Source organism: Reichenbachiella sp. (assembly GCF_039969095.1).
GTDB lineage: Bacteria > Bacteroidota > Bacteroidia > Cytophagales > Cyclobacteriaceae > Reichenbachiella.
In genome coordinates, this window is sequence record NZ_JBDVOL010000015.1 from 346,029 (window position 1) to 461,371 (window position 115,343).

General features: G+C 39.4%; 89 protein-coding genes and 2 tRNA genes (2 of these 91 cut by a window edge). 52 read left to right on the plus strand and 39 right to left on the minus strand.

What is annotated here, in order from left to right:
• Positions 1 to 209 carry the end of an arylesterase gene (locus tag ABJH98_RS16855; RefSeq protein ID WP_348308894.1) on the plus strand. Its footprint begins 463 nt before the window's first position, so only the last 209 of its 672 coding nucleotides appear in the window; the start codon falls outside the window, past its left edge; its stop codon occupies positions 207 to 209.
• A gap of 14 nt (positions 210 to 223) precedes the next feature.
• On the plus strand, positions 224 to 1,600 hold the full coding sequence (locus ABJH98_RS16860; protein ID WP_348308896.1) for an alanine/glycine:cation symporter family protein: 1,377 nt from the start codon (positions 224 to 226) through the stop codon (positions 1,598 to 1,600).
• Positions 1,601 to 1,892: 292 nt separating this feature from the next.
• Here ABJH98_RS16860 and ABJH98_RS16865 read toward each other — a convergent pair whose 3' ends face one another.
• Positions 1,893 to 2,858: a YpdA family putative bacillithiol disulfide reductase gene (locus tag ABJH98_RS16865; RefSeq protein WP_348308898.1), complete on the minus strand. Its 966-nt coding sequence runs from the start codon at positions 2,856 to 2,858 to the stop codon at positions 1,893 to 1,895.
• A 15-nt stretch (positions 2,859 to 2,873) separates the two neighbouring features.
• The gene (locus ABJH98_RS16870; protein WP_348308899.1) at positions 2,874 to 3,467 is read right to left on the minus strand and encodes a 5-formyltetrahydrofolate cyclo-ligase; all 594 of its coding nucleotides are present in this window, start codon (positions 3,465 to 3,467) and stop codon (positions 2,874 to 2,876) included.
• A 110-nt stretch (positions 3,468 to 3,577) separates the two neighbouring features.
• Here ABJH98_RS16870 and ABJH98_RS16875 point away from each other — a divergent pair, with 110 nt between their 5' ends.
• The 3 genes from ABJH98_RS16875 (at position 3,578) to ABJH98_RS16885 (ending at position 5,164) form a co-directional block, all read left to right on the plus strand.
• Positions 3,578 to 4,153, plus strand: a complete 576-nt coding sequence (locus ABJH98_RS16875) for a sigma-70 family RNA polymerase sigma factor (RefSeq protein ID WP_348308900.1) — start codon at positions 3,578 to 3,580, stop codon at positions 4,151 to 4,153.
• Complete coding sequence (locus ABJH98_RS16880) at positions 4,146 to 4,403, plus strand: hypothetical protein (RefSeq protein WP_348308902.1); 258 nt, start codon at positions 4,146 to 4,148, stop codon at positions 4,401 to 4,403. The genes ABJH98_RS16875 and ABJH98_RS16880 overlap by 8 nt, the downstream gene beginning before the upstream one ends.
• Before the next feature lie 86 nt (positions 4,404 to 4,489).
• Entirely contained in the window at positions 4,490 to 5,164 is a 675-nt protein-coding gene (locus ABJH98_RS16885) for an energy transducer TonB (RefSeq protein ID WP_348308903.1), read from the plus strand.
• A gap of 59 nt (positions 5,165 to 5,223) precedes the next feature.
• Here ABJH98_RS16885 and ABJH98_RS16890 read toward each other — a convergent pair whose 3' ends face one another.
• Complete coding sequence (locus tag ABJH98_RS16890; protein ID WP_348308904.1) at positions 5,224 to 6,411, minus strand: hypothetical protein; 1,188 nt, start codon at positions 6,409 to 6,411, stop codon at positions 5,224 to 5,226.
• A 410-nt stretch (positions 6,412 to 6,821) separates the two neighbouring features.
• Here ABJH98_RS16890 and ABJH98_RS16895 point away from each other — a divergent pair, with 410 nt between their 5' ends.
• The 4 genes from ABJH98_RS16895 to ABJH98_RS16910 all read left to right on the plus strand — a co-directional run bounded on the left by ABJH98_RS16895 (position 6,822) and on the right by ABJH98_RS16910 (position 13,870).
• Positions 6,822 to 7,217, plus strand: a complete 396-nt coding sequence (locus ABJH98_RS16895; protein WP_348308906.1) for a TerB family tellurite resistance protein — start codon at positions 6,822 to 6,824, stop codon at positions 7,215 to 7,217.
• A 174-nt stretch (positions 7,218 to 7,391) separates the two neighbouring features.
• Positions 7,392 to 9,800: an MMPL family transporter gene (locus tag ABJH98_RS16900; protein ID WP_348308908.1), complete on the plus strand. Its 2,409-nt coding sequence runs from the start codon at positions 7,392 to 7,394 to the stop codon at positions 9,798 to 9,800.
• A gap of 52 nt (positions 9,801 to 9,852) precedes the next feature.
• Positions 9,853 to 13,224, plus strand: coding sequence for an isoleucine--tRNA ligase (gene ileS, locus ABJH98_RS16905; RefSeq protein WP_348308910.1), 3,372 nt, complete (start codon positions 9,853 to 9,855; stop codon positions 13,222 to 13,224).
• A 13-nt stretch (positions 13,225 to 13,237) separates the two neighbouring features.
• Positions 13,238 to 13,870 (plus strand): lipoprotein signal peptidase, encoded by a 633-nt coding sequence (locus tag ABJH98_RS16910; protein WP_348308912.1) that lies wholly within the window; start codon positions 13,238 to 13,240, stop codon positions 13,868 to 13,870.
• Between the two features lie 74 nt (positions 13,871 to 13,944).
• Here ABJH98_RS16910 and accD read toward each other — a convergent pair whose 3' ends face one another.
• From accD to ABJH98_RS16955, 9 genes are all read right to left on the minus strand, one after another.
• Positions 13,945 to 14,787, minus strand: coding sequence for an acetyl-CoA carboxylase, carboxyltransferase subunit beta (gene accD, locus ABJH98_RS16915; RefSeq protein ID WP_348308913.1), 843 nt, complete (start codon positions 14,785 to 14,787; stop codon positions 13,945 to 13,947).
• Between the two features lie 80 nt (positions 14,788 to 14,867).
• Entirely contained in the window at positions 14,868 to 16,079 is a 1,212-nt protein-coding gene (locus ABJH98_RS16920) for an NAD(P)-dependent oxidoreductase (RefSeq protein WP_348308915.1), read from the minus strand.
• Between the two features lie 132 nt (positions 16,080 to 16,211).
• Positions 16,212 to 16,979 (minus strand): TIGR00266 family protein, encoded by a 768-nt coding sequence (locus ABJH98_RS16925; RefSeq protein ID WP_348308916.1) that lies wholly within the window; start codon positions 16,977 to 16,979, stop codon positions 16,212 to 16,214.
• Positions 16,980 to 17,005: 26 nt separating this feature from the next.
• Complete coding sequence (locus tag ABJH98_RS16930) at positions 17,006 to 17,194, minus strand: hypothetical protein (RefSeq protein WP_348308917.1); 189 nt, start codon at positions 17,192 to 17,194, stop codon at positions 17,006 to 17,008.
• Complete coding sequence (gene gltX, locus ABJH98_RS16935) at positions 17,187 to 18,728, minus strand: glutamate--tRNA ligase (RefSeq protein ID WP_348308918.1); 1,542 nt, start codon at positions 18,726 to 18,728, stop codon at positions 17,187 to 17,189. The genes ABJH98_RS16930 and gltX overlap by 8 nt, the downstream gene beginning before the upstream one ends.
• A gap of 73 nt (positions 18,729 to 18,801) precedes the next feature.
• Positions 18,802 to 19,179 (minus strand): RidA family protein, encoded by a 378-nt coding sequence (locus tag ABJH98_RS16940; RefSeq protein ID WP_348308919.1) that lies wholly within the window; start codon positions 19,177 to 19,179, stop codon positions 18,802 to 18,804.
• Between the two features lies 1 nt (position 19,180).
• Positions 19,181 to 21,016, minus strand: coding sequence for a glutamine--fructose-6-phosphate transaminase (isomerizing) (glmS, locus tag ABJH98_RS16945; RefSeq protein ID WP_348308920.1), 1,836 nt, complete (start codon positions 21,014 to 21,016; stop codon positions 19,181 to 19,183).
• Between the two features lie 9 nt (positions 21,017 to 21,025).
• Positions 21,026 to 22,462, minus strand: a complete 1,437-nt coding sequence (locus ABJH98_RS16950) for a DUF4270 family protein (protein WP_348308921.1) — start codon at positions 22,460 to 22,462, stop codon at positions 21,026 to 21,028.
• Complete coding sequence (locus tag ABJH98_RS16955; protein ID WP_318173338.1) at positions 22,455 to 23,267, minus strand: glycogen/starch synthase; 813 nt, start codon at positions 23,265 to 23,267, stop codon at positions 22,455 to 22,457. Before ABJH98_RS16955 ends, ABJH98_RS16950 begins: the two co-directional genes overlap by 8 nt.
• A 118-nt stretch (positions 23,268 to 23,385) precedes the next feature.
• Here ABJH98_RS16955 and panC point away from each other — a divergent pair, with 118 nt between their 5' ends.
• The 5 genes from panC to ABJH98_RS16980 all read left to right on the plus strand — a co-directional run bounded on the left by panC (position 23,386) and on the right by ABJH98_RS16980 (position 28,356).
• Positions 23,386 to 24,243 carry a pantoate--beta-alanine ligase gene (gene panC / locus ABJH98_RS16960; protein ID WP_348308923.1) on the plus strand — a complete coding sequence of 286 codons (858 nt, stop codon included), beginning with the start codon at positions 23,386 to 23,388 and terminating at the stop codon, positions 24,241 to 24,243.
• Positions 24,240 to 25,253, plus strand: coding sequence for a lysylphosphatidylglycerol synthase transmembrane domain-containing protein (locus tag ABJH98_RS16965; RefSeq protein ID WP_348308925.1), 1,014 nt, complete (start codon positions 24,240 to 24,242; stop codon positions 25,251 to 25,253). The genes panC and ABJH98_RS16965 overlap by 4 nt, the downstream gene beginning before the upstream one ends.
• 38 nt (positions 25,254 to 25,291) lie before the next feature.
• Positions 25,292 to 25,978, plus strand: coding sequence for a zinc metallopeptidase (locus tag ABJH98_RS16970; RefSeq protein ID WP_348308926.1), 687 nt, complete (start codon positions 25,292 to 25,294; stop codon positions 25,976 to 25,978).
• Positions 25,979 to 26,173: 195 nt separating this feature from the next.
• Positions 26,174 to 27,313, plus strand: a complete 1,140-nt coding sequence (locus ABJH98_RS16975) for an acyl-CoA dehydrogenase (protein WP_348308927.1) — start codon at positions 26,174 to 26,176, stop codon at positions 27,311 to 27,313.
• A 122-nt stretch (positions 27,314 to 27,435) separates the two neighbouring features.
• Positions 27,436 to 28,356 carry an AraC family transcriptional regulator gene (locus ABJH98_RS16980; RefSeq protein WP_348308929.1) on the plus strand — a complete coding sequence of 307 codons (921 nt, stop codon included), beginning with the start codon at positions 27,436 to 27,438 and terminating at the stop codon, positions 28,354 to 28,356.
• Here ABJH98_RS16980 and ABJH98_RS16985 read toward each other — a convergent pair.
• The 12 genes from ABJH98_RS16985 to ABJH98_RS17040 form a co-directional block, all read right to left on the minus strand.
• On the minus strand, positions 28,342 to 29,106 hold the full coding sequence (locus tag ABJH98_RS16985; RefSeq protein ID WP_348308931.1) for a geranylgeranylglyceryl/heptaprenylglyceryl phosphate synthase: 765 nt from the start codon (positions 29,104 to 29,106) through the stop codon (positions 28,342 to 28,344). The two genes, ABJH98_RS16980 and ABJH98_RS16985, sit on opposite strands and share 15 nt — an antisense overlap.
• The gene (locus tag ABJH98_RS16990; RefSeq protein ID WP_348308932.1) at positions 29,075 to 29,452 is read right to left on the minus strand and encodes a hypothetical protein; all 378 of its coding nucleotides are present in this window, start codon (positions 29,450 to 29,452) and stop codon (positions 29,075 to 29,077) included. The genes ABJH98_RS16985 and ABJH98_RS16990 overlap by 32 nt, the downstream gene beginning before the upstream one ends.
• Positions 29,439 to 29,798 carry a phage holin family protein gene (locus ABJH98_RS16995; protein ID WP_348308934.1) on the minus strand — a complete coding sequence of 120 codons (360 nt, stop codon included), beginning with the start codon at positions 29,796 to 29,798 and terminating at the stop codon, positions 29,439 to 29,441. The genes ABJH98_RS16990 and ABJH98_RS16995 overlap by 14 nt, the downstream gene beginning before the upstream one ends.
• A gap of 53 nt (positions 29,799 to 29,851) precedes the next feature.
• Positions 29,852 to 31,285: an SLC13 family permease gene (locus tag ABJH98_RS17000; protein WP_348308936.1), complete on the minus strand. Its 1,434-nt coding sequence runs from the start codon at positions 31,283 to 31,285 to the stop codon at positions 29,852 to 29,854.
• Positions 31,286 to 31,290: 5 nt separating this feature from the next.
• Positions 31,291 to 32,481, minus strand: a complete 1,191-nt coding sequence (locus ABJH98_RS17005; RefSeq protein WP_348308938.1) for a M20 family metallopeptidase — start codon at positions 32,479 to 32,481, stop codon at positions 31,291 to 31,293.
• A gap of 120 nt (positions 32,482 to 32,601) precedes the next feature.
• The gene (locus ABJH98_RS17010) at positions 32,602 to 33,138 is read right to left on the minus strand and encodes an SPOR domain-containing protein (protein ID WP_348308939.1); all 537 of its coding nucleotides are present in this window, start codon (positions 33,136 to 33,138) and stop codon (positions 32,602 to 32,604) included.
• A 51-nt stretch (positions 33,139 to 33,189) separates the two neighbouring features.
• Positions 33,190 to 36,537: a preprotein translocase subunit SecA gene (gene secA / locus ABJH98_RS17015; RefSeq protein WP_348308941.1), complete on the minus strand. Its 3,348-nt coding sequence runs from the start codon at positions 36,535 to 36,537 to the stop codon at positions 33,190 to 33,192.
• A gap of 98 nt (positions 36,538 to 36,635) precedes the next feature.
• A complete protein-coding gene (dapF, locus tag ABJH98_RS17020; protein WP_348308943.1) occupies positions 36,636 to 37,406 on the minus strand; it encodes a diaminopimelate epimerase in 771 nt (256 codons plus the stop codon).
• 108 nt (positions 37,407 to 37,514) lie between these two features.
• Positions 37,515 to 37,868 (minus strand): 50S ribosomal protein L19, encoded by a 354-nt coding sequence (gene rplS / locus ABJH98_RS17025; protein WP_348308945.1) that lies wholly within the window; start codon positions 37,866 to 37,868, stop codon positions 37,515 to 37,517.
• Between the two features lie 102 nt (positions 37,869 to 37,970).
• A complete protein-coding gene (gene trmD / locus ABJH98_RS17030) occupies positions 37,971 to 38,663 on the minus strand; it encodes a tRNA (guanosine(37)-N1)-methyltransferase TrmD (protein WP_348308947.1) in 693 nt (230 codons plus the stop codon).
• Positions 38,653 to 39,183 carry a ribosome maturation factor RimM gene (gene rimM, locus ABJH98_RS17035; protein ID WP_348308949.1) on the minus strand — a complete coding sequence of 177 codons (531 nt, stop codon included), beginning with the start codon at positions 39,181 to 39,183 and terminating at the stop codon, positions 38,653 to 38,655. Before rimM ends, trmD begins: the two co-directional genes overlap by 11 nt.
• Before the next feature lie 6 nt (positions 39,184 to 39,189).
• Positions 39,190 to 39,921: a 30S ribosomal protein S16 gene (locus tag ABJH98_RS17040; RefSeq protein ID WP_348308950.1), complete on the minus strand. Its 732-nt coding sequence runs from the start codon at positions 39,919 to 39,921 to the stop codon at positions 39,190 to 39,192.
• Between the two features lie 228 nt (positions 39,922 to 40,149).
• Here ABJH98_RS17040 and ABJH98_RS17045 point away from each other — a divergent pair, with 228 nt between their 5' ends.
• The 4 genes from ABJH98_RS17045 to lpdA are packed head-to-tail and all read left to right on the plus strand — an operon-like array spanning position 40,150 to position 46,255.
• Positions 40,150 to 42,867 (plus strand): 2-oxoglutarate dehydrogenase E1 component, encoded by a 2,718-nt coding sequence (locus ABJH98_RS17045; RefSeq protein WP_348308951.1) that lies wholly within the window; start codon positions 40,150 to 40,152, stop codon positions 42,865 to 42,867.
• A 36-nt stretch (positions 42,868 to 42,903) separates the two neighbouring features.
• On the plus strand, positions 42,904 to 44,424 hold the full coding sequence (odhB, locus tag ABJH98_RS17050; RefSeq protein WP_348308953.1) for a 2-oxoglutarate dehydrogenase complex dihydrolipoyllysine-residue succinyltransferase: 1,521 nt from the start codon (positions 42,904 to 42,906) through the stop codon (positions 44,422 to 44,424).
• A gap of 34 nt (positions 44,425 to 44,458) precedes the next feature.
• On the plus strand, positions 44,459 to 44,812 hold the full coding sequence (locus tag ABJH98_RS17055) for a four helix bundle protein (protein ID WP_348308954.1): 354 nt from the start codon (positions 44,459 to 44,461) through the stop codon (positions 44,810 to 44,812).
• Positions 44,813 to 44,860: 48 nt separating this feature from the next.
• Positions 44,861 to 46,255: a dihydrolipoyl dehydrogenase gene (gene lpdA, locus ABJH98_RS17060; protein WP_348308955.1), complete on the plus strand. Its 1,395-nt coding sequence runs from the start codon at positions 44,861 to 44,863 to the stop codon at positions 46,253 to 46,255.
• Between the two features lie 52 nt (positions 46,256 to 46,307).
• Here the strand turns inward: lpdA and ABJH98_RS17065 are convergent, their stop codons facing one another.
• Positions 46,308 to 46,658, minus strand: a complete 351-nt coding sequence (locus tag ABJH98_RS17065; RefSeq protein WP_348308956.1) for a DoxX family protein — start codon at positions 46,656 to 46,658, stop codon at positions 46,308 to 46,310.
• A gap of 117 nt (positions 46,659 to 46,775) precedes the next feature.
• On the opposite strand from ABJH98_RS17065, the gene ABJH98_RS17070 reads away from it, so the two are divergent.
• Positions 46,776 to 48,350, plus strand: a complete 1,575-nt coding sequence (locus ABJH98_RS17070; protein WP_348308957.1) for a hypothetical protein — start codon at positions 46,776 to 46,778, stop codon at positions 48,348 to 48,350.
• On the opposite strand, the gene ABJH98_RS17075 is transcribed toward ABJH98_RS17070, so the two are convergent.
• The 3 genes from ABJH98_RS17075 to ABJH98_RS17085 form a co-directional block, all read right to left on the minus strand.
• A complete protein-coding gene (locus ABJH98_RS17075; protein WP_348308959.1) occupies positions 48,347 to 49,102 on the minus strand; it encodes a toxin-antitoxin system YwqK family antitoxin in 756 nt (251 codons plus the stop codon). The two genes, ABJH98_RS17070 and ABJH98_RS17075, sit on opposite strands and share 4 nt — an antisense overlap.
• 22 nt (positions 49,103 to 49,124) lie before the next feature.
• Complete coding sequence (locus ABJH98_RS17080; protein WP_348308960.1) at positions 49,125 to 50,216, minus strand: BT_3928 family protein; 1,092 nt, start codon at positions 50,214 to 50,216, stop codon at positions 49,125 to 49,127.
• A 103-nt stretch (positions 50,217 to 50,319) separates the two neighbouring features.
• Positions 50,320 to 50,868 carry a DUF1599 domain-containing protein gene (locus ABJH98_RS17085; RefSeq protein ID WP_348308961.1) on the minus strand — a complete coding sequence of 183 codons (549 nt, stop codon included), beginning with the start codon at positions 50,866 to 50,868 and terminating at the stop codon, positions 50,320 to 50,322.
• A 77-nt stretch (positions 50,869 to 50,945) separates the two neighbouring features.
• Between ABJH98_RS17085 and folP the strand changes: the two genes are divergently transcribed.
• The 6 genes from folP (at position 50,946) to ABJH98_RS17115 (ending at position 56,829) form a co-directional block, all read left to right on the plus strand.
• The gene (gene folP / locus ABJH98_RS17090; RefSeq protein ID WP_348308963.1) at positions 50,946 to 51,791 is read left to right on the plus strand and encodes a dihydropteroate synthase; all 846 of its coding nucleotides are present in this window, start codon (positions 50,946 to 50,948) and stop codon (positions 51,789 to 51,791) included.
• On the plus strand, positions 51,788 to 52,693 hold the full coding sequence (gene cdaA / locus ABJH98_RS17095) for a diadenylate cyclase CdaA (protein WP_348308965.1): 906 nt from the start codon (positions 51,788 to 51,790) through the stop codon (positions 52,691 to 52,693). The genes folP and cdaA overlap by 4 nt, the downstream gene beginning before the upstream one ends.
• A gap of 66 nt (positions 52,694 to 52,759) precedes the next feature.
• The gene (locus tag ABJH98_RS17100) at positions 52,760 to 53,251 is read left to right on the plus strand and encodes a DUF4293 domain-containing protein (RefSeq protein ID WP_348308966.1); all 492 of its coding nucleotides are present in this window, start codon (positions 52,760 to 52,762) and stop codon (positions 53,249 to 53,251) included.
• A gap of 187 nt (positions 53,252 to 53,438) precedes the next feature.
• Positions 53,439 to 55,331 carry a molecular chaperone HtpG gene (htpG, locus tag ABJH98_RS17105; RefSeq protein ID WP_348308968.1) on the plus strand — a complete coding sequence of 631 codons (1,893 nt, stop codon included), beginning with the start codon at positions 53,439 to 53,441 and terminating at the stop codon, positions 55,329 to 55,331.
• Positions 55,332 to 55,472: 141 nt separating this feature from the next.
• Positions 55,473 to 56,297 carry a hypothetical protein gene (locus ABJH98_RS17110; RefSeq protein WP_348308969.1) on the plus strand — a complete coding sequence of 275 codons (825 nt, stop codon included), beginning with the start codon at positions 55,473 to 55,475 and terminating at the stop codon, positions 56,295 to 56,297.
• A 67-nt stretch (positions 56,298 to 56,364) separates the two neighbouring features.
• Positions 56,365 to 56,829, plus strand: coding sequence for a GNAT family N-acetyltransferase (locus ABJH98_RS17115; protein ID WP_348308971.1), 465 nt, complete (start codon positions 56,365 to 56,367; stop codon positions 56,827 to 56,829).
• On the opposite strand, the gene ABJH98_RS17120 is transcribed toward ABJH98_RS17115, so the two are convergent.
• Positions 56,826 to 58,226, minus strand: a complete 1,401-nt coding sequence (locus ABJH98_RS17120; RefSeq protein WP_348308972.1) for an MBL fold metallo-hydrolase — start codon at positions 58,224 to 58,226, stop codon at positions 56,826 to 56,828. The genes ABJH98_RS17115 and ABJH98_RS17120 overlap by 4 nt on opposite strands.
• A gap of 76 nt (positions 58,227 to 58,302) precedes the next feature.
• Positions 58,303 to 59,712, minus strand: coding sequence for an aldehyde dehydrogenase family protein (locus tag ABJH98_RS17125; protein WP_348308974.1), 1,410 nt, complete (start codon positions 59,710 to 59,712; stop codon positions 58,303 to 58,305).
• Between the two features lie 209 nt (positions 59,713 to 59,921).
• Here ABJH98_RS17125 and ABJH98_RS17130 point away from each other — a divergent pair, with 209 nt between their 5' ends.
• Positions 59,922 to 60,707, plus strand: coding sequence for a hypothetical protein (locus ABJH98_RS17130; protein ID WP_348308976.1), 786 nt, complete (start codon positions 59,922 to 59,924; stop codon positions 60,705 to 60,707).
• On the opposite strand, the gene ABJH98_RS17135 is transcribed toward ABJH98_RS17130, so the two are convergent.
• Positions 60,704 to 63,631, minus strand: coding sequence for an SNF2-related protein (locus ABJH98_RS17135; RefSeq protein WP_348308978.1), 2,928 nt, complete (start codon positions 63,629 to 63,631; stop codon positions 60,704 to 60,706). The genes ABJH98_RS17130 and ABJH98_RS17135 overlap by 4 nt on opposite strands.
• A gap of 195 nt (positions 63,632 to 63,826) precedes the next feature.
• On the opposite strand from ABJH98_RS17135, the gene ABJH98_RS17140 reads away from it, so the two are divergent.
• The 3 genes from ABJH98_RS17140 (at position 63,827) to ABJH98_RS17150 (ending at position 67,874) form a co-directional block, all read left to right on the plus strand.
• The gene (locus ABJH98_RS17140) at positions 63,827 to 66,235 is read left to right on the plus strand and encodes a bifunctional UDP-N-acetylmuramoyl-tripeptide:D-alanyl-D-alanine ligase/alanine racemase (RefSeq protein ID WP_348308980.1); all 2,409 of its coding nucleotides are present in this window, start codon (positions 63,827 to 63,829) and stop codon (positions 66,233 to 66,235) included.
• Between the two features lie 81 nt (positions 66,236 to 66,316).
• The gene (locus ABJH98_RS17145) at positions 66,317 to 66,829 is read left to right on the plus strand and encodes a hypothetical protein (RefSeq protein WP_348308982.1); all 513 of its coding nucleotides are present in this window, start codon (positions 66,317 to 66,319) and stop codon (positions 66,827 to 66,829) included.
• A gap of 550 nt (positions 66,830 to 67,379) precedes the next feature.
• Positions 67,380 to 67,874, plus strand: coding sequence for a PaaI family thioesterase (locus tag ABJH98_RS17150; RefSeq protein ID WP_348308983.1), 495 nt, complete (start codon positions 67,380 to 67,382; stop codon positions 67,872 to 67,874).
• 47 nt (positions 67,875 to 67,921) lie between these two features.
• On the opposite strand, the gene ABJH98_RS17155 is transcribed toward ABJH98_RS17150, so the two are convergent.
• On the minus strand, positions 67,922 to 68,272 hold the full coding sequence (locus ABJH98_RS17155; RefSeq protein ID WP_348308984.1) for a DUF6249 domain-containing protein: 351 nt from the start codon (positions 68,270 to 68,272) through the stop codon (positions 67,922 to 67,924).
• A gap of 205 nt (positions 68,273 to 68,477) precedes the next feature.
• Between ABJH98_RS17155 and ABJH98_RS17160 the strand changes: the two genes are divergently transcribed.
• The 14 genes from ABJH98_RS17160 (at position 68,478) to ABJH98_RS17225 (ending at position 96,937) form a co-directional block, all read left to right on the plus strand.
• Positions 68,478 to 69,053: a sigma-70 family RNA polymerase sigma factor gene (locus ABJH98_RS17160; protein WP_348308986.1), complete on the plus strand. Its 576-nt coding sequence runs from the start codon at positions 68,478 to 68,480 to the stop codon at positions 69,051 to 69,053.
• A gap of 34 nt (positions 69,054 to 69,087) precedes the next feature.
• Positions 69,088 to 69,525, plus strand: coding sequence for a hypothetical protein (locus tag ABJH98_RS17165; protein ID WP_348308988.1), 438 nt, complete (start codon positions 69,088 to 69,090; stop codon positions 69,523 to 69,525).
• A gap of 89 nt (positions 69,526 to 69,614) precedes the next feature.
• Positions 69,615 to 69,689 (plus strand) — tRNA-Gly (locus ABJH98_RS17170).
• 92 nt (positions 69,690 to 69,781) lie between these two features.
• A tRNA-Leu gene (locus ABJH98_RS17175) sits at positions 69,782 to 69,865 on the plus strand.
• A gap of 482 nt (positions 69,866 to 70,347) precedes the next feature.
• Positions 70,348 to 73,581 carry a SusC/RagA family TonB-linked outer membrane protein gene (locus ABJH98_RS17180; RefSeq protein WP_348308989.1) on the plus strand — a complete coding sequence of 1,078 codons (3,234 nt, stop codon included), beginning with the start codon at positions 70,348 to 70,350 and terminating at the stop codon, positions 73,579 to 73,581.
• A gap of 4 nt (positions 73,582 to 73,585) precedes the next feature.
• The gene (locus ABJH98_RS17185) at positions 73,586 to 75,265 is read left to right on the plus strand and encodes a SusD/RagB family nutrient-binding outer membrane lipoprotein (protein ID WP_348308991.1); all 1,680 of its coding nucleotides are present in this window, start codon (positions 73,586 to 73,588) and stop codon (positions 75,263 to 75,265) included.
• Positions 75,266 to 75,287: 22 nt separating this feature from the next.
• Positions 75,288 to 77,039: a hypothetical protein gene (locus ABJH98_RS17190; RefSeq protein WP_348308993.1), complete on the plus strand. Its 1,752-nt coding sequence runs from the start codon at positions 75,288 to 75,290 to the stop codon at positions 77,037 to 77,039.
• Between the two features lie 366 nt (positions 77,040 to 77,405).
• Positions 77,406 to 83,873, plus strand: a complete 6,468-nt coding sequence (locus ABJH98_RS17195) for a putative Ig domain-containing protein (protein WP_348308995.1) — start codon at positions 77,406 to 77,408, stop codon at positions 83,871 to 83,873.
• Positions 83,874 to 84,374: 501 nt separating this feature from the next.
• Positions 84,375 to 88,115, plus strand: a complete 3,741-nt coding sequence (locus ABJH98_RS17200) for a putative Ig domain-containing protein (protein WP_348308996.1) — start codon at positions 84,375 to 84,377, stop codon at positions 88,113 to 88,115.
• Between the two features lie 221 nt (positions 88,116 to 88,336).
• Entirely contained in the window at positions 88,337 to 93,043 is a 4,707-nt protein-coding gene (locus ABJH98_RS17205; protein ID WP_348308997.1) for an Ig-like domain-containing protein, read from the plus strand.
• 23 nt (positions 93,044 to 93,066) lie between these two features.
• Positions 93,067 to 93,333 (plus strand): DUF4212 domain-containing protein, encoded by a 267-nt coding sequence (locus ABJH98_RS17210; RefSeq protein ID WP_348308998.1) that lies wholly within the window; start codon positions 93,067 to 93,069, stop codon positions 93,331 to 93,333.
• Positions 93,333 to 95,006, plus strand: a complete 1,674-nt coding sequence (locus ABJH98_RS17215) for a sodium:solute symporter family protein (RefSeq protein ID WP_348308999.1) — start codon at positions 93,333 to 93,335, stop codon at positions 95,004 to 95,006. The genes ABJH98_RS17210 and ABJH98_RS17215 overlap by 1 nt, the downstream gene beginning before the upstream one ends.
• A 3-nt stretch (positions 95,007 to 95,009) precedes the next feature.
• Positions 95,010 to 96,107: a GDSL-type esterase/lipase family protein gene (locus ABJH98_RS17220; RefSeq protein ID WP_348309000.1), complete on the plus strand. Its 1,098-nt coding sequence runs from the start codon at positions 95,010 to 95,012 to the stop codon at positions 96,105 to 96,107.
• Entirely contained in the window at positions 96,101 to 96,937 is an 837-nt protein-coding gene (locus ABJH98_RS17225) for a polysaccharide deacetylase family protein (protein WP_348309002.1), read from the plus strand. The genes ABJH98_RS17220 and ABJH98_RS17225 overlap by 7 nt, the downstream gene beginning before the upstream one ends.
• Before the next feature lie 9 nt (positions 96,938 to 96,946).
• Here the strand turns inward: ABJH98_RS17225 and ABJH98_RS17230 are convergent, their stop codons facing one another.
• From ABJH98_RS17230 to ABJH98_RS17260, 7 genes are all read right to left on the minus strand, one after another.
• Positions 96,947 to 97,768 (minus strand): polysaccharide lyase, encoded by an 822-nt coding sequence (locus tag ABJH98_RS17230; RefSeq protein WP_348309003.1) that lies wholly within the window; start codon positions 97,766 to 97,768, stop codon positions 96,947 to 96,949.
• 16 nt (positions 97,769 to 97,784) lie between these two features.
• A complete protein-coding gene (locus tag ABJH98_RS17235; protein WP_348309004.1) occupies positions 97,785 to 98,813 on the minus strand; it encodes an L-rhamnose/proton symporter RhaT in 1,029 nt (342 codons plus the stop codon).
• Positions 98,814 to 98,835: 22 nt separating this feature from the next.
• Entirely contained in the window at positions 98,836 to 100,614 is a 1,779-nt protein-coding gene (locus ABJH98_RS17240; protein WP_348309006.1) for a hypothetical protein, read from the minus strand.
• On the minus strand, positions 100,599 to 102,977 hold the full coding sequence (locus ABJH98_RS17245; protein WP_348309007.1) for a glycoside hydrolase family 2 TIM barrel-domain containing protein: 2,379 nt from the start codon (positions 102,975 to 102,977) through the stop codon (positions 100,599 to 100,601). Before ABJH98_RS17245 ends, ABJH98_RS17240 begins: the two co-directional genes overlap by 16 nt.
• A gap of 17 nt (positions 102,978 to 102,994) precedes the next feature.
• A complete protein-coding gene (locus tag ABJH98_RS17250; RefSeq protein WP_348309009.1) occupies positions 102,995 to 105,421 on the minus strand; it encodes an alpha-L-rhamnosidase C-terminal domain-containing protein in 2,427 nt (808 codons plus the stop codon).
• 177 nt (positions 105,422 to 105,598) lie between these two features.
• Positions 105,599 to 106,471, minus strand: coding sequence for an AraC family transcriptional regulator (locus ABJH98_RS17255; RefSeq protein WP_348309011.1), 873 nt, complete (start codon positions 106,469 to 106,471; stop codon positions 105,599 to 105,601).
• A gap of 56 nt (positions 106,472 to 106,527) precedes the next feature.
• Entirely contained in the window at positions 106,528 to 107,556 is a 1,029-nt protein-coding gene (locus ABJH98_RS17260) for a GntR family transcriptional regulator (protein ID WP_348309012.1), read from the minus strand.
• Positions 107,557 to 107,925: 369 nt separating this feature from the next.
• Here ABJH98_RS17260 and ABJH98_RS17265 point away from each other — a divergent pair, with 369 nt between their 5' ends.
• From ABJH98_RS17265 to ABJH98_RS17305, 9 genes are all read left to right on the plus strand, one after another.
• Positions 107,926 to 108,816 (plus strand): SDR family oxidoreductase, encoded by an 891-nt coding sequence (locus tag ABJH98_RS17265; RefSeq protein ID WP_348309014.1) that lies wholly within the window; start codon positions 107,926 to 107,928, stop codon positions 108,814 to 108,816.
• Entirely contained in the window at positions 108,813 to 109,616 is an 804-nt protein-coding gene (locus tag ABJH98_RS17270) for a hypothetical protein (RefSeq protein WP_348309016.1), read from the plus strand. Before ABJH98_RS17265 ends, ABJH98_RS17270 begins: the two co-directional genes overlap by 4 nt.
• A gap of 4 nt (positions 109,617 to 109,620) precedes the next feature.
• Positions 109,621 to 110,400 (plus strand): SDR family oxidoreductase, encoded by a 780-nt coding sequence (locus tag ABJH98_RS17275; RefSeq protein WP_348309017.1) that lies wholly within the window; start codon positions 109,621 to 109,623, stop codon positions 110,398 to 110,400.
• Positions 110,401 to 110,421: 21 nt separating this feature from the next.
• Positions 110,422 to 111,177 carry a hypothetical protein gene (locus ABJH98_RS17280; protein ID WP_348309018.1) on the plus strand — a complete coding sequence of 252 codons (756 nt, stop codon included), beginning with the start codon at positions 110,422 to 110,424 and terminating at the stop codon, positions 111,175 to 111,177.
• Positions 111,174 to 111,914 (plus strand): acetoacetate decarboxylase family protein, encoded by a 741-nt coding sequence (locus ABJH98_RS17285; protein ID WP_348309020.1) that lies wholly within the window; start codon positions 111,174 to 111,176, stop codon positions 111,912 to 111,914. The genes ABJH98_RS17280 and ABJH98_RS17285 overlap by 4 nt, the downstream gene beginning before the upstream one ends.
• An 18-nt stretch (positions 111,915 to 111,932) precedes the next feature.
• Positions 111,933 to 112,871: a C-terminal binding protein gene (locus ABJH98_RS17290; protein WP_348309021.1), complete on the plus strand. Its 939-nt coding sequence runs from the start codon at positions 111,933 to 111,935 to the stop codon at positions 112,869 to 112,871.
• Positions 112,868 to 113,725: a fumarylacetoacetate hydrolase family protein gene (locus ABJH98_RS17295; RefSeq protein ID WP_348309023.1), complete on the plus strand. Its 858-nt coding sequence runs from the start codon at positions 112,868 to 112,870 to the stop codon at positions 113,723 to 113,725. The genes ABJH98_RS17290 and ABJH98_RS17295 overlap by 4 nt, the downstream gene beginning before the upstream one ends.
• A gap of 139 nt (positions 113,726 to 113,864) precedes the next feature.
• A complete protein-coding gene (locus ABJH98_RS17300; RefSeq protein ID WP_348309025.1) occupies positions 113,865 to 115,154 on the plus strand; it encodes an aminopeptidase P family protein in 1,290 nt (429 codons plus the stop codon).
• Positions 115,155 to 115,184: 30 nt separating this feature from the next.
• A protein-coding gene (locus ABJH98_RS17305) for an alpha-hydroxy acid oxidase (RefSeq protein WP_348309026.1) crosses the window boundary here: on the plus strand, positions 115,185 to 115,343 show its 5' end (the start). Its footprint extends 990 nt past the window's final position; 159 of the gene's 1,149 nt are visible here — the first part of the coding sequence; the start codon lies at positions 115,185 to 115,187; the stop codon falls past the right edge of the window.

Sequence of the window (115,343 nt, forward strand, 5' to 3'; positions counted from 1 at the left end):
CCCCCAATATGGGACAGGAGTATTCGAATAGTTTTCAAAAAATTTATCCTGATTTGGCAAAGAAATATAATATCCCATTGATTCCATTTATCCTTGAAGGAGTGGCAGGAAACCCTGAATTAAACCTGGAAGACGGTATTCACCCAACGCCCGAAGGCCATCAAATCTTAGCAGAAAATGTTTGGCGAGAGTTGGCTCCCATGCTGTAATCACAATCCGAATTATGTTTGAAGTACTAAAGTCCTTAGAGAATTTTTTCAACGTTGCGGTTGGCTACGTCTGGGGTATGCCATTGTTGATTCTTCTTTTAGGAGGAGGGTTGTTTTTTACTTTTTATGCTCGGTTTCTCCCCTTTCGATATTTTAAACATGGGATCGATGTACTACGAGGAAAATATGATAATCCAGAAGAAAAAGGAGAAATTAGCCACTTTCAGGCCTTGTCTGGTCATTTGGCAGCCACTGTGGGTATGGGCAATATCAGTGGTGTGGCGTTAGCTATTGTGGCTGGCGGACCCGGAGCTATTTTTTGGATGTGGGTTAGTGCATTATTAGGTATTACCACCAAATTTTTCACTTGCACCTTGGCTGTGATGTATCGGGGCAAAGACAGTCAGGGGGACTTGCAAGGCGGACCCATGTATGTGATTCGTGAAGGCATGCCGAAAATCTGGAAGCCATTGGCTGGATTCTTTTGTGTAGCTGGTTTGTTTGGAGCCACACCTATTTTTCAAGCCAATCAAATTGTACAAGTGACTAAAGATGTGCTCTTAAGACCAATGGGATTAGTTGGCGAAAATGAACTCATGGTCAATGTAAGTATTGGGCTGGTCATTACATTTTTCACTGCTCTGGTCATATTCGGTGGGATTAGAAGAATAGCGGACGTAGCCTCGAAATTGGTACCAGCCATGGTGATCGTTTACGGATTGAGTGTATTGCTCATTATGATTATCAATGTTGACGCTGTGTGGGTCAATTTTCTATTGATTTTTGAGGATGCCTTTACTGCCAATGCCGTGTTAGGTGGAGCCGTAGGAGCTGTAATTATAGAAGGAGCAAAACGAGCGGCTTTTTCCAATGAGGCAGGAATAGGTACAGCTCCCATGATGCATGGAGCAGCCAAAACCAATGAGCCTATAAGAGAAGGGTTAGTAGCCATGTTAGGGCCAGTAATAGATACTTTGATCGTCTGTACCATGACGGGTCTTTGTATTCTTTCTACTGGCGTGTGGAGAAGTGGTGGGAATGATGGTATCTCCTTGACTGCACAAGCCTTTGAGAATTCCGTCCCTGTGGTCGGTCATTATCTGCTTTTCATTCCTGTTTTAATTTTTGCATTCACTACAGTTTTTGGAATGGCCTATTATGGCAAAAAGTGTTTTTCGTATTTGTTTGGTGCCAAACACGGGCATTTATTCAATTATTGGTATGTCGCCATTATTGTGATAGGATCTGTGTGGAGCTTAAATGGAGTAGTAAATCTCATTTTTGTGATGTATGGTTTGATGGCCATTCCAACCATGGTATCGGCGATCTACCTGTCTCCCAAAGTTTTGGCAGAAGCCAAACGCTACTTTTCTAACCTGGAGGTAAAATAATGTCTGGTGTAAAGACCGATGCCTATGCTAGAAGAATATGCGACCAGTCCAGGCCAATAAATAGGACCAAACATAATGTCAAAAGAAAACGGCCAATGGATCCAAATCAGAATGGCACCAGCATTGCCGAGGGCAAAAGTGGTCATCAAGATCAATAGAAATGTTTTCCAACTAAACACATTTTGCTTTTTCATTAGCCATGCCAGCAAAACAATTAATCCCAGAAAGGTAAGACTACCTAAGAAAAATTGTAGGAACAAAAGTTCAATAGTAGGGGTTGGGAGTTGATAGGTCAATGTGGGTTGGATATGTTGTCGATAATAACCTCTGCATGTACTCTTGAGTTTTCTATAAACCATTTATTGGTTTGCAACCCACCACAGACTACGCCTGCCAAATAGACACCTGCGATATTGGTTTCCATTGTATCCGGATCGTGACTAGGTGTTTGCATATCGTCAGTACCAATTTCGACTCCAATGGATTTTAGAAAAGTGAAATTTGGTTGGTAACCGGTCATGGCAAGGACAAAGTCATTATTTATAGTTTTTGAACCATCTGGTGTTTTGATGTCCACTTCTGTTTCTCGAATTTCTGTGATTGAAGAATCGAAATATGCTTTAATCGAAGATTCTTTGATTCGGTTTTCAATATCAGGACGCACCCAATATTTAACTCTGGGGTTAATTTCTGGCTCACGTACTACCATCGTCACTTCTGCTCCTTTTCTATAGGTCTCTAGCGCTACATCTACAGCTGAGTTAGCTGCTCCCACAACAATCACCTTTTGCCCAAAATAGGGATGAGGCTCGTCATAATAGTGTTTTACTTTAGGCAGGTCTTCGCCTGGTACATTTAGTAGAAAAGGCAGGTCATAAAAGCCAGTAGCTATTATAAGGTTTTTGGCAGTATAGGATTCTTTTTCAGAAGTGATTTCAAAATGTTCACCCTTTTTCACTTTTTGCACGCCTTCATACAAATTCACATTCAAGTCCCACGAGGTGGTCACTCTTCTGTAATATTCTAAAGCCTCAGCTCTAGTTGGTTTATTGTTGTGAGAAATGAACGGAACACCTCCGATCTCCAGTTTTTCCGAAGTGGAAAAAAAAGTCATATTCATTGGATAATTGTAGAGTGAATTAACCAAGCACCCTTTCTCTAAAATGACATAAGAGAGATTCTTCTTTTTAGCTTCAATACCACAAGCCAATCCTATGGGACCAGCACCAACAATTAAAACATCTAAAACTTTACTCATAGTAGTGGTAGTAAATTATGAATTAAAAGAATATACCCCCAGCGGAGTAATACAATAGTCCATCGGAATGTCATGGGATTCCGCAAACGGAATTTCGTCCAAAGGAGGAGCCAGGCTTAGTCCAACTTTTACACAATTGCTGAGGCACTCAGCTAAAAACCGATCGTAATAACCCGCTCCATAGCCGATTCGCTGACCCAATCGGTCAAACACAATTAAAGGAATGAGTACTACATCCAAATCCTTGGGTAGAACGATCGTGCCTTCCTGAGGTTCAGGAATCCCGTATTTACTTTCTTTTAGTTGCTTGTAGTCCTCAAACAAATAATGAGTGAGCTCATTACTAGTCAGGCTGCATCTAGATATTACTATTTGCTTACCTTGCACTTTGAGCCATTCTATCAGTGGCCAGGTGTTTACTTCTTTGTTTTTTTCAATGGACAAAAAGGAATGGATCATTGCACTTGAATGCCCTTCGAAAAAATTGTGAAAATGATAAAGGAGTCGTGCATTTTTCTTGTCAAAATCTTTAGCGCCAAGCATTTTTCTCTTCCGCAGATATACGGTTCGATATTTTTTCTTGTCTATTGTAGGAGTGGCCTGACTCATACCCGAAATTAATACATATCCTTAGAGGTATAAATTTCAAGACAATTATTTTTGATGAAATAATGTGACTTTATTTTGCCAATAGGATTATATATACAAAGATCAGATAATTGAATACAGAAATTGACCGTAAAGATTGGGATGAAGAAGCCATGATTGCTAAGGCAAAAAAGGATTTGCAATTTTTTGAGCCAATTTATACCAAGTATTATGAGTTGATCTTTAGATATGTATATCGGAAAACCGATGACGAAGATTTGGCGGCTGATTTGACTTCAAAGGTTTTTATGAATGCCATGCATTCAATAAACAAATTCGAGTATAGAGGAGTGCCATTTGGCGCATGGTTGTATCGGATAGCTACGAATGAGACGAATAAATATTTTCGTGATAATAAGCGGCGCCTCTTGACTTTGGAGGATCAGAAAGTGAATCTGGTGATGACTTGCGATGAGCTGGACGATGCAAATACGGAACAAAAGCAGAAGATACTCACCGAATTAATCAGTGAGCTGGAGGATGAGGAGATTAGAATATTGGAATTGAAGTTTTTTGAGACTAAAAATTTTAAAGAAATAGCCTTTATTTTAGATAAAAAGGAAAGTGCTGTTAAGATGAAAATGTATAGATCGTTAGATAAGTTGAAGAAGCGATTTGAGAAAATGAATAAGCCGAACAATGACTAGATACGACATTAGATTGAGGAGAAAGGCGTTGAGTAAAGGTCAGATAGAAAGACATATGGATTTCAAGGGGCTTTATCCCAAAGAACCAAAGGAAGGGAAGAAGGGAAGGTGGATTAGAATAGTGGCTATCGTTGTTGCCGTCTTGGCAATTGTCGCCATGATGTATGCTGGTGTTAAAAGAATTCAAGAGCGACCAGCGCCAATTGAACAGGATGACGTAGATATTTTTGATGAATTCAAAACTGAATAAATAATTAGCTAAAGACTCGCCCGGGATAGTCTTAGTTCTGATTCACCAAAGCGGTGAATGTATTGTTAAACATAAATTCAATAATCATGGAATTAAGAAAAAATCCAAAGATAGATTTGGAACGGAAGAGAAGTGCCTTTTTTAATGTAGGCCTTGCCATAAGCTTGATGCTGGTAGTGTCGGCATTTGAATGGCGTTTTTATGGGGACGCGGGCTTGGTCAGCCTTGGAGAGGTGGATGATGATTTTGAAGAAATCATGGAAATACCCCAAACTATACAGCCTCCTCCACCACCGCCAGTGGTAGAACTACCCAAGTTAGTAATTGTGGAGGATGATGAAATTTTAGAGAATGTACCAGATGTTATCATTGACGTTGATTTTGAAGAATCAGATATATTTGAAGATCCTGTTTTTGATGAACCGTTGCCCGAAGAAAAACCAGAGGAGACATTCATATTTGTCGAGTCTATGCCAGAGCCAGTAGGAGGCATGCAGGCTTTTTATCAGCATGTGGCTAAGCAAATGAAATATCCAAATCAAGCAAGAAAAATGGGAGTAGAAGGAAGGGTGTACGTGCAATTTGTTATTGATAAGAGTGGAAATCTCACGGACGTACATGCGATTAAAGGCATTGGTGGGGGATGCGATGAAGAAGCTGTTCGGGTCATTAAAAACTCTCCAGCATGGTCGCCAGGCAAGCAAAGAGGTAGGCCAGTAAAGGTTAGAATGATTTTACCTATCACTTTCAAACTAGGATAATAATAAAGGCGAATCATCTGATTCGCCTTTATTATTTTTTTAATAGCCAGTTACAGCCGTCAGCCGATGACCATTCGAACCGTGGAAACCAGAAAATCAGCTATTGAATTAGCGAGTGGGTTGTCTGCACTTCTGCCTATGATGTATGCTATAAACATGAAATAAATGCCTAATAGCAGAAAAGCTTTTGTTTTACCAATGTATTGAGAAGATACAAATATGATCACAGCCAATATAGTCAACAGCAAAAGTAAAAACCGAATTTCACTACTGATCGCTATATCATCTGGCCCCATTTGAATAGGTCCATGCAGTATACAAAATATGAACAATGGAAATCCAAGTGCAAAACACACATCAAAAATATTACTTCCTAATGCATTAGATATTGCATCGTCATATTGTCCTCTTTGAGCATCTTTAATGGAGATGATGGTGTCAGGAAAACTTGAAGCTGCAGAAGCAAGAACAAGCGCCACAAACATCAAAGGAATACCTAAGCCATTATAAGAACCCAAATATGGGACCTCATAAACTTCTGATCCCATCCACTCACAGGCTATTACTAGTAGATAACATACAGCAGCTATTGAGATCGTTGAAAAGATGAGTAAGGGCCAAGCATTTTTACCTGTTACTTTATTATTTCGAATAAATAAATCTTCCAAATTAAATGAGATCAAGCTGACAAAGAATGATGGTGCTGGCCCTAAATCCTCTTCTTCCTCTTCCTCCTCTTCTTCAATTTGTTCTTCCTTTTTCTGATTACTCTTCATGGACATGAACATGTAGGTAATATATATGACATAAACCCCCATCAAAATGAGTCCATGATACCAATCCAAAACAGATCCATTAATTAAAACCAAGAAAATGGCTTCTGTTATGATTAAAGAGATACCATCTCTGAGCATTACTTTTTTCGAAACTTTAATTCTTTTGGCCAGGCCAATTCCAATAACGGCAATTACAGAAACTGCTGGAATAACCATGCTATTGAATATGGCACTACCTGCTGTGGTTCCTATCCCACCTGCAAAACCGTCGGCATCCATTAAAACAAATAAGAAAAATAGTGAGGTGAATACCTCGGGCATTGAACTGGCAATCGCATTAATTGATGCTCCTCTTACGCCTTCTGAAAGATTTCTGCCAATGTATTCGGATGCAGTCATAAAGCCATCTCCGGCTCTCCAAATAACTACACAGCTTATCGCGATTAAAATCAACGGTATTATGATGCCCATATATTGAATTAATTTAAGTTATGCTTGGTTCTGAAATTTACTGATTTTAGAAAGCGCAACTCAAGATATATAATGTTTTTAATATGCTGATTGGGTTTCTAAATTAAAGCATTTTTTTAAACAAATAGCAAAATGATCTCAAATATGTAAGTTTTACGTTGGTTCAACTTTTCGTTGAAATTGAATGTCTGTCCTGTCCTGTGACATAATCTTGCTCATAGTGTAGTATTTTAAGATGCCAACTTGTTTGCTTAATTTGTTCCTACATTAAGAGATAGCAAGAGTTACGATTCAGGATTATATTTTTGTATCTTTATTTGCGACAAATGATATCTAAATGGACTTTCGCCTTCAAATTGATTTATATTTTTATCTTTGAATACACCTGCATTTATAAACCTTAATAAACAATGAGCATAAAATCACAGCTAAGTATGTTAGTGAAATTGGCAAATATCGACAACGATTTTGCTGATGATGAAAAAGATATGATTTTGATGGTTGGGAAGGCCAATGGAATTTCTGAAGAAGAAATACTTGGTTTATTAGAAAACCCAGAGCCATTGCCACCATTGAATACAATGACGGACGATGAAAAATTCGAGTATCTATTCAATGTAGTCCAACTAATGAAAATTGACAAGGAAGTTTTCTTAAGTGAAGTAAAGTATTGTGAAGAAGTAGCGGTTAAACTCGGGTTCAAGAAGGCAGTCATTGCAGAACTCTCTTCCAAAGTTTACTCAGACCCTACAATTGTGGCTAATAAAGAGTCATTGAAGAAGGCGGTTTTGAAATATCAAAACTAGTGTTGATTACAGTATTTAATGAAATTATTGAAAGGAGGAAAAACCTCCTTTTTTTGTGCCTTAAACAAATGATTTGGTCTAAAAAGGTGAATCAATTTTTGCCGACATTAACAATAAAATTAGGATCTCCTTTAAATAGTAAAAATCCTTACCTTTGCAGATTCATTTTTGCTCATGTGGTATAAACTTTCACAATTCATACTCAAGCACAGGCTCTTATTGATCCTTGCACTTTTTGGAATTACAGGCTTCATGGCCTATAAAGCTCAAGAAGTTAAATGGTCATTTAGCCTCGCTAACATCGTCCCTAAAACTGATCCTGAAATGATCTATTTCAAGGAATTCAAAAAAGAATTTGGGGAAGACGGGAATATTCTAGCGATAGGGATAAAAGATAGCGCGGTTTATTTAGAAGATAATTTCCGCAAACTAAAATACATGACTGATGAATTGGCCAACATCAACTATGTAAAAGATGTATTGAGTTTGCCAAGTTTGAAACGGTTAGTTAAAAACACAGACGACAATAGATTTGAACTTCAAAATGTATTTACAGATGTCCCTTCTGATCAAAAGGAACTAGATAGCCTGATTGCTTATTGCCAGAGTTTGAAGTTTTATAGCGGACAACTACTCAATGCTGAAAATGGAGCCAATATGGTGTTGGTTACCATCGAGAATGAGGTGATGAATTCCAAAGCTCGAAATACAGTAGTAGGTGACGTTTTGCAGGTAACAGAGCAATACAAAGAGCATACAGGCATCAATCTAAGATACGCTGGTTTGCCATTCGTGCGATATATCAATACGGTCAAGATCAAAAAGGAATTGAATATGTTCTTGGTCTTTTCGGTCATGGTAACAGGCTTTATCCTATTCCTGTTTTTCAGATCTTTCAAAGTAGTGCTCGTTGCACTCTTTATTATAGGAATGATTGTGGTCTGGGTCATGGGTACGTTGGCTTTATTCGATTATGAAATCACATTGCTCACCGGATTGATTCCACCAATTATAGTGGTCATCGGCATTCCGAATGCAGTTTACATGTTGAACAAATACCATCAGGAATATTTTCAACATGGCGATCAGAGAAAAGCACTGGAGCGTATCATCAGAAAAATTGGTATAGTTACCTTGATCACCAACTTCACCACTGCAGTAGGTTTCTTGGTTTTGGCATTCACTGACATTGTGGTACTCAAGGAGTTTGGAGTAATAGCAGGTGTAAACATCCTGGCTACGTTTGTAGTGAGTTTAATTATGATTCCTGCGGTATTTTCATATTTGAAACCGCCTTCAAGTCGACATTTGAAGCATCTGGAATTTGTGCCATTGGATAAGGTACTTACAGGATTAGATCTTTTAGTCCATAGACATAAATATTACATATTTGGTGCAGCTGCAATTATTGTGGTGTTGTCAGCTTATGGTATTTCAAAAATTGAGGCGCGGTCTTATATGGTGGACGACTTACCTGAAGAGAGTCAGGTTAAACAAGATTTGAAATTCTTCGAAGATAATTTTGCGGGGGTAATGCCTCTGGAGATTATCATTGATACTGGAACTAAGAAAGGAGTCCAGAGTTTGAAAAATCTCAAGAAAATCGATGAGTTTGAAACTTTCCTAAATTCACTTGACGATGTTTCTCAACCGCTTTCTGTTGTTAGTTTTATAAAAGCGACACGACAAGCATTCTATAATGATAATCCCGAAAAATACGCATTGCCAAACAATCGAGATAAAAATTTCATTTTTAGATATTTAAAAAAGGAGTCTGATCAACAGGGAATTTCAAAGGCATTTGTAGATTCCACTGGACAGAGAATTAGAGTTTCACTCAAAATAGCTGACATCGGATCCAATAAATTGGATGTGCTTGTTAATGAAGTTATTCAGCCAAAAATTGATGAGATTTTTGGTGATACCAAAATGAATGTGACCATTACAGGCACCACACTGCTGTTTATTAAGGGTAATAAATTCTTGATAGACAATTTGATCACTAGCATGTTTATCGCGTTTTTCATCATTGCGCTGATTATGGCTTTGTTATTCAAAAATTTCAAAATGATCATTTTATGTCTAATCCCAAACATTATTCCTTTGATGATTACCGGTGGCATGATGGGATTTGCAGGAATACCATTAAAGCCGAGTACGGCTCTGATATTTAGTATTGCGTTCGGAATCTCAGTAGACGACTCCATTCATTTTTTAGCCAAGTACAGACAAGAGCTTTTTGCCAACAACTTTTTTGTTCCATTAGCTGTTAGTAAGAGTCTGAGAGAGACAGGAGCAAGTATGATATATACTTCAATTATTCTGTTCTTTGGGTTTGTCATATTCGCAGCTTCAGAGTTTGGAGGCACAGTGGCATTGGGTGCATTAACGTCAACTACACTATTAATGGCGATGTTGACCAATTTGATTGTTTTACCAGCACTTTTATTAAGGTTTGATAAAGGAAGTAGAGATACACACAGCCATCCATTAATAGAGAAATACCCCGAATTTTATGACGAGCGTGAGGACGAGGAAATCGATTTGGACATGATCGAAGTGGAAGATAAAGAGTCTAAATAGCCCATTCATATTTAAGAAATCAGTTTTTTAATACTTATTAGAAAATAAAGCATTGAGTTACAAAGAATACAAGAATATCAATTACGCTGAGGTAGCAGATGAGGTATTAGCTTTTTGGAAGAAGAATGACGTCTTTCAGAAGTCAGTAGATGAAAGAGAAGGAGCAGAAACTTTTGTGTTTTATGAAGGCCCTCCATCAGCAAACGGTACGCCTGGAATTCACCATGTAATGGCACGTGCGGTCAAGGATATTTTTTGCAGATACAAAACACTGAAAGGCTATCAGGTAAAGAGAAAGGGCGGTTGGGATACGCATGGTCTTCCAGTAGAGCTTCAGGTTGAAAAAGAATTAGGAATTACCAAGGAAGACATCGGCACCAAAATCACTGTAGAAGAATACAATGAAAAGTGTCGGGAAGCGGTCATGAAATTCAAAGATCAGTGGGATGACCTCACTGAGAAAATGGGATATTGGGTGGATCTGGATGATCCGTATATCACATTTGAAAAAGACTATATTGAAAGCCTTTGGCACTTATTGAAGAAATTTTATGATAAAGGGTTGCTGTACAAAGGCTATACAGTTCAGCCATTTTCACCAGCAGCAGGCACAGGATTAAGCTCTCATGAGCTCAACCAGCCAGGCACGTATAGAGATGTAAAAGACACCTCCGTAGTAGCTCAGTTTAAAGTCAAAAAATCAGGCCTTTCTTCAAAGTTATTCAATGGCGACGAAGAAGTATTCTTTTTGGCTTGGACGACAACACCATGGACTTTACCATCTAATGGTGCTTTGGTGGTAGGAAAGAAAATTAATTATGTGAAGGTTAAAACCTTTAACCCTTATACATTTAAACCAATTGCTGTCATCCTCGCAAAGGATTTGGTGGGGAAATACTTTTCGGAAAAAGCAAAGGATCTGGCACTTGAAGATTATAATGAAGGTGATAAATTAATTCCTTGGAATGTTGAAGGAGAGTTTGTTGGAGCAGATTTATTAGACATTCGTTACGAGCAGCTATTTCCATATGTAACCAATGAGGATCTTGAAGCTAATGCTTTCAAAGTAATTCCTGGTGATTACGTAACTACAGAAGATGGTACTGGGATAGTTCATGCTGCGGCTTTGTTTGGGGCTGACGATTATTTAGTTTCTAAATTGGCAGGTGTGCCTCCTGTAGTAGCTAAAGATGAAAAAGGAGATGATGTTCCTTTGGTCGACAAACAGGGTAGATTCATTTCTGAGGTTTCAGATTTTGCAGGAAAGTACGTTAAAGAAGAATATTACTCTGACGAAGAAAGAAAAGCAGCGGATTTCAAACCCACGGATGTGCTCATTGCCATTCATTTGAAAGAAGCCAATAGAGCATTTAAAGTAGAAAAATACGAACACAGTTACCCTCATTGTTGGAGAACTGATAAGCCAGTCTTGTACTATCCATTGGATTCCTGGTTTATCAAAACCACAGCTTACAAAGATCGACTAGTAGAACTCAACAATACGATCAACTGGAAGCCAGCCTCAACAGGTAGTGGAAGATTTGGTAATTGGTTGGAAAATTTAGTGGATTGGAACCTAAGCCGATCGAGGTATTGGGGTACACCATTGCCGATTTGGGTCACTGAAGACCGACAAGAACAGAAATGCATTGGGTCTATCGCCGAACTAGAAGCTGAAGTTAAAAAGTCGATTGCTGCTGGTTTTATGACAGAAGAGTTGGGAGAAGATTTTGATTTGCACAGACCTTATGTGGATGATATTTTCTTGGTGAGCGATTCTGGGAAAAGAATGACGCGAGAGCCAGACTTGATCGATGTATGGTTTGATTCTGGTGCCATGCCCTATGCGCAGTTCCACTTCATGGGAGATGATCCTAACGATGCTACACAAGCTGAAGGTGGTTTGAGTAATGTCTATCCTGCTGACTTTATTGCTGAGGGAGTAGATCAGACTAGAGGATGGTTCTTTACTCTCCATGCAATTGCTGTGATGCTTTTTGATCAAGTGTCCTTTAAAAATGTCATTGCCAATGGCTTGGTGCTTGATAAGAGTGGAAACAAAATGTCGAAGCGACTCGGCAATGCAGTGAATCCATTTGAAACATTAGCCAAATATGGGCCAGATGCTACAAGATGGTACATGATCTCAAATGCTAATCCATGGGATAATTTAAAATTTGATATTGAAGGCGTAGCTGAAGTACAACGACGATTCTTCGGCACGTTATATAACACTTATAATTTCTTCGCTTTATACGCAAATTTGGACAAATTCAACTTTAGCGAAAGTGAAGTAGATGACAAAAAGAAAACAGAAAGTGATCGTTGGATCATCAGTAAGTTGAATACCTTGATCGGTCAGGTAGACGAGGCGTATAACGAGTATGAACCTACCAAAGCGGCTCGTATGATTCAAGACTTTGTGATTGATGATATGAGCAACTGGTACGTAAGATTGAATAGAAAAAGATTTTGGAAAGGGGAGTACAACGAGGATAAAATGGCTGCTTATCAGTCGCTTTACACTTGTTTGAAAACCATTGCGAAATTGGCAGCTCCGATTGCTCCATTCTACATGGACCGATTATACAATGATTTGAATGCGGTGTCAGGACATGAATCTCATGATTCGGTACATCTTTCCAACTATCCAGTAGCTAATCCAGGTTTGATTGATAAGGCATTAGAAATCAGAATGGAAATGGCTCAGAAGATTTCTTCTTTGGTTCATTCCTTGAGAAAGAAAGAGAAATTGAAAGTGCGTCAGCCATTGTCTAGAATTATGATTCCCGTACTGAATAAGGACACGGAAACTCATGTGAGAGCTGTGGAGGAGTTGATACTCAACGAAGTCAATGTAAAAGCCATTGAATTCTTAGATGATACGTCAGGGATTTTGGTGAAGTCTATCAAACCTAATTTTAGAAAGTTGGGTAAAGAGCATGGAGCTAGAATGAAAGATATTTCTCAGAAAATTGCGACTTTCACTAAAGAGGATATTGCTCAATTGGAAGCGAATAATAAATTTGAACTGGATTTGGGTGACCAAAAGATCAGTTTGACGTTAGAAGATGTAGAAATTAGTTCGCAAGATATTCCTGGCTGGTTGGTAGCTTCAGAAAATGGGCTGACTGTAGCTTTGGATATTCAATTGTCAGAAGAATTGAAGCAAGAAGGAGTAGCAAGGGATTTGGTCAATAGAATCCAGAACCTTAGAAAGGACAATGGACTTGAAGTGCAAGACAAAATTGCAGTCCAGCTTCAAAGTTCTGATGAATTGTTGAATGCTTCTGTAGAGGCTTTCAAATCTTATATTTGCCAAGAAACACAAGCTAATGAATTAACTCTCGTTTCTGCTTTGGATGGTGGACAAGCACTCGAAATGGATGAGTTTGAAGTAGCTGTGAAGCTAGATGTTGTATAATAAAAATAATAGAGTGAAATATTATAAATATTACTTATTGAGTTTGGGAATCATCCTTTTGGATCAGGTGGTAAAGTTGTTGGTGCATTTCAATATGGACATGGGGATGCCAGGTCAGATTCATGTGATTGGAGATTTTTTCAAATTATATTACCTCACCAATCCTGGAATGGCTTTCGGGATGAAACTCGGCACTGAGTATGGAAAATTGTTTCTCACACTTTTCCGATTAGTTGCTATGGTAGGTATTGGCTATTATTTATATACTTTGATCAATAAAGGTGTACACAAAGGCATGTTGATATGTATAGCAATGATCTTAGGTGGAGCGATAGGTAATGTGATCGATAGTACATTTTACGGAGTCTTCTTGGACAATGCGCCAGTAGGTTCACCTACTCCTTGGTTTTATGGACAAGTAGTAGATATGTTCTATGTTGATATTTGGGAAGGTCACATTCCAGAATGGATTCCATTTATGGGAGGAAAATACATGTCTCTTTGGCCAGTATTCAATATTGCAGACGCATCCATTTTTATAGGTGTTTTTGCCATTCTTATCTTTCAAAAAAGATTTTTTCACGAGGAGATTGAAGAAGAAAACCAAGAATCTAAATCCGTGCAAACGGAAACGGTAGAAGTTTAATTCTTAAGAAGTAAGAAAGCAAAAAGGGCTTCAAGTGAAAACTTGAAGCCCTTTTTGCTTGGTATCTTATAAGATTATTTATCCAACAACTCGAGTAGCGTAGTTAATTTTCTTTTCAGACTTCTTCTGTCTACAATAAAATCTAGAAATCCGTGATCCAAAACAAATTCAGCGCTTTGAAATCCTTTGGGTAAATCTTTTCCAATAGTTTCTCTTATGATTCTTGGTCCAGCAAACCCGATTAAGGCTCCTGGCTCTGCAATATTAAAATCACCAAGCATAGCGAATGAAGCCGTGACACCGCCTGTTGTGGGGTCTGTCAATAAAGAAATGTATGGAATCTTGGCTTCTGATAGCAAAGCCAATTTTGCGGAAGTCTTAGCCATTTGCATCAATGAGAACCCAGCCTCCATCATTCGAGCTCCACCAGATTTTGATATCATCAAGAATGGAATCTTATGTTTCAGTGAGTAGTCAATTGCTCTTGCAATTTTTTCTCCCACCACAGATCCCATAGATCCACCTATGAATCCAAAGTCCATACAAGCGACGACGATGTCTCTATTGTGCATTTTTCCAACTGCACTTCGAACTGCGTCTTTAAGCCCGGATTTCTTCTGCGTAGCTGCAATTCTTGCTGGGTAAGGTTTTGAATCTGTGAATTTTAAAGGATCTCCAGAAGTCATGTCTGCATCCAGTTCTTCAAATTCATTATTATCAAAAATGATTTCGAAATACTCTTTTGAGCCAATTCTCACATGATAATCGTCCTCAGGACTCACATAAGAGTTGTTTTTGAGCTCACGCATGTGTACGATTTTTCCGCTAGGAGTCTTGTACCACAGTCCGTCTGGAGCTTCTTTTTTTGCATTTGTAGGCGTCTGGATGCCTTTGTCTTTTCTATTAAACCAAGCCATAAATTACCTTTTATTAGAAGGAGTGCAAAGATATATTAGTTGAGAGACTTTCGAATATACGTTGATAGATATTTGCTTCACTACTCTTTTCCTTCGGCGTAATCTTGAAGATATGCGTAGTGAGACGTCAATTGGCCTTGATCAGTTATAGTTGCTCTCTCAATGATTTTGTCAGGGTCATCACCCAATAAACAAGGCAATACATTTTTTACCAATTCTTTTCCGAAATCTTCAGAAGCGTTTCTTGGTAATTCACAAGGTAAATTGTCTACAGACATCACTGTGATATTTCCTTCATCCGAAAATGGTGGCATCTCTTTACCAGTAGTAGGGTCGTAATCAAATACGGGGTCATCTATAGTAGCAGGGCGAATAGTAGATGGGATAGAACCTTCTATATCACAAGTCACATCAGCGATTATGTTGATTTTGAAATCTCTATGCGTAGCCTCTTCTCTAGTAAAAAGCACTGGAGCCTCTGGGTGCCAATAGGCACATGCGACTAGCAAATCAGCGCACTTAGCATATTGATAAAAATCTGATTCAAAATTTTCAGGCTGCTCAAAAAACTCAGTTCTTTTGAATTCTTTTCCTTCTTTGTGCTTATTATAATCCCTACTGTTGAGCTGGGTAAACACTGGTTCTTGGAAATCTTCATTTGCGAACCTTTCGGGTGTGACTTTTCTGATGTTTAATCCAAGAAGTACTTCCATGGCGCCTTTGGCCACCCTTCCTCCGCCTGTAATGACTATTTTGATATTTGGAAGTTTGACCTTGCTGTACTCGGTTTTCATATCTTCCAAGTCAAAACATTCATTTGCTCTTCGGATATTGAATAGATTATAACGTTTGCCCAAAGACCAAATACCATTGTAGGCACCTACGATCCCAGCATATCTACCAAACGCTATGATGCGTTGACTGTTGGCATCTGTAAGTGTTTCGTAGTCAATGAGTCTAATGTTTTTATCGAGTGCTTCATTAAGAAGTTCCCTATTATATTCTTGTTTCTTTATGGTATGAGAAAAAAAGAAGTAAGTTTTATTTGGAATCAATTGTCCTAATGGCACCTCTTTGACCCCAAATATGATATCACAATCGTCTACAGCATCTACCAACTCAATGTTTTCGTTTTGATAGTCCACATCGCTAAAGCATCTGATTTCGCTTTTTTGACAAACTAAATCAAGGTCAGAAAAATTCTCTTTAATGTATCTGGCTTGAGAAGGAATGATAGCCACGCGCCGATCTACCGGAATTTTACCCTCTTTAAGGATACCAATTTTAGTCATTCTAAATGGATTTTTGAGTCTTAATATTGTGGCGCAAATATGTGGGTTTTTTAGCCGATATGAAATTAGCATCAAACCCTTTTTCAGGGAATTATTTGTATAATTAACCCAAGATTGTGTTGGAATTTCGGCTTACTCTAAAAAATTACCTAAAATAGAAGAGGCTTCTTTTGTCGAGTTTTTTCCGTAAGGTGCTATAGCTTGAATGAGTTTTCTGATAGGCATGGATTGAAGCCAGACTTTACCAGTACCACTCATAGTAGCCAAAAACATGCCTTCACCGCCAAAAACCATGGACTTGAGGCCTCCTGCGGATTGTATGTCGAAATCGAGTGTGGATTCAAAGGCCACCACGCACCCGGTATCTATTCTTAAAGTTTCATTATTGAGTTCTCTTTCGATGACGGTGCCACCGGCATGAACGAAAGCCATGCCATCGCCTTGCAATTTTTGAAGGATGAAACCTTCTCCTCCGATGAGGCCTGAACCCAATCGTTTATTGAGTGTGATAGAAACTTTGGTGCCTAACGCTGCACATAAAAATCCATCTTTTTGAACTATTAATTCTTGATTGGGAGATTGTTGCAAATCAATAGGAATGACTGTGCCAGGATAAGGTGCGGAGAAAGCTACTTTCTTTTTTCCTGCACCGTGATTGGTGAAATGAGTCATAAACAAAGACTCGCCTGTCAGAGCTCTAGTTCCTGCTGAGACCAATTTTCCTAAGAAGCCTTGATTTGGTTCGGACCCATCTCCCATTTTAGTTTCAAAAACGATCCCATCTTCCATAAAGAGCATCGCGCCAGCTTCGGCTACTACTGTTTCTCGAGGATCTAGTTCAACTTCTACAATCTGAATACTTTCTCCTTTTATTTCATAGTCGATTTCGTGACTTCTCATGTATGGTGTGGGTTTTGGGTTTGAGATTATTTTTTAATGTCGTCTAGATCATCGCGGTCCTTCAGTTTTTTGTCTTCTACATTTTTATTCAAAAACTCATTAAGTTTATCGATTTTCAAAGAAGACTTGATTTCACCGAAGGCGTTGATATTGACCTCAAACCCTTCCAAATCAGGATTAACGCTGGGTTTGGTATTTTTCTTTTTTTTACTCATTGTTGGCTTCTCGGTCGAAAGCATTAGTTGCCTTTTCTATACGATGAGCCACTTCATTTGTTCCAAGTACTTCCATGATTTTCATTAAATCTGGGCCACCTGCTTCACCTGTGACGGCCACACGTAGTATTTGCATTACCATACCTACTTTCGTCTCGTGGGCAGCTGTGGCTTGCTCCAAATTGCTTTGAAAATCTTCGGCTTTTAGTTCGCCATTTTCTATTTGAGAACTGAAGGATTCAAAAACTGCTTTTGTTGTTTGATTCCATTTTTTTCGAACCACTTTATCAATATAGGCGTTTGGTGCTTCAAAAAAGTATTTGCCTTTTGAAAGTAATTCTGGTGTGAAGTCTATGCGTTCTTGCATCAATTCCGCAATTGAGACTGCTTTTGATTTTTCACAAGAAATGTCAGCAGCTTTGGTTTGATCCAATAAAAGCGCGGCCAAATCTGTAGGATTCATTTTTCTGATATACTGTTGGTTGAACCAGATGGCTTTGTCTATGTCGAATTTTGCGCCCGCCTTACTTACTCTTTCGATGGTGAACGATTCAATCAACTCGTCTAAATTGAAGATTTCATTTTCAGTCCCAGGGTTCCACCCGAGAAGCGCCAAGAAGTTCACGAATGCTTCACTTAAATATCCTTCTTCTTTAAAACCCTTGAGAGAGGCATCCTCTTCAGTGACTTTCCATTCCATTGGGAAAATAGGGAAGCCGTGTTTGGCGGCATCACGTTTACTGAGCTTACCATTGCCATCAGGCTTCAACAACAAAGGCAAGTGAGCAAATTGAGGCATGCTATCTTCCCAGCCTAAATACCTGTATAATAGCACATGCAATGGTGCAGAAGGCAGCCATTCCTCTCCACGGATCACATGTGTGATTCTCATTAGATAGTCATCAACCACATTAGCCAAATGGTAAGTTGGCATCCCATCGGATTTCATGAGGACTTTGTCGTCCATGGTGGAGGTATGGACATTTACCCACCCTCTAATCATGTCGTTCAATCGAATATCTTCTTTGGCTGGGACTTTGATTCGAATAACGTATGGCTTGCCAGATTCCAGGCGCTGTATTACTTCCTCTGCAGGAAGTGTCAGCGAGTTTTTCATTGTATTTCGGGTAATCGAATTGTAATTCAAAGAATTAGCCTTAGCTGCTTTGAGTGTTTCACGCATCTCGTCTAATTCTTCTGTGGTATCGAAGGCGTAATAGGCTTTGCCTTCATCGATCATTTGTTGAGCGTATTTTTTATATAATTCCTTACGTTCAGATTGTTTGTAAGGAGCGTATATTCCACCCTGATCTGTTCCTTCATCTATTTTTATTCCACACCAAGCTAATGAATCTTTAATGTATTGCTCAGCGCCTTCGACAAATCTGGCTTGGTCTGTATCTTCTATTCTTAGAATGAATTTACCACCATGTTTTTTAGCAAATAAATAGTTGTACAGTGCGGTACGTACACCACCAATATGCAGTACACCAGTTGGACTAGGTGCAAATCTTACTCTTACTTCGTTACTCATCGATCAATATAGTTACAAAAAAATATGCCGGAGAATATCCGGCATGGCAAAGTTATCAATATTTGAGGCTAGTTTATAATACGGCGATACAGGAAATTTCCACGTTCACGTTTTTTGGTAAGCAGCTCACCTCTACAGTCTCTCTGGCAGGAGGATTGCTAGTAAAGTACTCGCCGTAGACCGTATTGATTTTTCCGAAATTACCCATATCGCTTACAAAGATGGAACACTTCACTACATTAGAATAGTCAGCTCCAGCTTCCTTTAGAATAGCACCCAAATTTTTCATCACCTGATGGGTTTCTTCTTCTATTGAGTCCAAAAGAAGATTATCAGTTCCGGGTACAAAGGCAATTTGACCTGAAACATAGAGTGTATTACCTGCTAATGTGGATTGGCTATAAGGGCCAATGGGAGCAGGAGCATTTTCGGTGTTTATTATTTTATGCATGTTATTCGACAGTTACAGATTTGGCTAAATTTCTTGGTTGGTCTACGTTGCACCCTCTCATCACGGCGATATGGTATGATAGTAATTGAAGAGGAATGACAGATACCAAAGGCATCAATGCTTCTTCACATGGAGGAACCTCGATGATATAATCTGCAAGCGCTGGAATTAGTGCGTCACCTTTTGTTACTACTGCTATCACAACACCTTTTCGAGCTTTTACTTCCTGAATGTTTGATACTACCTTATCGTAAGAACTATCACGTGTGGCAATAAATACCACTGGCATTTCTTCGTCTATCAATGCAATTGGGCCATGCTTCATTTCTGCAGCAGGGTAGCCTTCGGCATGAATGTAAGAAATTTCTTTTAGTTTCAGCGCTCCTTCAAGCGCAACTGGAAAATTGTAGCCTCGACCCAGATAGATAAAATTTTTGGCATCCTTGAAGCGTTCAGCGATTTCTTCTATTACACTGTTGTTGTCCAAAACTTCCTTAATTTTGGCTGGAATGTTTGACAATTCGACAAGTAGTTCTTTATACCGGGTCTGAGTGATGGTGCCTTTTTTATGGGCTACACTTAACGCGATCATTGTCAAAACAGAAAGCTGTCCAGTAAATGCTTTTGTACTGGCAACTCCAATCTCTGGCCCTGTATGAAGATATGCACCTTCATGAGTGATTCTAGAAATTGACGATCCTACTACATTTACAATACCCAAAATAATAGCACCTTTGGATTTGGCTAATTCAATAGCGGCTAATGTATCTGCTGTTTCTCCAGATTGAGAAATGGCAATAACAATATCACCTTCATGGATCACAGGATTTCTATATCGAAATTCTGAAGCGTACTCAACTTCTACTGGGATTCTGCAATATTCTTCAAATAAGTATTCAGCTACCAAGCCAGAGTGCCAAGAAGTCCCACAAGCTAGTACAATGATTCTACGAGCATTGATGAGGGCTTGAGCGTATTCATATATGCCTCCTAATGTTAAAGTACCATTTTCCGCATCAAGGCGGCCGCGCATACTATCAGCAATAGAATTAGGTTGTTCAAAAATTTCTTTTAACATGAAATGCTCGTACCCTCCTTTTTCGAGCTCTTCTAGTTTCATTTCCACCTTTTGGATATAAGGTGTTTGTTCAACGTCGTCAATATTGGTGATTTTAAAATTGTTTCTATTGACAATTGCAATTTCTTTGTCTTTCAAGTAAACTACTTCATTAGTGTACTCTATAATCGGTGTAGCATCTGAAGCTATGAAATATTCATTGTTTCCAATACCTAATACCATTGGGCTTCCTTTTCTAGCTGCAATTAATTGGTCAGGATTTTCTTGATCTAGAATTACGATCGCGTAGGCTCCTTCAACCGCATGTAGAGCAGAACGAACAGCTTGCTCTAAATCGCCACCATTTTGCTTTTTAATATCTTCAATAAAAGTGATTAGCACTTCTGTGTCTGTGTCACTTTTGAATAAATATCCTTTGGAAAGTAATTGTTCTTTGATAGTATCATAATTTTCAATGATACCGTTATGAATGATCGATAAAGAATGGTCTGAAGAAAAGTGAGGGTGGGCGTTTCGGTCATTGGGTTCTCCATGAGTCGCCCATCGGGTATGCCCAATACCTATTGTACCTTTGATCAATTGGTCTGAAACAGAGGATTCAAGATCCGACACTTTTCCAGCCTTTTTAAAAACCTTAAGACCGTTGTCATGTACAGAAACTCCTGTACTGTCATACCCTCTATATTCAAGTCTTTTTAGCCCTTTAATAATTAAGGGAAAGGCATCTTGATGACCTACATAGGCAACAATTCCACACATAATACTCTCTTATTCGGGAAGCGTATAATAAAGTTTAACTCTGAAGCCATTTTCTTCATCAAATACAGAATAATCGGGTGTTGTTACATCTTGAGGGAAAAGTATCAGATGGTCAACTTCGATAGTACCGATTTCTACTAATTGAGCAAAAAATGTAGGGACTCCGCCATAAATTAATGATGTTTCATCAAGTTCGGAAATTAAAGGAGTAGAAGTGCCAGACAAATATCCTGCATCTGTTAATATGGCTGTTTCACTTAAAATATTAGTAAGGATTCCGTCATTATTGATTTTAGAACCATCGGATCCATTTACGTACATAAATCTTAAATTATCAACATTGGATATATATTCGCTATTCTCTTTTGTTTCAATTGAGAACTCCATTCTGTTAATTTGAATGTTTGGATGAGCTGCAAAAAACTTATTCAAAGTGTCTAAATTAAGTTTTGGAAAAATGCCAGTAGCTGGTTGGAGGTAGATGTTACCATCACCAACAGTAAAACTATTGTAATCTCCTGCTTCATTTGACATTAAAGATCCGGAACGATCGACAGAAATGGAGCTATAATACGCGTTATTAAAATTGAAGGCAATATTTAATTCTAATGAGTCTTTATAAATTCTAGTCTCATTAGATATTTGAATTCTATTCAGTAAGGTTTCGACATTTTCAATGATATGGTAATCAACTGATAAATTTGTAGTTGCTGGTTTTAAGCCAATGAGGGCTTTATTGTTCTCATCTCCAACAATTGCAATTCCTTTGTAATTGAAACGTATATTTCCTGATGGTGAAGTACTCTTCCCAATTTCAATAAAATCGTTTCCCCAATTTTCATTTAATTCAAATCGAAGCAAATAGGTACTATCCTTTTCTAATAATTCTACTAAATCCTTATCCAAAGTGAAATTTAACTCAGCTTCAATTGAGTCGGTAAAATATGGAGTGTTGAAGTTGGCTAAATAATATGCTTCACTATAAATCGTATCAATAAGCTGATGAATATTGTAAGAGTGAGGAGATGAAACATTTTCTGTATGAACAAAATCAATGTCTAATTCTAAAAATGTTGTATCATGAACATACTCATATGTCGTAATTATTATAGAGTCAGTTTCTATATCAAATTCATCCTCTAATTGAATAGTGTCAGTATTGTCCGTGGTAGCTTCCAAGTTGTTGGACAAATTTAATTGAGCAAATAAAGTTGCGGAAGTAGACCCAAAAATATCGTCAGAATGTTTACCTATTAGCATGTTTGAAGCTCCATTGGTACGAATACTATCTATTCGTACGTTTGTCACCTCAATAGGTAGCTCAGTATATAAAACATTTACTCTTATGCCATCAGGGTCTAGCCCAAGACCAATGTCATGAGAGTCTTCACATGAAAAAATGGCTAGGGCTGCGACTATCAGCAACCCATGCCAGTTTTTATCCAACAAGTTCATTATATAAGTTGTAGTAGGAGTCTAAAAAGTTGTCGTCTTTTTGAATGGTTTCTACTTTTTTGTCTTTAGGTGCTGAAGATATCAATTTGTCTATAATTTTGTTTGTCTCATTCTTAGACTTAATGACAGCATCGGCATATTCGATGCCTAGCTTTACAAAACCTTCAAAATCTTTTGTGTTGAGATGCTCCAGCATGCTCTCCTCGATATCCATCATCATCACTTTATTAATCAAATCTCCTTCGAATTTGTGTTCGAATTCATTATCATATAAAGTAAAGACAGACTTAGAGTCTTTGAATATAGGGTCGTTTTTGTATGTAGTTTTTAAATAAAGTGGAATCAAACTTGTCATCCAATCGTTACAATGTACGATGTCAGGAGACCAGCCTAATTTCTTTACTGTTTCTAAGACACCTTTACAGAAGAAAATAGCTCGTTCGTCATTGTCCGCATGAAAATTCTCTTCCTTATCAAAAAAGACTGATTTTCTATGAAAATAGTCTTCATTATCGATGAAATAAACCTGCAATTTGGCGTTTGGAATAGAAGCCACTTTAATAATTAAAGGCTTTTCTTCATCACCCACAGCGATATTTATACCTGACAATCTTACGACTTCATGAAGCCGATTTTTTCTTTCATTGATCAATCCAAACCTTGGAACCAATATTCTAATTTCCATTCCCCTCTCTTGCATCGCCTGTGGCAACGCTCTCACGAAATCGGCTACTTCTGTGGTTTGTAAAAAAGGATTAATTTCACTTGCCACATAGAGTATTTTGTACTTTGACATAAACCGTGTTTTTAGTTTGATAATTTCAAAATGACCACAAAATTACACTATTTTTGGATCTTTTTCAATAGAGCAATGGGGATTAAGCTCATAATAGTAGCCTGAGTAGCAGGAAAGGATGAAAATATTTGAAAGTATAGTGGAGTTGCAAGGCTATTTGGATTTGCAAAGAAGTAAAGGTAAATCGATTGGATTAGTACCTACAATGGGAGCACTACATGCGGGCCACATTCAATTGATAGAAGAATCTGTAGGGAGAAGTGACGTAACGGTTTGCAGCATTTTTGTTAATCCAACTCAATTTAATAACCCAGAGGATTTATTAAAATACCCGAAGCAGTTAGATGAAGACAAGCAAATGTTACTTGATGCTGGCTGTGATGTTTTGTTTGTTCCCTTCGTGCAAGAGATGTATCCCGACAATAATAAATCACTTTCATTTAATTTTGGGTTTTTGGAAACAGTGCTGGAAGGAGCCTTTAGACCAGGCCATTTCTCAGGAGTGGGTATTGTGGTTTCAAAATTATTGAATATTGTTCAGCCTGAATTGGCTTTTTTTGGGCAGAAAGATTTGCAGCAGTTAGCCATTATAAAAAAACTTGTCAACGATTTAAATGTTCGTACTAAAATAATTGCTGTTCCTACTATAAGGGAGTCAAGTGGCTTAGCCATGTCTTCTAGAAATCAAAGATTATCAGAGGAAGAAAAAGAATTGGCCGTGCGATTAAGCCAAACCATGGAAAAAATAAAGCTGCTAATTGACTCTGGAACTTCATTGCTTGAAGCTGTAACAGTCTCAAGGAAAAAGTTACTTCATACAAGAGGTATTCAGTTAGAATATTTGGAAGTCGTTAATTCTGATACGATGGTAGAAGTAAAAGAAATGAGCGAGGCCAAAAATGTTTCAGTTTGCATTGCGGCACACGTAGGAAATGTGCGATTAATTGATAATTTGTATTTAAAACAAAAAGGTTGAAAATATCATCGATCATTAAATATGGTTTGTCCCTGACTCTTGCGGGACTGCTATTTTATTTTGCATTTCGTAACGTCTCCGTAGAGGAGTTTTTAGATAAAATAACAGAAGTAAATTATTGGTGGGTAGTGCTATCGATTGTTTTGTCACTACTAAGTCATTGGTTAAGAGCCTATAGGTGGAATTTGATGCTCATGCCTTTAGGCTATCAGAATCTATCCAATGGAAGGACTTTCCTGGCAGTAATGAGTGGCTACTTAGCTAATTTGGCTTTTCCGAGGCTTGGCGAAGTGACTCGGTGCGGAGTAATGAAAAGGAATGAAAAAATTCCGATGAGTATTTCATTCGGAACAGTCATAACAGAAAGAGCATTAGACTTTCTGATCCTACTATCGCTCATTGTCCTCGATTTTTTTATTGAGTTTGAGCTCGTTTATGATTTCTTTATATCATCAGTGGGTTGGGATACCAATATTGATCACACCACAAATATTGTGATAATTTTATGTTCAATAATTATTTTAGGAGTAGTTGGAATAATAATCTTGAAAAGAATATTGGAGCATGAGTTTGAGAATGCGTTGCTCCAAAAAGCACATCGCATATTGACTGACATAGTCAACGGATTGATGTCTATCCGAAAGGTTAAGAACATTTCTGGGTTTGTATTTGCCACAGTGGGAATTTGGGTGTTTTATTATTTGATGAGCTACGTCATTTTCTTTTCAATATCCGAAACTACTGATTTAGGCTTCGGGGCTGGGCTATCCATATTGGCGGCAGCTGGTGTGGCGATGGCAATGCCTGTTCAAGGTGGAATTGGAGCATATCATACGCTAGTAAGTGGCGTATTGATTATTTATGGGATTGAAGCTACAAGTGGACTGTTTTTTGCTACTTTGCTTCACACTTCTCAATTGATGTCTATTCTGTTATTTGGGGGATTGAGTGCCTTGGGTACAGTTTTTATTGCTCGAATGAGGAAAACAGAAATGGAGATAAAACCGTAGTTGTATTTATAAAATTGAACAATTAAATTTTTAAATAAATGTTAATCATATTTTTAGTCTTTTTTGTGGTTGGGCTTTATGTAAGCAATAGGCTCAAGAGCAAATTTAAAAAGTATTCCCAAATTGGATTGCAGTCAGGTTTGTCTGGTCGTGAGATTGCCGAACTGATGCTTAGGGACAATGGCATTACGGATGTTCAGGTAATCTCGGTAGAAGGACATTTGTCTGATCACTATAATCCTACGAATAAAACGGTGAACCTTAGCCCAGAGGTGTATAGTGGTAGAAGTGCTGCAGCAGCAGCGGTGGCATCGCACGAATGTGGTCATGCAGTACAACATGCTACAGCTTATAGTTTTCTTGAATTCAGATCAGCGATGGTTCCTATCCAAAATCTTAGCTCCCGAATATTAAATTTTATTTTGATAGGAATGTTCTTCTTTGGCTTTGCCATGAAGTCATTTGGCTTGGATACTATTTTTCTGGTGGTTGTAGCGGCTCAGTTTGTGATCACCCTTTTTTCTTTGGTAACACTACCTGTAGAGTTTGATGCGTCAAAACGAGCCTTGGCCTGGATAGATGAACGGGGCATTGTAACGAGCGAAGAACATGGCATGGCTAAAGACGCCTTGCACTGGGCGGCTATGACTTATGTAGTGGCCGCTCTGGCAGCAATAACCCAGTTACTATATTTCGTCATGCTGTTCTTAGGCAGTAGAGATTAAGTAGGGTAGCCGTAGTAAGATATTGTGAAGGATTTGAACAATGTTCAAGTCCTTTTTTTTATATTTGTATGCATACATACTATTTTAATTCAGAATAATATGTTGAAAATGTTGTCATATATTAATTATTAAGAATAATAATTTTTTAAGGCGGTTAATTACAAATTATATTTTGCAACTAAAACAAATCCCGAAATGAATTTCGCATTGACAGAAGAACAGCTAGCCGTTAGAGATGCGGCGAGAGAATTTGCACAGACAGAACTATTGCCAGGTGTAATCGAGCGAGATGAGAATCAACAATTTCCTAAAGAACAAATAAAAAAAATGGGCGAATTGGGATTTATGGGTATGATGGTTGATCCAAAATATAATGGTGGAGGCATGGATACCGTATCGTACGTACTTGCCATGGAAGAAATCTCCAAAGTTGATGCTTCGTGTTCTGTTGTGATGTCAGTAAACAATTCACTTGTGTGTTGGGGATTAGAAAAATTTGGAACGGAAGAGCAAAAGCAAAAGTATTTGACCAAACTAGCTTCGGGTGAAAAAATAGGAGCATTTTGTTTGTCGGAGCCAGAAGCTGGGTCGGATGCAACTTCGCAAAGAACTACTGCAGAAGATAAGGGCGATCACTATTTGCTTAATGGAACCAAAAACTGGATAACTAACGGAAGCAGTGCATCTTTTTATATTGTTATTGCACAAACTGATGTGGATAAAAGACACAAGGGTATCAACGCTTTGATTGTAGAAAAGGGAATGGAAGGATTCACTGTTGGGCCTAAAGAAAATAAATTGGGAATTCGAGGGTCAGACACGCATTCTTTAATGTTTCAAGATGTAAAAGTTCCTAAGGAGAATAGAATTGGGGAAGATGGTTTTGGCTTTTCAATGGCCATGCAAGTGCTTAATGGAGGTAGAATTGGCATAGCTTCGCAAGCGCTTGGTATAGCAAGTGGCGCGATGGAATTGGCCGTGAAATATTCTAAGGAACGTCAATCATTTGGCAAACCAATTTGTCAGCATCAGGGAATTCAGTTCAAATTATCCGAAATGGCTACTAATATCGAAGCGGCCAGATTGCTGTGCTTACAAGCGGCAGCTAAAAAAGACAACAAAGAAGACTTTGTAAAAGAAGCAGCCATGGCAAAATTATTTGCATCTAAAGTAGCCATGGAAACCACCGTTGAGGCCGTTCAGGTACATGGTGGCTATGGTTTTGTGAAAGAATTTCATGTAGAAAGATTGATGCGTGATGCGAAGATTACACAGATATATGAAGGGACTTCTGAGATACAAAAAATAGTAATTGCACGTGAGATATTAAAATAGTCTAAATGCCCTGTGGTATTAATTTATTTATAATCTTTGTATTTATTATACATTATATTAGATTTATACAATAATACCAATGGAAATTAGCTCAAATCGAAGGGCTACTCCGAAATAATTCAATGGAGGACTATAACAAAATTATTGAGTCTCTTTCAGTAAGATTCATCTCAGCTAAGAATATTAATATTTTACAGCCATTAACGGTTGAAAACTATTATGATGTAGAAAATGTGTTCATCTATGTGCACAAGGGAGAGGTGAAATTTGGCAAGGAAAAAGAGGTGGTAAAAGAAAATGAAATACTCTTTGTTCCTGGTGGGAAGATGGTTGGACTGGCCTATGGAAGTGGGCAGTCGGTCAACCTTTCCAATGATGATTTTATTAATAATAAAGAGAAATTTTTTCAGACCAGTGAAAATTTTGTAGCCGCTCCAGAGCACGAAAATATTACCATGATCAATTTCGAAGCGAAAGTTTTTGACACGGTCAATTTCTTTGCTTCATTGGATATTCCTGCTTTCGTTATCAAAGCCAATCACAATCTGATATCACTGGTCAAACTAATTGTATCAGAAATCTATTCTGAAGCCCCAGGAAAAGCCAGAGTGGTCAATCTGGAAACAGATCATTTGGTTGTAGAATTGATAAGGCACATTCTGAATAAAGGGTTGTTTGTAGAACAGTTAGCCACTAACTCGACCTACTTCAAAGACCCGAGGCTTATCGACATATTCTCATTTATCAAAGACAACCTTCAAGAAGATCTTTCTAATAAGGTTTTGGCCAATGTGGCCAATGTTTCTGAGGACTATGTGGGTCAGTATTTTAAAATGCTCACAGGTATCAATCCGCAAGATTACATTGAGTATCAGCGAATGGAAATGGCTGTAAATATGCTTCGAACATCCAAGAAAAGCATTCGTGAAATCGGTAAAGAAGTGGGGTACAAAGACACCGCTTATTTTTGTAGAAGGTTCAAAATGATGTTTGGTATTCCAGCAGGTAAGATGAGAAGAAGAGAGACGCTAATGAACGTCTAAATTCTTATTAATCGAATGTATTCTTTCCGAAACTTGAATTAAAAAATTTTCCTCTTTTTCAATCGCATTTCCTATTACGACCATGTCAGCTCCAGCTTCTAAGGCTTTGTTGACTCTACTAATTGAATTCAACCCGCCCCCTACTACTAATGGGACTTCAATTGATCGTGCAACAGTTGAAATGAGTTTTTGAGGAATGGGCTCTTCTGCTCCACTGCCAGCATCTAAGTAAATGGTGTCCATACCGAGCATTTCCCCTGCCATTGCGGTACAAGCCGCTATAGTAGGTTTATTGGATGGTAGTGGTACAGTGTTGCTCATATAACTAGCAGAAGTAGGAGCGCCAGAATTGACTAACATATAACCCATTGGAATGATTTCCAATTTGCTCTTTTTCAATACAGGAGCAGCCAAAACATGTTGTCCAATCAAAAAATCAGGGTTTCTCCCAGAAATGAGTGAGAGGAGAAAAATGGCATCTGCATTGGAATCAATTTGAATATGATTACCAGGAAAAATGACTATTGGAATTTCACAATTTGATTTTATGATGGATACCACCCTTGAAAAGTTATCATTCGTCATCAAACTCCCACCAACCAAAATATAATCAACCTTATTTTCTACACAGAGATTGATGAGTCGCATGAGCTGACCCAAATCAGTGGCCTTATCAGGGTCGATAAGTACTGCCAGAGACTTGACCTGTTTGATTTTTTTATTTTGAAGTTGATTCAGCAGCTTTTTCATCTTTTGCGTTTTTGCTGTTGAGCTTGGCGAATTTCTCTATGGCTAAAGGTATTAATTTTTGCAAAGCTATGGATATTACTGAGGCTGTTACTGCAGATGGTTTACTAGAAGAGCTTTTGCTTTCTTTTTTTTTGCCTTTTTTCGTAGTTGATTCAGGTGTGGCTAATTTATAGAGAATTGTGACGGCCAACACTCCCGCACCAATGATGGCAAGCGTCTTCAGAGTACTTTCTAATTTGGATTCTACTTCAGTAGCATCGCTTTCTAATTCAGCAACCAACTTTCGTTCTTTGGATAATAACTGCTCCCTTTTTGATGGTATCTCTAGACTGCTACTCTTCATCATCGGGTTTTTCATTTGAAATATTTTCCAACAATTTCGTTTCGAAAAATGCCTTTAATTTTCCTGATTTGAGCAAGAAGAAAACCAATAGTAAAAACAGCAAATAAATACCAGCTACGATTAGGTAGCCAATGGATTCATGTTGAAAAAAAGAATTCAGAAAATGAGCCAGAGCGATACTTAGAAAAGTGACCATTAATCCGGAAATGACTAAAATCACCAAATAAGCAATCATTTGAGCCAACACGTTGGAAAGGTGCTCAGTAAGGTCAAGTTTAAATAGCTCAAACTTGACTCGAATATATTCGGTAAAGGTTTCTTTTAGTTTGCTGATCTTTAATATATCCACTTTCTCTTATATCATTTTGGCTTAAATATAAAGGATATCGCTCATACGACAGATTACTTTATTGAAGATATAAATACAGAAATATCTAATGTCCATACGATTGGCATGATTACATAAACAACTAAGGTAATTAGGAGGATAGATAAGACATTGAGTAAAACGCCCACTTTGATCATGTCTCTCATTTGGATTGTTCCTGCACTAAATGCAATGGCATTGGGAGCAGTAGCTACGGGAAGCATAAAGGCGCAGGAAGCCGCAAGTATCGCGCCTACCATCAAATAATATGGATGTGTATGTATTGACACTGCCAGAGCGGCCAAAATAGGAAGGACCATACTTGCTGTAGCAATATTGGAAGTGATCTCTGTCATGAAGTTCACCGCAGCAACTATTAATAAAATGAGTAGCAATAATTCCAAATTGCCCCATGAATTAAGCAATGTACCAATCCATCCAGCAAGATCAGTTTTGGCTACAGCATTGGCTATGGATAACCCACCACCATATAATACCAATACGCCCCAAGGCACTTTACTCATTAGTTGCCAATTTAGGAGTTTGCCGCCTTCTGTATTAGGAATTAAAAAGAGACATAAACCACCGAATATTCCGATGGTAGTATCATTAAGGCCAGGTATGATAGGGTTGAGGAGATAAGTTCTAGAAAGCCAGCAAAAAGCAGTAAATGAGAAGACAGCTAATACGCGCTTTTCTTCGATACTCATTTTTCCAAGTTCGACTAATCTTTCATTTATTCCAGCGTTTGAAAGATTCATGTCTGGTGAAATTTTGAACGAATATTTAGTAATGACCAGCCAAGAAATTCCAATCATGAGAATAGAAAAGGGGAGTCCAATCATCATCCACTCTAAGAAATTGACCTCAACTCCAAATGTGTCTTTAATTACCCCTGCAAAAACAATGTTTGGGGGCGTTCCAATCAATGTGGCCATGCCTCCAATAGAAGCCGAATAGGCAATGGCTAAGGGTAACGCTTTAGAGAAATTCTTGTTTTCGTCCAAATTAGAAATTACAGAAAGCCCGATGGGTATCATCATAAGAGTGGTTGCGGTGTTCGAGATCCACATCGATAAAAAGCCTGTAGCAATCATAAAGCCCAGAATCAATTGACTTGGATTAGAGCCAAGAAACGAAATAATATTTAAAGCTATTCGCTTGTGAAGATTCCATCTTTCAATGGCAATGGCGATCATAAATCCACCAAGAAAAAGAAAAATGAGTGGGTGAGCATACGGAAATGTTGTGGATTTCATATCTAATGCTCCAGTAAGTGGAAACAGCACCATAGGGAGTAGGGCGGTAGCTTCAATTGGGATAGCTTCTGTCATCCACCAGATACCGACCCACGCGGTAGAGGCCAAGACGGCTCTACCTTCTTGACTTAAGCCATCTAATGGCAAGAAAAGGTAAATCACTAAAAAGGACGCTGGGCCTAATAATTTACCAATAAGATTTCTATTCAAATACATTAAGCATTTAACTCATTGATGGCCAACCAAGCCATAAGTCCAGGGCCATGGGAGAGGGCATCTTCGTCAATATCAAAGGTTGGTGTATGTACACCAGATACGATGCCTTTTGCTTCGTTGCGAGTACCTAATCGATAAAAACATGCATCTACCTCTTGAGAGTAGTAGGAAAAGTCTTCTGCAGCCATCCAAATATCCAAATCAACCACATTTTCTTTTCCCAAATAGGCAATAGCTGCTTGCTTAGCCCTTTCGGTTAATTCCGGTTCGTTTTTCAGAAATGGATAGCCAACTTGTATATTAAAATCACAGGAACCTCCCATGGATTCAGCCATGCCTTCAGCCATTTTTTTCATCTTGATGTGAGCCTCTTTTCGCCAATTTTCATCCAGTGTTCTGAAAGTGCCTTCAATTTTCACTTCATTGGGTATAACATTAGTAGCACCCAACGCCTGAACTTTTCCAAAACTAAGGACACTAGGGATTTTTGGTGCTGCCATTCTGCTTACGACTTGTTGAAGTGCAATAATGATATGAGAGGCAATCACCACTGGATCTATATTGTGCTCTGGCAAAGCACCGTGTCCTCCTTTTCCTGTCACGGTCACATACAACTCATCCGCACTGGCCATATACATTCCTTTTCGGAATCCTACTTTGCCTACAGGTACTAAGGGCATTACATGTTGCCCGATGATTGCATTTGGTCTTGGGTTTTCTAGAATGCCTTCTTTGATCATCAATGAAGCTCCTCCTGGGAATAATTCTTCCCCTGGCTGAAAGATGAACTTAATAGTGCCTTCAAAGTCTTCTTTGACTTGATTTAAAATATTGACAGTCGTTAAAAGAGAAGAAGTGTGAACGTCATGTCCGCAAGCATGCATGACACCTTCATTTTTTGATTTGTAGGGTTTGTCGCTTTCCTCTATGATTGGCAAGGCATCCATGTCAGCTCGTAGTGCAATGACTTTTTTGCTTGGGTTCTTCCCTTCAATGATCGCTTCTATGCCATTACCAGCAATACCTGTCTTCGTTTTTACTCCAATTTTTTTAAGCTGAACAAGTATGTATTTTGCAGTTTCAGTTTCCTGAAAAGACAGCTCAGGATTGGCATGTATGTGATGCCTATTGGCAATCGTTTCTTTGTGAAGAGATTCAGAAAGGGTCTTTATTTTGTCTAGTAGCGCCATGAGTGAATTTTCGGTAATTTAATGAAATTCACCAAGTTGAATAGGCCATGGAAAAGCTGTAGGAATATTTTTTGAATCTCTTTAAATCAGATGGACTTTAGTTGAAGGAATGATAAAAACCTATTCCTCAATTTTGATCTTTACTGGTACCAACACCGCTCTGGAAAAGTACTTTTGTAGCGTTACGAAATCAGTATTGGCTTCTAAACGCGAATAGTACTCACCTACACGAACTTTGTAATTAGGCTGGTCGTAACTGACTCTTGGTCGCTCATCTTCGAGCACTTCATAAGTTTTTACTTTTACCTGATTCGCTTTGTCTCTATTGTTTCCTGAGTAAAGTTGTATCGAATAGCCGTCCACATACTGTATATTTTCTCTAGATTTTTTGATTCTATAAAGTACCGTATCTAGCTCTGCCTTAATATCATTCGTAGGAGTAACATATTCTGCTGTAGAAGAATATGCTTCAGCCTCAGTGGGCTCTTCTCCGATGGCGTCATCTCCCAAAGTATACGAAGGTCTATGCACAGACAAATCTTCCTCATAAACAGCGTTACTTGTGCTTTTAGTAGCCGTGGGCGCACAAAACTGCAACAAGGAAACAATAGTGACTATTGGAAACACGAAGCTTAACTTTGATACAATGGTTTTCAAAATACGAAATTTAAAATAACTGATCTAAAATTTAAGATACAAAGTCGAATCTTAACTTTCAACAATAACACATTTTCCTTGAGCCATATCGGCCTCTACACTCTTGAATTTCACATCTTCTTTCAATGAACCATCAGCATATTGTGCAGTTACTCTATCGTTTCTGCCATATACTTTTTCAGACTTGATCGGAGCAGTTTTTTCTACAGGTGCAGTTCGGTTATTCGCTGCTAGTGCAGATCCACTATCAGCCTTTGACTCATTATAGTTTTGAGCTGATCGTTGCTGACGGGCTTCTTTTACCTCATCCGGCTCTTGAACGGCAATTTCTGCTTTTGTCAAGAAAGAGACGGTATCCTCATTCACCCTTGCCAAAAATTGTTTGAACATCTCGAAAGCCTCAAACTTATAAATCAACAATGGATCTTTTTGCTCATGAACCGCCATTCTTACAGACTGTTTCAAGTCATCCATTTCACGCAAGTGCTCTTTCCAACTTTGGTCAATGATAGCTAAGGCAATCATCTTCTCCATAGCCTTGATCATCTCGCGACCTTCAGTTTCGATTGATTTTTCTAATCCAGCTACAACACCGATTTGCTTCTTCCCATCACTAAATGGAATCTGAATTTCCTTTACGGTAGCACCTCTGGTCAACTGAATATTTTTCAATACCGGCAGTGCTCTTTCACGAACCATTTTGTTTTTCGCTTGGTAAGCTTCCAATGCTTCATGATACAGTTTCTCGCCCAACTGCTCAGAACTTTGACTGGCAAAGCTTTCCTGATCCAGCTTGGAATCCATACCTAAGATTCCCAAACAATTTAGTTTTAAACTATCAAAATCTCCAGATGATTTGGCACTCAAGGCGATATCATCTGCGGTATCATAAAGCATGTTGAGAATATCAAGATCAAGTCTTTCGCCATACAGCGCATTCTTTCTTCTTGCATAAATGACCTCACGTTGTGAGTTCATCACATCATCATACTCAAGCAAGTTCTTTCTTGTAGCGAAGTTGTTTTCTTCTACTTTGGTTTGGGCTCTTTCGATAGACTTGGTAATCATGCTATGCTGGATGACTTCACCTTCTTCTAGACCTAATCTGTCCATAATTCTGGCAATCCTCTCAGATCCAAAAAGTCTCATCAAATTATCTTCCAAACAAACAAAGAATTGAGAAGAACCTACATCACCTTGACGACCAGAACGACCTCTTAGCTGTCTGTCTACTCGACGTGATTCGTGCCTTTCAGTACCAATAATGGCTAAACCACCCGCTTCTTTGGACTCAGGCGTTAGTTTAATATCAGTACCACGACCAGCCATGTTGGTTGCAATGGTCACCGTGCCTGGCTTACCTGCTTCGGCCACTACATCCGCTTCCTTAGCATGTTGCTTCGCATTCAATACCTGATGTTTGATATTCTTCATGGTCAGCATTCTACTGATCAATTCTGAGATTTCCACAGAAGTGGTACCCACCAGTACTGGACGTCCAGCTTTGGTTAATTCCACAATCTCATCCGCTACAGCATTGAATTTTTCACGGATGGTCTTGTAGACCTTATCTTCCATATCCTTTCTTTGGATCGGTCGATTTGTGGGGATTACAATTACGTCGAGCTTATAAATTTCCATAAACTCTCCAGCTTCAGTTTCGGCTGTACCAGTCATACCGGCCAACTTATGGTACATTCTGAAGTAGTTCTGCAAGGTAATAGTCGCGTACGTCTGCGTAGCGTCTTCTACAGTTACGTTTTCTTTAGCTTCAATAGATTGGTGCAAGCCGTCAGAATATCTTCTGCCGTCCATGACACGACCGGTTTGCTCATCTACAATTTTCACCTTGCCATCTACTACAATGTATTCGGTGTCTTTTTCGAATAGGGTATAGGCCTTTAGTAGTTGATTTACAGAATGGATTCTTTGTCCTTTCACAGAATAATCTCGAATCAACTCTTCTTTTTTATGAAGCATGTCGTTTTCACTTAAAGAAGAATCTTGCTCCAATTGAGCGATTTCCATTCCGATATCAGGAAGGATAAAGAAGTTTGGATCTTCGCCTTCGCCTGTAATAAGATCAATACCTTTATCCGTTAATTCGATGCTGTTAGTCTTTTCTTCAATGGTGAAATATAGTGGCTCATCAGCTTCTGGCATCAATTTTTGATTGTCTGCCAAATAAATATTTTCTGTTTTTTGAAGAATTTGACGAATACCAGTTTCACTTAAAAATTTAATCAATGGTTTGTACTTCGGAAGGCCTCTGAATGCTCTAAATAGAGCCAACCCACCTTCTGTATCGTTGCCATCAGCAATTAACTTCTTGGCTTCATTTAAGAACTGAGAAGTAGTTTTTCGTTGAGCGTCTACTAGTTTGCTAATTCTTGGTTTTAATTCATAAAATTCGTGCTCATCTCCTTTTGGAATTGGCCCAGATATGATCAAAGGCGTTCTGGCGTCGTCAATCAGTACGGAATCGACCTCATCGACCATTGCAAAGTGGTGTTTGCCCTGCATCAGCTCATCTGGATGACGAGCCATATTGTCTCTTAAGTAATCAAAACCAAATTCATTGTTGGTACCATAGATAATGTCACTTTCATATGCGGCCTTTCTTTGAGGGGAATTAGGCTGATGCTTATCGATACAGTCTACTTTCAATCCATGAAATTCGAACAAAGGAGCGTTCCATTCGGCATCTCTTTTGGCTAGGTAGTCATTCACTGTAATCACATGGACACCACGACCAGAAAGACCATTCAAAAAGGCCGGTAATGTAGCTACCAAAGTTTTACCCTCACCTGTAGCCATCTCTGCAATTTTGCCCTGGTGAAGAACAACACCTCCAAGTAGCTGGACATCGTAGTGGATCATATTCCAAACCACATCCTGACCGAAAGCTTTCCATTCGTTGTGCCAAGTAGCAGTTTCGCCATTGATTTCAATGTGAGGCTTGTTTGCCGCCAACTGCTTGTCCAGCATGGTGGCCTGTACCGTCAGTTTCTTATTTTCAGTGAGACGACGTGCGGTGTCTTTTACGATAGCAAAAGCTCTGGGAAGAATGTCGAGGAGCTTTTCTTCCAGTTTTTCATCTCTTTGCTTTTCGAGTACGTCGATTTTATTAAAAACGGTTTCTTTTTCAACGATATCTAACTCAGGGTTGTCTTCGATTTGCTGGTGCAAAGCCGACATTTCGTCATCTATTGACTTGAGGTGTACCGCAATTTCTTCTTTGAGTTCTTGAGTTTTGCCTCTCAACTCATCGTCTGAAATTTGGGCTAATTTCTCATATTCACCATTGATCAAATCCACATAAGGCAAAAGCTCCTTTAAATCTCTGTCTGCCTTAGTACCAAATACTTTGGCTATGCCTTTTGTAATAATATTTAACATGAATATTTACGTTTTTAATGAATCGGTAAATTTAATTTCTTTTTTCTTCTAGACGAGAATCTCAAAGGGGTATTAGCAAAAAATGAACCGATAGTTTTTTATATGTCAAACTGACCGATAAAAACTTGTTCGGCTGGTCCGATCAACCAGATGTTTGTGAACGATTTGTCATTTTGTTGCTCGAACCTTACTTCAAGTTTTCCTCCTTTGGCTTCTATAGCGATAGGGCTGTTCAGTCCTTTGTCTGCCGCAGCTAAGGCTGAAGCTGTAATACCAGTGCCACAGGATAAGGTTTCATTTTCTACACCTCGTTCATAAGTTCGTACAAAGATGGTGTTGTTTTCTTTTGTCTCTACAAAATTGACATTGGTTCCACTTGGCTTATAGGAGTCGGCGTATCTAATTGCTGCACCTTGATTATAAACGTCTTGTTCATCAACTTTCTCAACAAATGCTATGTGATGAGGAGAGCCGTTGTTTAAAAAGTAATGTGCATCAAATTTTTCTGGGGTTTGCTGATCGCGCATGTGCAAATGAACAAGCCCATCTTTGAGGTGGGCTTCGTATTCCCCGTCTATGGTTAAAAATTTTGTGTCATTTTCGATGATTTTAAGGAAGTTGGCAAAACTGACCGCGCATCTGCTGCCATTGCCGCAGAGGCTTTGACTTCCATCTGCATTGAAATAGACCATTTCAAAATCAAGTGTGTTGTGATTTTCGATTAATATAAGTCCATCAGCTCCAATGCCAAATTTTCTGTCACACATTTTGGCGACAAGGGAGGTATCATGAGGAAAGATGCCGTCGCGATTGTCAATCATTACGAAATCGTTGCCTGTGCCTTGATATTTGTAAAATGGTATTTTCATGTTATTCTTCTTACGACCCTTGAATCAACGAGATACACAAAACTAGAAACAAAAAAAGTCCCGATCGGTAGATCAGGACTTCTTAAATATTTTGGCAAGCGAATTAAATTAGATTCTTTCTTTAATTCTAGCCGCTTTTCCTTTTCTACCTCTTAGGTAGTACAATTTCGCTCTTCTCACTTTACCTTTTCTCAACACTTCGATTTTCTCGATGTTAGGAGATAGCATTGGGAAAATTCTCTCAACAGCAATGCCGCTTGAGATTTTTCTTACTGTGAAGGTCTCGCCATTAGAGCTAGGGTTTTTGATCTGTAAAACAGTTCCCTGAAACTGCTGAATTCTTTCCTTATTACCCTCTTTGATCTTTACGTGTACATTCACGGTATCACCTGGGTTGAAAGAAGGCATTGCTGCTCTCTTCTCTTTGTATTCGTCTTCGATTAATTTAATTAAGTCGCTCATTTTATTAGCTTTATATGCCCCTCCAAAAATCGGACTGCAAATATAGAAATTTATTTTTTAAATAATTCAAAGGCATTCAAAATAAAATTGAAATTCCTTTGATCAATCTTTAGAACCTGATTTTTTTAATAAATCAGGCCTTTTTGCCTTAGTTCTTTCCACTTGCTTTTCAAATCTCCAAGCTTCTATTTTAGCCTGATGACCTGAAGTCAGCACTTCTGGCACTTTCCAATCGTTGTACTCAGCTGGCCTAGTATAGACAGGTGGTGCGATGAGATCGTCCTGAAATGAATCTGTTAAGGCTGAGGTTTCATCATTCATTACACCTGGCAATAATCTTATGACTGAATCTGCAACAACAGCGGCAGCTAGTTCGCCTCCAGTCAGCACATAATCCCCAATGCTAATCTCTCGTGTGATCAGGTGTTCTCTCACGCGTTCGTCAACTCCTTTATAGTGTCCACACAGTAGAATCATGTTTTCCTTCAGACTGAGTTCGTTTGAAATGCCTTGTGAAAGAGTAGTTCCATCTGGACTCATGTATATCACCTCATCATAATCTCTTTCAGATTTGAGTTTGGCAATACACTTGTCAATGGGTTCTATCATCAGCACCATACCAGCCCCACCTCCAAACGCATAATCGTCAATTTGATTTTGCTTATTAATCGCATAGTCCCTGAGATTGTGCACGTGAATTTGTGCCAATCCTTTATCTCCAGCTCTTTTGAGGATGCTTTGGTCAATCGTACCACTAAACATGGCAGGGACGCATGTAATAATATCAATTCTCATCTTCGAGATATATATCTATTAGTCCGTCTGGAATATCGGCATCAATGCGATTATTATCAATATCTACTTTCTGAATGATTTCATCTTTAATAGGAATTAGAATTTCTTTTTCCTGATGAATAACAGAAATAAGTTCCTGAGGCCCTATTTCAAAAAGCTCTTTGACTTTGCCTATGTAATTACCCTTGTCATATAGATCCATATCCACTAATTGATGTAAATAATAGTCTCCATCTTCAAGTTCGGGAAGAAACGTGAGAGGCAAAAATAGTTTAGAAGCAATCAATTCTTTGGCTTTCTCGATATCATCGACCTCTTCAAACTTAACTATTGTTTTGCTAGGATTGATCTGGAGGTGTTCAATGAAAAATGGAATCAACGAATCGTTCTGTTGAACGAGCATTGATTCCATTTCTTGATATGTTAAAGGATTGTCAACGTCTAGAAAGAGCTGAACTTCTCCTTTTAAGCCGTGGGTCTTGATTACGTGACCAATTTGGTAGCAATCATCAACCGTCATAATAAATTATTCTGCGGCTTTATCTTCTTTTTTAGGAGCCTCTTCAGCTGGTTTTTCTTCCGCTGCAGGTGCTTCTTCTTTCGCTTCTGCTACTGAAGCTTCAGCTTCTTCCTTTGCAGGATCTTCTTCAGTTTTCACTTCTTCTTTTGCAGGAGCTTCTTCTACCGCTGGAGCTGCTTCCGCTGCCGGAGCCGCTTCTTCAGTTGCAGGTACTTCTTCTTCTGCTGGAGCCTCTGCCGCTTTAGCTTCTGCTGCCGCAGTTGCTTCAGCTTCTTCGATAGCAAATTTCTCTTTGGCAATCTTCTCAGCTCTAGCTGCATTCACTTTAGCTTCTGCTTCAAGCTTGGTTTTGCTAGCTGCGTCTTTAGCCTTGGCTAATGAATCAACTTTGCCTTGAACCTTGCTTTCTTTCTCTGTCATCCATGCTTCAAATTTCTTATCAGCATCTTCTTGAGTGATTGCACCTTTGTTTACACCTACTTGTAAGTGTTTTTTGTACATCACACCTCTGTATGAAAGAATTGCTCTTGCTGTATCGGTAGGTTGAGCGCCGTCCATTACCCATTTAAATGCTCTTTCTTCATCAATGCTGATGAAAGCAGGATTTGAATTTGGGTTGTACGAACCTAACTTTTCGATAAATCGGCCATCACGTGGCGCACGGGCGTCTGCTACGACTACATCGTAAATTGCCTGTTTTTTTCGCCCTCTTCGGGCTAGTCTAATTTTTACTGCCATTTTATATGGTATAGTTTAAATGTTGTGGATCACGTCCACTTGTATTAAAAAGTCCGCAAATGTAGGCTTTTTTTATATAAGTATAAACCCTTGGTGAGATTATAAAGTACATAATTTTATTTATGCTCTTCTATTTTGTTTAAACAAGCATAATTGGAAACACGATTATACGGTTTTCAATTGTTTATGGAGGGTACTATATTTGTGCCAGCAAAGATAAAATAACAAATGGATAAATATTCTTATATCGCCAATGCACATAGTGGAGTGATTGACGATATGTACCAATCTTACAAAGCCGATCCCAATACTGTTGACGTTTCATGGCAACGGTTTTTTGAAGGCTTTGAGTTTTCTCTTCAAAAGTATGGCGAAAATGGTGAAGCAAGTACAGATGCTGTTTCTAATAAGGAATTGGCTGTACGAGATCTGATTCATGCGTATAGGTCACGTGGACATTTAAAATCAGATACGAATCCAGTTAGACAAAGAAAGGATCGAAAGGCACTTCTAGAAATAGAAGATTTTGGTTTAGCGAACGAGGATCTTGATACAGAATTTGAGTGTGGAAATATAATTGGTATTGGTAAGGCTTCTTTAAAAAAGATAGTGGCTTCACTAAAGGACATATATGAAGGGTCTGTCGGATTTGAATACATGTACATCCGCAAGCCTCATATACTAGAATGGTTCAAAGAAAAGGTTGAGAGAGAAGCGCTAAACTTCAACCCACCTGTTGAAGAAAAGAAACAAATTTTATCCAAGCTGAATGAAGCAGTAGTCTTTGAGAATTTTCTTCACACCAAGTACCTAGGTCAGAAAAGATTCTCGCTTGAAGGTGGGGAAACTACGATTCCTGCATTGGATGCGGCGATAAACAAAGGTGCTGCACTGGGTGTTCAGGAAGTCGTGATGGGCATGGCTCATAGAGGCCGACTCAACGTACTTGTCAATATAATGGGAAAAACCTATGAACAAGTATTCAATGAGTTTGAAGGTGGTTATGTTCCAGATCAAACCATGGGAGATGGGGATGTGAAGTATCACATGGGATTCTCTTCTCAAATCGTGACACCAGAAGGAAATACAGTAGACCTGAAGTTAGCACCTAATCCATCACATTTGGAAGCAGTAAATCCGGTCGTTGAAGGTTTTGCCAGAGCAAAAATTGATGGGCTATATGAAAATGACAACTCGAAGATCATGCCAATCCTCATCCATGGGGATGCGGCAATTGCGGGTCAAGGTATTGGCTATGAGTTAGTCCAAATGTCCAAGCTGGATGCTTATTCTACAGGTGGTACCATTCACTTTGTCATCAATAACCAAGTAGGCTTTACAACTGACTTTGATGAAGCAAGGTCAAGTATTTATTGTACAGATTTAGCCAAGACTGTAGATGCCCCTGTACTACATGTAAATGGAGATAACCCGGAGGCAGTAGTCTTCTGTATGAAAATGGCTGTAGAATATCGCCAGAAATTCAAGCGAGATATCTTCGTTGATATGGTTTGTTACAGACGTCATGGTCACAACGAGTCTGATGAACCAAAATTCACTCAACCTTCCTTATATAATAAAATATCAAAACACGCCAATCCTCGTGAGGTATACAATAAATCCTTAATTGACAGAGGAGATATCGATGCTGGCTTAGCTAAGTCGATGGACAAAGAATTTAAGGCACAGTTGCAGGATCGCTTAAATCAAGTGAAACAAGATAAGTTGCCTTATACGCTTCAACAAAGTGAAAAGGAATTCTCTGAGATGAGACTTTCTAGACCAGAAGACTTTGATGAATCCCCTGACACTTCGATTTCACAGAAAGCGGTGAAAGCGGTAGGAGAAGCGATGATCCAAGTGCCAAAGGGATTTAAACCTTTGAAGCAGATTGATAAAGTTTTAAAGCAGCGCAAAGAGATGTTCTTTGATAAGAAAGAACTCAACTGGGCTTCAGCAGAAATGTTGGCTTATGGTTCTATGCTGCTTGATAACAATACCGTGAGAATCTCAGGTCAGGATACCAAAAGAGGAACCTTTTCCCACCGTCATGCAGTAGTGCGTGACATGAATACCAATGAGCCTTATAGCTTTTTGGATCATATTGATGGTTGTGAGAAAGATTTCAAGATTTATAACTCATTGCTTTCCGAGTTTGGATGTCTGGGCTTTGAGTTTGGCTATGCCATGGCAGATCCTAATGCAGTTGTGATTTGGGAAGCACAGTTTGGAGACTTCGCCAATGGTGCTCAGGTGATGGTGGATCAATTCATATCCTGTTCATATACCAAATGGAGAAGAATGAATGGGTTGGTCATGCTACTGCCACACGGTTATGAAGGTCAAGGACCAGAGCACTCTAATGCACGACCAGAAAGGTACTTGCAATTGGCTTCAGGTAACAATATGTATATCTGTAACCTGACAACCCCTGCTAATTATTTCCATATGATCAGAAGACAATTGGCTATGCCATTCAGGATGCCTTGTATTCTCATGTCACCAAAGTCTCTATTCAGACATCCATTGGTTATGTCAAAAATGGAAGAGTTTACTAAAGGCAAATTCAGGGAAGTCATTGGGGACGAATATGCGGATCCTAAGAAGGTGAAAAAAGTACTCTTGTGTAATGGAAAAGTCTATTTCGATTTGCTTGAAAAGCAACAAGCAGATAAACGAAAGGATGTAGCGATCATCAGAGTGGAGCAGTTACACCCATTTCCTAAGAAGCAAGTTATGGCTGAATTGAAAAAGTACAAAGTAGATATGGTCTATTGGGTACAAGAGGAGCCAGAAAACATGGGTGCATGGTCATTTATTTTGAGAGTATTCAGAGAGGTAACTAAGGATGTAATTTCGCGTAAAGCTGCTGCATCACCAGCCACTGGATACGCCAAAGTACATAAGCAAGAGCAGGAAAACTTGGTGAACCAAGCCTTCTCTTAAAATCAAACTAGACTTAAAAAATTTAATAATAAAGAAATGATTGAAGTTAAAATACCAACCGTTGGTGAATCGATAACCGAAGTAACGGTTTCGCAATGGACCAAGCAGAATGGTGATTATGTAGAAATGGATGAGGTCATCTGCGAATTGGAATCAGATAAAGCCACGTTCGAACTAAATGCAGAAGCTGCCGGAATCTTGACTATTAAAGTTGAAGAAGGTGAAACGATTGAAATCGGAACCGTGGTCTGTACCATTGATGAAACTGCATCAGCCGATGCGTCGTCTGCGGCTCCAGCTGCCAAGGCAGAATCTGCATCTGAGGCACCTACTTCTTCGGGTGGAAAAACTGGAGAGACTTTGGAAATGAAAGTGCCCACTGTTGGTGAATCGATCACTGAAGTAACTATCGGTACTTGGATGAAGCAAGATGGGGATGTGGTAGAACTCGATGAACCCATAGCGGAAATAGAATCAGACAAGGCAACTTTTGAATTAGCTGCTGAGGCCCGAGGAACTTTGAAAATAGTAGCTCAAGAGGGAGATACGATTGAAATTGGGGCATTGATTTGTAAAATCGATGTGATGGATGGTGCGCCAGCTCCAAGTACTAGTGCAACTCCAGAAGTAACTGCCGAGACTCCTACAGGCACACCTGGTTATGCTGCTGGACACCCATCCCCAGCTGCTGCAAAAATTCTGGCTGAAAAAGGAATTCCTGCCAGTGAGCTAACAGGTTCAGGTGTTGGTGGTAGAATCACTAAGGATGATGCACAAGCAGCTCAGAAATCTGCACCCGCTGCAGCTAGCGCTCCTGCTAAGGAAGCTGCTCCAGCAGTTCCAGCATTTGGTGGTGGCAGAGAGCAGACAAGAAAGAAATTGACACCTTTGAGAAAAACGGTAGCGAAGCGTTTAGTTTCTGTGAAGAATGAAACGGCTATGCTGACTACTTTCAATGAAGTGGATATGAAGCCAGTGATGGATCTTCGTAAAAAGTACAAAGATGCCTTTAAGGATAAATATGAAGTGGGATTAGGTTTTATGTCATTCTTTATCAAAGCGGCTTGTCAGGCATTGCAAGAATGGCCTGCAGTAAATGCGCAGATTGATGGAAATGAGATTGTCTATAATGATTTTTGTGATGTTTCGATTGCAGTATCTGCTCCGAAAGGTTTAGTTGTGCCAGTGATCAGAAATGCAGAATCACTTTCATTTAATCAAGTAGAAAGCGAAGTAGTGAGATTGGCTAAAAAGGCAAGAGACAATAAGTTGAGCATTGACGAAATGCAAGGTGGTACTTTCACTGTGACCAACGGTGGTATTTTTGGTTCTATGCTTTCTACGCCGATTATCAATGCACCGCAGTCTGCGATCTTAGGGATGCACAATATTGTAGAAAGACCAGTCGCGATTAATGGGCAAGTGGAGATTAGACCAATCATGTATTTGGCACTTTCTTATGATCATCGAATCATTGATGGGCGTGAGTCGGTGAGCTTCTTGGTAAGAATTAAGGAGTTACTTGAGGATCCAGCTAGACTAATGTTAGGTATCTAGTATCTGGGTATTAGTATCTAGACCTAAAGACGGCATGCATAATTTTAAGGAGTTAGAAGTTTGGAATAAAGCAATGGCTTTGTGTACAGAAATATACAAGGTCACTGAATCTTTTCCCAATTCAGAAAAATATGGATTGATAAGCCAAATCAATAGATCACGTGTTTCAATTCCTTCTAACATTGCTGAAGGAGCTGGTAGAAATGGCAATAAAGAATTTAATCAATTTATTGGCATAGCATTAGCTTCTTCTTTCGAGTTAGAAACCCAATTGATTATAGCAAAAAACATTAATTATATAGAAGGTCAATATTTTTCTGGAATAATGAATTCATTGAATCAAGTACAGAAAATGTTGGTCGGATTTAAAAAATCATTGAATAGATAAACGAGTGAAAGTCTAGATACTAGTTACTCAATACTAACTACTAATATTATGAAATACGACGTAACAGTAATCGGATCCGGCCCAGGAGGCTATGTAGCGGCAATCAGATGTGCCCAATTGGGATTCAAAACTGCGATAGTAGAAAAATATAATTCCTTAGGCGGAACTTGTCTAAATGTAGGCTGTATTCCATCGAAAGCGTTGTTGGATTCTTCAGAGCATTTTCACAATGCGGAACATACTTTCAAAGAGCATGGAATTGATATTCCAGCGCCGAAAGTAAACTTCAAACAAATGATTTCTCGTAAAGGTGACGTGGTCAATGCCAATACCGAAGGGATTAAATTTTTGATGAAGAAAAACAAGATTGATGTTTTTCATGGCCATGGCTCATTTGTGGATAAAAACACGATCAAAGTAGCTGGCGAGAAAGAAGAGACCATTTCTACTGATAAGGTAATTATTGCTACAGGATCAAAACCTTCTTCTCTACCCTTTATCAATATTGACAAGAAGCGAGTGATCACCAGCACAGAAGCATTAGAGCTGAAAGAAATTCCTAAGCACATGATCATCATCGGTGGGGGTGTGATTGGGTTGGAATTAGGTTCAGTTTACAAAAGACTTGGGGCTGAAGTTTCTGTAGTTGAATTCTTCGATAGAATCATTCCAGGCATGGATAGTACGATGTCTAAGGAGTTGACGAAGTCATTAAAGAAATTAGGAGTAAAGTTTTACCTGAAACACAAAGTAACTGGCGTAGAAGCCAAAGGGAAAAATGTGACCGTAAAAGCAGATACTCCAAAAGGCGAAGTGCTAGAATTGAAAGGTGATTACTGTTTGGTTTCAATTGGCCGAAGAGCCTATACGGACGGTCTTGGATTGGAGAATGTAGGCATCACTACGGACAAAGCTGGTCGTATCGAAACGGACGACCATTTAAGAACTTCTGCAGATAATATTTATGCGATTGGCGATGTGGTGAAAGGTGCGATGCTTGCCCATAAGGCCGAAGAAGAAGGTGTCTTGGTTGCCGAGCAACTGGCTGGACAAAAACCGCATATCAACTACAATTTAATCCCAGGCGTGGTTTATACCTGGCCAGAGGTAGCTGGTGTAGGTCAAACAGAAGAGCAACTAAAAGAAGCTGGCAAAGCTTATAAAGTGGGTTCTTTTCCGTACAAAGCCTTAGGAAGAGCTCGTGCCAGTATGGACACAGATGGTTTGGTGAAAATCTTGGCTGACAATACAACTGACGAAATTTTGGGAGTTCATATCATCGGGGCAAGAGCAGCGGATATGATTGCGGCAGGTGTGACTGCCATGGAGTTTAGAGCTTCGGCGGAGGATGTGTCAAGAATGTCACATGCACACCCTACTTACATGGAGGCAGTGAAGGAAGCATGCTTGGCAGCGACGGATGCCAGGCCGATTCATATGTAAGAGTTAATAAGAATGAATGATAGAAAATTCCAGTTTTATAGCTGGTCTTTTTTTATATTCTTTTCTCTGTGAAGTAAGAAACCAAAAGTAATAGAATGGCAAAAGCAGCTAGAGTATGGCCACCATCTTGCGCCTGATAGTGGGCAAAGAAAGCCAATGTGAAATCAATCAAAAAACCTACGTAGGCCCATTCTTTTAATGTATTTGATCGTCTGGTGATAATGGCCATTACACCCAATAATTTTGCCGCAGCCAAAGGAATGACCAAATATGCTGGGTAATCTAATCGCACGAATATGTCTTTTACTTCCTCCGTATTGACCAGATACATACCAGCTGACATTAACATCATAATACTCAATAACCCGGTTGATATCCAAAAAATGCTTTGGTCTCTATTCATTATCAATAACTAAGTTAGTTGACGATTAACAGTAGAATATTGTCCAATATTCTACTGTTAAATAAAGATAGAATAATATTAATTGCTAGCATTGTAAATTTCGTCTATGTTTAAAACATGAAGTACTATTCTATACTCTTTTTTCTAACTACACAATTTTTATTTTGTTTCAATTCACAAAGCCAATCTGACAGCTTGGTTCTATTGAATGATTTAGCATTTACAACGGAATACGAACGCGAACAATATTGCAAATTACTCGCTGGTGAAGAAGTGATATTCGAAGCATTGATGGCTATCAATCTAGAGTCTAATCCAGAAACTGTAGCGCTAGATAAAATGATGTTCACCAATGAAATTGGTCAGCTAAAGCAAATTGATAGACCTATTTCGGAATCTGGAAAAATTAAATATTATAAAGAAGTTTATAATCATGTGCATGATCGTTTTTTTAGAAAATACGAACTTCACCATTATTTTAATAAAGTATTTGCAGATGGCACTTATAATTGTGTTTCTGGTTGTGCTATTTACGCTTTGACTTTTAGAGAATTAGATATTAACTATTTCATAAAGGAAACACCCACTCACGTTTATATTGTTTTGGAATCTGATGGCAATCAGTACTTGATAGAAACCACTGATCCAAGTGGACGCTTTAATAAATTTAGTAAAAATTTTAAAACGCAATTTGTCAAGCAGCTTCAATCGGTAAAATTGATAGACGAACAAGAGTTCAGAGATTCAAGTGTTGATGATTTATTTGACAAGTACTATTTCACAGATGTGAATCTTAGCTTGAAGGAACTAGTGGGAGTTCAATATTGGAATGATGGAATATATAAATTTCAAGAAGAGGATTTATCTGGCGCCATTGATGCGTTCAAAAAATGCTTCGTGCTTTATCCGAATGAAAAGGTAAAAGAAATGCTCCTTGCTTCTTTAGCCTTGATGACGAACAAAACGAATTACTCCAGTATTGCAGATGTAAGGTTGATTAGCAACCTATCGAGATACAGTGAGGATGAAATTAGTGATGTGGAACTTAAAAATGAATTTTTGAGACTTACGAATTACCAACTTGTAGAAAAGTATGATATAGTGTTGTATGAAAAGAGCTACGACTTTTTGCTAAATAACATAAAAAGAGAAGCTTTCAAAAATGAAATGAGTTTTGTTTATAACTATGAAAGAGCCAGGCTACTGCACAATCGAGGTAGGCATAGAACAGCTATCAATTTTGCAGAAATTGCTTTTGATCTAAAGCCGAAAAATATAGATGCTGAGTCTCTGTTTTTGTCTACACTGGGGCAATATCTTCAATTTAGCAAAGACAGATCTGAATCTTACGCAATGTTGGACAACCTTGTCCAAGATCATCCGGAACTATTGGAAAATAATAAATTTGGTGGGTTGTTTTTAAATATGAATCTTATTCGGATGGCTGATTCTTATAAAGAAAACAAAAAAGCAGATGGGGATTTATTAAAAGAGAAATTTGAACTTATGTATAGTGAAAACCCCTATTTTCAGGTAGATGACCAGCTGATTGGCCATGCATATTCACAATTGGCAGTGTATCATTTTAAACGTGGTCAATACTCTACAGCTAAAAAAGTGTTACAAAAAGGAATGACATATGCTCCGTATAATCAAGAACTACGCAGCCGAATGAGAGCGGTAAATTACTAGCCCTCTATAGCTAAATTGAAGGTCAATTTGCGATATAAATAATTGCCTCGTTTTGTTTTTACTCGACCTACAATGGGTATTTTTTTCATAATAAATTCACCTATATAAGGTTTCCAGGAAAGAACGCCTTCATATTTATATTCTGGCAGTTTACTTAGCGAGTACTCATTAAAATATTTTCCTTCCACCAATTCACCCATATAAAAATCTGCTCGCTTATTGTCTTTTGTGAAGTAGAACTTTACTAAATATTCACCAGTCGTATTTAATCGATCTACAACTTTATATTTCAATTCTGGATAGCTGGACAATTCTTTTCCAGATTTTAGATATTCTTTCAAATCGGACGAAGGTAAATCTTCTTTATAGGTAATGGAAGAGGAAATGTTGCCGTTTTCAAAGTAAGAAATTTTTGGGCCATTTTTTATGCCATTCTTGTAGGTGGTTTTGCGTCTTACTTTTCCATTTGCATAATGCAGTTTGGATGCGCCATTTTTCTTGCCGTTTTCGTATTCAATTTCAAATTGAAGATTCCCATCTTTATAATAACTCTTAGACAATCCATGTTTAACTCCATTTTGATAATGTACTTCTGAATAAAGCGACCCATCCTTTCGTTTAGTAATGACTAATCCATCTTTTTTCTTGATCGGTTCTCCTACCTGAACGGTATTTTGATTAGGTAGCCATGTAAAGCTGTCACAACAAATTAAAGAAATTAAGAATGCAAAGGTTATTAAAGATGATTTCATTTTTGCAAAATAATGAATTCTATCATTTCTCCAAATCAAGCACCTCACTATAATTAGGCACATCGTTGTGATGCCATTTACCTTTCACTGTACCGTTAGACAATAGCCACAAGCCAGGATTCGAACGAACTATAGTTTTAAGCACAGTGGCGTCTGTGTAGTAGAATGGGATGTCTAATCCCACTTCTTTTTGAAAGGCCTCAAAAGTAGCGCCGTCAGATGCAGTCAATGCATAAACTTCCAGCTTGTTTCCTAACGCCTTGATTAAATTGTTGATTTCAGCTATGCTTGCTTTGTTTGATTTGGATACGTCATACAAGATTACAAACAGCTTATTTCCAACAAATACTTCCGAAGTAAAATCCCCATCATCATTCCATACGCCAAAATCAGTGATTTTCGGAGCCGCCTCAGGGTTGAGATGATTCATGGCTACAAACTTATAGGCAGGATCAGTAGGGTAAGCTTCAAATTTGAATTCTTCACCATCTTTTTCCATGACATATTCATAGATATATTCCTCAGACGGCTTCATTTCTGTGGGAATATGATTGCCAATCTTATAAGCACGAAAATCAATAAATGGGAGGTGGGCAATGGCATAAAGAGCCAAACTAAAAGTAATCACTAATGATCCCCCGACTATAAAATGGCCTCTTTTTTCAGCGGCGGCGTTTTGCACATCGTGTTGGCTGAAGTACAGAAACAGAATCATAAGGAGCAATACGATATCCTTGATGAAAGATTCCCAAGGTGTTAGTTTGATGGCATCGCCAAAACATCCACAATCCGTTACGCTATTGGTTATGGCTGACCAGCCCGTGAGAAAAGTAAAAAAAACAATGATGGCAAGCAGGGCATTCAAAGTCCAATTTTGCTTGTAGTTGATGATTAATGCAATCCCTAAAACAACTTCTAACACCACCATAATGATGGAAATGGCCAATGCAAATGGCACAAAGAAGTGAAAGAAACCGGCGATATCTAGAGAAAATATTTCGAAGTACTCCTCCATTTTGATGGCGGTTCCTACGGGGTCATTCACTTTGATGAGTCCAGAAAAAATGAACAGTCCTCCTACAAAAAATCTTATAATGGTTAATGCTATTTTCATGCGCTGATTGTTTTAGAAGATAAAGTTAATGAACTATCTAAATGTGGGTTTATTGTTGGGGGTCAATAACAAACAATTAACAAAATTGGTATTTCACTAGAAGCTATTTTTGAGTGAATCCCATTAGTATCAAACAAAAAACGGAGTAATTGATCATGTCCTGATAGTTGGCTTCTACGCCTTCTGAGATCAGGGTTTTGCCTTGATTGTCTTCTATTTGTTTCGTTCTCAATATTTTCATTAGGATAATATCCGTCATCGACGACACCCTCATATCACGCCAAGCTTCATCGTAGTCGTGGTTCTTATTGGCCAATAAATCTCTGGTCTCATCTGCAATGCCAGTATACAGGGGCTCGAGCTTTTCATAAGGAATTTCCATTCCTTCGTCGCCATTCATTCGAACTTGCATAATGGCCATGATACAGTAGTTGATGATAGCCACAAACTCTCCGGCGATATCTTCCTGGATCTTTTGCTCTCCTTTCTCTTGAATGGATCGAATTCTTTTAGCTTTAATGAAAATCTGATCAGTAAGTGAAGAAGCTCTCAAAATCCGCCATGCCGTCCCGTAATCCTTAGTTTTCTTTTCAAAAATGTCTTTACAAGCCTTTATAACTTCTGTATATTCGCCTACCGTTTTTTCTTCCACTACCTCGTCTTATTTTAATGAATTGAGTCGCTAAAATTAAGATGTAAATAGCTGGCAACAAACTATTTCTGAAATTAATGAGCGAGTCAAATTTTATTAATATCAAAGGAGAACTCATGGCTTTATCTATGCCTAAAGTCATGGGAATAATCAATCTCACGGCAGACTCATTTTATGATGGAGGTAAAATCAAATCAGATAAGGACTTGCTTATTAAAGTCGAAAAAATGGTTGCAGAAGGAGTTGATATTTTGGATGTAGGGGCGTATTCTAGTAGACCGGGTGCTACTGACATTTCCATGAGGGATGAATGGGATGCTGCAATTACAGGAATTGATGCTATACTTAAGCAATTTCCAGAGGCCGTCATATCCATCGACTCTTTTAGATCAACGGTAGCCAAAGGAGCATGGGAACACGGTGCAAGTATCGTCAATGACATATCAGCGGGTAATTTAGATGCAACTATGTTTGACGTCATTGCTGAGATCAATGTGCCTTATATTATGATGCATATGCGAGGCAATCCCCAGACCATGACTCAACTTACTGGATATGATCATTTGGTTTCGGAGATTATTGATTATTTTAATGCAAAGGCTAAAGAACTAAGAAGTCGAGGCGTAAAAGACATCATTATTGATCCTGGATTTGGTTTCGCAAAAACTAAAGAGCAAAGTTTTGAGTTATTAAATAAATTGAGCTCGCTTAAAATATTAGAAGTACCTATATTATGCGGAGTGTCACGTAAGTCCATGATATTTAAAGAATTAGAGAGTTCGCCTGATCAGGCGCTCAATGGAACAACGGCACTCAACATGGCTTGCTTGATGAATGGAGCTTCTATTTTGCGCGTTCATGATGCGAAGGAGGCCAAAGAAACGATAAAGCTTCATGAAGCAATGACAAACAGTAATATATGATTTTAGGTTTTCAAATAGGGTTTTTAGAAATAGGATGGGTGGATGTTTTCGACATCTTATTTGTTAGCTTTTTCTTATATCATGTGTATAAACTGATGAAAGGAAGTGTAGCCATCAAAATCTTCCTTGGCTTCTTGTTTTTGTATTTGATCTACTTGGTAGTGAAGGCTGTAGATATGGAATTGCTGAGTATTATTCTCGGGCAATTTATGGGTGTTGGGGTTATTGCTGTCATCGTGCTTTTCCAACAAGAAATTAGAAAATTTCTTTTGCTTCTAGGAAAGACGACTGTTTTTGAAGAAGGAAATATTTTAAAGAACGTCCAACAGTTTTGGCAAGAGAAGTATGATAAAAACCACTTGGATGTTTCACCTATCATTGACGCCATCAAAAATATGGCAGGCTCCAATACAGGTGCTTTAATTGTTTTTTCTAGAAGCTCTGAGCTGAAATTCTTTGCAGATTCAGGAGATCGATTGGAAGCGAAAATTTCCAAAAGATTGATATTGGCCATTTTCAATAAACTTTCTCCTTTGCATGATGGAGCGATCATCATTAATAACAATAGAGTAGTGGCTGCCAGATGTATTCTTCCTGTTTCAGAACGAGATGATATTCCTGCACAATTTGGATTGAGGCATCGCGCAGCTTTAGGCATGTCAGAAACGACCGATTCACTGGTTGTGATCGTGTCAGAAGAAACAGGTCAATTGACGACTGCAAGGAGTGGAGTATTCGAGCATAATTTGTCTACACAAGAGGTTAGAGCCCGAATCAATGAATACCTAAGCAACTTGGATGAAGCTAAAAATGAAAGCTTAATGACCAAGGCAATTAAATCAGATCAAAAGGAAAAAGTCGCAAAGGAAGAGCCTTCCAAGACTGAATTATCCATAGATTAAAATTCTCCTTTTTCAAATCGAGGTATTGAAATACAATTCCCTACTTTTGCTCAAATTTTAAAGATTATGATACAAAGAGTCCAATCTATATTTTTAATTGGTGTTGCAGCTTGTATGATTGCCATGCTTTTTTTCCCGATTTGGAATAAGTTAGATGTTGAGAAAAATGAATTGGTTGAATTGACTGCCTTCCAATTTTCTCATACTAAAAAAGATATTGAAACTGGCGAAATCGCGGTGATTACAGAAGGACAAACTTTTTACATCGCTATTTTGGCTGTCCTTGCTGCAGGAGTTGCGTTGTATTCTATCTCTCGATATGACAACAGGCTACTTCAGATGAAGTTAGGCGCGCTGAATTCATTGTTTATGGGAGGCGCTATGGGCTTGATTGTCTACCATGTTTATCAAGCAGAAAGACTTATAGCTCCCATGCAGCAGGGGAATTATCTATTTGCTTTTTATTTGGGTGTGTCAGCTTTACTTTTCAATTTATTGTCCAACCGATTCATTCGTAGGGATGAAAAGTTAGTGAGATCTGCCGATAGAATCAGGTAAAACTTAACATGAGCTTTTCCAAAATTTCGAACTTTGGAAAAGTTTATATTCATTACCTGTCAAAAAATCCTAATCCGCTGACAATCTGTCGCGGATTTCTTTTTTATCGCCTTTGGAATGGCATTTGATATCTGCCCATCACCGGAGCGATCCGATCAAACTTTAATTCATTAAATAAAAATATATCATGCAAGAGAAAGGTAATATTTCGATTCACACCGAGAATATTTTTCCCATCATCAAGAAGTTTCTTTATTCTGATCACGAGATTTTCTTGAGAGAATTAGTGTCCAATGCCGTAGATGCCTCCCAAAAGCTGAAGCAACTATCAGGTATGGGTGAATACAAAGGCGAACTTGGCGATCTCAAAGTGGAAGTGAGTTTTGATGAAAAAGCTAAGACCATTACAATCTCTGACAAGGGTATTGGAATGACGGCTGATGATATCAAAAAGTATATCAATCAAATTGCCTTTTCTGGTGCTACAGAGTTTGTTGAAAAATATAAAGACAAGGGCGACGAACAGCAGATTATTGGTCACTTTGGACTAGGTTTTTATTCTGCTTTTATGGTGGCAGATAAGGTAGAGATCAATTCTTTATCCCATGTGGAAGGGGCAGAACCTGCCAACTGGATTTGCGATGGTAGTACCGAATTCGAAATCACTGCAGGTACTAGAAAAGAAAGAGGAACGGATATTATTCTTCACATCAATGAAGAGTCAGAAGAATTCTTGAACCAAGCCAGAATACAAGGCATCCTGTCGAAGTATTGTAAATTTTTACCAGTAGAAATCCAATTTGGACAGAAGGATGAAAGCGTTCCTGACGGTGAAGACAAAGATGGAAAGCCTCAATACAAGACGGTAAAGAAGGACAACATCATCAACAACCCAACTCCAATTTGGACCAAATCTCCATCTGAGTTGAAGGATGAAGATTATTTGGCATTTTATCGAGAGTTGTATCCCATGTCTGAGGAGCCTCTATTTTGGATTCACTTAAATGTAGATTATCCTTTCAACTTAACAGGTATTCTTTATTTCCCTAAAGTGAAGAATGAACTGGAGTTACAGAAGAATAAAATTCAGTTGTATTCTCGTCAGGTGTTTATTACTGACGAAGTAAAGGATGTAGTTCCTGAATTCTTGATGTTGCTTCATGGCGTCATTGATTCTCCAGATATTCCATTGAACGTCTCTAGAAGTTTCTTGCAAGCGGACGGTGCGGTGAAGAAAATCAACACTTACATTACTAAGAAAGTAGCAGATAAGCTCAATGAGCTTTTCAAGAAAGATAGAAAAGCATTCGAAGACAAGTGGGAAAACATTGGCTTGTTCGTGAAGTACGGCATGCTTAGCGATGAGAAATTTTATGACAAGGCTAAGGATTTTGCTTTGTTACAAAACACGGATGATGAGTGCTTTACATTCGATGAATACAAAGAGAAAACTTCTGCTTTGCAGAAAGACAAAGATGATAATTTAGTCTATCTCTATGCGACAAACCCTGCTAAACAGCATGCGTTTATCGAGTCTGTGAAAAACAAGTCGTATGACGTATTGAAATTTGACGGGCCTTTGGATAGTCATTTCATTGGTACACTCGAGCACAAATTGGAGAAAACTCAGCTGAAGCGTGTAGATGCAGAAACTGCTGATAAGTTGATCGATAAGGACGAAAAAGTAGAATCTGTACTTTCGGATAAAGAGAAAGAAAGTGCAAAAGAGCTTTTTGAAAAAGCGATCAACGACAAAAATTCAACAGTGAATGTGGAATCGCTTGCTGCTGATGAAATGCCAGTTATTGTAACCATGCCCGAATTCATGAGAAGAATGAAGGACATGCAAAAACAAGGCGGTGGCGGTATGATGATGATGGGCGACATGCCAGATCAATATACTGTTGCAGTAAATGCGAATCATCCATTGGTTTCTAAAATCTTAAAAGCCAAGAAAGCTGAGAACAAAGAGCAATTGGCTCGACAGGCTTATGATTTAGCTTTGCTTTCTCAAGGTCTTTTGGAAGGAGCAGCTTTGACAAGCTTTATCAAACGATCTGTAGCGATCAGCGCACAGTAAGCTATAACCTTATAAACGAATAGCCATGGGTGAAAACTCATGGCTATTTTTGTTTGCTCTGCCTGTGAGTTTTTTAATTGCTCACATATATATAGTTTTGAATTTGGCAATGATTACAAAAGATGATCGTTGCGATTAAATATGACACAACCTACTTTAAAATATAGTTTGCTGTTGACATTTCTATTGCAGGCTTTCTTTGCAAAGAGCCAGGATTATACTGCCGATGATGCTTTCGAAACACAGTATGAAAAGCCGCTTACGGTTGATCTGGATGCAAAAGATCCTGAAGATGTCATAGAGATTAAAAAGAAGAAGCCAAAAAAGAATGTCTTTTATGGTAAGAAGACCAGAAAGGCATTTACCCGCCAAGGATTTGGTGGAAATACAGTAACGGAACTTTTCACCGTATTGAGAACCTACGAAGACCCTGTACCTTATGTAAGGGATGTTTATTGGTATGATTTTAGGAAAAGAAAGATTATCAAATCCCGAAAAATTGATAAGGACAATGCTGGTATTCTTCATGGCCCCTATAAAAAAATGCTGGGAGATGTGGTGATCGAGGAGGGTATTTTCTACTTGGGCACGAAGCATGGCCGGTGGTCTACATGGAATAAACATAATATTCTTCAGTCTAAAGAAAAGTATTATAAAGGCTGGCCAAAACAGTCATTGGTAGCCTATCACAATAAGGAGACAAAACAAATTGAAGAAATCATTCCCGTTCATTTCGGGGAGAAAGAAGGTAATTATTATGCTTTTCATGAAAGTGGCAATCTGGCAGCTGTTGGAGAGTATCATTTTGATAACAAAGTAGGCCTCTGGCGTGAATACTATGACATTAGAAACCGCCGAAAACGCGAGATTGTCTATTCAAAAGACCCATTTGATGATGATTTCCGACCTTATATTGTTCGTGAATGGGACAAACGAGGAAAGCTAATCTACGAGAGGAAGGACTAATACCATTGATGGGTGTATCCATTTTAGTTGGGACTCGTAAATTACAGACCATACTAAAAGTTCATTTATGAATCCAGTTACACTTCGTTCAGCAACAATCGCTGATTTGCCCACACTTTATGATTTTGAACAAGGAATTATCCAAGCCGAGCGTCCTTTTGATGCTACATTGAAAGAAGGTCACATCAATTATTATGACCTGAAAGTATTAGTGGAATCAGATCAAGCGGAAGTAATTGTGGCAGCAATTGATGGTGAAGTAGTAGCTTCTGGTTATGCGCATATTTTAGGAGCCAAAGACTATCTGGAGCATGAGAAATTTGCCTATCTCGGTTTCATGTTTGTCAAACCAAATCATAGAGGAAAAGGTATAATAAAGAAAATATTGGATGGGCTAAAAAAGTGGAGTTTGTCACAAGGAATCCACGAGATTAGACTTGAAGTGTATGAAGATAATCAGTCCGCAGTACAGGCTTATGAAAAAGCAGGTTTCAAAAAGCATATGGTAGAAATGAGGTTGAAATTGGATTAAATCCCTCTAAACAATTCAAAGCTCTCTAAATACTTCGGTACTATTACATTAGGCCAAGCCAAATTTTCATTCAATTTTTTAGCAAATTTCTTTGAACTTTCAGGCTCACCATGAATCACAAAAGTAAACTTTGGGGGCTCGCTAATCTGACTTGCCCAGCGCATTAGCTCAGACTGATCGGCATGGGCAGATAATCCTCCAAGTTGCTCTACTTTACAATTAACTTGCACCTCCAACCCAAATATTCTTGAAGTCTTGTCACCTTCTAATATTTTTCTTCCTCGAGATCCTATGGCCTGATAGCCTGCAAAGAGTAAAGTGTCATTCTTCCTTGGAAGTCTATGAAAAAGATGGTGAAGGATTCTGCCGCCAGTGCACATTCCACTTGCTGAAATTATTATTGCCCCTTTTTCAACATTGTTTAAATTGGTTGAAGACGCTTGTGATTTGTAGTATTCAAAATGATGGTCATCGAAAATCGAAGCGTGCTCATTTTTACCTACGCTTAGTTTGTGATCTTTTCTGTGTTTTTTATGCAAATGGGTGGCATTGATAGCCATGGGACTATCGATAAAAATTTTGCATTCTGGGATTAAGTGGTTCTCAAGCAAATAATGAAAGTAGTAAAGGAGTAGCTGTGTTCTGCCAACGGCAAAAGAAGGTATGAGCAAACACCCTTCTCGCTCAAAAGCTTGTTTTACAATTGCTGCAAGTTTCTTTTCAGTTTTTTCTTCTTCATTCATTCTATCTCCATACGTAGATTCTACGAATAGCACATCGGCAGAATTAATAGCTGTAGGGTCATATAATAATGGCTGATCGTATCTGCCCAGATCGCCAGAAAATACAATCTTCTTTTTTTGTGAGCTACCTGTGATGTCAAGAGAAACAATAGATGAACCGAGTATATGGCCAGCATCAAAAAATGTTACTTCTATTTTTTCAGTAATTGAAACACATGTTTTGTATTCGTAAAATTCCAATAAACTCAAAGCCGCTTCTGCATCTTTGATTGTAAATAGTGGCTTTGGTGGGTGGTGCTTTGAGTATCCTTTTTTTCTAGCAAATTCAGCTTCTTCTTCTTGAAGTTTGGCGGCATCTTTTAATAAAATATCTAGGAGTGAAGCAGTGGCGTTGGTACAATAAATGGGGCCAGAAAACCCTTTGTTTACTAATAAAGGCAAATAACCTGAATGGTCAATGTGAGCATGAGTAATGACCACAGCATCAATACTAGAAGGGTCTATTGGAAAGTCATCCCAGTTTCTAAGGCGCAACTCTTTGAGACCTTGAAAAAGCCCACAATCAATTAATAATTTGAAATCATCAATTTCCAATAAATACTTCGAACCTGTTACAGATTCAGCACCCCCAAGAAATTTGACACGGATATTCATGTATTAAAGGTGAGGTTTTTTCATGCCATTGTACATGACCTAAACCATTAGAAAAAGTGATTCAAGTCACTATCGGCTAAAACCACTTAATCATAAAACTGACCACCCATTTTTTGAATCCGTTAAATGGAGGGTAGAATAACAAAGCATTGGTGAGGCCAATTCGTTGGCTAAGAACGGACTTTTGGTTGGAGAATTCCATAAATCCAAACTTCCCATGCGATTTGCCTATACCACTCTGATTCACTCCTCCAAAGGGTAAATTAGGATGCGCATATTGTACCACCACATCATTAATCACCATAGTCCCAGCAGAGGTAGCCTGAGTGATTCGTTTCTTCATTTTCCCACTTTTTGTGAAGAGATATAGAGACAGAGGCTTGTCATTATTATTGATATGATCAATTACATCAGTGATTTCTTCAAAAGTTTTCATTGGTACGATAGGGCCAAAGATCTCTTCTTTCCAGATGCGATTGGTCTCATCTATGTTCGACAAAAGTGTGGGCTCAATGAACTTATCATCTACATTGTATGTGCCTCCAAATTCTACATTCGCACCTGATTTTTTTGCTTCTTCGAGCATATTGATCAATCGATTGGTGTGACCCACATTTACTAACCTGGAGTAATCATCGGTTTGAGCCATTCCTTTGTTTTCACTATCAAATAGTTGCAAAATGTATTTTTTTGCAGACGCTACAAATTTGTCCCTCACCTTCTCGCTTATGAAAATATAGTCAGGAGCGATACAGGTTTGGCCGTTATTGTTGAATCTACCCCAGACTATTTTGCGAGCCGCATCATCTGCATTAGCTGTTTCATCTATGATAACTGGAGACTTGCCTCCAAGCTCTAATGTGACTGAACTCAGGTTTTTCGCAGCAGCTCCCATTATTATTTTACCCACATTGGTGCTACCAGTAAAGAATATGTGATCGAAAGGCAATTCGAGTAAATCGGTAGTTTCGGCAACGGCTCCCTGCACCACCGCCACCTCATCTGGCTGGAAGACATCCGCTACCATTTCTTTAATCAACTCAGATGTTGCTGGGGTATGTTCGGATGGCTTTAAAATGGCAGTATTTCCTGCAGCCAAACAAGAGACCAAAGGGCTTCCGATTAAGTTAAAAGGAAAATTCCATGGCGCTATAATCAAGCAAACTCCTTTTGGTTCTGGTTTGATCCTTGCCGATGTCCCTAAATAGGTCAATCCTGGAGAAACGTGTTGTGGTCTCGCCCATTGATGTAGATGACTTAGTGCGTCATTTATTTCTGTTGTAACGGTAAAAATTTCCGTTATGTCGGTATCAGTTTCTGATTTTCTTAGATCTGAATGTAGCGCCTTTCGAATTTTATCTTTGTTATTGAGAATCCAGGATTTTAGTGCTTTTAACCTTTTCCTTCGATTTACGATAGGTTCGGTTCTGAGTTCTAAACTCTTTTTTTTCTGCAATTCAAATAAAGACTGAAACTGGTTTGCCATTCGATATATTCGTTTAATTGAAGCCAAGAAAGATAATGAAGTCTAGTCGGATTTCGCTTTGTTTATAGTGATACTGCGTATATAAATAGGTAAAAACATGATATTTGGGATGAAAGCGCTTTAATAACCATTGAAGCTCAGTTTACTTTAGTATTTTTGTTAACAATTACGTAACATTGAATTAATATTAAGAAAATCTGAGGCGTAGAATGAAAAAAATTCTCATTGGACTTGCACTTTTGACCTTGCACGTGTCGACGACACTTGCGACGGGAGAGAAGTATTTGTCTAATGATACCAAGCTCGGATTATTCATCAGATCCGAATTTGATAACCTCGAGGTTGACGAAGTATTAGCATATGAGAAGAGTTATGCTTTACTTATAGATAAGCTGAAAGAAAGACAATCTGATTCTAAATCAGAGGCAGCGTTCTTAAAATATGTTTTCTATACGGTCCATCGCAAGATGCTTGGCACGTACGAACAATATGTCACATTCAGTGAGATTTTCAAAAAAGAAAAAAAATATGATTGTGTAACTGGAACTGCTTTGTATGCCTTGATTTTGGATGAATTGGATGTTGCATACGAAGTACATGAAACAGATTATCATGTGTACTTAATAGCCAAATCAGAGGGAAAGGAATATTTATTTGAGTCTACAGATGCTTTAGCTGGCTTTGCCTGGGACCCAAAGGAAATAGCAGAAAGAACTGCCTATGTAGATCAGGAATCTATGCGAATCAACGAAGAATTGGCCATGGCAGGATTAGCAAGCAATGAGCAAGATAGCCAAGGAGCTACTTTCATTAATAATATTGTTGATTTGCGTCAGCTGGCTGGCTTGCACTATTATAACCAGGCACTCAAACAATTTAATGAGAGTGCTTATAGAGAAGCCTATAAGTTGATCATCATTGCCCAAGGCATATATCCGAGCCAACGTATCAAAAATGCTGGATCGTATATGTTTTCAGCTGCCTTTGAAGACTAATCTAGCAACCCAGCAATATCATCTTTAGTTAAAGTTTTCACAAAGCTCTCTTCAGTTGTAATTAGGTCGTCCGCTAGCTTTTTCTTATTCTGTTGTAGCTGTAATATCTTTTCTTCCACCGTGTTTTTGGTGATAAACCTGTAGGTGAAAACCTTGTTTTTCTGACCAATTCTATGCGCTCTATCTATTGCTTGTGCTTCTATGGCAGGATTCCACCATGGGTCTAATAAGAATACATACTCTGCTTCGGTCAAATTGAGTCCCAAGCCACCGGCTTTAAGTGAAATCAGAAATACCTTAATGTCTTTGTCATTTTGGAAGTTTTCTACTTCTTTCTGTCGGTCCTTTGTACTACCATCCAAATAAGAATATTTTATGTTTTGATCCTCTAGATACTTGGATACAATTTTAAGGTGTTTCACAAATTGAGAGAATACCAAAATCTTGTGATTTTTATTAATGGCATTTTCCAACATGTGGCTTATATCTTCCAGTTTGCCAGAATCTTCTTTATAATTCTCATCTGTGAGATAGGGATGATTGGCAATTTGTCGAAGTTTGGTCAATCCTTGTAATATCATGAATTGAGATTTGCCAATGCCACCAGATTCTATTTCCTCCATGATCTTGTCTCTATAGGCGGACTTGACCTTTTCATAAGCTTCTTCCTGCGCTTCAGACATGGTACAATACCTTACATTTTCGATTTTTTCAGGGAGGTCGGTGGCTACTTGTGATTTATGCCTTCTGAGTAAAAAAGGCTTGATAATCGTATAAAGTTTTTTGGTTTTGGCTTCATCGTTTTTCTTTTCAATAGGCAATTGAAATTGATTTCTAAAGAAAGACTTGGCTCCCAATAAACCTGGATTCAGGAACGTCATTTGTGACCATAAGTCCATGGTTGTATTCTCGATTGGCGTGCCCGTGAGAATTAACTTGAAGGAGGAATTCAAATCTCTTACACATTTTGAAATATTGGATTCAGGATTTTTGATTACCTGAGATTCATCCAAAATGATGTAATTGAAATTAAACTCTGCTAACAAATCTATATCCTGTCTGATCAAACCATAAGAGGTAATAACCAAGTCGAATTTGACAAATCGCTTGGGGTCTTTGATTCTTTTTACGCCAGTATAGTTTAAGATCTTAAGCTCAGGAGTAAATTTCTCAGCTTCTTTTTCCCAGTTGTAGATCAATGAAGTTGGCATTACCAATAGACTTGTTCCGTTGTCGTTGCCTTGGTGAACAGACTGCAGCAATGCAAGTGTTTGTACAGTTTTACCAAGACCCATATCATCGGCCAGACAACCACCTAGTCGATATTCGCCCAAAAATCGCATCCAATTAAAACCTGCCTTTTGATAGGGTCTGAGTTCGCCTTTGAATCCTGCAGGGATTTCATAATTTTCAATTGTATCAAAATCTCTCAGTCGTTCGAGCTTATTAGATAATTGTAAATGAGCAAGATTGGACTCATCCAAATCTTTGACCAATGAAATATGATGTTTTTGAAGCTGTAAAGTCTCTTCTTCGCCTTCATCAGCAAATGCCATCAACTCTGAATATTGAGTAAACCACTCTTCTGGTATGACTGCTATCTCCCCATTCGGCAATTCTATTTCGTGTTTTTTCTTTAGGATATAGTTGCGAATAATATGAAAGGGGATTTGAAACTCACCAAATTTGATGATTGCATGAATATCGAACCAGTCTATGTTTTCTTTGATTTCGACGGTCATTTCTGACTTACCTAAGAAGTATTTCTTTTCCCCTTTTCCATTCTGTTTGAGGGTGATGCCAGAATCTTCTAGGAGCTTTTTTGTGCTTTGAATCCAAGAAAATGCCTTCGCCGTTTCCATGGTAGACCTAGCATGCTTGAGTGGCATTCCAGTTTCATTTAAGAAGGCTACAAATTTCTTTTCCTTGTCCAGATTTCTTTTAATTCGATGAAACGTGTAATTGTCATTTTCTTTTTCTACATGAACACTTACTTCTTTCAAGTGTTCTGCGCTATAGTGGTGGTCACCATAGTTGAATTTTAATTCAAATAATATTTTAGACTCAACCGCTGCAGCTCCATTGCCATTAGAATCGAATAGTTCCATGGAATTTCCATTTGATGCCAATTCAGAGAAGTACAACATGGGTTTTACTTCAGCTGTCTCGGTTTTAATGTCAAAACCTTTTGCATATACATCGAAGGAGGCCACTAATGGTGCAACAAATTTGGTGTAATAGTTGTCTTCTATTTTTCTGGGAATTGCAATAAATTTTTTATTGAGGAATGGCTTGATTTTGTTGGCGTCTACATTTTTTTGAAAACTGTATAGCTTGTTTTCTATGACTATAAATGCGGGGTCGTTGCAAAGGATATAGGCGCCTTTATATTGGAATTCAATTTTTTTATCAGCATACTTGATGGTAGGGAAGTAATGAGTGTTTTCTTCATTTCGACGGAAATGAAAAAGCACACTTGCTTTTTCATTGAGCACTTCAATTTCTTTCCAAGCAGGTTCCCCATCATTTCCCATTTCGAACAAGCGCTTGCCATGCATCAAGGGCATGATTTTGGATCTTCTTCGCTCTACATAATTTTTGATTTCTTGTTGGGCATGCTCATCTCCTGATTGTTCATCAAAACATTTCAAAAAGAAAGCGTCAGGCTTAGATTTTTTTCTGTCGTATTTTTTAGCCACTACATCTGGCTGCATCGAATCCATCAATTTGATGAGTTCGTAGTCATGTTCATCCAATCCTTTGTCAAACTCCTTGGCATTTTTGGCAGAGATGTTCTGATGAGAAAAAGTTAACCTGCCTTCACCGTCCAGCTGAATCACAAACGATTCGAACAAATAGCCGAGATACTGGTGCTCAAAAAGCGTGTAAATAATTTGAAAAGGCTGACTTGGAGATACTTTCATATTGACTAATGCAAAAGGTCAATCTTGCGATAATTCTTAAAGGACTAAACTTTGCAAGTTAAACGAAATGAGGTAACTGAAAAGAGAATAGGATGAAAATAATCGATACCATTTTTGTAAATTATTGTATGTAATTTAGAATTCAATCGAGTCACCTTTATATGGCTGTATTTATCACAAAAAGTCAAAGCATCTATGAAATTTAGCGAATTGAATAAAATCACTCAAGGGAATATGTTGCAATTGCCATTGGATATAACGGTGCAAGGGTTGGCATTTGATTCTCGCCAAATTGCCATTCGATCTGGAGTGGTATTTTTCGCTATTTCAGGACAAAATCATGATGGGCACAAGTTTATCAATGATGCGTATGAAAAAGGCGTTCGATTATTTGTCATCGAGAGAGAAGTAAAGATGAAATCTGATGCTTCATACTTTTTAGTAAAAGATGCCATAACAGCAATGCAGGATATGGCGAAGTCTCGCCGAAGTGAATTCAACTATCCAGTCATTGGTATCACAGGCAGCAACGGCAAAACCATTGTTAAAGAATGGTTGGCACAAATGCTTGATGACCAGTTCGACATTGTCAAAAGTCCAAAAAGTTACAATTCGCAATTGGGTGTTCCTTTATCTGTGTGGGCTATGGGGCAGCATCACAATCTAGGGGTTTTCGAAGCGGGAATCTCAAAAGTGGGAGAGATGGAGCGTTTGAAGGAAGTGATTCAACCAACGTTAGGCATCTTCACCAATATTGGCGAAGCACACAATGCAGGGTTTAATGATTTAGGTGAAAAAGCTTTAGAAAAGGCCAAATTATTTACCAATGCTCAAAAAGTCATTTATTGTGCTAACCATGAAAATGTAAAAAAAGCGCTTACCCAAACAGTTTCTGACTCTACTCAGCTTATCCCTTGGAATATCAAGGAGCAAAAAGGGAAAAAGCATACACTGGAAGTGATGGGAAAAGAATTGAGTTTTTTTCTCAAGTACGAAGACCCTGCTTCTGTTGAGAATATCATGCATTGTGCGGCTATGCTGGTGGCACTTGGTTATGATCAGGAATTTATTCAATTGAGATTGAATAGGCTTTCCTCTGTAAAAATGCGATTGGAAATGAAGCAAGCGATTAATCGTTCTTATGTGATTGACGATACATATAACAATGATTTGTATGGTTTGGAGGTTGCGCTAGATTTCTTGGCTCGACAAAATCAACGCTCAAAAAAGACTGTCATTCTCTCTGATTTGTTTCAAACTGGATTGTCGAGCGATGCACTATATCAGCGGGTCAATGAGCTACTTCAAAAAAATAATATTCAAAAATTCATTGGAATTGGTGACGGGATTAATCAATCCAGAAGCTGTTTTCATATACCCGCAGAATTTTATAATTCAACCCAAGAATTGTTGGATTCAGGTTATGTGCCCAACGACGAAATAGTGCTTGTAAAAGGAGCTAGAGATTTCGAATTCGAACTCATCGTCAATAGTCTGGAGCAGAAAGCACATGGAACCATACTAGAAGTAAATCTGGAAAACTTGATTCACAATCTAAACTACTATCGTAGTAAGCTGGAAGATGATACCAAGATTATGGTAATGGTAAAAGCGTTGGCCTACGGAGGAGGAAATTACGAGATAGCTAATTTACTTCAGTTTCACAAGGTAGATTATCTAGGAGTGGCTTATGCGGATGAGGCTGTTGAGTTGCGAAAAAATGGCATTCACATTCCTATCATGATCATGAATGTATCACCGGCTTCATTCAGGTTGTTGAAAGAGTATAATTTGGAGCCAGAAATTTATAGTTTGGATCAACTGATTGATTTTCTGGATTATTTCGAAAACATGCAGGATTTGCCTGCCATTCATATCAAATTAGAAACCGGTATGAATCGTTTGGGGTTCACAGAAAACAATCTGAAACGATTAGTAGAGCAGCTCAAACTAAACAAGCATTTAAAAGTAAAAAGTATTTTTAGCCATTTGGCTGGGAGTGAAGACCCTAGGCATGCAGATTATACCAAACAGCAAGGCGAGCGGTTTGATAGAATGAGTACATTAATCATGGAAAATTTGTGGTACAAGCCAATGCGTCATTTGGTGAACACTGGAGGGATAGCCAATTATCCTGATTTACACTATGATATGGTTAGATTAGGTATAGGTCTTCATGGGTTTGATCCTACTCAAACGGAACAAGGAAAATTGAGAATTGTCAGTGCGTTGAAATGCAATGTTTCTCAAGTGAAAAAAATAGCAGCAGGAGAATCTATTGGTTATGGAAGAAGCGGTTTCGCCAAAAAGGATACTACAATCGCGATCATTCCTATTGGATACGCTGATGGCTATTTACGTGCTTTTGGTAATGGTGTTGGCCAAATGTTGGTCAATGATCAAATGGTATCCACTATCGGTAATGTCTGCATGGATATGACCATGCTGGATGTGACCGATGTAGCAGTCAAATCTGGAGATGAAGTGATTGTTTTTGGCGAAAAACCCAATATTAGCGAGTTAGCTGAGTGGATCAAGACCATTCCTTATGAAATTTTGACCAATGTAAGTCAAAGGGTGAAGAGAGTGTTCTTAAGTGAATAATGCATTTTTCAGTGCGTGAAAATACCGATTGAAGGCCGTTCAATGTGAATCTACATTGCAGTTAACTTAAAGCTCACTGCAATGAAATATCTACAAACACTATTAAGAGTTACCCTAGCCGGACTAATCGGAGCTATGTTACTGCTGGTTAGTTTTTCAAGCTTTGGCTCCACAGAGCCATCAGGGGAGCTTACGCTCAATCGAAAAAATGATGCATTGATGGTTTTTACGCAATGGCATTTTGTTGACTTTCAACTAGAAGAGGGGAATTTGGAATCTCTCAAGTTTACCGCTCATGTACTACCCATTTTTGAAGTGACAAGAAGGGTGTACCTCAATTTGGATGAATATCAGGATCAGGTGATTGTGATGCGAGCGCACGAAGGCAAGCACATGGGAGCAAATCAATACATGGCAAAAGCAGAGATCAGGATCAACGAGTCCATTATATCTGGATACTTCATATATGGTGAGTCGGAAGATCATCGGTACGCAATCGAAGGGCGTTTTGAAACTGAAGATAACCTTGTGGTGCCGGACCTAGGAGGTGAGGACATCAATTATGTGCTAAGAGCCAAGCTGAAGCAAAAATAAAGACAATGTTTTGCGCTCATTTGAGGTGTATATTTTTGTATTCTGGGTGAAGTTTGGTTGTATTTTTCTATGAATTTTAAGTTGTTAATTTAAGTCTATTTTAAAGCATAACTCAAGTAAGCAATCTGTAATTAGCTGTAAATCAAACTGTTAAAAATACCTCACTAGGCGAATTACGCAAATACACTTTAGGGGATTTTACCAATTGACTTAACTAGGGTTGGAGTCTATCTTGCATGCATAATTTAATTTGTAATTCATCACAAATCTTTTTTATGTCAGCTATTGAAAAAATTAGAATCCAAATATTAAGAGCTTACTTCTTAATTTGGGCGGCTGGTCTGGCAGCATTTTTATTTGCTACTACTTGATCATCCACAACCAAGAAATTTTTTAAAATCGACGTCTGGAATTCCTTCATTAGGATTTTCAGACGTCTTTTTTGTTTTGGTCTTGGAAGACTCATTCTTTGAATTTTCTTTTTTCGCTTTCTGTGTCAATTTTTTATGCGTTCTTTCCATCTTCGTTATATAACCCAATAAGAAATTTAATGAATTCAACAGATAAAAAATATTTTCAAAACCACATGCCTGAGAACGTTTGCTTTGGTTGTGGGATCAATAATGACCAGGGTCTTCATATCAAGAGCTATTGGGAGGGGGAGGAGTCGGTTTGTCATTGGCAATCGGAGCATCATCATCACGGGTGGTCAGATCTGATGAATGGTGGCATTATGGCGACTTTGATCGATTGTCACTGCATGGGTACAGCTATGGCATATGCTTATAAAGAAGAAGGGCGAGGCCTAGACTCCATGCCTGAGTACCGTTATGCTACAGGCACTTTGAATGTGAAATACCTGAAGCCAACCTCAAACAAGCATCCCGTGGAATTGAGAGCCAAAGTAGTAGAAGTTAAAGGTAGAAAAACGGTGATGCAGTGTGACTTTTACTGTCAAGGAGAAAAGACCGCAGAGGCGGAGGTAGTTGGCATTCGTGTATTTGACAGTAGTCAGTCCGAAGTGGGTAATGTCTTTAAATCTTAGTTTTTCATAGCTCATGATTTGAATCCTGAGCTATGAAAAACTGATGATTACTCTTTCTTTTGCTTAGCCGCTTCCTTTCTTTCAATGAAATAAGAAGCAAAAAGTCCGGCTCCGCCGAAAATCAAAAGAAAGGAGAACACTGCAGCTTCATCGTCAATGATTCTGGCCTCGGCCACAATATTTCCTACTAATATTCCTATTCCGGCTCCAAACAAAAGCAACCCATATCTTAACGCTGGGAATGAGTTGTTTTTACCGTCGGTTTTAAAAATATTGGCATCTCCTCCTTTTTCAATTAATGCTAGTCTTTCGTCGTTTTGAAATTTTCTAATAACTATTATTACAACGGCGATTGATATGAAAAATACTAGTGGAATTAAAAATTCTGGTCCTTGCATAATTTTAAATTTTTGATTTGCCCATTGGACACTCACTGATTGCATTTGGTTACAGAAAAATAAAAATTTTATTCTTTGTAACTTGAATTGAACTCAAGGCGTCACATCGGATATCAGAAGGTTAAGAGGTAAACCTACAGCACCTAATGATTGAGAATGTTTTTTTTAACAAAACGAGCTTTGAAGCAATAAACCTCACTAGTGAGTGAAAGAGACTATTTCAGATATTCAATTGATAGATCAGATCAAGACTGGAGATATGACCAGTTTTGAAATACTAGTGAATAAACACAAAAGCTTTGCTTTTACCATCGCAGATAGAATACTGCAGAATGAAGAAGATGCTGAAGAAGTGGCACATGATGCTTTTGTGAAGCTTTTAACTTCAATTGATAAATTTAAAGGGGAGTCCAAATTCACTACTTGGTTTTATCGAATAGTAATGAACATGGCTATTAGTCGCACGAGAAAGAAAAGAATCCAAACTGAGGATATCGATACCCGTCCTGATGGCATATCTGAATATTCAAGTTTTGAAGACGTTAGTGGACTTAAGGCTAAGGATAGGACCTATTACTTGAATAAGGCCGTTGGACAATTGAAAGATGAGGAGCGATTGTTGATCACATTGTACTACTTCAATGAATTGGATATGGATGAAATTGTTGAAATCACAAAAATTGATAATGGCAATCTCAAAGTGAAGATTTTTAGAGCGAGGAAAAAACTGGCAAAATTTCTTCGTCAGATGTTGCCGACAGAATTAGAGAGTATCCTTTAATCGAGTATTGATAGAAATACTAACTTTGGAAATTATGGATAGTAACGATAAAGATATTGAGCAATTCGACGCCATAGAAAATGGTAAAATCGCAAATGATTTGAATGATATTCAAGAGTTAGATCAGTGGATGAAATCACTTCCTCTAAAGGAAGTGGGTACTAATTTCACATCTACTGTCATTGCTTCTGCTTTACTTGCCAAAAAGAGAAATGCTAATTTCAAAATACTGATTTGGATGATGGCTTTTTTCGCATCACTTATTATTGCTTCCTTTTTTTTAATAGGTTCGAGCGGGTTGGAATTTGAATTAACATATTTAGATCAAGTGAAAATGCATTCATTAGACGTACTCAATTTAATAGCTGACCCTAAACTCAGACAACTATTTTTAATCATTGAAGCGATCATTTGTTTGGTAGTGATAGAGAAGTTGGTCAGTAGTTTCAGAATCCTGAGACACGCGGCTTAAAAAATATTCTTAAAATATTTAGTGAAAGAGTTGATAAATTAAAGTGGCTATCTATCTTTGCATTCCATTAGCCAATCGGGCTGATAAAAGCGAAAGTAGCTCAGCGGTAGAGCGCCACCTTGCCAAGGTGGGGGTCGCGAGTTCGAACCTCGTCTTTCGCTCCAATTGAGTGTGAGAGTGTATGTGAGTGAGAAGGTGCATAAGCATCGCGCATACACTTTTTTTGTATCCAAATCACGCTTAATTACAGTCTACTGCCGGAATGGTGGAATTGGTAGACACGCAAGACTTAAAATCTTGTGACTTTCGAGTCGTGTGGGTTCAAGTCCCACTTCTGGCACTTAAAAGCTTCCTTTTTGGAAGCTTTTTTTGTTTCGGCAGTATTTCATTTTGATTTCAAGTCTTTTTAAATCCAAATTTAGTGACTTTCGAGCGTGAGGGTTCATGCGGGGCCCACTTCTGAAACTCTGATAACCAGCTACTTACGTGGATGGTTTCTTTGTTTTCAGCCTTTCATGTTTTGGAGTACGACAGATTAAATTTTATCTCGAGATTAAGAATTATAAGACATTTCAATTAAGTCTCAGGCATGTTCGGTGGTCACATCAAAAAAATCATTAATTTTCAGGTTTTACTATTGGAGCATAAGCCTAAATGAGGCTTATTCAAGAGAATTCACAACCCTATCTTATACTTCACTCCTAACCTTAAAGGAAAAGCGTAGTTTTTTCGAATTGTATCTGCATTGAGCAGGACAGGACAGCACAGTTGAATTTTTGCGCACATTTAATTTAGTACAAATTCTAGCAGAATGAACAAAGTATGAAGAGACAATACAAAACTAAATTTCACAAAATAATAGGACTGATAGTGGTCTATTTATTGATTATTTCCCCAGTCTACGGCCAGAGTAGAACGATAAAAGGAAGTGTTTCAGATTCTGATTCAGGCGCAACACTTCCAGGTGTAACTATACTTGCTGGAGATGCTGGAGCTGGAACAGTAACTGACATAGATGGAGCATTTTCAATCGAAGTAGGGCCGGAAATCAAGAGTTTAAAATTCTCCTATGTTGGATTCTTGACACAAGACATTGAAATCGGAAACCAAGAAGTCATTCAGGTTTTGCTGAAACCAGATGCCGAAGTATTAGAAGACGTTGTGGTCACTGCATTGGGGATATCCAGAGAAAAGGAATCATTAGGATATGCCGTTACTGAAGTGGATGGAAAGGAGTTGGCTCAAATAAAAACAATCAACCCGGTAAATGCTCTTTCAGGTAAAGTTGCTGGAGTGGATATTAGTCAGCCAAATACTGGAGCAGGTGGCTCATCCAAAGTGGTCATTCGAGGAAATTCTAAAATTACAGGTACCAATCAACCCTTGTACGTCATCGACGGTGTGCCGATGGATAATGGGAATTTTGGAGAAGCTGGAGAGTATGGAGGAATTGATCAAGGAGACGGCATATCTTCAGTGAATCCGGATGATATTGAATCTATTTCAGTTTTAAAAGGGCCAGCTGCAGCAGCTTTGTATGGCTCAAGGGCTGGTAATGGAGTGATTATGATTACCACGAAAAAATGGAAAGAAACTGGGGGCAACAATTTTAGCATTGATTATTCATCATACTTCACCGCAGAGCAAGTGGTTGGACAGTATAGTGACACACAAAAAATTTACGGACAAGGCATTAATACACCACCCAGAGATCAGGGTGAAGCCACTGGTATGTATAGTTGGGGCCAAAAGTTAAATCCTGATTTGAGCTTTGTTCAATTTGACGGGCAATTGAGAGATTATGGCATTAAAGAAGATAACATTAAATCCTTTTTTCAGACAGGGACCACGATCAATAATACAATTGCTTTTTCAGGTGGAAACGAATTTGCCAATTTCCGTTTTTCTGGTTCTGACATGAGGATGGAAGATATTGTACCCAATAGTGGTCTGGTGAGAAATACATTCAGTTTGAGGGGGAATATGAAAATGTGGAAAAAATTCTCTGTGGACACTAAAGTAACCTATACCAAAGAGCAAGTGGATAACAGACCGTATTTGGGATTTTCTGGAGCGAACTCTGCCTTGCCTTTGATGCAATTGCCATTGAATATTGACCAAAATTGGCTCAATGAAAGTAAGGTAGATGAAAATGGAGACTATTTGTATTGGCATAATGATTCAAGGATTATAAATCCATATTACGCCATGTACAATATGAAAAACGAATCTGACAAAAACAGAGTGATGGGATATTTGTCCTTGACCTATGATTTTAATGATTGGTTGAATCTAAGAGTTAAAGGAGGAGGAGATACTTATTCCTATAAGTATTACAATTACGCACCGTATTCCACGCCTCTACAAGAATCGGGCGAAATGTCAGAAATCAATTCGCGGACAACTGAGACAAATGCAGAGTTCTTACTTACGGCCACCAAGGAGTTTGGCAACTTTGATGGCTCAATAAGTTTAGGAGGAAACAGCAGACATTATGACGTTTCTACAGTAACTACAAATGGTAGGGGACAAGTATCAAAAGGAATCATTTCGATCAACAACTACGGTGATTATTCTTTGAATAAGACGAATCCAAGAGGTGAGATTAATTCGTTTTACGCCTTTGCAAACGTGGGTTATAAAAACTATGCCTTTTTAGATGTGACTGCTCGACAAGACTGGGATTCTACGCTTCCGGAAGATAACAATAGTGTGTTGTACCCATCTTTCACCGGGTCATTTGTTTTTACAAGTGCATTTGATATACAATCTGGTTTGCTTTCTTATGGTAAGGTAAGAGCCTCTTATGCTGAAGTTGGAAATGGTACTGACCCCTATGGTTTAGACAGATCTTACTATCCCTATCCCTATACGTTAGATGGTGCTACATTCTCTACAGAATCTGGATCGATTATACCTAATCCCGATTTAGTAGCGGCTCTAACCAAGGGGTATGAATTTGGATTGGAAGCTAAACTTTTCAATTACCGAGTAGGGCTAGATGTAACCTATTACAATCAAACTACCTTCAACGAAATTGTAAACTTACCTGTATCACTAGCCAGTGGAGGAAAAGCATACAAGTTGATCAATGCAGGCGAGATTAACAATAAGGGTTGGGAAGTGATGTTGAATATTGAGCCAATCAAGACCACTGATTTCCTTTGGGATATGACATTGAATTGGGCTAAAAATAGAAATTCGATTGTGAAATTACATCCCGATGCGAGTACGCAAGAGATTTCAAGAGCCTCGTGGATCAATTCTTTGATTCGAGCTGAAGAGGGTGGCGCCTATGGTGATATCGTTGGATTTGATTTCAAACGATCTCCTTCTGGCCAACCAATAGTAGATGATAATGGATTGCCAATTGTAGGAGACGAGCAAGTAGTACTTGGAAATGGACAATATGATTGGACTGGGGGATTAACAAACAAACTGACCTACAAAGGGTTCGGCCTTAAAGCACATATTGACATGAAATATGGAGCGGATTTGTTGTCCATGACCAATTTGAAACTTTACCAATATGGCCGTCACATCAATACAATAGAAGGACGAGAAGGCTGGAATCAATCTGAAAATGAGAGGCTTGCAGCCAATGTACCTCTGGATGAATGGACACCTACAAATGGTTACCTCGCAGATGGAGTTATAGAAGAAGTAGCTGTAGATGAGAGCGGAACACCCATACTGGATGAAGATGGTAATCAGACCTTTACATATAGAGCTAATGATAAATATTCCAACCCCGTAGATTATTATGGGAGATTGGCCAACAGTAGCATATTGTCTCCATTTGTTTATGACGCATCCTATGTGAAACTAAGAGAGGTTTCGCTGTCCTATTCTTTTCCACAAGAGCTTATGAAAGCTACAGGTTTTATCACTTCAGCAACAGTTTCTTTTGTAGCAAGAAATGTATGGACAATCTGGTCTAATGTTCCTAACATAGATCCAGAATCTACCTATACAGTAAGTAACGGTCAAGGGTACGAATATGCTTCTCTACCACAAAGAAGAAGCTTAGGTTTCAACCTCAATATTAAATTTTAAGAATATGAAGACGAACAATAATTTTTTAGTCTTACTGCTTTTGGTTGCCGGATTTTGGAGCTGTGATGATTTTGATGACTTAAATGAAAATCCTACAAGTTCAACGGTTGCTGATCCTGCATCGTTGGTTTCTACAGTTCAAATTAGACATTCAGGCGAACGAGAGGTGACATGGAGGTCAACCTTTGCTTACCACATGGCAATCATGCAGATGGTGACAGGGGGAGAAGCAGACAGAGGTCAGATCTATATCAATACCCCTTTTTACTTTGAATACTTGTGGGAAGCCTCCTATAAAAATCTTAATGATTTAGAAATCGTCATTGATCAAACATCAGGAGATGAAGCTATGGTCAATTATTTAGCCATGGCTAAAATACTCAAGGTGATGATTTTTGCTCAACTGACAGATTCTTATGGAGATGTGCCATATTTCGAGGCTTCCAAAGGTTATTCTGAGGGAATTATTAAACCCGCATATGACACGCAACAAGACATTTACAATGACTTTTTTGTCCAACTAGATACTGCGGTCAGCTTGTTGAATGTTGAAAAGCCAATCCAGGGAGATTTGATTTTTGATGGAGATGTGAACAAGTGGGCCAAATTCGCGAATTCTCTTCGTTTGAGATATGCCTTGCGACTAGTGAATGTGGATGAAGCCAAGTCTCAGCAAGAGGCTTTGTTGGCATTAGATGGAGGTGTGATGGACGATTATACTGATGCAGCCTATGTAACACATGCCGAATTTGATTACGCCAGTGTGGGTGCTCAAGAAATTAGAGGAAATGCTTTTTCTCAGGTTCAGCACTTTACTACGCAATATACATTGGCATGCAAAACCTATGTCGATTATATGAAGGATACCGTTGATGGAAATGATGTGGTGAGAGACCCTCGACTCCGTTCGATGTTTGGGATATACGGCGAAGCGAATTTTGAGTCGACGCCAGAAAAATCGAAATCAACTACAGAGTCAAGTATAGAAGTGACCGATGAATATCTTGCTTCGGAAGGTATATTGAGAGCATTTCCTCCTGGCTACCAATGGTATAATAACACGGATGACTATGGATTATCACATGGCACTTTGATTGTGCAAAAAGGAGGTCAGGATATAGTCATGTCAAAGCGATTTAAATGCCTCCAAATCAATAAGGAATTGACGGCCTTGGACATGCCAGCTATGTATATGTCGTATGCCGAAGTGGAATTATATAAGGCTGAAATGGCCGCGAGAGGTTGGGGCGGAAATGGAGTTATTAGTGCTCAAGCTCATTTTAGCGAAGCTGTATTGGCTAGTGCAGCCGAATTGGTGAATGTGATGGGAGCAAGGCCTATTGCAGGGGATATTCAGAATTATATCTCGACCATTTGGCCGACTTCTGGAGTTGTGAATGAATTAGAAGTAATCAGCTTACAACAATATATGGTTAATTTTTATAACCCGACAGAGGCTTATGCCAACTGGAGAAGAACAGGGTATCCATTGCTAAAACCAGCGGATCACGCTTTGACAGATCCATTGCTAAATGGACTTATTCCTAGGAGAATGCCCTATCCATCCACGGAGATCAATTTTAATGCTGAAAATGTAGCGCAGCATCTAAGCGAGGGTATGAATGACTGGGGTGCGCCAGTATGGTGGGACGGAAGTAGAGATAGAGGAGTATTGTTGGATTGATTAAGAGCAAAACGTAAAACTTATGAAAGTAAAAAATATATTTATCACGTTTTTAGGAGCCTTTATATTTCTGTTGGCCTGTACCGAAGAATTTGTAAATCCTCCGTTGGAAGATTCAGATCTTGTGATCTATAAATTAGGTTCAGGAGGTAATATTAAAAGTGAGGCTTGGTTAGGGTATGAAGCTTATATTGGTGATTCTGTTGTATTGGATCTTCAAGTAAGTCCGCTGGAAGGCACAGATGTGCGCTATGTATTGCTCGACGAAAACAACAATGAAGAAATCTTAAGTACAAGTTTGCAATACATCTTTTATGCAGAAGAGGAGGGTACACAACTCACCTACTTTATAGCAGAAAGAGGTGCAGTAGCGGATACAGTTCCTATTAATTTTATTGCCTCATTGCCGGGTAGTTATACAAGTAAGTTTAATGCTTGGCAAACTTTGGCATTTGATGAAATGCAAACCGGAACGCTCACTTATGAGTTTGATATGATTCCTAGTAAGGACAATATAGACGCGGTAGTTGGATTAACAAATGTCTCGGCAGTCACGGATTATTCAGCGCTATCAGCGATCGTTAGATTTGATAGAACAGGCATTATTGATTCTTATAATGATGGCTTCTACGATCATGACGCTGAAGTACAATATACAGCGGGTGCTCAATACCATGTGAGAATGGAGGTGGACATCTTCCAAAAGTTGTACAGTGTTTTCGTAACGGATCCCAACCTGAATGAATTCAAAGTAGCTGAGGATTATGTATTTAGAAATAAGTCAGCCAACTTAACGGCCATGGCTCTGGTAGCAGGTGATTGGGAGTTGGATGATCCCGGTACCCATCGGGTATTCAACACCAAATTGACCTCACATACCCAAAATTTAAAGCCTTCGTTTGAAGAGGTTGACGATATACTATTAGTAGAAGGAGCTTATCATGAAGTATTGGTCAAGGCTACAGACCCACTTGGGGATGATGTTACATTGGAGGCTAAATTCCTTCCAAGATATGCGAGGTTCGAAGATTTAGGAGGTGGACAGGGGCTTTTGACATTAAACCCGTATCAGGATTGCTCACAGTGCGATGTTGGAGATGTTGAGATTGAGATCATCGCGTCCAGTTTATCGGCCAGCAATTCACAGCTGATTGATGTGAGTGTGATTAAGGCGGAAATACTGCTGGGTCATATAGGAGATGCAGAAGTATGGTTTGGTGATTTTGCTAATAATCCTGCAAATGTGAACCCATGGAGGAATGACTCGCAAATAATAATTGGAGGAGGTTCCAACTGGCAGGATCCAGAAAATGACATATATGACCTTACTGGTGTTTTTCCTTTTGAGATTCCAGACATGGAGCCTGGCGAACGATTTACATATGCTGCTTTGAACATGTTTGTGAAAGACATTAGCCCTTGGGCTGTACAAGATTATGATTTGTATGGATTGCCTTATCGTTCTGATGAATATGTGCTCGGTACTGATTATTATCAAGGGGCATATAATGGAGACCCTAACGCAACCGCTTTGCAGCAAAGGTTTGCTTATGAGAAAACTGCCAGTGACGCTACGCTGTTTACAAGTTCAGAAGGAAGTCAGGCAGTTATGGATTACCTCAATGCACAACTTGATGCTGGTGCCCAACCTGGAGACTTTGTGTATTTCAGGATTAGTGTAAGTGTTGATGATGCCGAAACTTTCGGCCGAATCATCTTGTGGAGTGCAGATGTTGCTTCAAAGGCACCTCGACTCCTTTATGATATAAATTAATTATCTGGCCTGAAATAAAGATTCAGACTATTTAGTGAAGTGTTTAAGCCATTCCGATAGCTATCGGAATGGCTTTTTGCTTTAAAGCAAAGCAAACATAATTTCTCTATTTCAGAGAAGTCTGATATTATTTGTTCTTATCTGTTCATTGAAAATCTATCCGACATTTTGTTTAAAAGTCTCATCAAAATGTCTATTCCATAGGTCATATGTTTGGACAATATTTGTTACAGTGGGAATTGGACTTGTATGCAAACGGCCAGTAGCATCAGTCAAATCCGTGAATTCAATAGTTAAACAACCAGACCCATTCACACCACAGTGCCCGCTGACGAGAAAAATTAATGTTTTACAAAAACGCATGATATGAACAAATTGCTACGATTACTTTTTGGACTATCGACTATCATCGGTATTCAATTTCAAAGTATTGGAAACTCTTCCAATACCTCTACCTTAGTGCAACTTGGAACAGTTGACCTTGCAGCACATGCAGACGACAACGCAGTGAGCAATAATGGCTCTATGCAATGGGTGGGTTATGCCTCTCATAGAATCGGTACAAATAAATACACCTGTGCAGTACTACCTTTTCAACTACCAGTTTTAGCCCAAGGGGAATATATTGCTTCAGCCTCATTTACGGCATATCTATCTGGAAGCTCAGGAAATCTTTCCGACGCTGTAGACTTATATGCTATACCCTATCAAGCCAATTCGGCAGTTGTGAGTGGCGACTATTTTGGTGGTTCTTATGACACAGATGCAGGTGCTACCGCACTTCAACAAGCATTCTTTGATACTAACAGCGCTAACGGTTCAAATACCTCAGATGCTTCCGCAAATACTACCCTAGCTTCTTTTCTAAACGCACAATATGCTAACGGAGCAACGGGAGGAGAGTTTATCCTTATCCGATTGAATATGGATGACAATTCAGGTTCTCAGTATAACTATTGGGATATCGTTTCTCAAAACGGGACTACCAGTTCCCAGAGACCATTTATTACCATAGATGTACAATCTTCGAGCAATACCGCACCAGTAATGGCAGCCATTGCTGGTCAGTCAATACAAGAAGGAGCTAGCAGCACTTTGAATGTTTCAGCGACAGATGCTGATGGAGATGCATTGACTTTATCGGCAACGAACCTGCCATCTTTTGCCTCATTCACCGACAATGGAGACGGGACAGGGCAAGTATCTTTTCAACCAGTCATCGGAGATGCAGGCACTTATTCAAATATTACTATTGCGGCAAATGATGGAACAGATAGTGATAGTGAAAGCTTCTCTTTGACTGTGACTACAGCACCTTCTAACACCGCACCAGTTCTAGCGAGTATTGGCAATCAAACTGTGAACGAAGGGTCAAGTATATCTATTAGCCTTTCGGCCACAGACGCAGACGGTGACGCCCTTACTTTTTCAGCTTCTAACCTGCCAGCCTTTGCGTCTCTGACGGATAACGGAAATGGCACAGGCGTGATTGCAGTTTCTCCTACATCAGGCGATGCAGGGAGTTATACAAGTATCGTTGTATCCGTTTCTGATGGAGCGACAAGTGCCCAAGAGACGATTATAGTTACAGTAAGCACACCTCCTACAGGTACGGTATATTATCTAGATCCTGTCAATGGCGACATGGCCAATGATGGCAGTCAAGCCAATCCTTGGTCTTCTTTGGCGGCTGTGGCTTACATCGCTCCAACTATTGCTGATGGGGCTACTTTGTATTTGATGAACGGAGATCATGGCACTCCATATGTGCAGAATTATACTTTTACCAACGGTATTACGATCACTCCACTCAGTGGGCACAATCCAACAGTAACGAGCATCAGCTTAAACAATTGTACCAATTGGACTTTTGATGGAGTCCTTTTTGATGGCACGAATTCAACAATTACTAAAGATGGTTTTTTGGTGACTGGAGATGCAAATTCTCATCATATCACTTTCCAAAATTGTACGGTGCAGTCAGCCGTGAGCTCTTCTACCTGGACCAAGACGGATTGGTACAACAACGTAAAAGGCGGCATAGATATGCGAGCCGGCTACATTACGGTTTCCAACACAACAATCAAAAATACCTATCACGCCTTATCCCTCCGAGGAGATCACAGTACAGTGACCAGTAATTTGATTGACAACTTTGCTGGAGATGCCATTCGAGGATTAGGCAGTTTTTCTACGTACGAGTACAACACGGTTAGAGATTGCTACATCGATGATTATTCCATTCAGCATGATGATGGGTTTCAGGCCTATAATTTAGATTCCGACCCGAAAATTGAAGGAGTTACGCTTCGCTACAATAAGATTTTATTGTTTGAAGATCCGATCACCCAATTTGTCATTGATAACAACTTGATAGGCTCCTTGATGCAGGGGCTTATTATCACTGATGGATATGCGGATTCATGGGTGGTAGAAAATAATTTGATTGTCAATCAGCAGGCGCATGGTATCTCATTGTATGGTGCTAGAAACTGTAAGGTTCAAAACAATACGGTGGTACAGCATCCCTATTTTACAGACACTACAGTCCCAAGAATTTACCTGGATGATCAGGGAAAAACAGGACAAACGAACTTTAGCAATGTCATAAGAAACAATATTGCTGGTCAGTTTACTGACTGGACTTTTGATGCCACTTCTACAGTTCAAAACAATGTGGATATTACAACTAATGTGAATAATTATGGACCTTACTTCGCCGACTATGCAAATCTTGATTTTCATTTGAAAGCAGGTAGTGGTGCTATCGACGCGGGAGTAAATACGGATTTGGCAACTACGGATTTAGACGGTAATGCAAGAGTAGCAGATGGTACGGTAGATGCAGGAGCCTATGAGTTCAATTCAGGAACAGGCGGCAATGCTCGTCCGGTATTGGCGGCTGTCGGCAATGCACAACTCGATGAATTAGCGACAGTTACAAAAAGTCTCAGTGCCACTGATGCCGATGGAGATGCCATAGCCTTGACAGCTTCAAATTTACCATCTTTTGCCACATTGACGGACAACGGAAATGGTACAGGTAGCGTCGTGATAAATCCACAAACCGGGGATGAGGGATCATACAACGTCACGATTTCAGCTAGTGATGGCACGGATGCAGATACAGAAGATATTACCATCACGGTGAACCCCGAAGGTGGAGCGAATGCAGCACCTGTATTAGCTACAGTGGCTAATCAAAACGTTGAAGAGGGTAGTTCGGTGACTGTAAACCTTTCCGCTACAGATGCTAATGCAGATGCACTTACTTTCTCAACTACAAGCCTGCCAACTTTTGCCAGCCTCACGGATAATGGCGACGGGACGGGTTCGATTAGTATCAATCCTCAGACTGGTGACGCTAGCACTACTAATGTAACGATTTCAGTAACTGATGGAACAGATACCGATGATCAAGTGGTTGTCATTAACGTTTATGCGCCGGGAACCGTAGTAGGCAATACTTACTATATTGATCCTGTAGGTGGAAATAATAGCAATGATGGGAGTCAATCAAGCCCTTGGGCGTCCATTCAGGCAAATTCCATTCAAAATGGTGATTTGGTTTACCTTATGAGTGGTAATTATGGTAACGTCTATATTGGAAATATGGCGAGAACAGAGGATGTCATTTTTCGGGCACTTTCAGGTCATACGCCTGTATTCTCTAAACTAACCATAGACAACAGTCAGCATTTGGTATTTGATGGTATCGTCATTGATGCGTCCACGGCCAGCTTGGGAAAGGAAGAGTTTATGATGACAGGTAATGCAAATACCACACACATTACTGTGAAAAACTCGACCTTAAAATCAGCTGATGATATCTCAACCTGGACCAAGAATGATTGGTACGCCAATGTAGCCAGTGGAGCAGATTTCAGAGGAGGCAACATTACGTTCGAGAATACTTTGATTACGAATGTATATCACGCATTGTCCCTTCGTGGTGATTATTCTTATGTGACCAATTGTACGATTGACAATTTCGCAGGTGATGCGATTCGAGGGTTGGGTAGTTTCTCAACTTACGAATACAACACCGTTAGAGATTGTTACATTGATGATTATTCCATTCAACATGATGATGGGTTCCAGGCGTATAAGCTCGATGGTGATCTGAAAATAGAGAGTGTTACTTTAAGATATAACAAGTTCTTACTATTTGAAGATCCTATTACTCAGTTTGTCATTGACAATGAATTGATTGGAACATTGATGCAAGGCATCATTATTACTGATGGCTACGGTGATGGCTGGGTAGTGGAGAATAATTTGGTTATGAACGACCAAACCCATGGTATTACCTTATATGGAGCACGTAACTGTAGGATTCAAAACAATACTGTTGTTCAGCATCCACATTTTACGGATACAGACTTAGTTCCCTGGATTTCTTGTCAAGCCCAAAACAAAACAGGTCAAGATAATTTCAACAATGTTATTAGAAATAACATCGCTGCGAAGTTTACCACTTGGACATTTGATGCGACTTCTATTGTAGAGGGTAACATTGACATTGACGAGTTGAACTACAATAACTATTTGCCATATTTCGAAGACTATGTCAATCGTGACTTTCATCTGAAGGCGGGTAGTTTAGCGATCGATGCTGGAGTAAACACTGACATGGCAGCTCTTGACTTGGATGGTAATGCACGTGTCTTTGGTCCATCTCCGGATGCAGGGTGCTTTGAGTATTCTGCGTCATCGGATCATGTAGACCCTGAACTTGTAGCAACGAACAATTCTTTTTTAGATGATGTCTTCACGTTTAGTTTTAGCGAAAGTGTGACACCTGCTACTGCGGAAAACACTTCGAATTACAGCATCAATAATGGAGTGACTGTTCAAACAGCCACATTAGAAAGTGACAACCGTACGGTGACGATGGAGGTGTCCACATTAGGTGGAAACCAAATCAACACTTTGACAGTGAGTAATGTGCAAGATTATGCAGGAAATACCATTTCTTCAAGCAATACCGGTACGTTCAAATTTACCTGTGATACTTTATGGGCGAGCACTTTCCAGGATGATGAGTGGGGATACAACCCTCCAGCAGGTGCTATGGATGGTGATTTGAACACCAAATGGTCTGCTGATGGACCTGAATGGTTGCAGAAAAATTTCTGCAGTTCGGTTACCATTACCTCGGTCGGCATAGCCTTTGGTTTGGGCGATGAGCGCACATACGATTTCAGTATAGAATTGTCAAGCGATGGTGTCAGTTATACTGAGGTATTCAATGGAACCAGCAGTGGTACCACTTTGAGTTTAGAAAATTTTGATTTTACAGATACCCAAGCGAGATATGTGAAAATTATAGGAGGTGGAAATTCCGCTTCTTCTTGGAACAATTATCAGGAAGTACAAATCAATACTTCAGGCACGCCACCTGCGAACAATGCACCAGTAGTTGCCGGTATATCGGCACAAAGTGTGGAGGAAGGAAACAGTTTGAATGTAGCCGTTACAGCTTCAGATGCTGATGGTGACAACCTCACTTTGACCGCAACTAATCTACCATCCTTTGCCGCTTTCACAGACAATGGCGACGGAACAGGTACAGTAAGTATTACCTCGTCTATAGGTGATGTGGGTACGTATTCTAACTTAACGATTACTGCAAATGATGGCCAGGCCAATGGCTCAGCTTCTTTCGAACTGACGGTGACGGCCTCGCAAGCAGGTAATACTGCTCCTATATTAGCAACCATTGGAGACCAAAGTGTAGATGAAGATGCTACGCTCAATGTGTCGATCACCGCAACTGATGCGGATGGTGATAACATGACTATTTCGGCTACTGGATTGCCATCGTTTGCCACACTTACGTCAAACGGAAATGGTTCGTCAACTTTGGCAATCAGTCCAGCTTCTGGAGAAGATGGGGTTTATGCGGGTATTGTACTCAGTGTAACAGATGGTACCGATACAGATAGCGAAACCATTAGTATTACGGTGAATGAAGTGGTACTGGGACAATCATTTACGATCTATGCGCATGCGGACGATCAAGAGATTCGGACCAATGGCACCACACAATGGGTAGGACAAACCACTGCGAGAGTGGGTGGTGCTAGTTCCGCTTATGATGCTGGTCTGGTGATTCCATTTCAACTTCCCACTTTACCCGCCGGGCATGAGGTGGCAGATGCATCATTTTCTATGAATTTAGTGGCTAAAGTCAATTCACCAGTTGGTAATATGAATTTATCTGGAATTACTTATAGAAGCACTAGTGGTGTGCAGGTGGCTGACTATTCGGCTTCACCTACACTTATTGAAACCGGATATATTACAAGTGCCACAGCCGCAGGTGTAGTTTCTATCAACGATGATCAGGAACTTGCAGATTTCATCAATGACCAATATGATGCAGGAGCAGTAGCAGGTGACTATATCTTTTTCAAAGTTCAATCTGAAGTTGATGAGGCTAATTATTCCTATTGGAACATGAGTACAGCAGATGATGGAAATAATGGAAACAAGCCAACACTTACTGTTATATCCGGAAGTGATAGCGGGGCTAGAACTTCAAATCAGGTGTTATCGCTTGATGTGGAAGAGGTTAAACTTTCTCTATATCCAAACCCTGTTCAACAAGGCGAGCTTAATTTGAGTTTACCTTCCAACTTTGATACATCGACTGGGATTGTTCGAATTTTCAATAGTGCTGGTCAAGAAGTTAAAGCGATTTACATGTCGGTTAGTTCTCCTATTACAAACTTTCAAATCTCGAATTTAGATGATCTAAAGTCTGGTTATTACTTGTTGCAGCTTTCGGATATTCAGTCGGTTCACAAGTCGAGATTCCTAATAAAATAATATTTAAGAGAAACCCTGATTGAATCCTCAAGGGTTTCTCTTTTTAAACGCACAGGATAAGACAGGACAAGAAGCTTTGAATATACTCATAAATTGTAATCACTTAGAATATAATTCTACAACAACAAACAAATGTTCAATCGTTTCGGGGGAAATTATTGAACGCAATATCGAGAGTAACCAGCTGGGGGATATAGGCTGGTTGCTTCTTGGTTTTCAAACAAGCCAATCCAACCAAAAAATTAAAATTCAATTTATTAGTGTATGAAAATAATACTTTCCTTCTCAATGCTCTTGTTTTAGCAAATAGGGTGCAGGGTAAGGCAGGACAGAGACCTTTTTGAGTATCAATAGATTAGTAATTGAATAGAATTATTCACAACAACAAACAAGCAAATCTTATTGTTTGAAGAAATAATAGGACTATTAAGACAGTGAATTCGGGTTACCGAATTCACTTCTTAGCTACTTAAAAAAAGAATTTAATTAACTATTAGTCGCATGAAAAAAACTATACAATTAAAGAGGGTGATACCCTTGATCTGGATGGCCATCATTGGCTTCTCCTTCCACACTTCTGCTCAGATCGCAGACGTAACTAGTCAATTGAATACCTGGCAAACTTTTGATTTTGTCGAAGGTATCCAAACCGGCGAATTTACTTTTGAGTTTGACATGACTGCCGAAAAAGTCGGTATTGATGCCGTGACGGGATTGACCAATAAGGCAACTGTAACGACCTATTCGGATATGTCAGTAATCGTACGATTCAATAGCTCTAGCATGATTGATGCCTATGATGGCTCGGGATATGCTAGCGATAATGACTTGACCTATACAGCGGGTACTGTTTATAGCGTGAGAGTTGAAGTGGATGCTTCTACGATGTCCTATGATGTGTACGTGACTCCAGATGGTGGCAGTGAAGTGACTATTGCTGATAATTATACCTTTAGAAATAAGGTGATTAACCTGACAGGTATGGCTGTAGTTAATGGAGATTTTAACGTTGCAGATCCAGGTAATCATGATACAGAAAATATAGTCCTAACTCATATATCTGATAATTCAGATCCAGTTTTTGTAGCTGTTGATGAACAGAATGTGAATGAAGGATCAGAGTTAACGGTAACTGTAGAGGCTGTTGATCCATTGGATGCGGCCATTAGCTTTACAACAAGTGGACTGCCAAGTTTTGCTGAGTTTTTGGACAATGGTGATAACACTGGTACAATGACTGTTTCTCCAGAGGTTGGAGACTTGGGTCAATACACAGTTACTGTAACGGCAACAAGTACAACTGGAACCAATACTCAGGATGTTGTGATCAATGTCAACGAGTATTCAGAGATATTTACCATTGAATCTGAGCCAGAGGACATTGATCTCTTTTATCATAGCGAAACAAGAAATCCTGCAGAGCTCAACTGGGGAGGCACAGAAATGTTTGTAGGTGGAGGTGTAAATTGGCAGGATGCAGCAGATGAATATGATATGGCTGCGGTGATGCCTTTTAAAATCCCTGAGATTCCACAAGGCAGTAATTCCTTTAAGTCTGCCACTTTTTCGGCTAACATAAATTATGTGGTGACTTGGGCTTATGTTGATTACGATTTATATGGATTGGATTACAGAGATGAACCTACTGTATTGGGTACAGATTATTATCAAGGAGTTTACGATAGTGATGAAAACGCAATGGCTATTCAGCAAAAATGGGCATCAACTTCCGGTGCTACGAGTCAAACCTTAGAGCCTGGAGTTGTAGAAACTTCTTTAGAGGGAGGAGAAGCATTAACGGATTACTTAAATGCGCAATTATTGGCAGGTGCTCAGCCTGGGGATTATGTGTTTTTAAGAGTTAATGTTAATGTGGCTGATGCAACGACTTATGCAAGAATAGACATTGATAGCCACGAATCGGAAAATCCGCCAGCGATGGATGTTACTTTTTATCAGCCCTTGATTCTAGACCCAGTCGGAGATCATATGATTACGAGAGATCAAGTAACTATACTCGATTTAAATGCAACCTTTGCTGAGGAAGACAATATGGTCTTCTCTGTAGCAGGCGAGCCTGATTTTGTAGTTTTAGGAGATAATGGTGATGGAACGGCTACTTTGACGTTATCGCCAGATGTAGACGATTTGGGCAATCACAGAGATATCGTAGTTACAGTGACTGCAGGCGAATATTCGTATGAGGAAACTATCGTTTTGACGGTAACGGAGGCACCAGAGGAAATTTATGTGGATGCTGCTGACAGTTATACCAGTTTTGGTGATGCCTATGATCCTGCCGAGCCGTATGTTTGGTCTGGTGCTCCGGAAATTTTGGTGGGAGGAAGCATGATTGATACTGATGCAGTTGACCATGGTGCTGTCATGCCTTTCGAAATTCCAACTATTCCAGAAGGCATGGTTGTTGTGTCGGCTCAATTGGATTTGACGACTAATCAAGTGCCAGCATGGATCCCTCATAGCAATGACTTAACAGCCTTGCCATATAGAGATGTTGCTACAGTATTAGGAACTGATCACTATCAAGGAGCCTATGGTGGAGATGCATCAGCTTATTCAATTCAAGAAGATTTTATTTCCTCTACTACGCCAGTAGGAGCTACAACTACCAGCGAAAAAGCGAATGAGGCTATAGTGGCATACCTGAATGAACAAATAGCCGCTGGAGCCCAAGCAGGTGATTTTGTATTTTTCAGAGTCAATGCAGACCAAGATGCTCCATTGACCACTTGGGCCAGAGTAGATATTGATAGTCATGAATCAAGTAGTAATACAGGAGGTGCTAACTTGACAGTTACTTTCATGCCGAATAATGCTCCCGTAGTTGATGCTATTGCAGATCAAACATTATTAGAAAGAAGAAGCATTGAGGTTGAGGTTACAGCAACAGATGCTGATGGTGATCCTTTGGAGTATGCATTGGCGGATGATACCCCATCCTTCATTACTTTGACTGATAATGGAGATGGTACAGCTATGGTGATGATTGACCCGACATCTGATGACACTGGAGAAATCACTGTAGAAGTTGAAGCAACTGATGGGTTAGAATCTGCTTCTCAATCTTTTACGTTAACGGTAAATGCTAGTAATTTACCTGTATTGGTGGCTCTAGATGATCAATCTGTGCGTGAAGGTCTTTCGCAAACGGTGGAATTAAGCGCAACAGATGCTGATCCAGATGATGTATTGGAATTATCGCTCGCAAATGCACCTTCATTTGTCGTATTGACTGATAATGGCGACGGAACAGGTGCTTTGGCTATTGATCCTTTGGTAGGTGATGAAGATACGTACACAGATATTTCAGTTACCGTTTCGGATGGATATGATACAGTGGAACAATTGTTTACACTTACTGTAAGTGCAAATGCTGAGCCTGTTCTAGCTGCGATTGGAGATCAAACAATGACTGGAGAAAGAATGCTGTCTGTAGCTATATCGGCCACTGACAATGACAATGAAGATGACCTTACATTTAGCTTAACTAGTACCCATGATTTTATTTCATTGGTAGACAACGGCGATGGTACAGGTTCACTTGAATTTGACGGTACTGATGTTTCTCCAGATGAATACTCAGACATTACGGTAAGTGTAAGTGATTCCTATGCATCTGCATCTGAAACTATTAAATTAACAGTCGTTCAGAATTCTCTACCTACCTTGACTGCGATAGGAGATCAGACGGTTGATGTGGACGGAACGAAAGAAGTAGCACTTGCTGCCTCAGATGAAGATGCTTCTGATGATCTAGTATTTTCTATATCAGACGCACCTTCGTTTGTTACCTTAACTGATAATGGAGACGGAACTGGTAAATTGACAATGACTCCAGGTAGTGCTGATGCAGGAGAGTATGAGGATATAATTGTGAAAGTAAGTGATGGATTGGGTCAGGCGATCGAAAGAATTACTGTAACAGTAGAAGAAGATGAAGGTGAAGTACTTGCTATTTCTACTTTGCAAAAGGAAATGATATTGTACCCAAACCCTGCGTTAAATGGAGTGGTAAATATCCAAATTCCGGAAGAGTTGGCTGGGGCTAAATTGAGTCTATTTGGCATAACAGGAAAATTGATGCAGCAAGTTCAATTGAATAGTTCTGCCTCCAAACAACCCTATCAATTGACCCTGGATAGTTCAGTACCCAAAGGGCAATATGTAATGATTTTGTCAAATGCTTCATTAACGGTTACGAAGCGATTGGTGATCCAATAAAAAAGGTTAAACATTGGAGTTAACCTCCAATGTGATTATTGAATGAGTACAAATATAGACCCAGGTAGAGCACAAGAGTGCCTGCCTGGGTCTTTTTTGAAGATACCCCATAACACAGGACAGTGTGGTATTTGTGGTAAACTAAATTGGGATTTAATTAGAGGAATTGATCCTTGGAAATATTTGATTTATTTTTAGAAGTTAGCATGAAAAAGAGAGGAATGATGAGGAAGGTATTTTTGGGGTTGATAAGTGTATTCGTGTCACATATACTAGTCGCACAGACTACGGTTGTTCTTACCGCGTCAGCAGGGGATGGTTTTGTTTCTGACCCTGAGGTGATCACAGAAAACAATCCTTTTACGGAATCAATCGCATTTGCCTCCAAATCAGGAATGAAGGTTGGGAAAAGTGCTGCTGACGGTAGTGGCAATTTGACTAGTGCGATCATACCATTTGAGCTTCCAGCTATCCCGGCGGGAGAGGAAATAACCGATGCTAGTCTCCAAGTATATGTATCCTATGGTAGAGAATGGATAGATGCGGATTGTTTTGTCGATTTATATGCTTTGCCTTACCAAGCATCTGATGCGATTTCAGCAGCGGATCATTATGGTGGATTATATGGAAGTGGTAATGGCAGTGATACAGGCATTGAAGATGACTTTTTCCAAAAAAATGTAACCCAAGGCACTTTAGACACTGAGCGATTTGAAGAAACCTCAGCTGCAGGAAACAACAATCTTGTTAATTACCTCAAAGCCCAATATACGGCTGGAGCAGCAGCCGGAGATTATGTTTTTTTACGGCTGAGTATCGACAAGTCAGAGATGACTAGTGCTCATTTTTTTTTAATCCACGGTGGAGAGGATACCAATCCAGCAGAGCTGTCCGTGACTCATCAGTCAGTGGAAAATGTAGCTCCTGTATTGGCAGCCATTGGTGACCAAACCGTAGAAACTACAGAGAATTTAACGATCAACTTATCTGCAACCGATGCTAATGGTGATGCTTTGACATTCACTGTTAGCAACAATTTACCACCTTCTGCTACCTTTATGGATCATGGCGATGCCACGGCATCGATTACCATTACTGATGCTGGATCTATTGCCACTTATTCCGATATAGAGGTCACTGTGAGCGATGGTGAGCTGACTGATGATGAGACCTTTAGTATAAATATTACCGCTCAATCGCCTAATTCAGCTCCTGTTTTAACTGTCATTGGAGATCTTGAAATCAATCAATACGGCTACGCCAAATGGGATATTTCTGCCACAGATTCGGATGATGATGCTTTAACGTTAAGTGTATCAGAAAACCTTCCTCCTTCTGCAATTTTTGTTGATAATGGAGATGGAACGGCATACTTAGAGGTTATTTCGGAAGCTACACTTGCTGATTATTCAGATGTAATGGTGACGGTCAGTGATGGTGAAGATCACGATACAGAGTCTATAGTTATCTCTGTGGTAGAGGGCGATCTTAATCAGTTGATGAACTTGGATGAACCTAGTGGAGATCGCTTTACTATTACCGATAAGGTGTGGCCAGAGAGCCATGGTGAGGCCGATGTAAGTTACTGGAATGATGATAAAGTGGCTGTTGCTACCATCACTATTGATGATAATATCGAAGCAGATCATAGTTTTTGGCTCGGACTACAAGAGACTTATGAAAATTTGAAATTCACCTGGTTTGTTATCGATAACCAAGTGTCTGATTGGATAAAATATCAGACACTCCTTGATGCTGGTAATGAAGTAAACGGACATGATGATTGCGATATAAACAGTGACGTTGATGAAACAGATACAACCAATGACAAGGTTTACCGAACAGCCTTGGAAAGCATCAGAGATGATATCAAAATGAATACCACAGGAGAGGCATTGACATATGCTTATCCATGTGGAATAGAATATGATAAACATATTGCCAGAGATATTTATGTAGCTATGAGAGGTGTAATGGGCTTTATGAACCAAGCTAATTCCATTGACTATTTAGCAATAAATAGCCGAAGTGCGTCTCTAGAAGGTGGTAACGACGATGCTGACATCGATAATGTATTAGATGAAACGGGTGAAGTCAAATTATATGGAGAGTCGTACTACCGTGGATGGTATGCTGCTCATTATCATTCGGTAACGAGTAACAGCACCTTGCAAACCAATACGGAGGCGCATATGAGCTATATCAATGATCATGCGGATGAACTTTGGATCGCAGGATTTACCGAAGCTGCCTTGTATGGTCAGGAGAGGGACACACACGATTTAACTGTAGACGATGTCACAGATTTGTCTATCAAGTTTACTTTGACCGACGATATGAAGGATGAGGTCTTCGATTTTCCTTTAACGGTTAAAATTCGTGTCAACAATGATTGGGAATCAGCCAGTACGCTACAAAATGGAATAGCTAGACAGACTTCTTTGATTTCGCATGAAGGGAATCAGTATGCACTGGTTAAAGCCATACCGGATCAAGGACAAGTAGTGCTTACTGGAAGTACAACTGCAAGTGAAAATCATGCGCCAGTTTTGACTGCTATTGGTGACCAAAGCACTTCTCATGTGGAGGAAATAAGCCTAACCGTAACAGCTACTGATCAAGATGATGATTTTTTATCCTTTTCGGCTTCTGCGGAGTTGCCAGCCTATGCGTCATTGACAGACAATAATGACGGAACCGCTACCTTAAACATTAGCCCAAGCTCGATTGATGACGTAGGATTGACTGAGAATATTACAATCACAGTTTCCGATGGACAACTGACAGACAATGAAGAGATCAGTATTGAAATTACGGAATTTGTAGGGACTATTAGATATTGTGATCCTGAAAATGGAAGCAATTCAAATGATGGTAGCGAAGCCAATCCTTGGGGTTCTTTTTCTACTGCTTTGGCTACTGGTAAAGTCATTGAAGATGGAGATTTGATCTACCTCTTGAGTGGTGAGCATGGTGTGCCTTATATCTCGAGCAAAAATTTTACAAATGGTGTGACTGTAAGAACATTGAGCGGACAAGACGCTAGCTTATCAGGGTTGATCATTGCTAATTCAAAAAATTGGACATTTTCAGATGTGAAAATTGATGGATCTAGCTCTGGATTAAGCAAAGACGGGTTTTTAGTGACCGGCGATGTGAATAGTACAGATCTAACATTCAAAAACTGCTTAATTCAATCAGCTGCCGAGTCCTCTACCTGGACTAAATCCGATTGGTATGCCAACGCAAAAGGTGGAATGGATATGAGAGGCGAAAATATAGTGGTAGAGCATACAACCATAAAAAACACCTACCACGCCATGTCCTTACGAGGTGATAATTCCAGAGCCACTTCTAATTTAATAGACAATTTTGCAGGCGATGGAATCAGAGGTTTAGGTCAATTTCAAACTTTTGAATACAATACCGTGAGAGATTGTTATGTTGAGGACTATGATACCAACCATGACGATGCTTTCCAGACTTATATATTGACTGGAGATCCAAAATCGGAAGGGATGATTCTTAGATTTAATACCATTCTACTATTTGAAGACCCCATCACCCAATTTGTAATTGATAATGATTTAATAGGAGAGTCTATGCAAGGAATTATTATCACTGATGGTTATCCAGATGCGTGGGTTGTAGAAAACAACCTTTTGGTTACTGATCATTACCATGGTATTTCACTATATGGAGCACGAAATTCTAGAGTTCAGAATAATACAGTAATCAAGCATCCCTATTTTTCAGATAGTAAAATCCCTTGGGTTTTGATCGACGATAATTCAAAAACGGGCCAGACCAATTTTAATAATACAGTCCGAAACAATCTGGCTTCGGATATCACGTTTGACAAATTTGATGAGACGTCTACTGTAGAAGGTAATCTTCAAATTGGCTTGAATAGTTCATCTAGCTATGATGATTATTTTCAGGATTATGAAGATTATAATTTTCTCACAAAAGCAGAAAGCCCTGCAATCAATGCAGGAGTGAATACTGACCTTACAGAATTGGATCTCGCAGGCAATCAGCGTTTGGCAAATGGAACTGTGGATGCAGGAGCCTATGAATATTATTCGCCCAGTTTACCTGAAATTGCTCCAATTGAAGATGTAACCATGTCGGAGGGGGAAACCAAAACAATCAACATTTCAGCTACTGACCCTGAAGACAATGCCCTAACTATATCAACGAGTAATTTACCTTCATTTGCATCATTGACAGATCATGGCGATGGAAGTGCAACGCTGGAATTGACACCAGCGGCTGGTTCAGAAGGCAGTTATCTTGATATCAGAATCACAGCAGGTAATGGTGCCTTGTCTGTCTCAGAGTTATTTGATGTAGTGGTCAATAAGGAAAATACTGCACCAGAATTATTGGAAATAGATGATCAAACTATTGAAGTAGGAGGTATTAAAGAAGTTTTTGTTTCTGCAACAGATGCAGAAGATGATGATCTTAGTTTTGGTTTGACTGATGCGCCAAATTTTGTTTCTTTTAGTGAAACCACAAAAGGCTCTGGGAAATTGATAATCAATCCGCAAACAGGGGATGCAGGCAGTTATACCTTCACGCTCGCGGTGTCGGACGGAACATTGAGTGACGAAGAGACGGTAGCGCTTACAGTTATTGATCAAGAAGTGTTATTGGTTCAGGAGAATATTCACAATGCTGTGACAGTTTATCCGAATCCTTCGGAATCTGGTGATTTCTTTGTGCGATTAAAAGGGCACAATATATCATCTATTGAACTTAGAGATTTAGCAGGACGCAAAGTTGGCGGCAAGTTGCAAATGTCTCCATCAGGTACTGATGTGATAAAAATTCAGTCTTCTACTCCATTGATGAAACAACCCTATATTCTGACACTACGAATCGGGGATCAAACGATAAATCGAATGGTGATTGTAAATTGAGCTGTTGACTAAGAAAACATTTTATGGAGAAAGATAAAAGCAAGGCCTATTGGCATCAAAACATTCGTTACCTCATCATTCTATTAGGTATTTGGTTTATTACCTCTTTTGGATTTGGCATTTTATGGGTAGATGAATTGAATCAATTCAAAATAGGAGGATTTGGTTTAGGTTTTTGGTTTGCTCAGCAGGGCTCGATCTATTCATTTGTGATCATCATTTTTGCCTATGTCTTTCTGATGAATAGGCTAGATAAAAAATACACTAATCAAGAAACCAACAAGAATTAATGGATATTCAAATTTGGACCTACCTGATTGTAGGTGTTTCATTTGCTCTTTATATCGGAATCGCCATTTGGAGTAGGGCAGGAAGTACAGATGAGTTCTATGTGGCTGGTGGGCATGTGCATCCATTAGCCAACGGAATGGCTACTGCAGCAGATTGGATGAGTGCTGCATCTTTTATATCCATGGCTGGGCTTATTTCTTTTATGGGATTCGATGGTGCGGTCTATCTGATGGGTTGGACTGGAGGGTATGTATTATTGGCGCTCATGCTCGCTCCTTACCTCAGAAAATTTGGAAAATTTACTGTACCAGATTTTATTGGGGATCGATATTATTCAGATACGGCCAGGACGGTAGGTGTGGTATGCGCATTGATCGTGTCGTTTACCTATGTGGCCGGTCAGATGAGAGGTGTAGGTGTAGTATTTGCTCGTTTTTTAGAAGTACCTATCAATACTGGGGTGATCATTGGGATGATCATTGTGTTTTTTTATGCTGTCTTGGGTGGAATGAAAGGCATCACTTATACTCAAGTAGCACAGTACTGTATCTTGATCTTTGCTTATATGGTTCCTGCCATATTTATTTCCATTCAACTCACAGGAGAATGGATTCCTCAAATTGGATTTGGCAGTCAATTGGCTGATGGGTCAGGTACTTATTTAATGGACAAACTGGATGGGCTGCATAGGGAATTAGGATTTGCTGAATATACCGCTGGGTCTAAATCTACCCTTGATTTGTTTGCTATTACCATGGCACTCATGGTCGGTACAGCTGGGTTACCTCATGTGATCGTGAGATTTTTTACGGTACCAAGTATGAAAGATGCCCGTATCTCGGCAGGCTATGCGCTCATATTAATTGCGATACTTTATACAACCGCTCCAGCCATAGCGGCATTTGCCAGAACAAATTTAATAGAGACAGTTTCGAATACTGAATATGACGCCATGCCAGAGTGGTTTTCAAATTGGGAGGCGACAGGGTTGATTACATTTGATGATAAAAACGCAGATGGAATGATACAATACGTAGCTGACCCTGATGAGAATGAACTTATAATAGATCGGGATATTGTCGTATTAGCCAATCCTGAAATTGCCCAATTGCCTAATTGGGTTATCGCTTTAGTAGCCGCTGGAGGCTTGGCAGCAGCACTTTCTACAGCAGCAGGCTTGCTACTCGTGATTTCAACCAGTGTGTCTCATGATTTGATAAAGAAGCAGATCAAGCCAAATATTTCCGATAAAGAGGAACTGATGTGGGCGAGAATTGGTGCTGGTGCAGCTGTAATTGTAGCTGGGTATTTCGGCATCAATCCACCAGGATTTGTGGCAGCCACCGTTGCGCTAGCCTTTGGCTTAGCAGCTGCTTCATTCTTTCCAGCCATTGTCTTAGGTATATTTGACAAGCGCATGAATAAAGAAGGAGCAGTGGCCGGAATGATTATTGGCACCGTACTCATGCTGTTTTATATGATCAAGTTCAAATTACAAGGATTTGGTGGAGGGAGTCAGGAGGATTGGTGGTTGGGTATATCACCGGAAGGATTTGGAACGATAGCTATGGTAGTCAATTTCTTATTTTCGATTATGATTTCAAGAGTTTATCCAGCACCTCCATCTGATGTGCAAGCCATGATTGATCGAATAAGAGAACCAGGGGAATAAAACATGAGCATCATATCTAGGCATTTTTGTAATCTTTTCTTGTATGGGATTATCGCATTTTCCGGATGTGATAGCATGCAAAAGGTGTTTATTTCACCAGCAGATGAGACCATCGCATATGCCGGGAGAATTGACTCTTCTTCAACGGAAAAAGTGGATTTGTATTGGCCAGGTTCTTCAGTAAGGGTTGACTTTGAAGGGGACTCTCTGTTTGCTATTCTGAAAGACGAGAAAGGGGCAAACTATTTCAATGTAATTATAGATCAGGATAGTGTTCGTATGCTACGACTGGATACACTCACTCGTCGTTACCTTTTGGCCGCTAGATTGCCTGAAGGTACGCATAGTGTGGAGCTTTTCAAACGAACCGAATGGGATAAAGGGAAAACCACTTTTTTTGGATTCGAACTTATTGGAAACGGTATGAAAGTGAGCAAGCCCAAACCTAGAAAAAGAAAAATGGAGTTTTATGGTAATTCGATCACAGCTGGATATGCAGTGGACGACCTTAGTGGAATGGATCGACCGGATAGTATTTATACCAATCACTATGTGAGTTATGCCTCAATTGTGGCTAGGCATTACCAGGCAGAGTATCATACGATTTGTAAAAGTGGCATTGGGGTCATGATCAGCTGGTTTCCGCTCACGATGCCAGAACTTTATGACCGTTTGATTCCAGAGGATTCAACCAGCCAATGGGACTTTGCACAGTTTAGACCGGACGTGGTTGTGGTTAATCTCATGCAAAATGACTCATGGCTGGTAGAGCGACCTGAGCATCCACAGTTTCAAGATAAATTTGGCGAAACCAAGCCGACTGGAGATGAAATCATTTTGGCTTATCGCGCCTTCATAGAAAAAGTAAGAGTAAAACATCCCTCAGCTCATATTATTTGTCTGTTGGGTAATATGGACATTACTCAAGTAGGATCGCTTTGGCCTGAGTATGTTGAAAAGGCGATTTCAAAATTGGACGACAAACGAGTCTACACACATGTTGTGCCATACAAGGAAACACCAGGTCACCCGAATAGGGATGAGCAGAAAGTTTTAGCAGAAAGTCTCATTTCGTTTATAGATGCAAATATCAAATGGTAAGATTCACAAAGAAGAAAATAGCTACTGCTGTATTGATGACCACATGTATGATACTCTCATCAATATTTACAATAGCACAAAAATCACCACAATGGCCAGAAGGGAAGCAAGCAGCTGTGGTATTGACCTACGACGATGCGATTGACTGTCATTTGGACATAGTAGTTCCGATGCTAGATGAATTCAGTTTTAACGGAACTTTCTTTCTGACCGGTAGTTCTCAATCTGTTGCAAACAGGTCTGAAGAGTGGCGAGCCATTACTGGTAATGGTCATGAGCTGGCCAATCACACGCTGTTTCATCCCTGTAGAAAAGTGATTCCCGGAGAAAGGAATTTCGATTGGATCAGACCAGAATATGACTTGGATAGTTATAGTTTTCCTCAGTTGATGAATGAATTAAATACAGCTAACTCCCTATTGCATGCGCTGGATGGAAAAACAGAAAGAACGTTTGCCTATACCTGTGTAGATCATACCATTCAAGGAGTAGATTTCTCCGATAGTATCCAGCATATTTTTGTAGCAGCGAGAGGACTGAGTCCTGTGCCAGCTTCGTTAAAGGAGGTGGATCCATACCTGATGCCAAGTACGAGTTGTTCAGATCTGAGTGGAGAACAACTAATTGCGGAAGTAAAGAAAGCACAAACCAACGGTACGGTGATCACTTTCTTATTTCACAGCGTTGGAGGAGGGTATCTCAACACTTCTGCAGAAGCGCATCGTGAATTGCTGGAATATCTACAACAAAATCAAGACGACTTGTGGGTGGATACCTTCCTGAATGTGACCAAACACATTAAAAGTGAGCAGGAACGGCTGGGTTGGTGACCGACCCGCTTAGTTTTTCTTGTTCTTTTTTGAAGACTGAGTATAGATCCGGATATTGTCGATTTTTATGAAGCTGTCGTTTTTTGGTGCCCAGTCAGGGGTAGCTCCCCCATGAAAGGTAGAAAAGTAGAATGAATCTATGAGTCCGAGGTTTTCATCTCTCAGACTGAATTTTTTCTTTCCGCCGACTTTGTTTCCGTCGAACCAAACTTCGATCAAAGCGTCTTTTTTTCCCGGGGTATTTAGTCTAATATGCTGTGTGATGGTGTGCCATTGGCCAGTTTCGAATTTTGCGTTCAGATAAACACCCTCACCATACTTTTCTTGCATGTCTTTGTAGTAGAGATACACGATGGGTTCTTGTTCTCCTGTCCACATGTATCGAGCACTCCATCCTTCACCCTGATCAGGATGTTTGCCTCCCGTATAAGCAGCACCGCCACTAGTTAAGCCTGGAAGTTTTCCTCCTTTAGTAAAATCGAATCCTTCTTGAAAGTAGACATCATAAGAAAGGTAATACTCAATGCCTGGCGGGATAGGCCTTACAAACTGAATACCTCCTTGTTCTGGTCCAACGGCTCCTTTCGGATAGCTGACCTGTAGCACTTTGCCATTCGTGTCATCTACGATGATAGACCCTCTGTTTTTGGTTATTGACCATTTCACCGTATCAAAATCTTGTTTGATTGCTGTCTCATCATAATTGCCTAAAGGAGATTTTTCAAAATCTACATCTAGGGTGTATTTTTCTTGGCCGAAACCGGTACAAGAGAACAGACATCCACAGAGAAGGCAAAAAAGGTGTTGGAGTTTAATGTTAGATATACTCATGATTTTAGTTAGATCGTTAATGTGCAATGGTATTGGCTAACCCAATCATTAGAATGGAAACCATGACAATAGTTAGCCCAAGCGCTAGAATCCACGTCGTTTTGCGAGATGTTCCTGCCCATTCTTTGTATATGATGCCCCATAAATTGCTAAAGAAAATGATGAAAGCCATATGTATCGACCAGCTGGCAAACTCAAGATTTTCTCCTAAGTAGGTAGTGCCCATGCCATAAAAGAAAAATTGTAAATACCAGGTGAGTCCACCTAGCGAAGCCCAGAGATAATTTTTGGTCAGCGGTGTATTTGAATTGGTATAGTCTGATGTTGTTTTATTTTTTCGATTGAGGTAGAGACAATAGATACCATTGGTAGTCATGCCACCCCAAAGAATCCAAACCAGAACGGCGTTGTTTTTGAAGAGCTCACTGGCCCCACTAGCAAATGCTATGTCTGCTATGGGAGAGCCTGCTTCCAAACCAAAGGCAAAACAAGCACTTAATAGGCCGGATAATGTGGCTACGATTAAGCCCTTGGTTAAATTGAATTCATCGTCCGATGCGGATTCAGTTTCGTTTTCTTTTTTCGCGCCAGCGATGCCTACTACTGCAATACCAATCAAGCAGATTAGAATTCCCGAAAGGGTAATGAGGCCTGAAGCGGATTCAAGTAGTTGCACAAAGGTCCCTTTGAAAATGGGTGGAATCAATGTACCGAATGCGGTACAAAGTCCAAGAGCGATGGTCATACCGAGTGATACACCCAGGTAGCGCATGGATAGTCCGAAAGTCAACCCTCCAATGCCCCAGAGCAAACCAAAGAAATAGGTCCAGCCCTTGACGGACGTATCAGCTTGACCCAACACCTGCCAAAGGTCTGGAATGGTGAGCCAGGCGGTAGCCAAAGGAACAACTAGCCAGGCGGATAAGCCTAGAATAAGCCAGGAACTCTCCCAACTCCATTTTCTAACTTGCTTAAAAGGAATGTAAAAACTTCCCGCTCCGAATCCTCCAATGGCGTGAAAAATGACCCCTAAAATTGCTCCCATATGCTGCTGTTTTTAATATTGTTTAATACAAATAGGCCTTTTTAATCAAAGCTATTTGATCTTCATTTTTGGTGTTTTTCTTGATCAAATCCTGAAATATATAGTAAGAGAGCCAAAAGCCATTGTGATACTGCTCTCGGATACTCTTTGGATTTTTATAGTGATTGTACCACTGAGTAATTAGGTTTTCCTTTTCAGCAAGTGCCAGCATTTCAGCTGCATGCATCATTTGATTAGCGGCCACTTTTTCGAATAATAACGTATAGTCCTCGTAAGTCATAGACTCAGTTTTTATCACATCGCTAGAATCTGATAGGCCAAGGTCGGTAAGAGAAAGTGATTGTTCATACTTCTGATCGCCGTCCATGTCCAATTTCATTTCATCAAAAAAACCATTTTTATCGGTGTCTTCGTATTTCACCGTAGCAAAACGGACTGGCTCAAATTGATCCGTATCTTCGGGCTGGATGTTGGGTCCGCGCCATCCTTGCCATCCTTGATAACTCAATGTATTTTGGTCGATCCGCCAATAGCCTGTTTCGGCACCGTATAGGTGTATTTTGCCATCCAGAGGGGAGATGTATAGATTGCCTTGACCAGAAAAATCTTGATCCCATTCACCACGATCTCCTGATGCGTCTGCTTGTGGATTATGATCTAAACCACCTTTGCCAGCACCGATCTTGAACGGGTCTTTGGGCTCATAAAACTCTACCCGTTCCCAGCGATGGCAGTCGTCGTCTTCATCGAACACCAACCAGCAAGAGTTCCATTCTCCTCTGGAAAAAGTAAGGTCGTAGGCTGAATCATGATTGGTATATATTAATTGATTCAGATGTCTCCATCTAGGGTCAGCGAAGTATTTGTCGGATTCTTTAGCTATTGGATGAGCTTTGATTGGCTGTACTTGATCAGAGTAGTCGAAGCCTTTGCCGCTGAATTTAAGACTCATATCAAAATCTAATTCACTACCTGCATGGTTATCATTATCCATATCAAAAGTCATTTGTACCATTGTGGCCTTTTGGCTAAATGCCCAATTGACTAAATCCTTTTGGCTTTCCTTGGCTACAGGTTCATCCACTATTCGAATCGCCATCTCCGTCAGTCCGTCCTTGTCCTGATCGTAGAATAGAAAAGGATTTTCCCAATTGAAACTGAGATCATCTATATTCCAGGACGAGATATGTACTTTGAGCATGGTGCTCTGTCCGTGATAGTCAGCAAAGAAATTGGCTTTTCCACTATGATCCCAGCCTTCATATCTGAAGGCATCCCAGTTGACAAAACCAAAAACACCATCCTGATCATTGTCGACAAACCACATATAATGAGATTTCCATTTTCCCGTGTAATCTTTATCTCCATTTTCGATAATAACTTGGTAGTCGGCTTTTCCATCTTGATTTTCGTCGATGTAATCAACGATGAGATCGCCACTGTCTCCATATTTTCCGTCTTGATTAAGGTCGATCAAGAGACAGTCATTGTCTTGATCTCCTTCCAGGTCACCCTTTTTCATATCTCCATCATCGTCGAGCCAAAGAGCTTTCATCTGGTTGGGTAATGTTACTTTCATCCCTTTCAGTGTTTTCCCTTTTTTTTCAAAGATGTATTCCACCTGACCGGGATCAGGGAGAGGCAATCGAAAAGGTGTAAGTGTTTCTTCCAACTGTGGATTCCTAAAGGTCGAATGCTGACCTTGGCTACTTACGGGCATGCAATGCACAAGACCGATCAGACCAAATATTTTCCAGGATCGACGAATGCTTAGTAAAGGATTATTTATTTTTCTGGCCATCCATCAGGTTTTTGATACTTGAAATCGAAATATTCAGGTTGCTCTACTTCTCCTACTTGAATGTATCGTAGACTTACTTGTTTCATTCGATTGCTTTTAGGATCGTCTAATTCTGTCATGACAAGATAGCCACCTGCTTTTTCTGGTAAAGTCATGGTTACTGGTACCAATGTTTGCCAGAATGGCTGAACGGATACTTGCTGCTCGCCTGCTGTAACTATATTCCCTTTGTTATCTAGCACTTTGTATTGAATAGTTCCAGTTTTGGATTGTGCTGTGTCATTGACCACCATGATGTTAAAATTAAAAGAACCGCCTGGTTTTTGCATAGCGGGAGACTTCACATATCTAGCATCTTCTATATCTAAGAAAGCTGCAAATGGTCGAGTGACATGATATTGTGAAAGCAATGCTTGGGAAGGGATTAAGTCTTTGATGTCATGGATAAACCAATCGCCAGTGTGCCCGTTGTTGTTGGTCAGATAGGCAAAAGACGCTACTCCATCCGCTTCTCTGGTAGAACGAATCATTTCTGTTTCGATAGCCTGTAGATAGGCTTGAAATGCCCATCGCTCGTTTGCGGTGGCTTCTTTCCCTACATAATATTCATATACATCACGATTGCTCTCATACAATTGAGAACCATCGGGTTCGTAGTATTCATAATTTTTTGAGTAAGGTACTTTGTCGTTTTTAGTGAAATTGCCAAAAGTTCGAACCCCAGAGGTGAGACCATCTCTATTTTGCCATAACCAGGCAAATTCATTGACGATTACTGGGGCGTTGGCTTGTTTCATATGTTCGAGTCCGGCTACTTTATCGTTGAGTTTACCAAAGCGGAAAGCTGCTCTTGTGTCTTTGATAAACTGATCACCTACCCACCAACCATGTGCAAGCGGGTACCAATGGTATTCAAATACATCTAGTCTACTGCCAGGAACAGCTTTCATAAAACCTAGGTCCCAAAGTCTTGTAGGGTCGATCAATCTAAGCTGAGGAATCAATTCTCTACCAATGTATTCTTGTTTTTGTTCGTTGAGGGCGTCCCAAATCACTATACTGGGATGGTTGCCATCTTGCCAGATCCAATCGGCATATTCAATAGCATATTGTGCAGGACGTCCACGCAAATTCCACATATTGTATTCGTTCTGAATCAGGATACCATGCTCATCGGCCAGGTCGTACCAAAATTCAGGAAGCAAGCCAATGCTGACTCGGAAGAAATTCCACCCCATGGCTTTCGGAATTTCAACCATCATTTTTTCTACCCATTGGCGATCCCACGGTAAGTTGCTTCTGTCTCTGTCTTCGAAAAATCGATTGAGTGTAAGTGTAGAACCGAATAGTGCTATTTCTTGTCCATTAAGTTGAAAGGATTTTTCAACCGACTTAAAGTCTCGCATTCCGAAGGCAAAGGTCTGTTGATCAGATGGGCCAATCCAAGGCTGGTCATCTTTGGGTTTGAGGTTCTCAGTGTTACCATAGTTGTCGAAGAATTTTCGATCAGCCGAGACTGTTACTACTGCTTCGTATAGAAATGGATCTGCAGGAGACCAAGGCTTTATTTCTTCATTGAAATCAAATGTGAATTCTACTTCTTGACGTTCTATTTGACATTGGATTTTGTCAGAAATTCTTTTTGTGTCAGTGACGATCCTGCCTGTTTTTTTCTCGCGAATATGTGCCTCTAACGTGTATTCTATGAAACTGTATTCGGTATTTCTTTCTAGTATTTTGGCATAATTCTCTAGCTGAATTTTAACGGTTGCTTGCTTGGCGACAAGATCTGGGAGTGCCAGTGCTCTATGTACACGAATTGGGCCACCAAATTCAATATAGATGTCGTCCCAGATGCCTGGGAAGTCTGTGTACTTTTCTCGATCAAAGCCAGTGGCCGCTTCTTTTGGCATCCAAGCGCGTTCACCTAACCTGAGCAAAAGTTCGTTGTCCTTTCCATAGATTAAATAATCAGTGAGATCGACATCAATTGGGGTGTTATTTTGCATGTATGTGCCAAGATCGATGCCATTGAGAATCACCTGTGTGTTGAACCTGCTCTTGAGGGCGGTGAGTATAGCGGTCTTCTTTTTGTTAGATTTAGGTACTTTGAAAGTGAATTTATACCAATTGTACTTGGGTGTATGTGTACCAGAGTAGTAATCGTCATATTGCTCAATTTTTGGTGAAGCCATGTCGATGAGTCCTGGCACTGGTATAGTTCGAGTATAAGCCTTGGGTGGAAAGGCCGATTCTGTTTGCTCGAATGGCACTTTGCCGTTTAATGATAATTTTTCAATGGCCTGAGCGGATAAACCATGACTCAGGGTAATGACTATAAGCGATAATATTATCTTCTTCATATTCTATTTCACAAATTCTAAATCTTGTTAATACCAGGGTTGAGTTGGAGCTGTTGTTCTTTCCATTTGAATTTTCCGCTAATGTCAGCTGGTAAGGTAATGGTTCCATTGAGCTTCCCATTTTTGTCTAACTTAAAATCGACGGTTAGTGGTCCGTTAGGGTGAGGGAAAGATGCTTTTACCTTCTTAAGGTGTCCAAAGTTGGGTGTGATTAGCACTTTTTGAAATCCTGAAGCGGCTGATTGAATACCTGCTACCGTATGGATAAAATCAAAACATGGACTGGCGCTCCATCCATGACATTCGGATCTTGGGTTGATGTCAGTTTCTCCGAAAGTAGTCATGCCTCTATCCAGCATGTCTTGCCAAGGTGTTAGTCCTGAGAGGTATTGATCAGCAGTTCCAGCTTTTTGCATAGCTCTTGTCAAGTAGAATCTAAAATAGATTGAACTTTGAATCAAGTCTTCATCGGTGAGCAATCGCTCCATTAGTGCAGACTGTTCTTCTGTAGCAATGGCATCGGTCAGAATCGCAAATACATTGGTGTGTTGAGAAAATACATCCTTCTCTGGGCGTTCGGCTATCAATTGTCTTTGGTTGTCGTAGCAGTATTTCAATACCGCATCGATCATAGCCTGTGCCTGATTTCTATATTGAGTCGCTTGGGTCAAATCACCAAGTTGTTCGAAAATATCTGCAGCATTTTGTAATGCTAATGCATATTGTAAACTCACATTGGCAGAATGACCATCGTCAGCGCCTACCGGTATCCCATTTTGAAAACCTTCACTCCAGTCGGTAAAATTCCACCAGTCTAACTGGGCTAACATGCCAGAATCATCTTCTTTGTTTTCAAACCAACCAAGTACACTTTTGATTCCTGGTAAATATCCTTCTATAAATGCAGGATCATTTCTGAAACGTGAATAGTCATGGATCATACCGATCCAAAATAATGAATAGGGAGGGATGACCTGGTTGATGTAAGATGGATATCTGCTTTGAGTGAGCCCATTGGGCATACGAGAATCATCGAATTGCTGTATGGCTTTTCGCATCAAACGATCGTCACCTGATACAAAGATGGATACCAGAGACTCAATGCGAGTGTCACCAATATATTGCAATTGTTCGTAGTAAGGATCTTCAAATTGATCAGTTGCAGAATTTTGGAGGGTGAGCCAGGCAGCTTTCCAGATCGCATTGAGGGAAGTGTCGTCCGATTCGAACGTCGCCTTTTCTTCGAAAGGATAAACAGAATAAATATTGTAAAAGTCATTTATAACCAGAGGCTCATCTCCAGTAGAAATGTCCAATTGAACGAATCGAAAAGTACGCATCGCCTGTGGTTGAAAGACACGATTATCACCTCCATCTGGTGAGTAAATATCATAATAACCTCGAATTTCCTGATCCTTCAATTGATTTCGAGGGCCTTTTTTCCATCCTCCATGAGCACTAAATTCACTCGATGATTGGTAGAATAGGGCTTCCGCATAAGTAGTCTTTATTGTAGCATTATTCCCTTTGCTCACTGATAGTTTAGGATAACCTACTGTGTGTGTTTTATGATCCAATAGAATGGAGACAGAAGTGTTGGCTGGAACAGTGACTGCTTCTGTACCGAGCATAAATTTTTTTGGCACCTTGATGTTAGTGCTCATTGCCACTTCACTGAAACGGGTGGTCGAGTCCGATAAAAACGGAATACTACGAGGCACCAAATACCAGGTACTTCCAAATAAGAAACCTCTGCCAACAGCAAACTCCACCATGGCTAAACGAGGTTTAGCCCACTCGCTGTCATCAAAATCTAATTGGTTCCAGCCCCAAGGATACTGGCTGCCGTCTACACGATCGCCAGGACCAGCTGCGTAGTAGCCACCGACAGAATCACTAACAAATGGAATGCTAGAATAGGCTTCGTTTTTGTAGACTTTCCAGTTACTGTTTTTGGTGGTATTGATATCAGCCACGTTCGATTCAGCGCCCTGCATGATAAACGCAGTTTGGAAAGTTTGCTGTTTGGCATGTCTAAACTCACCAAAGTTGATCACTTCTACGGCAATGACATTTGAACCCGCTTTCAATAATGGTGCTATGTCGTGTGTTTCGTATCTCCAATGCGCAATGTCTCCGATGGCGGGTCCTCGGCCGACAAAGGTTCCGTTCACAAAGAGTTTGTATCTGTTATCAGCAGAGAGATGGACTACAAAAGTACTTGGAGCCTCTTTTAGCTCGAAAGTTCTTCGAAAATTGAAAACCCCATAGTCCATGGTAGATGCTGTGGGGTGAGTGATCCATTGGGCAGTCCAGGCATGCTTGAGCATGTTGAAATTTTTGCCTTGATGGTTGATAGAAACTTGGGATTCTTGAGCTAGAAGGATCGATGAAAAAGTGAAAAGTAGAAATATGGCCAAATAAGATTGACGCGTCACCTTCATTTTCCTTTTTTTACATAAATTTTTTCTTATCATAAATTTTTCTCAATTCGTTTAGAGGTCAATCAATAAAAGCTCTGATTTTTTAGTATTACTTAGGATGGTCTTAGAATGCTAACTTGCTAAATGAATCAAAAATTTCTATCCTGTTTTACCCTGTATATATTTCAATTCACACGCTCATAGCGTCATTTGACTTCTCCGATCATGGGAGGGTGATTTTCCAGTTTTCTGTTTATACAATTTCGAAAAATAGAAGACGGAATTTATTCCTACTCTATTCGCTACTTCACCAATTTCCATATCTGTGTTATGCAAAAGTCTACGAGCAAGGCTGATTCGTTCTGCAATTAAAAACTGGTTTAATGAATATCCAGTAGCTTTTTTAAATGTTAATCGGAACTGACTGTAGCTCAAATTGAATCGTTCACTCATTTTTTTGTAATCGATTTGGTTGGTCAAATTCTGTCTTATAAAATCTATACTTGATTGAACAATGTATTCGTGTCTATTGGTCTTAATTTTTACGCTTTCATCTAAGGTAAAATGACTGATGAGCTGAATCAGTGAGCCGAATAATACCTTTTCCATCAATTTGGCCGGAGTACCCACCAGGCGTAGTATATGATTAAATAATGTGATGATATCACTTTGATAGCCCATAGGCTTAATATGAGTGGTATGATTGGGAAAGAGGTCTTTTACAACATAGCTTTCGATATATTCACCTTTGAAGCCTAACCAGTATTCTTCCCATCCGAGATCTTTATGTGGCTTATATCGATGCCATTCTTCTTTGTTGATAATTATGGCATCACCGGGTTTTATTTCAACTTGTCCAGTATTGGATTCGAAAATACCACCTCCCGTAGGGATATAAATAATGTAATAATCCGGCAACGTCCTTCCTTCTTCCCAGGAAAATAAATGTGTTTCAGGGTGACCTTTTACAGGGTATTCGGCATTACGGTTAATTTGCTCATAACCACAAGTGATCAGTTTGATTCCCCAGTTTTCGTTATCCCCAGAAAAGTACTTCCAATAGTTTTCCATTTCCAAGTATAACTATTTTTGGTTATTAGTTTGTACAAAATGATTGTATAGACAAACTAAAGTGACGCTCTGGACATAAAATGAAAATCGTTTTTAACAACGCCAGAAACTTGGCCTAATATCATGTCAGCAGCATCTCTACCCATTTTTGCAAAATCTGCAGTCATTACCGAAATACCCTCGGCAAGAACTTCTTTCAGTGCAGTATCATTATATGATAGAATGCCAGTATCCTTCGCGAGTCTCATTTTTGAAAGCTGAATGTTTTTAATAATTGTAACTAAATCAGTTTCTTCCAAAATAATGAAAGCTGATTTATTGTAATTTTTTGGGTCAATGCTCGTCGCACTGTCATAAATCTCGTACTTGAATTGATTAAATCCGCAAAATCTTTTGAATCCAGCAAGAATATCATCTGGGTATGAGTGCACCTTGTCCTCAGGGTATATGAGAATTAGTTTTTCGTATTTGCGCAATAAATTGCTGGCCTCTTCAAGGGCATTATAAATATCTTCTTTCAAGTCTTGATAAGTGCCGCCTTTACAGTTGGAAAGTTGCTCTAGCTTGGTATCTAGCAGAATAAGTTTTTCGGAATTAATCTTGAGTAACAAGTCATTTAACTCGACTTGGTTTTTTTCATCGAACCCTGGCATGATTACATAATAATGGTAACCATCGAGGTTTCCTTTTACTATTTTCTTAAATAGAGAATAATCACAATAGTCTACAGTGGCCTGATTACTCAGCTTCTGAATCATTTCATTGTAAATGGTCTTCTTTTCAGAGCTAAAATCATTGACCAGCAGAAGTATCTTTATTTCTGAGCTGGATATATCATCTAGAATGTAATAGCCTTTTCTTTTTACAGATTGTATGATCTGTTCTTTACAGAGATACCTATAGGCTTTTTCTACAGTATCTCTCGAAAGATAGTAGTCAAAACTTAACTGATTAATAGAAGGCAATTTGTCTCCTGCATTCAGTTTTCCAACCTTAATGCTCCAGATGATGCTATCTATTATTTGTTTGTATTTAGGCGTGTTGGAATCATCACAAATATCTAGTTGTATAAAATCGTGTTTCATGATCATTCAGTGTTTTGTTTATAATATTCATGGTGTCAATGAGGCTTATCGATTATGTTTTTTAGAGCAAAAACCAATGAATTGCTAAAACACATGTGGTAAGCTGCCATTTCGCACAATACAAACTTGACCAATAACAATACGATATGAAATAGTCATAATGATTAATGTTTTATACAAAATGATTATTTCAAAAGAACTGGTTGATATGAATTAAACAAGATTTAAGAACAGAGAAACGGAAAAAATCTACTCATACGACCTGTATAGTCATGAAAACAAAAATGACTCAATGTCTTTTCAATTGGTAAGCCTTAATAATTAAGATTTAAATGAGTTGCGCTTTTTTGGGACATTTTTTTATAAGAAATGGTAAGAGAGCAGTATAGGGCAGGACAGCTCAATTTTTTTGAATGTTCATCTTCACAATATGAAAATGGGCTTAGGCCTATTGAAAACAAACATTTAAAAGAATACTGTACGAAGGGTTTTATGTTCGAAATAAAAGGTAAAAGGGTGCTGATAACCGGGGGGTCCCGAGGAATTGGTCTGAGCTATGTGGAAGCGCTTGCAAAGCAAGATTGTGAAATTGTGTTTAGCCATTACCAAGATTCAGACAAAGCAGTAGTAGAATGTGAGAGGTTAGAGCGTGAACTTGATGCCAAAGTCCATCACATAGAATCTGACATAGCTAATATTGAACAAACTGAGGAGTTAGTACATCAAGCGATTGAGATTCTAGGAGGCATAGACATCATGATCAGCAATGGAGGGATATGTAAGTTTACAAATTTTTTGGAAATCTCCTTAGACAACTGGAACCGTCATATGGATGTCAATTTGAATGGTCCATTTAGAGTAACACAGTTAGCCGCCAAGCAAATGATTAAACAAGGTATTGGCGGTAGAATCATTTTTACTACCAGCGTAGGCGCGCATAGATCAAATGCTAAACAAACACATTACTGTGCATCTAAGGCAGGGCTAAGCTTATTGTCCATGGGAATGGCAATAGAACTTGGAGAGCATGACATTACGGTGAATAGCATCGCACCTGGATGGATACATACTGACATCAATGATAGGGAATCGAGAGATTTAGAAACTGTAAACCCTTGGATCGATTCAAAGCTTGCCAAAAACAGATTGGGAAAACCAAAGGACTTAGAGTCAGCAGTATTGTTTCTGGCCAGTAAGGAGGCAGAATACACTACAGGTTCGACAATCTTTGTCGATGGTGGATGGAATGCACAATTATGATAGAAAGTTACAAAATAACAGCATTGAAAATGGGTGAGGCCAATGTGCCGGCAGCCGAAGTTTATTGGATGACCAAGCTATATGGGTGGGAAATGCTCACATTTTGGGCTTTTCTTATAGAAGGAAAAGGGAGAAAAATCTTATTGAATACTGGCTTTCCAAAAGATTATTCAGATTTAGATTCCCTTTGGACCAATTGGGCCATGGAGGCCATGAACGAACATGGGCATGAACCAATTATTACGGAAGACAATTGGATTGTGAATGCACTAGCGCAGAGCGACACCTCCCCTGAGGAGATTACAGATGTGATTATCACTCCGATCACTTCGTATGCCACAGGTGGATTAGATCAATTTCCAAAAGCCAACATTTGGGTATCGCACAAAGGATGGATGGATTTCCATGCTCCGGATCCCGAGATTCCGCAGTTACCAAGAAATATCCTATTTCCTGATCATGTTATTAGTTATTTAGTCAAACAAGAAGCTGCAGCAAGAATCAAACTCTTGCCAGATGAAGAAACAGAATTCTTACCAGGGATTACCTCTTGGTTTTGTGGTGGGCATCATCGCTCGTCCATGCTGTTTAAGGTGAGAACTAAGGAAGGAGTAGTAGGACTCACAGATGCAGTTTTTAAGTATCGAAATTTTGAAGATAAGATTCCCCTTGGATTGAGCGAATCGATAGAAGAACACTATCGTTTGTTTGCGAAAATGGAAAGAGAAGTGGATTTGATTTTGCCTTTATATGACGGAGATATAAAGCGCAAACACCCAAGTTTAGTTATAGGAAATTAAAAATATGAAATTGGAATTTGAGAATAAAGTAGCGTTAATCACTGGAGTAGCGAGTGGTTTTGGAAAAGCAACTGCACTTCAGTTGGCGGAGAAAGGATGTGTAATCGTAGGTGTGGAACGCAATGAAGAGAAACTGAATAATGTACTTTCATCACTCCCCACGATCGGTGGACAACATCATGCGCTTGTACAAGATTTGAGAGATGCTGAAGGGGCTAAACAAGTGGCTGCTAGAGCGAAGAAGCTTGCTGGTAGAATAGATATTGTAGTTAATTCTGCAGGAGTTTGTCATTTCAACAAGCTCAATGAAATAACCATAGAAGAATGGGATGAAGTATTTGAAATAGATGTTCGTGCCTTATTTCAAGTGGCAGTAGGAGCAGCAGAAATCATGGATCATGGTGGAAGTATTATCAATCTAGGTTCTAATGCTGGACGAAAAGGAAGGGCAGTGTCTGCACATTATGCGGCAGCTAAAGCTGGAGTGAGTAATTTTTCTGAATCTCTTGCCTTGGCTTACGGTGCCAAAGGTATTCGTGTAAATACGGTGAGTCCAGGGCCAATTATGACACCGATGTGGGATAGTCTCTACCCTGAACTCGCACCTATTACAGGAAAAAATTCAAGAGAACTGGCAGAGGCCTGGACCACACAAACACCACTAGGTCGCTTGGGTGAATCGGATGATGTGGCAAACCTCATTGTCTTTTTGTCTTCCGAAAAAGGAAGTTTTATCACCGGTCAAGACATCAACGTATGCGGCGGATTTATGCTCAATAGCTAATTAATAAAAATTATTTAAGAGATGAAACTATCAAAATCAGATATTATCAATAGAGACCTGAGGCAAGATTCGCCTTCGGAAGTAGGAAAAGCAACTTTGACATTGGCTTATGAAGCCATGCAAAAAGGCGATCTGGAAGAAGCCAAAAGAATTACGGAATATGCTCGTTTGGAATGGGAAGTTGTGCACGATATGTTCACTAACTGGGCATGGTCATTTTTTACCTACATCGCTGACAACTTCGGAGAAGACGAAGTAGAAAAAGCCTTCAGAGGGATACTGGGAAGTTATTACAAGGCCCGATACGATAAAGTAATGGCTCAGGATGTAGAGACCCAACTACAACTAACAATAGAAGGGTTGAGAGGTCACCTCATGGGGCCAGATCGTCAGGGAGAGATTGAAGTGGTTGAAGATAAAGAGAAATACACCTTGGTATTGGATTCCTGTGGAAGTGGTGGTGTAGCTCGCCAAAGAGTAGACAGAGGAGAAGTTGACAATCCGGAGGTTTATGGCAACTCAAAAAAGGAACACCCTTGGACCTGGGGCAAAAAGAATGTGAGTTACTACTGTGGACATTGTACGATGGTCAATGAAATTCTATCTATTGAGAATTATGGACATCCGATGCGAGTTACAGAGCACAATGATGATTCAGAAGCACCTTGCAAGTGGTTAGTCTACAAAGACCCTAAAAAAATACCAGCAGAATATTATGAGCGTGTAGGGAAAAAAGCACCCGATCATGCACCTAGGTTGGCTGATAAGAAAAAATGAGCAACGAAGTAAATAATCATTGGTCCACCCCAATTGGTGCGCCATTGGCTGCTCCATTTCCTTTTTCTTTTCGAGATGTAGAAGTGCTAACGCTCTCCTATAAAACGGACAGAAAGGCTGCTGAAAAGCTGCTACCTGCTCCGCTCCAATTGAGAAGCGACTGGGTGCTCATTCATATATATAACATGAATGACACGGATTATTTGGGTCAATATCAGGAGTGTAATATTATGCTAGATGCAGAGTTGCCCGGGAAAGCGAAAGGGGGCTATTCCCCTTTCCTGTTTTTGAATAGTGATGGTGGTATATCACAAGGAAGAGAAGTGCATGGGCAGCCCAAGAAATGGGGTAATCCAAAAGTGGATTTTAATGGAGATTTGATAATCGGCTCGCTTGAGCGAAATGGCATTGAAGTAGTCAATGGTACCATGGCCTACAAGCAAAATCGAGGATCCATCGAGGAGTTCAAAAAAATGACTTTCGACTTTGGAGTTAACCTCAACTATAAAGTGATCAATCACATCAACGGAGAGACGGCAATCAGACAGATCACCTCTAGGAATCTCGAAAGTGTAAAGATATCAGAGAGTTGGATTGACCCTTGCTCTGTAGCGCTAAGACCCAATATGCAAGCACCAGTTTATAAACTTCCCGTGTTGGAAGAAGGCAACGCATGCTTCTGGAAAGGAGAATTTACTCTGGTTGAAGGTGAAATAGTACATGACTATCTGGTTTGAACTTCAAAATAAAGAAAAATGAAAGTAGTAATTACGGATTGGAATTTTCCGAATATAGAAATAGAAAAAAATATCATCGAGGCAGCTGGCCACACTTTGATAGATGCCCAGTGCAAGACTGAAGAAGAGGTTATTGAACTGGTAAGAGACGCAGATATTGTGATCGCCCAATGGGCTCCTGTGAAGGCTGCGGCTATTGCAGCCATGACCCAATGTCAAGGAATTGTGAGATATGGAATTGGATTGGATAACATTGATTTGGAGGCCGCTAAGAGCAAAGGAATCCCGGTGGCCAATGTGCCCGATTATTGTCTTAATGAAGTAGCGGACCACACCGTGGCATTGATGATGGCTTCTCAGCGACAAATCCTATCTACTTGGGACAGAATTAATCAAGGCACATGGGTGATTACTTCACCTATGACTTTGCCACCGTTGCGTCAATCGACTTTGGCATTGGTAGGATTGGGTCGTATTTCTCAGCGTGTCGCTTCAAGGGCTCAGGCTTTTGGAATGAAAGTGATTGCCTTTGATCCAGGATTAAAAGCAGAGCAATTCAACGAGTTAAATGTTGAATCTGTTTCGTTAGAGCAAATATGGGAGCGTGGCGATATTGTTAGTTTGCATTGTCCACTCATGGAATCTACTCAGCATATTATAAATACTGAAGTGCTGAGCAAAATGAAGTCGACAAGTATTGTGGTCAATACCAGCAGAGGCGGGTTAGTCCATACCAATGATTTGATCAATGCCTTGAATGCTGGCACCATTGCGGGAGCGGCTTTAGATGTGGTAGAAGAAGAGCCGTTGTCTGGTGATCATCCGCTGTTGAAAGCTCAGAATGTGATAGTGACCAGCCATACCGCATGGCATAGTGGAAGCAGCATCACTGAACTACAAACACTAGCTGCAGAGAAAGCCATTGAATTATTAAATAGTGTAATAGAGGAAGTATGAAATTAATAAGATTTGGAGCCGTTGGTCATGAAAAACCTGGGGTGGAATTGAATGATGGTAGCCGCTTGGATGTAAGTTCGTTGGTGTCTGATTATGATGAGAAATTTTTTGCTGGAGATGGAATCTTAGTCTTGAAAGAAAAGCTGAAATCAGCTCAGGATCAATTGCCGAAAGTAGAGCCATCTGCTCGATTAGGGGCACCGCTAACTAGACCGTCCAAAATCGTTTGTGTAGGATTGAACTATGCAAAACACGCAGCTGAAAGCGGAATGGATATTCCTGCCGAACCTGTGTTGTTTTTCAAAGCGACGTCAGCCATCGTTGGTCCGAATGATGATATAGTTATTCCTAAAGGAAGTGAGAAAACAGATTGGGAAGTCGAGTTGGCTATAGTGATTGGGAAAAAGGCTAGTTATGTGGATGAGCAAGATGCAATGGAGCATATTGCGGGATATGTGTTGCACAATGATGTCAGCGAAAGAGCTTTTCAATTAGAGAAAAGTGGACAGTGGGTGAAAGGAAAGAGCTGTGATACATTTGCTCCATTAGGGCCATTCATTGCTACACGAGATGAAATTGCAGACCCAGGAAAACTGAATCTATGGCTTAAAGTCAATGGCGAGACCAAACAAGACAGCGACACATCCGATTTGATTTTTGGTGTACCCCATCTGGTGAGTTATATCAGCCAATTTATGACATTGTTACCAGGAGATATTATATCTACGGGGACGCCTTTTGGAGTAGGAATGGGACTTACACCTCCTACTTATCTTAAAGATGGAGATGAAGTCGAACTAGGCATTGATGGCTTAGGCACTTCTATTCAGAAAGTAAGAGCGTATAAAATTTAGTTTTTAATTAGTTCTAGCGGTTACTGCCCGTTTCGGCTGGAGCTAATCAATTCTTAGTGAAATATTCTCAAGGTATCTAGGATTTATAATCTAATGGTACCTTGGGGGTGCTTGATTCAATCAATTAAACAACAATGCAATGAGATATTCTTTACCCACAAAAGAACTTTATATAAGAAACAGAGCCAAATTTTGTGAGGCTATGGAAAAGGATGCCGTAGCTGTGTTCAATTCTAATGATATAATGCCGACCAATGCGGATGGCATTATGCCGTTTAGGCAAAACAGTGATTTATTGCATCTGACAGGTATAGATCAAGAAGAGACTATTTTGCTCATCAGACCTAATTTTCCAGATGAAAATTTGAGAGAAGTACTTTTCATTCGAGAGACTAATGAATTGATAGCTGTTTGGGAGGGACACAAGTTTACAAAAGAAGAAGCGCGTGAAATTTCTGGCATTCAAAATGTACAATGGCTGTCCGACTTCGAAAAAGCACTGAATGAACTGGCTGTGGCTTCCAATGCGATATATATCAATGCTAATGAGCATACCAGGGCCATGCTTGATGTAGAAACGCGCGATGATAGATTTTCAAAATGGTGTCATCTGAAATACCCAAACCATGAGTATAAAAGAGCAGCACCTGTCATGCAACTTATTCGAACCGCAAAGTCGCAAGAAGAGATAGACATGCTGCAAAAAGCTTGTGACATTACCAACGACGGATTCAGACGAATACTAAAATTTGTAAGACCAGGAGTGAATGAATATGAAATCGAAGCAGAATTCATTCATGAGTTTGTCAAACAAAAATCTCGAGGGTTTGCCTATATCCCCATCATTGCTAGTGGCGGGGATTCTTGTATTCTTCATTACATAGAGAATAAAAAGACATGTAAAGATGGTGATATGCTATTGATGGATGTAGCAGCCGAATATGGCAATTACAATGCAGATATGACCCGTACAATACCAGTAAATGGTAGGTTTAGCAAAAGACAGGCGGATGTGTATCAGGCTGTGTGGCGAGTGAAAACAGAAGCCACCAATATGCTGAGACCTGGAGTGGTTTTATCTGAATTTAACAAAGAAGTAGGACTAGTCATGCAATCCGAGTTACTTGATCTTGGGCTTATAGATCAGACGGATATCAAAAATCAGGCATCTGATTCGCAAGCCTACAAGAAATATTTTACGCACAATACTTCCCATTTCTTAGGCCTAGATGTTCATGATGTGGGTAGCTTTTATGAGCCATTGCCAGAGGGTGCTGTATTGACAGTAGAACCAGGGATATATATCCCAGAAGAAAACTTCGGTATCCGACTGGAAGATAACATTGTGATTCAAAAAGAAAATAATTTGAATTTAATGAAGGATATTCCTTTAGAATTGGAAGAAATAGAAACCCTGATGAACGAATAGTTCGCCCCATCACACTAGATATTATTTGTCATGAGTCACTTATACAATGCCAACTATCCTGCCATAGCGGATTTGAGAAGAAGAGCGAAAAGCAAGATACCAAAATTTGCTTTTGAATATCTTGATGGTGGCTGTAACGAAGATGTGAATCTCGATAAGAATACAAGGGAAATACGAGAAGTAGAATTG

Excerpts from the sequence above, each read along its gene's own strand:
- ABJH98_RS16980 (WP_348308929.1), top strand. The coding sequence starts at position 27,436 with ATGGAGGACTATAACAAAATTATTGAGTCTCTTTCAGTAAGATTCATC.
- ABJH98_RS17225 (WP_348309002.1), top strand. The coding sequence starts at position 96,101 with ATGGTAAGATTCACAAAGAAGAAAATAGCTACTGCTGTATTGATGACC.
- ABJH98_RS16955 (WP_318173338.1), bottom strand. The coding sequence starts at position 23,267 with ATGTCAAAGTACAAAATACTCTATGTGGCAAGTGAAATTAATCCTTTT.
- odhB (WP_348308953.1), top strand. The coding sequence starts at position 42,904 with ATGATTGAAGTTAAAATACCAACCGTTGGTGAATCGATAACCGAAGTA.
- ABJH98_RS16930 (WP_348308917.1), bottom strand. The coding sequence starts at position 17,194 with ATGAGTAAAAAAAAGAAAAATACCAAACCCAGCGTTAATCCTGATTTG.
- trmD (WP_348308947.1), bottom strand. The coding sequence starts at position 38,663 with ATGAGAATTGATATTATTACATGCGTCCCTGCCATGTTTAGTGGTACG.
- glmS (WP_348308920.1), bottom strand. The coding sequence starts at position 21,016 with ATGTGTGGAATTGTTGCCTATGTAGGTCATCAAGATGCCTTTCCCTTA.
- ABJH98_RS17075 (WP_348308959.1), bottom strand. The coding sequence starts at position 49,102 with ATGAAATCATCTTTAATAACCTTTGCATTCTTAATTTCTTTAATTTGT.
- ABJH98_RS16925 (WP_348308916.1), bottom strand. The coding sequence starts at position 16,979 with ATGAGAAGTCACGAAATCGACTATGAAATAAAAGGAGAAAGTATTCAG.
- ABJH98_RS17055 (WP_348308954.1), top strand. The coding sequence starts at position 44,459 with ATGCATAATTTTAAGGAGTTAGAAGTTTGGAATAAAGCAATGGCTTTG.
- ABJH98_RS17275 (WP_348309017.1), top strand. The coding sequence starts at position 109,621 with ATGAAATTGGAATTTGAGAATAAAGTAGCGTTAATCACTGGAGTAGCG.
- ABJH98_RS17005 (WP_348308938.1), bottom strand. The coding sequence starts at position 32,481 with ATGGCGCTACTAGACAAAATAAAGACCCTTTCTGAATCTCTTCACAAA.
- gltX (WP_348308918.1), bottom strand. The coding sequence starts at position 18,728 with ATGAGTAACGAAGTAAGAGTAAGATTTGCACCTAGTCCAACTGGTGTA.
- ABJH98_RS17300 (WP_348309025.1), top strand. The coding sequence starts at position 113,865 with ATGAGATATTCTTTACCCACAAAAGAACTTTATATAAGAAACAGAGCC.
- rimM (WP_348308949.1), bottom strand. The coding sequence starts at position 39,183 with ATGACGGTTGATGATTGCTACCAAATTGGTCACGTAATCAAGACCCAC.
- ABJH98_RS17240 (WP_348309006.1), bottom strand. The coding sequence starts at position 100,614 with ATGGCCAGAAAAATAAATAATCCTTTACTAAGCATTCGTCGATCCTGG.
- ABJH98_RS17110 (WP_348308969.1), top strand. The coding sequence starts at position 55,473 with ATGACACAACCTACTTTAAAATATAGTTTGCTGTTGACATTTCTATTG.
- ABJH98_RS17245 (WP_348309007.1), bottom strand. The coding sequence starts at position 102,977 with ATGAAGAAGATAATATTATCGCTTATAGTCATTACCCTGAGTCATGGT.
- ABJH98_RS17070 (WP_348308957.1), top strand. The coding sequence starts at position 46,776 with ATGAAGTACTATTCTATACTCTTTTTTCTAACTACACAATTTTTATTT.
- ABJH98_RS17295 (WP_348309023.1), top strand. The coding sequence starts at position 112,868 with ATGAAATTAATAAGATTTGGAGCCGTTGGTCATGAAAAACCTGGGGTG.
- ABJH98_RS17040 (WP_348308950.1), bottom strand. The coding sequence starts at position 39,921 with ATGGCAGTAAAAATTAGACTAGCCCGAAGAGGGCGAAAAAAACAGGCA.
- ABJH98_RS17180 (WP_348308989.1), top strand. The coding sequence starts at position 70,348 with ATGAAGAGACAATACAAAACTAAATTTCACAAAATAATAGGACTGATA.
- ABJH98_RS17100 (WP_348308966.1), top strand. The coding sequence starts at position 52,760 with ATGATACAAAGAGTCCAATCTATATTTTTAATTGGTGTTGCAGCTTGT.
- htpG (WP_348308968.1), top strand. The coding sequence starts at position 53,439 with ATGCAAGAGAAAGGTAATATTTCGATTCACACCGAGAATATTTTTCCC.
- ABJH98_RS16865 (WP_348308898.1), bottom strand. The coding sequence starts at position 2,858 with ATGAGTAAAGTTTTAGATGTTTTAATTGTTGGTGCTGGTCCCATAGGA.
- ABJH98_RS16890 (WP_348308904.1), bottom strand. The coding sequence starts at position 6,411 with ATGGGCATCATAATACCGTTGATTTTAATCGCGATAAGCTGTGTAGTT.
- ABJH98_RS17205 (WP_348308997.1), top strand. The coding sequence starts at position 88,337 with ATGATGAGGAAGGTATTTTTGGGGTTGATAAGTGTATTCGTGTCACAT.
- accD (WP_348308913.1), bottom strand. The coding sequence starts at position 14,787 with ATGGCTTGGTTTAATAGAAAAGACAAAGGCATCCAGACGCCTACAAAT.
- ABJH98_RS16970 (WP_348308926.1), top strand. The coding sequence starts at position 25,292 with ATGTTAATCATATTTTTAGTCTTTTTTGTGGTTGGGCTTTATGTAAGC.
- panC (WP_348308923.1), top strand. The coding sequence starts at position 23,386 with ATGAAAATATTTGAAAGTATAGTGGAGTTGCAAGGCTATTTGGATTTG.
- ABJH98_RS16895 (WP_348308906.1), top strand. The coding sequence starts at position 6,822 with ATGAGCATAAAATCACAGCTAAGTATGTTAGTGAAATTGGCAAATATC.
- cdaA (WP_348308965.1), top strand. The coding sequence starts at position 51,788 with ATGATTTTAGGTTTTCAAATAGGGTTTTTAGAAATAGGATGGGTGGAT.
- ABJH98_RS17200 (WP_348308996.1), top strand. The coding sequence starts at position 84,375 with ATGAAAAAAACTATACAATTAAAGAGGGTGATACCCTTGATCTGGATG.
- ABJH98_RS17265 (WP_348309014.1), top strand. The coding sequence starts at position 107,926 with ATGGTAAGAGAGCAGTATAGGGCAGGACAGCTCAATTTTTTTGAATGT.
- ABJH98_RS17290 (WP_348309021.1), top strand. The coding sequence starts at position 111,933 with ATGAAAGTAGTAATTACGGATTGGAATTTTCCGAATATAGAAATAGAA.
- ABJH98_RS17135 (WP_348308978.1), bottom strand. The coding sequence starts at position 63,631 with ATGAAAGTATCTCCAAGTCAGCCTTTTCAAATTATTTACACGCTTTTT.
- secA (WP_348308941.1), bottom strand. The coding sequence starts at position 36,537 with ATGTTAAATATTATTACAAAAGGCATAGCCAAAGTATTTGGTACTAAG.
- ABJH98_RS17045 (WP_348308951.1), top strand. The coding sequence starts at position 40,150 with ATGGATAAATATTCTTATATCGCCAATGCACATAGTGGAGTGATTGAC.
- ABJH98_RS17215 (WP_348308999.1), top strand. The coding sequence starts at position 93,333 with ATGGATATTCAAATTTGGACCTACCTGATTGTAGGTGTTTCATTTGCT.
- ABJH98_RS17155 (WP_348308984.1), bottom strand. The coding sequence starts at position 68,272 with ATGCAAGGACCAGAATTTTTAATTCCACTAGTATTTTTCATATCAATC.
- dapF (WP_348308943.1), bottom strand. The coding sequence starts at position 37,406 with ATGAAAATACCATTTTACAAATATCAAGGCACAGGCAACGATTTCGTA.
- ABJH98_RS17120 (WP_348308972.1), bottom strand. The coding sequence starts at position 58,226 with ATGAATATCCGTGTCAAATTTCTTGGGGGTGCTGAATCTGTAACAGGT.
- folP (WP_348308963.1), top strand. The coding sequence starts at position 50,946 with ATGAGCGAGTCAAATTTTATTAATATCAAAGGAGAACTCATGGCTTTA.
- ABJH98_RS16940 (WP_348308919.1), bottom strand. The coding sequence starts at position 19,179 with ATGCATAAAATAATAAACACCGAAAATGCTCCTGCTCCCATTGGCCCT.
- ABJH98_RS17195 (WP_348308995.1), top strand. The coding sequence starts at position 77,406 with ATGAACAAATTGCTACGATTACTTTTTGGACTATCGACTATCATCGGT.
- ABJH98_RS17190 (WP_348308993.1), top strand. The coding sequence starts at position 75,288 with ATGAAAGTAAAAAATATATTTATCACGTTTTTAGGAGCCTTTATATTT.
- ABJH98_RS17210 (WP_348308998.1), top strand. The coding sequence starts at position 93,067 with ATGGAGAAAGATAAAAGCAAGGCCTATTGGCATCAAAACATTCGTTAC.
- ABJH98_RS17115 (WP_348308971.1), top strand. The coding sequence starts at position 56,365 with ATGAATCCAGTTACACTTCGTTCAGCAACAATCGCTGATTTGCCCACA.
- ABJH98_RS17130 (WP_348308976.1), top strand. The coding sequence starts at position 59,922 with ATGAAAAAAATTCTCATTGGACTTGCACTTTTGACCTTGCACGTGTCG.
- ABJH98_RS16990 (WP_348308932.1), bottom strand. The coding sequence starts at position 29,452 with ATGATGAAGAGTAGCAGTCTAGAGATACCATCAAAAAGGGAGCAGTTA.
- ABJH98_RS16870 (WP_348308899.1), bottom strand. The coding sequence starts at position 3,467 with ATGAGTCAGGCCACTCCTACAATAGACAAGAAAAAATATCGAACCGTA.
- ABJH98_RS17150 (WP_348308983.1), top strand. The coding sequence starts at position 67,380 with ATGAATTCAACAGATAAAAAATATTTTCAAAACCACATGCCTGAGAAC.
- ABJH98_RS17285 (WP_348309020.1), top strand. The coding sequence starts at position 111,174 with ATGAGCAACGAAGTAAATAATCATTGGTCCACCCCAATTGGTGCGCCA.
- ABJH98_RS17165 (WP_348308988.1), top strand. The coding sequence starts at position 69,088 with ATGGATAGTAACGATAAAGATATTGAGCAATTCGACGCCATAGAAAAT.
- ABJH98_RS17230 (WP_348309003.1), bottom strand. The coding sequence starts at position 97,768 with ATGAGTATATCTAACATTAAACTCCAACACCTTTTTTGCCTTCTCTGT.
- ABJH98_RS16920 (WP_348308915.1), bottom strand. The coding sequence starts at position 16,079 with ATGACTAAAATTGGTATCCTTAAAGAGGGTAAAATTCCGGTAGATCGG.
- ABJH98_RS16975 (WP_348308927.1), top strand. The coding sequence starts at position 26,174 with ATGAATTTCGCATTGACAGAAGAACAGCTAGCCGTTAGAGATGCGGCG.
- ABJH98_RS17080 (WP_348308960.1), bottom strand. The coding sequence starts at position 50,216 with ATGAAAATAGCATTAACCATTATAAGATTTTTTGTAGGAGGACTGTTC.
- ABJH98_RS16900 (WP_348308908.1), top strand. The coding sequence starts at position 7,392 with ATGTGGTATAAACTTTCACAATTCATACTCAAGCACAGGCTCTTATTG.
- ABJH98_RS16985 (WP_348308931.1), bottom strand. The coding sequence starts at position 29,106 with ATGAAAAAGCTGCTGAATCAACTTCAAAATAAAAAAATCAAACAGGTC.
- ABJH98_RS16880 (WP_348308902.1), top strand. The coding sequence starts at position 4,146 with ATGACTAGATACGACATTAGATTGAGGAGAAAGGCGTTGAGTAAAGGT.
- ABJH98_RS17250 (WP_348309009.1), bottom strand. The coding sequence starts at position 105,421 with ATGAAGGTGACGCGTCAATCTTATTTGGCCATATTTCTACTTTTCACT.
- ABJH98_RS17140 (WP_348308980.1), top strand. The coding sequence starts at position 63,827 with ATGAAATTTAGCGAATTGAATAAAATCACTCAAGGGAATATGTTGCAA.
- rplS (WP_348308945.1), bottom strand. The coding sequence starts at position 37,868 with ATGAGCGACTTAATTAAATTAATCGAAGACGAATACAAAGAGAAGAGA.
- ABJH98_RS16860 (WP_348308896.1), top strand. The coding sequence starts at position 224 with ATGTTTGAAGTACTAAAGTCCTTAGAGAATTTTTTCAACGTTGCGGTT.
- ABJH98_RS17280 (WP_348309018.1), top strand. The coding sequence starts at position 110,422 with ATGAAACTATCAAAATCAGATATTATCAATAGAGACCTGAGGCAAGAT.
- ABJH98_RS17260 (WP_348309012.1), bottom strand. The coding sequence starts at position 107,556 with ATGAAACACGATTTTATACAACTAGATATTTGTGATGATTCCAACACG.
- ABJH98_RS17145 (WP_348308982.1), top strand. The coding sequence starts at position 66,317 with ATGAAATATCTACAAACACTATTAAGAGTTACCCTAGCCGGACTAATC.
- ABJH98_RS17255 (WP_348309011.1), bottom strand. The coding sequence starts at position 106,471 with ATGGAAAACTATTGGAAGTACTTTTCTGGGGATAACGAAAACTGGGGA.
- ABJH98_RS17270 (WP_348309016.1), top strand. The coding sequence starts at position 108,813 with ATGATAGAAAGTTACAAAATAACAGCATTGAAAATGGGTGAGGCCAAT.
- ABJH98_RS17125 (WP_348308974.1), bottom strand. The coding sequence starts at position 59,712 with ATGGCAAACCAGTTTCAGTCTTTATTTGAATTGCAGAAAAAAAAGAGT.
- ABJH98_RS17220 (WP_348309000.1), top strand. The coding sequence starts at position 95,010 with ATGAGCATCATATCTAGGCATTTTTGTAATCTTTTCTTGTATGGGATT.
- ABJH98_RS16885 (WP_348308903.1), top strand. The coding sequence starts at position 4,490 with ATGGAATTAAGAAAAAATCCAAAGATAGATTTGGAACGGAAGAGAAGT.
- ABJH98_RS17185 (WP_348308991.1), top strand. The coding sequence starts at position 73,586 with ATGAAGACGAACAATAATTTTTTAGTCTTACTGCTTTTGGTTGCCGGA.
- ABJH98_RS17235 (WP_348309004.1), bottom strand. The coding sequence starts at position 98,813 with ATGGGAGCAATTTTAGGGGTCATTTTTCACGCCATTGGAGGATTCGGA.
- ABJH98_RS17065 (WP_348308956.1), bottom strand. The coding sequence starts at position 46,658 with ATGAATAGAGACCAAAGCATTTTTTGGATATCAACCGGGTTATTGAGT.
- lpdA (WP_348308955.1), top strand. The coding sequence starts at position 44,861 with ATGAAATACGACGTAACAGTAATCGGATCCGGCCCAGGAGGCTATGTA.